At 67.7% G+C, this 112,158-nt stretch carries 108 protein-coding genes (2 of these 108 cut by a window edge); 48 read left to right on the forward strand and 60 right to left on the reverse strand.

Going from position 1 to position 112,158, the window contains the following annotated elements; translation table 11 throughout:
* The 10 genes from hfq to dusB all read right to left on the reverse strand — a co-directional run.
* Positions 1-15 carry the 5' end (the start) of an RNA chaperone Hfq gene (gene hfq / locus EJJ38_RS09445; RefSeq protein ID WP_127089815.1) on the reverse strand. Its footprint begins 237 nt before the window's first position, so only the first 15 of its 252 coding nucleotides appear in the window; the start codon lies at positions 13-15; the stop codon falls past the left edge of the window.
* Positions 16-158: 143 nt separating this feature from the next.
* Entirely contained in the window at positions 159-1,019 is an 861-nt protein-coding gene (locus tag EJJ38_RS09450) for a D-amino-acid transaminase (RefSeq protein WP_127089816.1), read from the reverse strand.
* Positions 1,020-1,033: 14 nt separating this feature from the next.
* The gene (locus tag EJJ38_RS09455; protein ID WP_127089817.1) at positions 1,034-2,452 is read right to left on the reverse strand and encodes a TrkH family potassium uptake protein; all 1,419 of its coding nucleotides are present in this window, start codon (positions 2,450-2,452) and stop codon (positions 1,034-1,036) included.
* Positions 2,453-2,458: 6 nt separating this feature from the next.
* Positions 2,459-3,835, reverse strand: a complete 1,377-nt coding sequence (gene trkA, locus EJJ38_RS09460; protein WP_127089818.1) for a Trk system potassium transporter TrkA — start codon at positions 3,833-3,835, stop codon at positions 2,459-2,461.
* A gap of 66 nt (positions 3,836-3,901) precedes the next feature.
* Positions 3,902-5,263 (reverse strand): nitrogen assimilation response regulator NtrX, encoded by a 1,362-nt coding sequence (gene ntrX, locus EJJ38_RS09465; RefSeq protein ID WP_127089819.1) that lies wholly within the window; start codon positions 5,261-5,263, stop codon positions 3,902-3,904.
* A 4-nt stretch (positions 5,264-5,267) separates the two neighbouring features.
* Positions 5,268-7,487 (reverse strand): sensor histidine kinase NtrY-like, encoded by a 2,220-nt coding sequence (locus EJJ38_RS09470; protein ID WP_127089820.1) that lies wholly within the window; start codon positions 7,485-7,487, stop codon positions 5,268-5,270.
* 269 nt (positions 7,488-7,756) lie between these two features.
* The gene (locus EJJ38_RS09475; protein WP_127089821.1) at positions 7,757-9,970 is read right to left on the reverse strand and encodes a putative bifunctional diguanylate cyclase/phosphodiesterase; all 2,214 of its coding nucleotides are present in this window, start codon (positions 9,968-9,970) and stop codon (positions 7,757-7,759) included.
* Between the two features lie 65 nt (positions 9,971-10,035).
* The gene (gene ntrC / locus EJJ38_RS09480) at positions 10,036-11,478 is read right to left on the reverse strand and encodes a nitrogen regulation protein NR(I) (RefSeq protein WP_127089822.1); all 1,443 of its coding nucleotides are present in this window, start codon (positions 11,476-11,478) and stop codon (positions 10,036-10,038) included.
* Between the two features lie 7 nt (positions 11,479-11,485).
* Positions 11,486-12,613, reverse strand: coding sequence for a two-component system sensor histidine kinase NtrB (locus EJJ38_RS09485; protein ID WP_127089823.1), 1,128 nt, complete (start codon positions 12,611-12,613; stop codon positions 11,486-11,488).
* Positions 12,610-13,662: a tRNA dihydrouridine synthase DusB gene (dusB, locus tag EJJ38_RS09490; RefSeq protein WP_127089824.1), complete on the reverse strand. Its 1,053-nt coding sequence runs from the start codon at positions 13,660-13,662 to the stop codon at positions 12,610-12,612. The genes EJJ38_RS09485 and dusB overlap by 4 nt, the downstream gene beginning before the upstream one ends.
* 197 nt (positions 13,663-13,859) lie before the next feature.
* Here dusB and EJJ38_RS09495 point away from each other — a divergent pair, with 197 nt between their 5' ends.
* The 3 genes from EJJ38_RS09495 (at position 13,860) to EJJ38_RS09505 (ending at position 15,848) form a co-directional block, all read left to right on the forward strand.
* On the forward strand, positions 13,860-15,056 hold the full coding sequence (locus tag EJJ38_RS09495; RefSeq protein ID WP_127089825.1) for a bifunctional 2-C-methyl-D-erythritol 4-phosphate cytidylyltransferase/2-C-methyl-D-erythritol 2,4-cyclodiphosphate synthase: 1,197 nt from the start codon (positions 13,860-13,862) through the stop codon (positions 15,054-15,056).
* Entirely contained in the window at positions 15,053-15,550 is a 498-nt protein-coding gene (locus tag EJJ38_RS09500; RefSeq protein ID WP_127089826.1) for a CinA family protein, read from the forward strand. Before EJJ38_RS09495 ends, EJJ38_RS09500 begins: the two co-directional genes overlap by 4 nt.
* Positions 15,551-15,656: 106 nt before the next feature.
* A complete protein-coding gene (locus tag EJJ38_RS09505; RefSeq protein ID WP_127089827.1) occupies positions 15,657-15,848 on the forward strand; it encodes a hypothetical protein in 192 nt (63 codons plus the stop codon).
* Between the two features lie 9 nt (positions 15,849-15,857).
* On the opposite strand, the gene EJJ38_RS09510 is transcribed toward EJJ38_RS09505, so the two are convergent.
* The 3 genes from EJJ38_RS09510 to EJJ38_RS09520 are packed head-to-tail and all read right to left on the reverse strand — an operon-like array spanning position 15,858 to position 18,574.
* Complete coding sequence (locus EJJ38_RS09510) at positions 15,858-16,880, reverse strand: ABC transporter substrate-binding protein (RefSeq protein WP_127089828.1); 1,023 nt, start codon at positions 16,878-16,880, stop codon at positions 15,858-15,860.
* A 42-nt stretch (positions 16,881-16,922) separates the two neighbouring features.
* Positions 16,923-17,729 carry an ABC transporter permease gene (locus EJJ38_RS09515; RefSeq protein ID WP_127089829.1) on the reverse strand — a complete coding sequence of 269 codons (807 nt, stop codon included), beginning with the start codon at positions 17,727-17,729 and terminating at the stop codon, positions 16,923-16,925.
* Complete coding sequence (locus tag EJJ38_RS09520) at positions 17,726-18,574, reverse strand: ABC transporter ATP-binding protein (RefSeq protein ID WP_127089830.1); 849 nt, start codon at positions 18,572-18,574, stop codon at positions 17,726-17,728. Before EJJ38_RS09520 ends, EJJ38_RS09515 begins: the two co-directional genes overlap by 4 nt.
* Before the next feature lie 311 nt (positions 18,575-18,885).
* Between EJJ38_RS09520 and EJJ38_RS20295 the strand changes: the two genes are divergently transcribed.
* On the forward strand, positions 18,886-19,029 hold the full coding sequence (locus tag EJJ38_RS20295; RefSeq protein WP_164738465.1) for a hypothetical protein: 144 nt from the start codon (positions 18,886-18,888) through the stop codon (positions 19,027-19,029).
* A 124-nt stretch (positions 19,030-19,153) separates the two neighbouring features.
* Here the strand turns inward: EJJ38_RS20295 and infA are convergent, their stop codons facing one another.
* Together infA and EJJ38_RS09530 are read right to left on the reverse strand one after the other, a co-directional pair.
* A complete protein-coding gene (gene infA, locus EJJ38_RS09525; protein ID WP_127089831.1) occupies positions 19,154-19,429 on the reverse strand; it encodes a translation initiation factor IF-1 in 276 nt (91 codons plus the stop codon).
* A 25-nt stretch (positions 19,430-19,454) separates the two neighbouring features.
* Positions 19,455-20,990 carry a DEAD/DEAH box helicase gene (locus tag EJJ38_RS09530; protein ID WP_127089832.1) on the reverse strand — a complete coding sequence of 512 codons (1,536 nt, stop codon included), beginning with the start codon at positions 20,988-20,990 and terminating at the stop codon, positions 19,455-19,457.
* Between the two features lie 390 nt (positions 20,991-21,380).
* Between EJJ38_RS09530 and EJJ38_RS09535 the strand changes: the two genes are divergently transcribed.
* A complete protein-coding gene (locus EJJ38_RS09535; protein WP_127089833.1) occupies positions 21,381-21,905 on the forward strand; it encodes a DedA family protein in 525 nt (174 codons plus the stop codon).
* Positions 21,906-22,022: 117 nt separating this feature from the next.
* Positions 22,023-24,365 (forward strand): hypothetical protein, encoded by a 2,343-nt coding sequence (locus EJJ38_RS09540; protein WP_127089834.1) that lies wholly within the window; start codon positions 22,023-22,025, stop codon positions 24,363-24,365.
* 7 nt (positions 24,366-24,372) lie between these two features.
* Here the strand turns inward: EJJ38_RS09540 and EJJ38_RS09545 are convergent, their stop codons facing one another.
* The 7 genes from EJJ38_RS09545 to EJJ38_RS09575 all read right to left on the reverse strand — a co-directional run bounded on the left by EJJ38_RS09545 (position 24,373) and on the right by EJJ38_RS09575 (position 32,402).
* Positions 24,373-24,777 carry a GtrA family protein gene (locus EJJ38_RS09545; protein WP_127089835.1) on the reverse strand — a complete coding sequence of 135 codons (405 nt, stop codon included), beginning with the start codon at positions 24,775-24,777 and terminating at the stop codon, positions 24,373-24,375.
* A gap of 191 nt (positions 24,778-24,968) precedes the next feature.
* Positions 24,969-26,498 carry a hypothetical protein gene (locus tag EJJ38_RS09550; protein WP_127089836.1) on the reverse strand — a complete coding sequence of 510 codons (1,530 nt, stop codon included), beginning with the start codon at positions 26,496-26,498 and terminating at the stop codon, positions 24,969-24,971.
* A 154-nt stretch (positions 26,499-26,652) separates the two neighbouring features.
* A complete protein-coding gene (locus EJJ38_RS09555; protein ID WP_127089837.1) occupies positions 26,653-27,942 on the reverse strand; it encodes an NAD(P)/FAD-dependent oxidoreductase in 1,290 nt (429 codons plus the stop codon).
* 3 nt (positions 27,943-27,945) lie between these two features.
* Positions 27,946-28,872, reverse strand: coding sequence for an NAD-dependent epimerase/dehydratase family protein (locus EJJ38_RS09560; RefSeq protein ID WP_127089838.1), 927 nt, complete (start codon positions 28,870-28,872; stop codon positions 27,946-27,948).
* Positions 28,873-28,879: 7 nt separating this feature from the next.
* A complete protein-coding gene (locus tag EJJ38_RS09565; RefSeq protein WP_127089839.1) occupies positions 28,880-29,632 on the reverse strand; it encodes an SDR family oxidoreductase in 753 nt (250 codons plus the stop codon).
* A complete protein-coding gene (locus EJJ38_RS09570; RefSeq protein ID WP_127089840.1) occupies positions 29,629-31,005 on the reverse strand; it encodes an FAD-binding oxidoreductase in 1,377 nt (458 codons plus the stop codon). The genes EJJ38_RS09565 and EJJ38_RS09570 overlap by 4 nt, the downstream gene beginning before the upstream one ends.
* Positions 30,996-32,402: a UbiA family prenyltransferase gene (locus EJJ38_RS09575; RefSeq protein WP_164738466.1), complete on the reverse strand. Its 1,407-nt coding sequence runs from the start codon at positions 32,400-32,402 to the stop codon at positions 30,996-30,998. The genes EJJ38_RS09570 and EJJ38_RS09575 overlap by 10 nt, the downstream gene beginning before the upstream one ends.
* Before the next feature lie 187 nt (positions 32,403-32,589).
* Between EJJ38_RS09575 and EJJ38_RS09580 the strand changes: the two genes are divergently transcribed.
* Positions 32,590-32,883 (forward strand): hypothetical protein, encoded by a 294-nt coding sequence (locus EJJ38_RS09580; RefSeq protein WP_127089842.1) that lies wholly within the window; start codon positions 32,590-32,592, stop codon positions 32,881-32,883.
* Positions 32,884-32,988: 105 nt separating this feature from the next.
* On the opposite strand, the gene ilvC is transcribed toward EJJ38_RS09580, so the two are convergent.
* The 3 genes from ilvC to EJJ38_RS09595 form a co-directional block, all read right to left on the reverse strand.
* Entirely contained in the window at positions 32,989-34,008 is a 1,020-nt protein-coding gene (gene ilvC, locus EJJ38_RS09585; protein WP_127089843.1) for a ketol-acid reductoisomerase, read from the reverse strand.
* Between the two features lie 78 nt (positions 34,009-34,086).
* Positions 34,087-34,614, reverse strand: coding sequence for an acetolactate synthase small subunit (gene ilvN, locus EJJ38_RS09590; RefSeq protein ID WP_127089844.1), 528 nt, complete (start codon positions 34,612-34,614; stop codon positions 34,087-34,089).
* A gap of 154 nt (positions 34,615-34,768) precedes the next feature.
* Positions 34,769-36,529, reverse strand: a complete 1,761-nt coding sequence (locus tag EJJ38_RS09595) for an acetolactate synthase 3 large subunit (RefSeq protein ID WP_127089845.1) — start codon at positions 36,527-36,529, stop codon at positions 34,769-34,771.
* A gap of 361 nt (positions 36,530-36,890) precedes the next feature.
* On the opposite strand from EJJ38_RS09595, the gene EJJ38_RS09600 reads away from it, so the two are divergent.
* From EJJ38_RS09600 to lpxK, 7 genes are all read left to right on the forward strand, one after another.
* On the forward strand, positions 36,891-37,397 hold the full coding sequence (locus EJJ38_RS09600; protein WP_127089846.1) for a hypothetical protein: 507 nt from the start codon (positions 36,891-36,893) through the stop codon (positions 37,395-37,397).
* A gap of 10 nt (positions 37,398-37,407) precedes the next feature.
* Positions 37,408-38,376: a 4-hydroxybenzoate octaprenyltransferase gene (ubiA, locus tag EJJ38_RS09605; RefSeq protein ID WP_127089847.1), complete on the forward strand. Its 969-nt coding sequence runs from the start codon at positions 37,408-37,410 to the stop codon at positions 38,374-38,376.
* A 96-nt stretch (positions 38,377-38,472) separates the two neighbouring features.
* Positions 38,473-39,303 (forward strand): 3'(2'),5'-bisphosphate nucleotidase CysQ, encoded by an 831-nt coding sequence (locus EJJ38_RS09610; protein ID WP_127089848.1) that lies wholly within the window; start codon positions 38,473-38,475, stop codon positions 39,301-39,303.
* A gap of 29 nt (positions 39,304-39,332) precedes the next feature.
* Positions 39,333-39,578 (forward strand): DUF4170 domain-containing protein, encoded by a 246-nt coding sequence (locus EJJ38_RS09615; protein WP_127089849.1) that lies wholly within the window; start codon positions 39,333-39,335, stop codon positions 39,576-39,578.
* 127 nt (positions 39,579-39,705) lie between these two features.
* On the forward strand, positions 39,706-40,416 hold the full coding sequence (locus EJJ38_RS09620) for a lysophospholipid acyltransferase family protein (RefSeq protein WP_127089850.1): 711 nt from the start codon (positions 39,706-39,708) through the stop codon (positions 40,414-40,416).
* Positions 40,416-41,714: a 3-deoxy-D-manno-octulosonic acid transferase gene (locus EJJ38_RS09625; RefSeq protein WP_127089851.1), complete on the forward strand. Its 1,299-nt coding sequence runs from the start codon at positions 40,416-40,418 to the stop codon at positions 41,712-41,714. The genes EJJ38_RS09620 and EJJ38_RS09625 overlap by 1 nt, the downstream gene beginning before the upstream one ends.
* The gene (gene lpxK / locus EJJ38_RS09630) at positions 41,711-42,907 is read left to right on the forward strand and encodes a tetraacyldisaccharide 4'-kinase (RefSeq protein WP_127089852.1); all 1,197 of its coding nucleotides are present in this window, start codon (positions 41,711-41,713) and stop codon (positions 42,905-42,907) included. Before EJJ38_RS09625 ends, lpxK begins: the two co-directional genes overlap by 4 nt.
* 18 nt (positions 42,908-42,925) lie before the next feature.
* Here the strand turns inward: lpxK and EJJ38_RS09635 are convergent, their stop codons facing one another.
* Together EJJ38_RS09635 and xseA are read right to left on the reverse strand one after the other, a co-directional pair.
* On the reverse strand, positions 42,926-43,159 hold the full coding sequence (locus EJJ38_RS09635) for a DUF2093 domain-containing protein (RefSeq protein WP_127089853.1): 234 nt from the start codon (positions 43,157-43,159) through the stop codon (positions 42,926-42,928).
* 147 nt (positions 43,160-43,306) lie between these two features.
* Complete coding sequence (xseA, locus tag EJJ38_RS09640; RefSeq protein ID WP_127089854.1) at positions 43,307-44,815, reverse strand: exodeoxyribonuclease VII large subunit; 1,509 nt, start codon at positions 44,813-44,815, stop codon at positions 43,307-43,309.
* Positions 44,816-44,947: 132 nt separating this feature from the next.
* On the opposite strand from xseA, the gene purD reads away from it, so the two are divergent.
* Together purD and EJJ38_RS09650 are read left to right on the forward strand one after the other, a co-directional pair.
* Positions 44,948-46,204, forward strand: coding sequence for a phosphoribosylamine--glycine ligase (gene purD, locus EJJ38_RS09645; RefSeq protein WP_127089855.1), 1,257 nt, complete (start codon positions 44,948-44,950; stop codon positions 46,202-46,204).
* Positions 46,205-46,242: 38 nt separating this feature from the next.
* A complete protein-coding gene (locus EJJ38_RS09650) occupies positions 46,243-47,139 on the forward strand; it encodes an alpha/beta fold hydrolase (protein ID WP_127089856.1) in 897 nt (298 codons plus the stop codon).
* Between the two features lie 26 nt (positions 47,140-47,165).
* Here EJJ38_RS09650 and EJJ38_RS09655 read toward each other — a convergent pair whose 3' ends face one another.
* Positions 47,166-47,654 carry a nucleoside deaminase gene (locus tag EJJ38_RS09655; RefSeq protein WP_127089857.1) on the reverse strand — a complete coding sequence of 163 codons (489 nt, stop codon included), beginning with the start codon at positions 47,652-47,654 and terminating at the stop codon, positions 47,166-47,168.
* 14 nt (positions 47,655-47,668) lie between these two features.
* On the opposite strand from EJJ38_RS09655, the gene EJJ38_RS09660 reads away from it, so the two are divergent.
* Together EJJ38_RS09660 and rsmD are read left to right on the forward strand one after the other, a co-directional pair.
* The gene (locus EJJ38_RS09660) at positions 47,669-49,813 is read left to right on the forward strand and encodes a pseudouridine synthase (RefSeq protein ID WP_127089858.1); all 2,145 of its coding nucleotides are present in this window, start codon (positions 47,669-47,671) and stop codon (positions 49,811-49,813) included.
* Positions 49,814-49,816: 3 nt separating this feature from the next.
* Positions 49,817-50,365 (forward strand): 16S rRNA (guanine(966)-N(2))-methyltransferase RsmD, encoded by a 549-nt coding sequence (gene rsmD / locus EJJ38_RS09665; protein WP_127089859.1) that lies wholly within the window; start codon positions 49,817-49,819, stop codon positions 50,363-50,365.
* 3 nt (positions 50,366-50,368) lie between these two features.
* On the opposite strand, the gene EJJ38_RS09670 is transcribed toward rsmD, so the two are convergent.
* Positions 50,369-51,547 carry a pyridoxal phosphate-dependent aminotransferase gene (locus EJJ38_RS09670; RefSeq protein WP_127089860.1) on the reverse strand — a complete coding sequence of 393 codons (1,179 nt, stop codon included), beginning with the start codon at positions 51,545-51,547 and terminating at the stop codon, positions 50,369-50,371.
* Positions 51,548-51,828: 281 nt separating this feature from the next.
* Here EJJ38_RS09670 and EJJ38_RS09675 point away from each other — a divergent pair, with 281 nt between their 5' ends.
* The 5 genes from EJJ38_RS09675 to accC all read left to right on the forward strand — a co-directional run bounded on the left by EJJ38_RS09675 (position 51,829) and on the right by accC (position 56,664).
* Positions 51,829-53,274 (forward strand): M48 family metalloprotease, encoded by a 1,446-nt coding sequence (locus tag EJJ38_RS09675; RefSeq protein WP_205666134.1) that lies wholly within the window; start codon positions 51,829-51,831, stop codon positions 53,272-53,274.
* 26 nt (positions 53,275-53,300) lie between these two features.
* Positions 53,301-54,071 (forward strand): DsbA family protein, encoded by a 771-nt coding sequence (locus EJJ38_RS09680; RefSeq protein WP_127089862.1) that lies wholly within the window; start codon positions 53,301-53,303, stop codon positions 54,069-54,071.
* Positions 54,072-54,260: 189 nt separating this feature from the next.
* Complete coding sequence (gene aroQ, locus EJJ38_RS09685) at positions 54,261-54,707, forward strand: type II 3-dehydroquinate dehydratase (protein ID WP_127089863.1); 447 nt, start codon at positions 54,261-54,263, stop codon at positions 54,705-54,707.
* Between the two features lie 58 nt (positions 54,708-54,765).
* Complete coding sequence (accB, locus tag EJJ38_RS09690; RefSeq protein WP_205666135.1) at positions 54,766-55,242, forward strand: acetyl-CoA carboxylase biotin carboxyl carrier protein; 477 nt, start codon at positions 54,766-54,768, stop codon at positions 55,240-55,242.
* Positions 55,243-55,311: 69 nt separating this feature from the next.
* Entirely contained in the window at positions 55,312-56,664 is a 1,353-nt protein-coding gene (gene accC / locus EJJ38_RS09695; protein ID WP_127089865.1) for an acetyl-CoA carboxylase biotin carboxylase subunit, read from the forward strand.
* Positions 56,665-56,690: 26 nt separating this feature from the next.
* Here accC and EJJ38_RS09700 read toward each other — a convergent pair whose 3' ends face one another.
* The 3 genes from EJJ38_RS09700 to EJJ38_RS09710 form a co-directional block, all read right to left on the reverse strand.
* Complete coding sequence (locus EJJ38_RS09700; protein ID WP_164738467.1) at positions 56,691-57,665, reverse strand: FUSC family protein; 975 nt, start codon at positions 57,663-57,665, stop codon at positions 56,691-56,693.
* Between the two features lie 213 nt (positions 57,666-57,878).
* On the reverse strand, positions 57,879-59,192 hold the full coding sequence (locus EJJ38_RS09705; RefSeq protein WP_127089867.1) for an ABC transporter ATP-binding protein: 1,314 nt from the start codon (positions 59,190-59,192) through the stop codon (positions 57,879-57,881).
* A gap of 11 nt (positions 59,193-59,203) precedes the next feature.
* Entirely contained in the window at positions 59,204-60,946 is a 1,743-nt protein-coding gene (locus tag EJJ38_RS09710; protein ID WP_127089868.1) for an ABC transporter permease, read from the reverse strand.
* A 190-nt stretch (positions 60,947-61,136) separates the two neighbouring features.
* Between EJJ38_RS09710 and aat the strand changes: the two genes are divergently transcribed.
* Positions 61,137-61,832: a leucyl/phenylalanyl-tRNA--protein transferase gene (aat, locus tag EJJ38_RS09715; RefSeq protein WP_127089869.1), complete on the forward strand. Its 696-nt coding sequence runs from the start codon at positions 61,137-61,139 to the stop codon at positions 61,830-61,832.
* Here the strand turns inward: aat and EJJ38_RS20865 are convergent.
* The 8 genes from EJJ38_RS20865 to EJJ38_RS09755 all read right to left on the reverse strand — a co-directional run bounded on the left by EJJ38_RS20865 (position 61,742) and on the right by EJJ38_RS09755 (position 69,064).
* Complete coding sequence (locus EJJ38_RS20865; RefSeq protein WP_338021864.1) at positions 61,742-62,443, reverse strand: DUF2155 domain-containing protein; 702 nt, start codon at positions 62,441-62,443, stop codon at positions 61,742-61,744. The two genes, aat and EJJ38_RS20865, sit on opposite strands and share 91 nt — an antisense overlap.
* A 115-nt stretch (positions 62,444-62,558) precedes the next feature.
* Positions 62,559-62,966, reverse strand: coding sequence for an NADH:ubiquinone oxidoreductase subunit NDUFA12 (locus EJJ38_RS09725; RefSeq protein WP_127089871.1), 408 nt, complete (start codon positions 62,964-62,966; stop codon positions 62,559-62,561).
* A 115-nt stretch (positions 62,967-63,081) separates the two neighbouring features.
* Positions 63,082-64,149 carry a calcium:cation antiporter gene (locus tag EJJ38_RS09730; RefSeq protein ID WP_127089872.1) on the reverse strand — a complete coding sequence of 356 codons (1,068 nt, stop codon included), beginning with the start codon at positions 64,147-64,149 and terminating at the stop codon, positions 63,082-63,084.
* A gap of 19 nt (positions 64,150-64,168) precedes the next feature.
* On the reverse strand, positions 64,169-65,149 hold the full coding sequence (speB, locus tag EJJ38_RS09735; protein ID WP_127089873.1) for an agmatinase: 981 nt from the start codon (positions 65,147-65,149) through the stop codon (positions 64,169-64,171).
* Positions 65,150-65,275: 126 nt separating this feature from the next.
* A complete protein-coding gene (locus tag EJJ38_RS09740) occupies positions 65,276-66,370 on the reverse strand; it encodes a sulfate/molybdate ABC transporter ATP-binding protein (protein ID WP_127089874.1) in 1,095 nt (364 codons plus the stop codon).
* A gap of 70 nt (positions 66,371-66,440) precedes the next feature.
* The gene (locus tag EJJ38_RS09745; RefSeq protein ID WP_127089875.1) at positions 66,441-67,796 is read right to left on the reverse strand and encodes an anti-sigma factor domain-containing protein; all 1,356 of its coding nucleotides are present in this window, start codon (positions 67,794-67,796) and stop codon (positions 66,441-66,443) included.
* Positions 67,793-68,329 (reverse strand): sigma factor-like helix-turn-helix DNA-binding protein, encoded by a 537-nt coding sequence (locus EJJ38_RS09750; RefSeq protein WP_127089876.1) that lies wholly within the window; start codon positions 68,327-68,329, stop codon positions 67,793-67,795. Before EJJ38_RS09750 ends, EJJ38_RS09745 begins: the two co-directional genes overlap by 4 nt.
* Before the next feature lie 345 nt (positions 68,330-68,674).
* A complete protein-coding gene (locus EJJ38_RS09755) occupies positions 68,675-69,064 on the reverse strand; it encodes a flagellar export protein FliJ (protein WP_127089877.1) in 390 nt (129 codons plus the stop codon).
* 467 nt (positions 69,065-69,531) lie between these two features.
* Between EJJ38_RS09755 and ctrA the strand changes: the two genes are divergently transcribed.
* Complete coding sequence (ctrA, locus tag EJJ38_RS09760) at positions 69,532-70,233, forward strand: response regulator transcription factor CtrA (protein WP_127089878.1); 702 nt, start codon at positions 69,532-69,534, stop codon at positions 70,231-70,233.
* Between the two features lie 128 nt (positions 70,234-70,361).
* Here the strand turns inward: ctrA and EJJ38_RS09765 are convergent, their stop codons facing one another.
* The 3 genes from EJJ38_RS09765 to EJJ38_RS09775 all read right to left on the reverse strand — a co-directional run bounded on the left by EJJ38_RS09765 (position 70,362) and on the right by EJJ38_RS09775 (position 75,497).
* Complete coding sequence (locus EJJ38_RS09765) at positions 70,362-73,604, reverse strand: hypothetical protein (RefSeq protein WP_127089879.1); 3,243 nt, start codon at positions 73,602-73,604, stop codon at positions 70,362-70,364.
* Positions 73,605-73,971: 367 nt separating this feature from the next.
* A complete protein-coding gene (locus EJJ38_RS09770) occupies positions 73,972-74,922 on the reverse strand; it encodes a DnaJ C-terminal domain-containing protein (protein ID WP_127089880.1) in 951 nt (316 codons plus the stop codon).
* A gap of 170 nt (positions 74,923-75,092) precedes the next feature.
* Positions 75,093-75,497 (reverse strand): RT0821/Lpp0805 family surface protein, encoded by a 405-nt coding sequence (locus EJJ38_RS09775; protein ID WP_164738468.1) that lies wholly within the window; start codon positions 75,495-75,497, stop codon positions 75,093-75,095.
* 122 nt (positions 75,498-75,619) lie between these two features.
* On the opposite strand from EJJ38_RS09775, the gene pdxH reads away from it, so the two are divergent.
* Both pdxH and EJJ38_RS09785 read left to right on the forward strand, forming a co-directional pair.
* Positions 75,620-76,258, forward strand: coding sequence for a pyridoxamine 5'-phosphate oxidase (gene pdxH, locus EJJ38_RS09780; RefSeq protein ID WP_420836872.1), 639 nt, complete (start codon positions 75,620-75,622; stop codon positions 76,256-76,258).
* A gap of 83 nt (positions 76,259-76,341) precedes the next feature.
* A complete protein-coding gene (locus EJJ38_RS09785) occupies positions 76,342-77,091 on the forward strand; it encodes an SDR family NAD(P)-dependent oxidoreductase (protein ID WP_127089882.1) in 750 nt (249 codons plus the stop codon).
* Positions 77,092-77,100: 9 nt separating this feature from the next.
* Here the strand turns inward: EJJ38_RS09785 and EJJ38_RS09790 are convergent, their stop codons facing one another.
* Positions 77,101-78,069, reverse strand: coding sequence for a magnesium transporter CorA family protein (locus EJJ38_RS09790; protein WP_127089883.1), 969 nt, complete (start codon positions 78,067-78,069; stop codon positions 77,101-77,103).
* 86 nt (positions 78,070-78,155) lie between these two features.
* Positions 78,156-78,365 carry a hypothetical protein gene (locus EJJ38_RS09795; RefSeq protein WP_127089884.1) on the reverse strand — a complete coding sequence of 70 codons (210 nt, stop codon included), beginning with the start codon at positions 78,363-78,365 and terminating at the stop codon, positions 78,156-78,158.
* A 309-nt stretch (positions 78,366-78,674) separates the two neighbouring features.
* On the opposite strand from EJJ38_RS09795, the gene EJJ38_RS09800 reads away from it, so the two are divergent.
* The gene (locus tag EJJ38_RS09800; RefSeq protein ID WP_127089885.1) at positions 78,675-79,277 is read left to right on the forward strand and encodes a L,D-transpeptidase; all 603 of its coding nucleotides are present in this window, start codon (positions 78,675-78,677) and stop codon (positions 79,275-79,277) included.
* 217 nt (positions 79,278-79,494) lie between these two features.
* Here EJJ38_RS09800 and EJJ38_RS09805 read toward each other — a convergent pair whose 3' ends face one another.
* Positions 79,495-80,409 carry an extensin family protein gene (locus EJJ38_RS09805; protein WP_127089886.1) on the reverse strand — a complete coding sequence of 305 codons (915 nt, stop codon included), beginning with the start codon at positions 80,407-80,409 and terminating at the stop codon, positions 79,495-79,497.
* A gap of 269 nt (positions 80,410-80,678) precedes the next feature.
* Here EJJ38_RS09805 and EJJ38_RS09810 point away from each other — a divergent pair, with 269 nt between their 5' ends.
* From EJJ38_RS09810 to EJJ38_RS09820, 3 genes are read left to right on the forward strand one after another with little or no spacing between them, the layout of a single operon-like run.
* The gene (locus tag EJJ38_RS09810) at positions 80,679-81,398 is read left to right on the forward strand and encodes an HAD family hydrolase (protein WP_127089887.1); all 720 of its coding nucleotides are present in this window, start codon (positions 80,679-80,681) and stop codon (positions 81,396-81,398) included.
* A complete protein-coding gene (locus tag EJJ38_RS09815; protein ID WP_245454168.1) occupies positions 81,392-82,177 on the forward strand; it encodes a DUF1499 domain-containing protein in 786 nt (261 codons plus the stop codon). Before EJJ38_RS09810 ends, EJJ38_RS09815 begins: the two co-directional genes overlap by 7 nt.
* Before the next feature lie 53 nt (positions 82,178-82,230).
* Positions 82,231-82,443, forward strand: a complete 213-nt coding sequence (locus tag EJJ38_RS09820) for a DUF4287 domain-containing protein (RefSeq protein WP_127089888.1) — start codon at positions 82,231-82,233, stop codon at positions 82,441-82,443.
* Between the two features lie 33 nt (positions 82,444-82,476).
* Here the strand turns inward: EJJ38_RS09820 and EJJ38_RS09825 are convergent, their stop codons facing one another.
* A complete protein-coding gene (locus EJJ38_RS09825) occupies positions 82,477-83,385 on the reverse strand; it encodes an MBL fold metallo-hydrolase (RefSeq protein ID WP_127089889.1) in 909 nt (302 codons plus the stop codon).
* 123 nt (positions 83,386-83,508) lie between these two features.
* Between EJJ38_RS09825 and EJJ38_RS09830 the strand changes: the two genes are divergently transcribed.
* Together EJJ38_RS09830 and EJJ38_RS09835 are read left to right on the forward strand one after the other, a co-directional pair.
* Complete coding sequence (locus EJJ38_RS09830) at positions 83,509-83,826, forward strand: hypothetical protein (protein WP_127089890.1); 318 nt, start codon at positions 83,509-83,511, stop codon at positions 83,824-83,826.
* Positions 83,827-83,869: 43 nt separating this feature from the next.
* The gene (locus tag EJJ38_RS09835; protein ID WP_245454169.1) at positions 83,870-84,187 is read left to right on the forward strand and encodes a hypothetical protein; all 318 of its coding nucleotides are present in this window, start codon (positions 83,870-83,872) and stop codon (positions 84,185-84,187) included.
* Positions 84,188-84,229: 42 nt separating this feature from the next.
* Here EJJ38_RS09835 and EJJ38_RS09840 read toward each other — a convergent pair whose 3' ends face one another.
* On the reverse strand, positions 84,230-86,149 hold the full coding sequence (locus EJJ38_RS09840) for a propionyl-CoA synthetase (protein WP_127089891.1): 1,920 nt from the start codon (positions 86,147-86,149) through the stop codon (positions 84,230-84,232).
* A 218-nt stretch (positions 86,150-86,367) separates the two neighbouring features.
* Here EJJ38_RS09840 and EJJ38_RS09845 point away from each other — a divergent pair, with 218 nt between their 5' ends.
* From EJJ38_RS09845 to clcA, 3 genes are all read left to right on the forward strand, one after another.
* Positions 86,368-87,993, forward strand: coding sequence for an acyl-CoA synthetase (locus EJJ38_RS09845; RefSeq protein WP_127089892.1), 1,626 nt, complete (start codon positions 86,368-86,370; stop codon positions 87,991-87,993).
* 213 nt (positions 87,994-88,206) lie between these two features.
* Positions 88,207-89,949 (forward strand): ABC transporter ATP-binding protein/permease, encoded by a 1,743-nt coding sequence (locus tag EJJ38_RS09850; protein ID WP_127089893.1) that lies wholly within the window; start codon positions 88,207-88,209, stop codon positions 89,947-89,949.
* An 87-nt stretch (positions 89,950-90,036) separates the two neighbouring features.
* Complete coding sequence (clcA, locus tag EJJ38_RS09855) at positions 90,037-91,431, forward strand: H(+)/Cl(-) exchange transporter ClcA (RefSeq protein WP_245454170.1); 1,395 nt, start codon at positions 90,037-90,039, stop codon at positions 91,429-91,431.
* Between the two features lie 36 nt (positions 91,432-91,467).
* Here the strand turns inward: clcA and EJJ38_RS09860 are convergent, their stop codons facing one another.
* Both EJJ38_RS09860 and EJJ38_RS09865 read right to left on the reverse strand, forming a co-directional pair.
* Positions 91,468-92,280 carry a ChbG/HpnK family deacetylase gene (locus tag EJJ38_RS09860; protein WP_164738469.1) on the reverse strand — a complete coding sequence of 271 codons (813 nt, stop codon included), beginning with the start codon at positions 92,278-92,280 and terminating at the stop codon, positions 91,468-91,470.
* A 7-nt stretch (positions 92,281-92,287) separates the two neighbouring features.
* On the reverse strand, positions 92,288-93,274 hold the full coding sequence (locus tag EJJ38_RS09865) for a glycosyltransferase family 2 protein (protein ID WP_127089895.1): 987 nt from the start codon (positions 93,272-93,274) through the stop codon (positions 92,288-92,290).
* A gap of 429 nt (positions 93,275-93,703) precedes the next feature.
* On the opposite strand from EJJ38_RS09865, the gene EJJ38_RS09870 reads away from it, so the two are divergent.
* Positions 93,704-94,534 (forward strand): universal stress protein, encoded by an 831-nt coding sequence (locus tag EJJ38_RS09870; RefSeq protein WP_127089896.1) that lies wholly within the window; start codon positions 93,704-93,706, stop codon positions 94,532-94,534.
* Positions 94,535-94,672: 138 nt separating this feature from the next.
* On the opposite strand, the gene EJJ38_RS09875 is transcribed toward EJJ38_RS09870, so the two are convergent.
* Entirely contained in the window at positions 94,673-95,365 is a 693-nt protein-coding gene (locus EJJ38_RS09875) for a DUF1013 domain-containing protein (RefSeq protein ID WP_127089897.1), read from the reverse strand.
* A gap of 279 nt (positions 95,366-95,644) precedes the next feature.
* Between EJJ38_RS09875 and ispH the strand changes: the two genes are divergently transcribed.
* The 4 genes from ispH (at position 95,645) to EJJ38_RS09895 (ending at position 98,701) form a co-directional block, all read left to right on the forward strand.
* Entirely contained in the window at positions 95,645-96,622 is a 978-nt protein-coding gene (gene ispH, locus EJJ38_RS09880; RefSeq protein ID WP_127089898.1) for a 4-hydroxy-3-methylbut-2-enyl diphosphate reductase, read from the forward strand.
* Between the two features lie 3 nt (positions 96,623-96,625).
* Entirely contained in the window at positions 96,626-97,594 is a 969-nt protein-coding gene (locus EJJ38_RS09885) for a homoserine kinase (protein WP_127089899.1), read from the forward strand.
* Positions 97,591-98,049: a ribonuclease HI gene (gene rnhA, locus EJJ38_RS09890; protein ID WP_127089900.1), complete on the forward strand. Its 459-nt coding sequence runs from the start codon at positions 97,591-97,593 to the stop codon at positions 98,047-98,049. The genes EJJ38_RS09885 and rnhA overlap by 4 nt, the downstream gene beginning before the upstream one ends.
* Before the next feature lie 112 nt (positions 98,050-98,161).
* Entirely contained in the window at positions 98,162-98,701 is a 540-nt protein-coding gene (locus EJJ38_RS09895) for a hypothetical protein (RefSeq protein WP_127089901.1), read from the forward strand.
* Positions 98,702-98,796: 95 nt separating this feature from the next.
* Here the strand turns inward: EJJ38_RS09895 and EJJ38_RS09900 are convergent, their stop codons facing one another.
* The 3 genes from EJJ38_RS09900 to EJJ38_RS09910 all read right to left on the reverse strand — a co-directional run bounded on the left by EJJ38_RS09900 (position 98,797) and on the right by EJJ38_RS09910 (position 100,716).
* Positions 98,797-99,903 carry a polyamine ABC transporter substrate-binding protein gene (locus EJJ38_RS09900; protein WP_127089902.1) on the reverse strand — a complete coding sequence of 369 codons (1,107 nt, stop codon included), beginning with the start codon at positions 99,901-99,903 and terminating at the stop codon, positions 98,797-98,799.
* 126 nt (positions 99,904-100,029) lie between these two features.
* Positions 100,030-100,239, reverse strand: coding sequence for a DUF1328 domain-containing protein (locus tag EJJ38_RS09905; RefSeq protein WP_127089903.1), 210 nt, complete (start codon positions 100,237-100,239; stop codon positions 100,030-100,032).
* Between the two features lie 75 nt (positions 100,240-100,314).
* Positions 100,315-100,716 (reverse strand): hypothetical protein, encoded by a 402-nt coding sequence (locus tag EJJ38_RS09910; protein WP_127089904.1) that lies wholly within the window; start codon positions 100,714-100,716, stop codon positions 100,315-100,317.
* Between the two features lie 78 nt (positions 100,717-100,794).
* On the opposite strand from EJJ38_RS09910, the gene EJJ38_RS09915 reads away from it, so the two are divergent.
* On the forward strand, positions 100,795-101,721 hold the full coding sequence (locus EJJ38_RS09915; RefSeq protein ID WP_127089905.1) for a diacylglycerol/lipid kinase family protein: 927 nt from the start codon (positions 100,795-100,797) through the stop codon (positions 101,719-101,721).
* A gap of 366 nt (positions 101,722-102,087) precedes the next feature.
* Here the strand turns inward: EJJ38_RS09915 and moaB are convergent, their stop codons facing one another.
* The 4 genes from moaB to queF form a co-directional block, all read right to left on the reverse strand.
* Positions 102,088-102,651, reverse strand: coding sequence for a molybdenum cofactor biosynthesis protein B (moaB, locus tag EJJ38_RS09920; RefSeq protein ID WP_127089906.1), 564 nt, complete (start codon positions 102,649-102,651; stop codon positions 102,088-102,090).
* On the reverse strand, positions 102,651-103,517 hold the full coding sequence (gene ypfJ / locus EJJ38_RS09925) for a KPN_02809 family neutral zinc metallopeptidase (protein ID WP_127089907.1): 867 nt from the start codon (positions 103,515-103,517) through the stop codon (positions 102,651-102,653). The genes moaB and ypfJ overlap by 1 nt, the downstream gene beginning before the upstream one ends.
* 113 nt (positions 103,518-103,630) lie before the next feature.
* Positions 103,631-104,638, reverse strand: a complete 1,008-nt coding sequence (locus tag EJJ38_RS09930) for a hypothetical protein (RefSeq protein ID WP_127089908.1) — start codon at positions 104,636-104,638, stop codon at positions 103,631-103,633.
* 77 nt (positions 104,639-104,715) lie between these two features.
* Positions 104,716-105,168 carry a preQ(1) synthase gene (gene queF, locus EJJ38_RS09935; RefSeq protein ID WP_127089909.1) on the reverse strand — a complete coding sequence of 151 codons (453 nt, stop codon included), beginning with the start codon at positions 105,166-105,168 and terminating at the stop codon, positions 104,716-104,718.
* Positions 105,169-105,394: 226 nt separating this feature from the next.
* Here queF and eno point away from each other — a divergent pair, with 226 nt between their 5' ends.
* Complete coding sequence (gene eno, locus EJJ38_RS09940; RefSeq protein ID WP_127089910.1) at positions 105,395-106,678, forward strand: phosphopyruvate hydratase; 1,284 nt, start codon at positions 105,395-105,397, stop codon at positions 106,676-106,678.
* A gap of 62 nt (positions 106,679-106,740) precedes the next feature.
* On the opposite strand, the gene EJJ38_RS09945 is transcribed toward eno, so the two are convergent.
* Together EJJ38_RS09945 and EJJ38_RS09950 are read right to left on the reverse strand one after the other, a co-directional pair.
* Positions 106,741-107,523 carry an HXXEE domain-containing protein gene (locus tag EJJ38_RS09945; RefSeq protein ID WP_127089911.1) on the reverse strand — a complete coding sequence of 261 codons (783 nt, stop codon included), beginning with the start codon at positions 107,521-107,523 and terminating at the stop codon, positions 106,741-106,743.
* 63 nt (positions 107,524-107,586) lie between these two features.
* Entirely contained in the window at positions 107,587-108,312 is a 726-nt protein-coding gene (locus EJJ38_RS09950; protein ID WP_245454171.1) for a GntR family transcriptional regulator, read from the reverse strand.
* A 170-nt stretch (positions 108,313-108,482) separates the two neighbouring features.
* On the opposite strand from EJJ38_RS09950, the gene hisC reads away from it, so the two are divergent.
* From hisC to EJJ38_RS09975, 5 genes are all read left to right on the forward strand, one after another.
* Entirely contained in the window at positions 108,483-109,541 is a 1,059-nt protein-coding gene (gene hisC, locus EJJ38_RS09955) for a histidinol-phosphate transaminase (RefSeq protein WP_127089912.1), read from the forward strand.
* 193 nt (positions 109,542-109,734) lie between these two features.
* A complete protein-coding gene (locus EJJ38_RS09960; protein ID WP_121624114.1) occupies positions 109,735-110,016 on the forward strand; it encodes an acyl carrier protein in 282 nt (93 codons plus the stop codon).
* A 15-nt stretch (positions 110,017-110,031) separates the two neighbouring features.
* Positions 110,032-110,505 (forward strand): 3-hydroxyacyl-ACP dehydratase FabZ family protein, encoded by a 474-nt coding sequence (locus tag EJJ38_RS09965; RefSeq protein ID WP_127089913.1) that lies wholly within the window; start codon positions 110,032-110,034, stop codon positions 110,503-110,505.
* The gene (locus EJJ38_RS09970; protein ID WP_127089914.1) at positions 110,498-111,676 is read left to right on the forward strand and encodes a beta-ketoacyl-ACP synthase; all 1,179 of its coding nucleotides are present in this window, start codon (positions 110,498-110,500) and stop codon (positions 111,674-111,676) included. The genes EJJ38_RS09965 and EJJ38_RS09970 overlap by 8 nt, the downstream gene beginning before the upstream one ends.
* Positions 111,677-111,882: 206 nt before the next feature.
* Positions 111,883-112,158 carry the beginning of a beta-ketoacyl-ACP synthase gene (locus EJJ38_RS09975; protein WP_127089915.1) on the forward strand. Its footprint extends 1,002 nt past the window's final position, so 276 of the gene's 1,278 nt are visible here — the first part of the coding sequence; the start codon lies at positions 111,883-111,885; its stop codon lies beyond the right edge, outside the window.

Here is a 112,158-nt window from a genome sequence, read left to right on the forward strand (position 1 = left end):
GCGTTCCGCCGCCATTTTCGTATCCATTGTTTCGGCGTTGCCCCACCCTTTCCCCAAACGTCGCAACGCTGGAGGGGCGGGAATTAGCTGCCTAAAATGGCATAGCCGACGCGATAGGCAAGAATATTTTGCTGCGCAGCATTTTGCGCTGCAATGCGTCAGGCATCTGCTTCCGCGAAATCATGGAAACACGCTCGAAGGCCCATGGCCACAGGGCCGGGGCGCCCTTCGCCCACCTTCTGACCATCGATGGCAACCACCGGCAACACGATTCCCGATGCCGATGAGACGAATGCCTCACGCGCTGCCAGCGCCTCGGCGCGGGTGAAAGCGCGCTCCTCCACACGCAGCCCCAGATCCTCGGCCACGTCAAACAGCACGGTACGGGTGATTCCCCGCAGGATGCCCGCCTCAGCAGGACGGGTCACCAGAACCCCCTCGGCGGTGAGGATCCAGGCGTTGGTGGATGCCCCCTCCGTCACCCGCCCTTCGGAATCCACGAACCAAGCCTCGAACGCACCGTTCTCTCGCGCTTGCTGCTTGGCGAGAACATTGGGCAGGAGACCCACGGTCTTGATGTCCACCCGCTCCCATCGGTTGTCCGGCACGGTGATGACCTTCACCCCTGCCGCGGCCTTGGCGGCGCCGGCCTTCGGATCGGTCGCACGGGCGGTCACCACCACCGAGGGCGGCGTGTCGGCGGCAGGGAAGCCGTGGTCCCGCCGGGCGATGCCGCGCGTGACCTGGAGATAGACGAGGCCGGTGCGCACACGGTTGCGGCGTACGGTTTCCTTCATCACCACCAGCAGCGCCGCCCGTGCCATGGGAGACACGATACGCAGTTCGCGCAGGGAGCGGTCCAGCCGATCCAGGTGGCGCCGCGCATCGATGAGCCGCCCGCCGCGCACCTCGCACACTTCATAAACGCCGTCGGAGAACTGGAAGCCCCGGTCCTCGATATGAATTCCCGCGTCCGCATGGGGAAGGTAGCGGCCGTTCACATAGGCGATGCGCGACATGGCCCTCGATGACCTCAGGTGCGCCAGAAGGCGAGATGAATGAGCACGAATGCCCCCACGGTCTCGATCCGCCCGGCAATCATGGCGAAGGCGGCCCCGGCCACCGAGACCACCGGAAGGTTCGCGACAGGCGGCCAATCATGGCCGGATGCGTCATAGATCGGGCCGGCATTGGTCATGGCGGCAATGGCCCCGGTCAGCGCCGCCTCGAAGCTGGGGGCACCGAAGCCGAAGGCGACGGTCACCGCCGCGAGCGTGGCGAACAGCGCCACCGTGCCCACCCACACCCCGCGCATGGCCGAGCCGATGCCGCCCTCCCCTGTCCGGGACGGCTGGACGATATTGGGCGAGATCAGGCGGGCAAGATCCCCCCGGGCGCGCAGCAACATGGCACGCACCCGCAGGATCTTCAGGCCACCCGCCACAGAAAGCGCACCGCCGCCCACCAGCGTCACCGTCAGCACCAGCCCTTCGGGCAGATGGCGGAACGTGTCCGAGGCTCCCGGCAGGCCGGAGGTGGAAATGAGGGAGGCCGCCGTGAACAGCCCTTCGCCGATGGCGCCCATCACCTCCACGCCCGGTGCAAGGCGGAACAGGAGCACCGAGAACAGGAGGCCCAGGACCAGCCAATAGCCCAGCAGAATGAGGCTTTCAGGCTGCTCGGGCGCCGCATGGACGCGCCGGGTCACCAGGGCCCGGTGCCAGCGCACGCTGGTGGCGGCCCAGAGCAGGAAGGGCAGGAATAGCCAGCGCGCCGCGCCGCCCGCCTCCAGCACGTCCCGTGCCTCCGGCGGCAGATGGGCACCCGCAGATGTGGCGGCGCTGGCAAGGCAGAAGGCGGCATAGGGCTCCGCGCCCGCGAACAGCATGGCCAGGAAGGCAAGTCCCAACGCCCCGGCATAGATGGGCGCCACGTCCTTCAGCACGCCCGCCGTGTCCACCGCGTCGCGCTCGTCCAGCCGGTTGACCGCGCGGTCCGGCAGGCCCGCAATACCGGCCGGGGCCAGGATGGCGACGGCGGAAACGATGGTCAGAAGCCCCCCGCTCCATTGCAACAGGGCGAACCAGACGAACAGGCTGCGTGGGCCCGTGGGCACCTGCGTGAAGCCGGTGGTGGTGAAGGCGGACAGCGCCTCGAACCAGGCGGGCCCTAGCTCCAGGCGAGCCGCCACGGCGATGACCGGGGCGGCAACAGCGGGAATAAGGACCCAGAGCGCCGACAGAGCAGTGAAAACCTGGAACCGGCGGATCCGCCCCGCCAGCCCCGCGCTGGCGAAATACATGGCGCCCGCCAGAAAGGCGCATCCCATCGTGGTGGCGAGGAAGGCGGGGGCCAGCCCCTCCCCCCAGCGGGCGGAGACCAGCGCCGGGACAAGCGCCGCCACGCCCGTCCAGGCCAACGCCAGCGCGAGAAGGCGGACGACGGACGCCATGGGCGCTCAGAAGAATTCGAGGCTGACGCGGAACAACTGCTCCACGCGCTTGATGCGCTCGGCGAGCGCGAACAGCACCACGCGATCCTGGGCGCGAACCACCGTATCGCCGGTGGGCAGCAGAACCTCGCCATTGCGCACGATGGCGCCGATGCGCAGCCCGTCCATCACGTCGAGATCGCGCAGCGGGCGGCCCACCAGAGGCGAGGTCTCCAGCGCTTCCGCCTCGATCACCTCACCCGTCCCATCCAGCAGCGCATGCACCCGGTGGATGCGGCCGCGCCGCACATGCTGGAGGATCTTGGAGACCGTGATCTGGCGGGGGTTCACATGGGCATCGATGCCCAGCCCCTGGGCGAAGGCGGCATAGCCCTGCTCGTTCACCAGCGAGAGGATGCGCCGCGCGCCCAGTTGCTTGGCGAGAAGGCAGGAGAGGATGTTGATGCGGTCGTCATTGGTGAGCGACAGCATGGTGTCGGCGTCCGAGACCCCCGCCTCGTCCAATATATCCCGCGCCAACGCATCGCCGTGAAGCACCACGGTGCGCTGGAGGGTTTCCGCGATGGCCTGAGCCCGGTCGCGGGACGCTTCGATGATCTTCACCTTGGCGGCGGCGTTCCGCTGCTCCAGCTCATGGGCCACATAGGTGCCGATATTGCCGCCGCCCGCGATGACGATACGCTGGCCGGGAATCTCGTCATGGCCGAAAATGGAGAGGGTGCGCTTCACCTGATTGGCCGCCGCGACGAAATACGCAACGTCGCCCACCTGGATCTGGTCCGAGCTCTTGAGCACCACCGGCTTGCCGCCGCGCAGCACCGAGACCACCGTGGCGCGCAGATCGGGGAAAAGCTGGGTGAGTTCACGCAACGGCGTGCCCGCCACCGGGCATTCCTCGCCGCATGCCACGCCCGCCACCACCACGGCCCCGTCGGCGAAGGTCACCGTGTCCACGGCGCCCGGCAGCGACAGGCGGCGCAGCACCGTCTCGCCCACCTCCACTTCGGGGGAGATCACCACATCCACCGGCAGGTGATCGCGCGAGAGCATCTCGCGCCATTCCGGCTGCAGATAGGTCTGCGCACGGATGCGGGCCACCTTGGTGGGCACGTTGAACAGCGAGTGGCCCACCTGGCAGGCGACCATGTTCACTTCGTCCGACAGCGTCACGGCGATGAGCATGTCCGCCTGCTCGGCGCCTGCACGCGCTAGCACGTCAGGATGGGAGCCGTGCCCCACGACGCCGCGCACGTCCAGTTGCTCGGTGGCCACCTGGATGCGGCGCGGATCGGCATCGACGATGGACACGTCATTCTGCTCACCGGCGAGGCGTTCGGCAATGCCGAACCCCACCTGCCCCGCTCCGCAGATCACGACCTTCATGGATGATTCCCCCAGTGGGCCGCAGAGTAGTTCACCGGCCGGGCCCGGGCAAACGAGGGCGAGCGCCTACCCGACGCCGAGCGCCTTGAGCTTGCGGTGCAGCGCGGAGCGTTCCATGCCCACGAACTCGGCGGTGCGCGAAATGTTGCCGCCGAAGCGGTTGATCTGCGCGGCGAGATATTCCCGCTCGAACACCTCGCGCGCCTCGCGCAAAGGCAGGCCCATGAGGTGTTCGCCCCCATTGCCGGTGGGCAGGTTCGGCACCAGGGCGCCCACATCCGGCGGCAGCATGGACGCCGTGACGATGGCCTCCGGGTCGCCGCCCGCCAGGATGAGCACCCGCTCCACATTGTTGCGGAGCTGGCGGACATTGCCCGGCCAGTCATGGGACTGGAGCACCGCCATGGCGTCGTCGGCGATGCGTCGGCGCGGCAGGCCCGTGGTCTGGGAGATCAGCTCGATGAAGAAGTCCACCAGTTCGGGAATGTCCTCCCGCCGCTCCGCCAGAGGCGGCACGCGGATCGGCACCACCGAGAGGCGGTGATAGAGGTCCTCGCGGAACCGCCCCTTGGCGATCTCCTCCTCCAGGTTGCGCCCGGTGGAGGAGATGATGCGCACGTCCACATTCACCTTCTCGCTGCCGCCGATGCGGGTGAAGGTCTGCTCCACCAGCACGCGCAGCACCCGGTTCTGGGTCTCGCGGGGCATGTCCGCGATCTCGTCCAGGAACAGGCTTCCCCCGTGGGCTTCCTCCAGGGCGCCTCGGCGCGGCTCACGCCCTTCGCCCGGCTCCACGCCGAACAGTTCGTACTCCAGCCGCTCCGGCGTGATGGCAGCCGCGTTGATCACCACGAACGGCCCCTGCGCCCGGCCGGACGCGGCATGGATCATGCGCGCCGTCAGTTCCTTGCCGCAGCCCGAGGGGCCGATGATGAGGATGCGCGAATTGGTGGGGCCCACCCGCTCCACGGTGGCGCGCAATTGCTGGATGGCGCTGGAGCGGCCCACCAGCTTGTGCGGGGTGTGCTGCTTCAGTTCCTTCACCTCGCGGCGCAGGCGCAGCGTCTCCAATGCGCGCTGGGCGATCAGCAGCAGGCGGTCGGCGTTGAACGGCTTCTCCACGAAGTCGTAGGCACCGCGCTTGATGGCAGCCACCGCGGTCTCGATATTGCCATGGCCGGAAATCATCACCACCGGCACGTCCGGATGCTCGGACTTGATGAGGTCCAGCAATTCCAGGCCGTCCAGGCGGCTGCCTTCGAGCCAGATGTCCAGGAAGATGAGGTTCGGCCGACGCGCGGCGATTGCGGCGAGCGCGGTGTCCGCATCGCGGGCCGTACGGGCGCTGTAGCCTTCGTCCTCCAGGATGCCGGCCACGAGATCGCGGATGTCGGCCTCGTCGTCGACGATGAGAATGTCATGGGCCATGGGGTCAGGCTCCCTGCGCGGCCGCGTCGGCAACGGGGCCGTCCGCGCGCAGTTTCAGGCGGATCCAGGCGCCGCGCCCGTCCGGCGAATCGTTCAACTCGATCCCTCCCCCGTGTTCCTCCATGATCTTCCCCACAATGGCGAGGCCGAGGCCCGTGCCCTTCTCGCGCGTGGTCACGTAGGGCTCCAGGAGCCGGGCGCGGTTTTCCTGGGGAAGGCCAAGTCCGTTGTCGATCACGTCCACCACCAAATAGTCACCGGAGCGCTCCGCCCGGATGCGGATGAGCCCCTTGCCGCGTTGCTCCGCCGGAATGGCCTCAATGGCCTCGGCGGCATTCTTCAGGATGTTGGTCAAGGCTTGGGAAACGAGGCGGCGGTCGAACCGCGCCGGGAGGGAAGCGGGCATCTCCGCCTCGAACGTGACCTCAGGATGGCCGACCCGCATGAGGAAGACGCTTTGCCGCAGCGTCTCGGCCAGATCCAGGCTGTCCACCACGGGCTTGGGCATGCGCGCGAAGGAGGAGAACTCGTCCACCATGCGGCCGATATCGCCCACCTGGCGGATGATGGTGTCCGTGCACTGGTCGAACACGTCCCGGTCCTGGGTGATGTGCTTGCCGTATTTGCGCTTCAGGCGCTCGGCGGACAGCTGGATGGGGGTCAGCGGGTTTTTGATCTCATGGGCGATGCGCCGCGCCACGTCCGCCCAGGCGGAGGTGCGCTGGGCCTGGATGAGGGCGGTGATGTCGTCCAGCGTCACCACCCAGCCGTGCTCTGCCTCGCTCGCCTGCTCGGTGGTGACGCGCACGGCGAACACCCGGTCCTTGCCCTCCCGCGTGAGGGTGATGTTCCCCTGGATCACCCGCTGGCGGGAACCCTCCGCCTCGCCCAGCAGGCCCGCCGTCTCGGGCAATACGTCGGTGAGCAGACTGCCCAGGACGTCCGCCTCCCGCACGCCCAGCAGGGATTCGGCCGAGCGGTTGAGGATGGTGACGCGGGCATGGGGATCGAGGCCGATCACACCCGCGCCCACGCCCGCCAGCACCGCCTCCGTGAAGCGGCGGCGGCTGTCGATCTGGGCACTGGCCTGCAGCAGGTCGGTGCGCTGGGCGCGCAGCTCGGAGGTCATCTTGTTGAAAGTCTCGCCGAGCGCAGCCAGATCCCCCTCCGAGCGATAGATGGGCACCTGCACGTCGAGATTGCCGTCCGCCACATGGGTGGCGGCGGAGATCAGGCGGCGGATGGGCGCCACCAGCCATTTGGAGAAATTGATGCCGAGCCAGACGGCGGACAACAGCACGATGAGCGTGATGACCGCATACATGAGCGCGAAGGCCACCTGCACGCCGAAGCGCCGCTGCTCCAGGCTTTCATAGTCCGCCAGCGTCTCCCGCGTGGTCTTCAGATAGCCGATGACACGCGGGTCGATGGGCCGGGCCACGTAGAGGTAGAGGTCGTCATAATCCTTCAGCTTCACTAGCGCGCCCACGAAGTCCGCATCGTTGGGCAGGTAGATGATGGGCTGCTCGGTGGTGGCGTCGTCGATGGCGATATTGGCGGGCACCACATATTCGCGGCCCGAATTCACCTGCGCCCGCTCCACCACGGACAGGTCCTTGTGGATGAGGAGGGAGCCCGGAAGGTTGCGCAGCGCCGCCTGGGCGGTCAGCACCTGCCGGAAGCGCTCCGGGTCGTTCTCATACATGGGCTTCAACCGGGTGAGGTCGGCGCTCATGGCCAGCACGTCGCCCCGGATGTTCAGCGCATGCTCGCGCACATAGGTCTGCGCCACCTGCACCGCGCTCGCCACGATCTCGCGGGTGCGGATGGAGAACCAGCGGTCGAGCCCACGATCCAGCGTCAGGCTCGCCACCACCGCCACCAGGATGGCTGGCACCACCGCGACGATGGCGAACAGGCCGACGATGCGCACATGAAGCCGCGCCGCCGCCCGGCCCCGCGCCCGCGCACGGGCGATGCGCCAGACCTCGCGGCCGACCATGGTGGAGAGCACGATGACGGCGAACGCATTGCCCGCCAGCAGGCCGATGACCACTTCATGGGTGGGCACCACCGGCGTGAGGCCCATGAGAATCAGGAACGTGACCAGCGCCGAGACGAGGGCCAGGATCACCATGAGCGGCGCGAACCAGCCCAGCGTCCCGAAGCGCCCGACCATGGCGGACCCGCCGCCGTCCGATCCCTCCACGCCCGTCACGTTCATATCCCCGCCCGGTCCCGCCGGAGGAGGCGCATTGAAAATGCCGGTTTCCGCTTGCGCCGCCTGAAGCCAGTCAAAGTCGGTCTCCCGTTCCGCCATCCGCCAACTGATGCAGTGGAACGACACTGGTGCAAAAATGTGACAGACGGAATGGAGAAGTTTGCCGACGGGCGCTTCCGAGCCCGCCGCCCACAGAAGATCGCGCACGGCGCACGCAGGTTCCGCCTTTTGGCTAACCTATTCTTACAATTATGGATCGTGCCCGCTTGGCCTCAGTGGAACCAGTCGCCGAGCAGCGTCGCCTGATCCACCGGCATGGGGCGGCCGAGAAGGAAGCCCTGAGCATAATCGCAGCCCGCCGCCCGCACGAGGTCGAGCGCGCCGGACGTTTCCACTCCTTCCGCGACGACCGTCATGCCCAAGGTGTGGGCCAGTTCCACCAGAACCTGAACGATGCGGTGGCTGCGCTGGTCCTTTTCCAGATCGAGGACGAAGGAGCGGTCCATCTTGATGGCGTCCGCCGGCAGGCCCTGCAGATAGCTGAGGCTCGAATAGCCGGTTCCGAAATCGTCGATGGCGATGCCGCATCCCATGTTTCGCAGGTCCTGCAGCATGCGTCCGGCCAAAGTGGGGTGCGAGAGGATGGCACTTTCCGTCAGCTCGAAGCAGATCTGGGCGCCCGGCAGTTGGTTGCGTTCCAGGATCCGGGCGATGCGGGTGACGAGGTCGGGAGCCGAGAGCTGGGTGGCGGACAGATTCACCGAGACATAGCGCGGCGGAAGGCCCCTCTCCCGGCGATGCCTGTTCCATTGGGCGCAGGCCCGCGAGGCCTTGTCGAGGATCTCCTCCCCGAGGCGGTCCGCAAGGCCGACCGTCTCCGCCAGCGGGATGAAGTCGGAAGGGGGCACCGTGTCGTGGATCGGATGGCGCCAGCGCGCGAGCGCCTCGAAGCCGGCGATGCGGCCGGAGCCGATGTCGCGAATGGGCTGGAAGACCGGAAACAGCGCGTCCGAGCGCTGGAGCAGCACCTCGCGCAGGCTGTTTTCCAAATCGAGCTGGTGCTGATGCCGGGCACGCAGGGATTCGCTGAACATGCGCGCGCGGAGCCCCTCCCAGCGCGAGGCCAGTTCCGCATCACGCAGCAGGGTGTCCACCGCGCCCTCCCCCTTGGCGATGCCGATCCGGCCTTGCACATAGAAGCGCCGCCCCTCGGTCTCCACCGGCGCCTGGATCGCCTCCGCGATCAGCCCGCCCACCTGCTTCATGGTCTCCTCGCAGGGAACCACGGCCGCGAACTCGCTTTCGCCGGTGCGGGCCAGATGGGTGCCGGGCGGCATGAGGCCCTCCAGGCGCCGCGTCAGTGCCCGGAGGATGGGATCGACAAACACGTCGCCGAGGCTGGCGGAGAGCAAAGCGAGGTCCGGCAGCCGCAGCACCACAGCCCCGCGCAGGTTCTGTCCGGGGTCGGACAGCGTGCGCCGCAGGAGGCCGGCGCGATTCGGCAGACCTGTCACGGCATCCTCGAAGGCGAGGCGCTCCAGCGCCGCCTGCGACGCCACCCGATCTGAAATGTCGCGCAGATAGGCGGTGAACAGGCGGCGGGCACCGGCCCGGATTTCCGTGACGGTCAGCTCCAGCGGAAACACTTCGCCATCCGCACGCCGCCCCTGTGTCTCCACCCGCTGCCCCAGCAGCCGCGGGCTTCCGCCGGCGAGATAGGCTTCGAGGCCGTCGCGATGGGAATGCTGGTGTTGGGACGGGATCACCGTATCGCCGAGCGAGCGTCCGATCACGTCGGATCGCCGCAGGCCGAACATGCTTTCGGCCGCCGGATTGAACTCGATGATCAGGCCGGCCTCGTCGATGGAAATGATGCCGTCGAGCGCGGTGGTGAGCATGACGGTGCGGGAGGCTTCCACCACCTGCAGTTCCGCCCGCGACCATGTTTCGAAATGCGCCATCACCCGGGCGATGGCCTGGAGCGCCGCGCGCTCCGCCTCTGACCAGACATGGGTCCGGTCCGGCAGGCTGACGCACAGGTGCCCCCACCAGCGCCCGTCCACCATTACCGGAATGGTGAGGAAGCGGATGATCCCGTTCGTCCGGAAATAGGTCCCGAGATAGCCGGGCAGGTCATCCCCGATCCCTTCGATCATCTCGCCCCGTGTGCGGCGCTCGGCCCACTCGCGCTGGGTGGCGTCGGCCTGAGCCGGGCGGACCGAGGGGTGGACCGTATCGGTAAGTAGAGCGAGACCCGGGCGGGCCCAGTCCATGCGGCAGGAGACGGCAAGCCCCGCATCGCAGGCCTCGTGCACGCGGAACAGCGCGACCCGGTCATAGCCGCGCGCATCGGCAAGCGCTGCGAACAGAGGCGGAAGGGCGTCTATCCATTCGCGGCGCGTGCCGATGTCCTCAATGAAGACATTGAGGACCCGCAGCAAATATTCAGGCCAGTCTCCCTCGGCGGCCACAACCAGACCTCGCAAGTCTCCCGAATGCGATTATGCCTGTGCCCACGAAATCGGCAATCTCAAGCGAGGCCGTTATAACACTAACGATTTGTACGGATCACCTGGATGTCGAGGTCGCGGATCTTCTTGCGGAGCGTATTCCGATTCAGGCCAAGTAATTCAGCCGCCTTGATTTGGTTCCCCCGCGTCGCGGCCAGAGCGGCCGACAGGAGGGGATATTCCACGTCCCTGAGGATGCGGTGATAGAGGCCGGGTGGGGGAAGGTCCTCGCCGAAGCCGCCGAAATACGCATTGAGATGGCGCTCCACCGAGGCCCCGAGGGTGGCATCGGCGGGTCCGTCCTCGGAGAGGGAGTTCGGCGCGGGCTCGGACAGCTCCGCCTCGATGATGCCCAGCGAGATGATGTCCTGGGGATAGAGCGCCGCGAGGCGCCGCACCAGATTCTCAAGCTCGCGCACATTGCCCGGCCAGCGATAGCGCTTCAGGCGGTCGAGGGCCGCCGCGTCGATCTGCTTGGCGGGCAGCCCTTCCCGCTCCGCCTGGAGGAAGAAGTGGCGCACCAGATCCGGCACATCCTCCGCCCGCTCGCGCAGCGGCGGCAGCCGCAGGGGCACCACGTTGAGGCGGAAGAACAGGTCCTCGCGGAACAGACCCTGCTGGATGAGGGTGCGCAGATCCTTGTTGGTGGCGGCGATGATGCGCACGTCGGTCTTGATGGGCGTGCGCCCGCCCACCGTCGTGTATTCGCCCTGCTGCAGCACGCGCAGGAGGCGGGTCTGCGCCTCCATGGGCATGTCGCCGATCTCATCCAGGAACAGCGTGCCGCCCTCGGCCTGCTCGAAGCGACCGGGATTGCGGGTGGTGGCGCCGGTGAAGGAGCCCTTCTCGTGGCCGAACAGCTCGCTCTCGATGAGGTCGCGCGGGATGGCGGCCATGTTGATGGCGACGAACGGGCCGGAGCGGCGCTTGCCGTAATCATGCAGCGCGCGGGCCACCAGTTCCTTCCCGGTGCCGCTCTCACCCGCGATCATCACGGTGAGGTCGGTCTGCATGAGGCGGGCGAGCAGGCGGTAGATTTCCTGCATGGCGGGCGAGCGGCCCACCAGCGGGATATTGTCCTGCTCATCGCCGCCATGCCCGCGTATATCCGCCTTCTTCGGCTCCGCGAGGGCGCGGCCGACGATGGAGATCAGCTCCTTCAGGTCGAAGGGCTTGGGCAGATATTCATAGGCGCCGCGCTCGGAGGCGCGGATGGCGGTCATGAACGTGTTCTGCGCGCTCATGACGATGACCGGCAGATCCGGCCGCGCCTTCTTGATACGGGGCAGGAGGTCGAAGGCGTTCTCGTCGGGCATCACCACGTCGGTGATCACGAGATCGCCATCCCCCTGGCTGACCCATCGCCACAAGGTGGCCGCGTTGCCGCAGGAACGCACCTCATAGCCCGCCCGGGACAGGGCTTGGTTGAGCACGGTGCGGATGGCTGCGTCGTCGTCAGCGACCAGGATGCTTCCTGTCGGCATGGATCCCTCAGTTGTCTTCGGCAGAGGCGCGCTTGCCGCGATACATGGGCAGGAGCACCCGGAAGGTGGTTCGACGGGGCTGGCTGTCGCATTCAACGATGCCGCCGTGGTCCCCGATGATCTTCGCGACCAATGCAAGGCCGAGGCCAGTTCCGGTCGGCTTGGTGGTGACAAACGGATCGAACAGGTGGGGCAGCAGGTCCTCCGGCACGCCCTTACCGTTGTCCTTCACGCAGAATTCCAGCGGCAGGCTGACCCGGCTCGTGGTGCCCGGAACGGTGAGCCGCACGCCGGGGCGGAAGGCCGTGGTGAGTTGGATTTCCCCGTCGCCGTCGCCGTCTATCGCTTCCGCCGCATTCTTCACCAGATTGAGGAACACCTGGATGAGCTGGTCGCGATTGGCGAAGACCGGCGGCAGGGAGGGATCGTATTCCTCCACGAAGCGCACATGGCGCGCGAAGCCCGAAGCCGCCAGCGTGCGCACATGCTCCAGAACGGCATGGATGTTCACCGGCTCGCGCTCCACGGGGCGCTCGTCGGAGAACACCTCCATGCGGTCCACCAGCTTCACGATCCGGTCCGCCTCGTCGCAGATGAGCCGGGTGAGCGCCCGGTCCTCGTCCCCGGCAGACTGTTCCAGCAATTGCGCCGCACCGCGGATGCCCGACAGAGGGTTCTTGATCTCGTGGGCCAGCATGGAAGCCAAGGCGCTCACCGACCGGGCGGCGCCGCGATGGGTGAGCTGGCGGTCCATCTTGTCGGCGATGGTGCGCTCCTGGAGCATCACCACCACATGGCCCGGCCGTTCCGCCACCGGCGCCACATGAATGTCCACGGTGCGCTCGCCGCCATTACGGGGCGTGCCGAGGTCCACCCGGTATTCGTTGACCGGCGCGCCCCGCGCGCGCACCTGATCGATCAGGCCCAGGAGCGGGGTGCCGAAGGGCACGAATTCCGCGAAGGCGCGCCGGCGCAGGACCGGCAGGCTCACCTCGAAAAACGCTTCGGCCGCCACATTGGCATCCACGATCTGGCCGGTATCGGACAGCGTCAGCACCGGATGGGGCACCGCATCCAGAATGGCGCGGGACAGATTCGCCTCCGGCTCGGGACGCCGCTTCGTGTCCGCCTTCATGCTGCGGCCCTCCAATTGAGTTCGTCGAACGCCGCCCGAATCCCCGTCCGGACCGCCTCCGGTTCCTCGCACGTCAGCAGCCGCGCGCGCCAGGAGGACGGCCATCCAGCGGGCGCGGCGGCCTCCTGAGCGGCGGCCTCCAGCGTCCAGCCCACATGCTTGCGCGCCTGCCGCACGCCCATCTCCGTCCCGTAGAGGGAGAGCCAGCCGTCATACAATTCCAGCAGCATGTCGCGCTGCGCATCGAGGCTCGGCGAGGCGGGCATGTGGCCGGTGGCGAGGAAGCGCGCCACATGGCCCGGAAACCATGGCCGCCCTTGGGCGCCGCGCCCGATCATGACGCCGGCCGCACCGGAAGCGGCCAGCATGGCGGGCGCATCCTGTGCGTCGGTCAGGTCGCCATTGGCCACCACGGGAAGGGACACCGCCTGCGTGACCGCGCGGATGGCCGCCCAGTCGGCCTGCCCCTTGTAGAACTGGCAGCGGGTGCGGCCGTGCACCGTCACCAAAGCGAGGCCGGCTTTCTCCGCGAGCGTAGCGAGGATGGGCGCCGTAGGGGCGCCCTCCTCCCAGCCGAGGCGGGTCTTCACGGTCACCGGCAGGCGAACGGCGGCGCGTACCGCCTCCAGGATGCGGGCCGCCAGGGGCAGGTCGCGCAGCAAGGCGGCCCCGGCGGCGCCCGTGGTCACGCGCTTGGCGGGGCAGCCCATATTGATGTCGATGATGTCCGCGCCCTCGGCCTCGGCCATGCGCGCGGCTTCGGCCATCCAGTGCGGATCGTTGCCCGCAAGCTGCACCGCATGGAGCGGCGCGCCCGCGCGCTCGGCCCGCAGGGTCATTTCCGCATGCCCGCTCAGGAGAGCCTCGCTCGCCACCATCTCGGACACGACGAGCCCCGCCCCATGCCGCACGGCCATGCGCCGCACGGGCGCATCGGTGATGCCGGCCATGGGCGCGAGAAGCACCGGATTGTCCAGTGCGTGCGGGCCGATGCGAAGCGGCGGGAGGGAAGACGCGGTATTATCCTGCACAGAAATTAGGCCACCCATGATCTGCCTACATTCTAGACATTCGTTCTGACCGCGCAAGGGCAGTGTGATCGATCGCTAATCGCGCTATTCCGGCACGCTGAAAGGTGCGCCACCAGCCCTTCCGGAAGCCCTCTCGGCGCCCGCAGCACCTTGCCCCTTGCGGCGGGCGCGCGCCCGCGCTTCAAGGACCGGGAAACAAGGGTGGACCCGTGACGATGCTGTGTGCGGCAATCGTGGTGGCAGCAGGGCGCGGAAGCCGCGCCGGTGGTGCTCTGCCAAAACAATATCATAGTGTCGGCGGGCAGAGCGTTTTGCGTCGCACCCTCGCGGCCCTGTGCGCCCATCCGGGCATCGCGGCGGTCCAGGTGGTGTTTCATCCCGACGACGCGGCCCTCTATGAGGCGGCATGCGCGGGCCTGGCCAAGCTGCGCCCACCCGTGGCCGGCGGCGCCGATCGCCAGGCATCCGTGCAAGCGGGCCTGGAAGCGCTGGCGGATCTGGCGCCGGACATCGTGCTGGTGCACGACGCCGCCCGCCCCTTCGTCTCCCAGGCGCTTATAGCGCGGGCCATTGCGGCGGGTGCCGAGCACGGCGCCGCGATTCCCGGCCTGCCGGTGACCGATACGGTGAAAAGCGTGGACGACGCGGGCCTTGTTTCCGGCACGCCGGACAGGGCCGGTCTGCGGGCCGTGCAGACCCCCCAGGCGTTCAGCTATGACAATCTGCGCGCGGCCCATGCGGCAGCGCTCGCGGCGGGCCGCATGGGCCTGACGGACGACGCCGCAGTGATGGAATCGGCCGGCCACAATGTGCAGGTCTTTGAAGGCGAGGCGCAGAACGTGAAGCTCACCCATCCCGCCGACCTCGCGCGCGCCGATGCCGCGCTCACGCCCCGGCTCGACGATGTCCGCATGGGAACGGGCTTCGACGTCCACGCCTTCGGCCCCGGCGACCATGTGATGCTCGGCGGCCTCGCCATCCCCTTCTCGCAAGGGCTGGATGGGCATTCGGATGCCGATGTGGGCCTGCACGCCCTCACCGACGCCATTCTCGGCGCCCTGTGCGACGGGGATATCGGCGCGCATTTCCCGCCCAGCGACCCGCAATGGAAGGGCGCCACCTCCGACCGCTTCCTCGCCTTCGCGGCGGAGCGGGTACGGGCACGCGGCGGCGTCATCGCCCATCTGGACCTGACCCTCATCTGCGAAGCCCCCAAGGTGGGGCCGCACCGGGACGCCATCCGCGCCTGCATCTCTGAGATCGTCGGGCTTCCCGTGAGCCGCATCAGCGTGAAGGCGACCACCACCGAGCGCCTCGGCTTCACGGGGCGGCGCGAAGGCATCGCCGCCATGGCCTCCGCCACCATCCGCCTGCCCGAGGAAACGCTGCCCGAGGAGACCGAGACGCCATGATCGACCCGACGCTTTACGCCCAGGCCGAAACCGTTCTCGCCCACTGCCGGACGGCCGGCCTCACCATCGCCACGGCCGAATCCTGCACCGGCGGCCTCGTGGCCGGCGCGCTCACCGCCATACCAGGCTCGTCCGACGTGGTGGATCGTGGGTTCGTCACCTATTCGAATGCGGCGAAGACGGCCATGCTGGGCGTGTCGGAGGCGACGCTCGCCACCTATGGCGCGGTCAGCGAACAGACCGCGCGGGAAATGGCACTCGGCGCGCTTGCAGCGGCCCGAACCGGCCTTGCCGTCTCCATCACCGGCGTCGCCGGCCCGGGCGGGGGATCGCTGGAAAAGCCCGTGGGCCTCGTGCATTTCGCCTGCGCGCGCAGCGACGGGCAACTGGTGGGCCGGGAGATGCGCTTCGGCCCGCTGGAGCGCGACGAGATCCGCCGCAAGTCGGTGGGCGTGGCGCTGGAGATGCTGGAAGAGTTGGCCAGGCCGATCTGAAGCTTAGCCAAGGATGCAGCGGCACCCAGGCACCAACTCTGGGCTGCTGGACAGCTAGCCGCAAACGCCGATCCTGGATACAAACGATCCACTGGAAGCGTGCCTGATGGATGAGTTCCTGTTGTCCGCTTCGGCAGCGGCCGAGCCGGGCGCGGGCGCGTGGTGCACAAATGCCGCGCCACCCGCCCGCCGTCCGTGGCACACCCCGGCCGTGGTCGAGATATGCCTCGCCGCCCTCACCCGCAACAACCCGGACGTGGGCGGAGACGGCCTCGGATTCGGCTCGACCGTCTCCTGACCCCTGCCCTCATTTGATGGTCTCGGCCGCCTTCTTCACGAAGCTGCCGTCAAAGGTCTTGGCGAGGTCGATCTTGGCGGCCTTCAGCTCGGGATCGAACTCCACCAGCATGCCGAGGGCATTCTTCATGCCGCTCTCCGGAATGATGCCGGTGAGCGAATAGGTGGGCTTGGAGGCGGTCACGGCGGCGATGTACAGCGTGCGGTCGCCCAGCAGATATTCCTCCGGCACCACCTTGGCCACGTCCTCCGGGGTCGCGGTCTTCAGCCACTGGAGCGCCTTGTAGAAGGCATTTGTGAGCTTCTGGGTGGTGATGGGATTCTCCTTCACGAAGTCGGTCTTCATGTAGAGAACCGCCGCCGGATTCTGGCCGCCGAAAATCTTCTCGTTGCCTTCCACCGTGCGCGAATCCGCCAGCACGACCACATCGCCGTCGCTCTGCAGCTTGGTGATGACCGGGTCGAGATTCGACATGGCGTCGATCTCGCCGCGCTTCATCTGCGCCACCGCCGAGGCGCCGCCGCCCACGCCCACGAAGGCCACGTCCTCCGGAGACAGGCCGTTCTTGGCCAGCAGGAAGTTGACGAAGAAATTGGTTGAGGAGCCGGGCGCGGTGACACCGATCTTGGCGCCCTTCAGATCCTTGATGGCCTTGTATTTCTCGGCCTTGTCCTTGGCCACCACCAGCACGATGCCGGGATAGCGGCCGAGCTCGATGACCGAGACGATGTCCTGGCCTTTGGCCTGCATGCGGATGGTGTGCTCATAGGCGCCCGTCACCACGTCGATGGAGCCGCCGATCAACGCCTGGAGCGACTTCGCGCCACCGCCGAAATCATTGATGGTGACGTCGAGGCCCTGTTCCTTGAAGTAACCGTTCCGCTCCGCGATGGTGAGCGGCAGGTAATAGAGCAGCGGCTTTCCGCCGACCCCCAGGGTCAGTTTCGGCTTTTCGGCGGTCTGGGCCGTGGCGGGCGCGGCCAGCAGCAGCCCGGCGAGCGCCGCGAGGGCGGCCTTCGCGAACAGTTTCATGGGTTTCCTCCTTCTTTTATGGGGCCGGACAGGTCCGGCCGGTCATGACTGCCCGGCGGCCGTAGGCCGCCAGACGGTAAGACGATTTTCGACGGCCGTGACTACGGCGTCGATGAGGATGACGAACACGGCCAGCACCAGCATGCCGGAGAAGACGCCCGTCACGTCGAACACGCCCTCCGCCTGGTGAATGCGATAGCCGAGCCCCGCAGCCGAGCCGAGATATTCACCCACCACCGCGCCCACCAGCGCGAAGCCGACGGCTGTGTGGAGCGAGGAGAACATCCAGGTGAGGGCCGAGGGCCAATAGACATGCCGCATGAGATGGCGCTCGCTCATGCCCAGCATGCGCGCATTGGCGAGCACCGTGGGGCTCACCTCCTTCACGCCCTGATAGACGTTGAAGAAGACGATGAAGAAGACCAGCGTCACCCCCAGCGCCACCTTCGACCAGATGCCGAGCCCGAGCCACAAGGCGAAGATGGGCGCCAGGACCACGCGGGGCAGCGCGTTCGCCATCTTCACATAGGGGTCGAACACCGCCGCCAGCATCTGCTTGCGGGCGAACCAGAACCCCACCAGCACCCCGCCCGCCGCGCCGATGACGAAGGCCAGCGCCGTTTCCAGCAGCGTGATGCCGAGGTGATACCAGATGACCCCCGTGTAGAAGTCCCTCCAGGTGCGCTGGAACACCGCCAGCGGCGTGGAGAAGAAGAAGGGATCGAGAGGATAGAACGCCTTCTGCGAGACGATGCCGGCGGGCACCTTCACGGTGGAGCCGAAATGCCAGACGGCGATGAGCACCACCGCCACCAGCACCTGGAGAAACAGCAGCCGCGCGCGCTTCATGCCGGCTCCTCCGCCTGGCGATAACCCTTCACCACTTCATCCCGCAGCGCCGACCAGATCTCCCGGTGCAGGGCATGGAAGGCGGGCTCCATGCGGATCTCCGAGATATCGCGCGGCCGGGGAAGGCCGATGCGCCATTCCCCGATGATGCGAGAGGCGGGCCCCGCCCCCATGATCACCACCCGGTCGGCCAGCGCGATGGCCTCTTCCAGGTCGTGGGTCACGAACATCACGGCCTTGCGCTCGGCGTTCCACAGGTCCAGCAGCATGTTGCCCATGATCTGGCGGGTCTGGGCATCCAGCGGGCCGAAGGGCTCGTCCATGAGGAGGATCTTGGGGTCGCGGATCAGCACCTGGGCGAGGCCCACGCGCTTGCGCTGGCCGCCGGACAATTGATGCGGATAGCGCTCCGCGAAGGCGGAAAGGCCCACGCGGCCGAGCCAGTCGCGGGCTCGCGCGCGCGCCTCGCCGGGATCGGTCCCGGCCACCTCCAGGCCGATGGCCACATTGTCCACGGCGCTCTTCCAGGGAAACAGCGCCTCGGCCTGGAAGAGGTATCCCGCGCGCCGGTTCAGGCCCGACAAGGGTTCGCCGAAAATGGCCACCGTCCCGGCACTTGGCACCAGCAGGCCGGCGGTCGCGTTCAGCAAGGTGGACTTGCCGCAGCCGGTGGGCCCGACAATGGCCACGAACTCACCGTCGGCCACATGAAGGTCCACGCCCTCCACGGCGGTGAACTGCTCCCCGCCCCGGCCGGTGAATGTGATGCGGATGCCGGACAGGGCCACGGCGCGGCTATGCCGCGCCTCCCCCGCATGCAGCGGCGCCACGCTTGCTCCTCCCATCTTTCCTCCGTCCGCGCCTGGGCGCGTCTGCGGATCGGTGGCGGACAAGCCCGCCCCTCCCACGTCTTTGGCCGATGCCGCCTCGTCCGGTACGGACCGTGAAGCGGCAGCGGCGAAAGGAGGTTAGCGACCCTGCAACCGAAGGCAAAGGGTCCCTGCCGGCGGCACGCGCGATGGCGCTGCGCCGGAGCGGGACACGGGTTTTCTTTTGGAAGCGCCCATGGCAGCGAGACCGCTTGCCTGGCAAAGGTCCGGCCTTCGCCGGGGTGCTTGATTCGGGAGCCTGAGGCAGCTTTTCCCAACAGGCTGAGATGACCGACTACATGCGGGCGGGAGCCCGCATCGCCTTGTCCGAATTCAGCGTGCTGGATCGTTATGTGCTGCGACGGCGCTTCAAGGTCGAGGCGCGTGCCATCGCCCTTGATATCACGCTGGACTTTGCCCATTCCGTCTGAGCCGGGCGCTCAAGCCATGGAACGGGCGATCGGCGGAAACGCCGCGACGGCCCCGAGCAGGCACGGCCCGGGGCACATTGTCTCGGCCCGGCCGATGCTGCCGGGCCGCGATGCTGAGGCTGGATCAGCGGCGACGGAAATTCTGCTGGCGGCGGGCGCCGGGCGGGGGCATGGAGCCTTCCGCCTTGTGGCGGAAATTGATGCGCCCGCGGTCCAGATCGTACGGAGACATCTCCACCACGACCCGATCGCCCTCGATGGTACGGATGCGGTTTTTCTTCATCTTTCCAGCGGCATACGCCAGAATTTGATGATCATTGTCGAGCCGCACACGGAAGTTGCCGTCCGGCAGAACTTCCGTGACCGTTCCTTCAAATTCCAGCAGTTCTTCCTTCGCCATATAGAATTCTCCAGTTGTTCCGAATTCAACGCGGGCCGCGCGAGCCGGTGTCGGGCTTGCCGCCACGCGCCGGAGCCGTCCGCATGAAACCCACGGCGCCGATGCCGGCACCCTGCGCGGGAGCCGGCTTGCCGCCGCCCCGCTGATCCTCGCGCCGCTGGGCCGGGCGGCCCTCGCTCTTGCGCGCCTCACCACGCTGGTCCGGCTTGCGGCCATCACCCTGGCGCCCGCCGCCCGCCGGGGCGTTGCGGCCCTCGGAGCGGCCGCCATTGGCGCGGCCCTGCTGCGGACGGCCTTCCTGGCCCTCCCCGCCCCGACCACCGCGACCGCGCTGGGCGCCGCCGGGACGACCGGAATTCTGGGGACGACCCTCGTCGCGGGCACGGCTCGTGCCGGGCGCATCCGGGGGAAGCGGCGCGGGCGCCGTGCCCGACTGGGGGCGACGGTCCGTCAGGGGAAGCTGCATCTTGATGAGCTTCTCGATGGACTTCAGATAGGCCCGCTCCTCGCCGTCGCAGAACGAGATGGCGATGCCTTCACGCCCCGCGCGGGCGGTGCGCCCGATGCGGTGGACATAGGATTCCGGCACGTTGGGCAGGTCGAAATTGAAGACGTGGCTGACGCCCGTCACATCGATGCCGCGCGCGGCGATATCGGTGGCCACCAGGGTGCGCACCGTGCCCTCGCGGAAAGCGGCGAGCACGCGGTCACGCTGGTTCTGGGACTTGTTGCCGTGGATCGCCTCGGCCACATGACCGGCCTTGGCGAGGGCGCGCACCACCTTGTCCGCGCCATGCTTGGTGCGGGCGAAAACCAGGGCGCGGTCCACGGGCTCGGAGGTCAGCAGCTCGGCCAGCAGCGCGGGCTTGGCCTGCTTGTCCACCAGGATCACCCGCTGGTCCACGCGGTCGGCGGTCTTGGCCACCGGCGTCACGGCCACGGTCACGGGCTCGTGCAGCATGGACTTGGCGAGGTCGGAGATGGCGCCCGGCATGGTGGCCGAGAAGAACAGGCTGTGGCGCTTGGCCGGCAGCCGGCGCACGATGGCGCGGATGGCATGGACGAAGCCCATGTCCAGCATCTGGTCGGCTTCGTCGAGGACGAACACGCTCACCTTGTCGAGGGTGAGGGCGCGGTTCTCCACGAGGTCCATGAGGCGGCCGGGGGTGGCCACCAGAACGTCCACGCCCGGATGGAGCGCGCGGATCTGGCGGCCCATGGGCACGCCGCCGATGGCAAGCGCCACCGACAGGTTGAGGTGCCGGCCGAACTTCTCGAAATTCTCCTGGATCTGCGCCGACAGCTCGCGGGTGGGCGAGAGGATCAGCACCTTCGCGGTCTTCGGCAGGGGCCGGGCCGGATGGCGGGCGAGATGGTCCAGGATGGGCAGCGCGAACGCCGCCGTCTTGCCGGTCCCCGTCTGGGCAATGCCGATGAGGTCGCGGCCGGAAAGGATGTGGGGGATCGCCTCGGCCTGGATGGGCGTGGGCGTGACATGGCGCTCTTCGGTCAAGGCGCGGACGATGGGCTCGGCAAGGCCGAGTTCGGAAAACGAGGTCAAGCTCTGTCTTTCATGCGGCGAACGCCGCTGTCGCGCTGGCAAAGCCGCGCGCCGCGCATTCGCGAGGGATATGACACCCCGCGTGGCCTGGGCTGTCGCAAATCAAATAGGGTATCGGGCAAAACCGACGGGAACGCCTCTGGCGCTCCACCGCTTCCGCTACGCGGCCCGAGGAGCAATCGCTCCGGTCCAATGGGGACACCGCCGATTGCTGCGAGCGCTCATATGGCCCAGATCCATGGATTTTTCAAGACAAAGTGAGGCACCCCACCGGGAAACGGTCACAAGTGCGTGGCAGAGCGTGCGGTGCGGGGGCATTTGCCAATGCAGACCGACAATCTCCCCTTGCGTAAGGCCCCCAGGGCGGCGAAATGAGCCGCCGGAGGATTCATGTTCGACTTTTCATCGCTGTTGACGGCCACCACTGACTTCGTCCGCGCCAATCAGGAATGGGCGCCGTTCATCGTCTTCGCCGTCGCCTTCGGGGAATCGATCGCCCTTGTTTCGCTGTTCGTGCCCGCGACCGCGCTCTTGCTGGGCATCGGCGCGCTGATCGAGGCCAGCGGCATCCCCATGCTGCCCATGTGGGCGGCCGCCACCATCGGCGCCATCCTCGGCGACTGGGTCTCCTATTGGATCGGCTGGCGCTACAAGGACCAGGCGCGCGGCTTCTGGCCGCTCTCGCGCCACCCGGAACTGGTGGAACGGGCCGAAGCCTTCTTCCACCGCTTCGGCTTCTGGAGCGTCGCCATCGGCCGTTTCTTCGGCCCGCTGCGCGCCATCATCCCGCTGGTGGCCGGCATCATGGCCATGCGCCAGATCCCGTTCCAGATCGCCAATATCGGCAGCGCGGCCCTGTGGGCCTTCGCCATGCTGGCCCCTGGCGCCGCCGCGCTCAAACTGATGGGGCATTGAGGTTCGCCGGAATTTGAGGTTCAAGGGTCTAAGATTTCTTTGCTGCTCGGGGCGCACGCTTGATTCTCTCTGGTCATGCGTCACCTCACAGGCGCATTTTTGACCGGAAGACGAGGAATGCAGGACACTCTTCCCATTAGTCTGCCCCGCCGGTTCTATTCCCTTGGCGGGGCCTTGGCCTTCGCTTTCCTTGTTCTTGGTGCCCTTACCATCACCCGCTTCGGCTTCCTTGGAGACGGCCTGGATCCGTCTTGGGCAGCCACCCTTGTGGAACGAACAGCCGCAGGGGCCAGCCAAGGCCGCGACCTGATCTTTACGGGCGGCCCGCTCTCCATCCTTTACACGCGCTACTTCCACCCCAACCTCGCGCCCATAGCGGTGTTTTTCTCAGTGGTGGTGGTCCTGGCCTTCGCCCAGGCAGCCTATCTGATGTTCAGGGACGGGCGCCCGTTCTTCGCCTCCGTTCTGCTCTTCGTCCCCATGCTAGGGCCCATTGCGCATACGGATACCGCCTATTTCGCCCTGCCTTTGTTGTTCGCCGCGGCGCGCCTCCAGTCGCCACGCCGCGGAGGCCTGGCATCTTCGCTGCTGTTCTGCCTCGCCGCGGCGGGGCTGGTGGCAGCGAAATTCTCGGTCCTGCCCATGGTCCTGCTCTGCGCCCTGATCCTCGATATCGACGCGATCCGCCGCCGACAGGTATTCAGCCACGTCTTATGCATTCCGATTTTGTTATTCGTCATCTTCATCGTTACCGGCAGCCGGCTCGCTGACTTCCCGCTTTACCTTGCCATGAGCCTGGACACCTCCTCAGGCTATGCGGAGGCCATGAGCCTGGATGGGAATTGGCAACAACTGGCGCTGTTCCTTGGCGGCGCCATCGTCCTGGCGGTGGTGATCATCGCCAGCACCATCCGGGGACTGCGCAAGGGAAGCTCCCCCTTCGTGGAGATTTCCCTGCTGCTGATGTTCGGTGGCTACATGTTCCTCTGCTTCAAGGCGGGGTTCGTTCGCTTCGACATGCACCAACTGGCAGGCTGGGCGGGCCTCTGCTGGGCCACCAGTTTGTTCATCGCCGTGCGCTGGCCGACCGCAATCACGGGCCCCTCCCCCCGCATGGCCGCACTGGCGATTATTCCGTTGGCCGTCTCGTTCGGTGGAGCGCTGCTCGCGCTCAAGCCAGAGAATATTCCCCCATCTACACCGCTTCAGCGGATCGAGGCGGGCACGCGGGAAGTACAGTCGATCTACGCCGCGGTGCTGTCTCCCCAGACTTGGTGGCATAATCTGGAACAGGGCCGGGAGCAGGCACTGGCCGCGGTCCGGGCGGCGCATCCCATGCCCCATTTCGAAGGCGGCGTGGACGTGATCGCATCCGAGCAGGCGGAACTCATCGCCAGCGGGGAACTCTTCCTGCCACGCCCGACAGTGCAGGAATATACGACTTATTCTTCCGCCACGATCGCCGCAAACCGGACGTTCTTCGAGAGCGATCGCGCACCCGCCAACCTGCTTCTGAAACCCATCTCCATCGACGGGCGCTATCCCGCCATGGCCGAAGGCCCGCTCTGGCCGCTCTTTTTCCAGCGCTATGAGGTGAAGGGCGAAGTCGATGATAACATTTGGATGGTGCGGCGGCAGACCCCCCTTCCCGATCTGCTCGGCCCGCCGACCCAGATGGGAACGCGGCTGAATGCGACGCTCCAGTTGGAGCCCACGAGCCCGATCTTTGTGCGCATCGACGTGCAAAAAAACTGGCTCGGCAAGATCGCGGCCATTGCCTTCCGCCCCCCCATTCTTCAGTTCGTGGTGACCGCCTCGGATGGCAGCCGGTCCTCCTACCGGCTCATCCCCGCCATTGCGCGCGAGGGCTTCCTGCTGTCGCCGGTCGTAGGGACCACGGCGGCCCTGAAACTTCTCCTCAATGCGAAATGGACACGGGATCCGATGCCGAAGGTCACCTCCATCTCGGTGGTGGCTGAGGGCATTGGCGCGTATTTCTACCGGCCGGATATCTCCGTCTCCGTTCAGCCTTTTGAGATCCCGGACGCACCGAAGGGCGCCTTCCCCAAGTTCGCCCAAGTCGCCGACCTCGCCGCAGCAAATCCCATGAAGCCGCCCATGCTTTCGGTGTCGGAGGAAGGTGTGTTCGCCCACGCGCCCGCCATGCTCACCCTACCCACCACGGGAGCCCAACGGCTGAATCTCGGATTCGGCCTGCGCCCCGTGCGGAAACAGATGGTCACCAAGCCAGACGGCGTGTGCTTCCGGGTTCTGCCGGCGGAGGGAGATGCACCTCTCTTCGAGCGCTGCCTCAGCCCCACTGACGAACCCGCCGACGCCGGCCCGCAAACGGCCCAGCTCGCCCTGCCGGCAGGCACCAGTTCCGTGCGGCTGGAAACCACCTGCCGCGCCAACTGCTCCTATGACTGGTCCTACTGGTCGCGGGCCATCCTGGAATAAGCCGGGCTTACGCCGGGTCGCCTGTGCGCCGGAACGAGAAGTGCTTGTGCGCCAGGTAGCTGGTGACGATGGGACTGGCGAGGCCGATGCCATGGGCGATGGTGTCGGCATGCCAGGTGAAGCCGAGCGCCGGGAACAGCCACATGGCCAGCGCCACGCTCACCACCCAGATCTGTACCAGCGCCACCAGGTTCACGAGGAAGAAGCGGAAATACTGCCCGCCCGCATGGCCCCCTTCCCCGTCGAACACATATTTGCGGTTCAGCAGGAAGGCGACCGTCATGCCGAACGGATAGGCGATGATCACCGCCCATTCAAAATCGATGACGATGTTGAACAGGATGCGCGCCAGCAGGTTTACCCCCGCCGCGAAACCGCCGATGGCAACGAACAGGACGAATTGACGGCTCATATGACATTTCAGGGGCGCGCCGGTCCGCGCCCTTCCCCGTGTTCGGACACGGGCTCTCTAGAGTATTTCAGCCTCTCATGGAAACGCTGAAACACGCTATCTCCTTGCTGTTCCGGGTTTACGTCCCGTGACCCGCTTCACGCTTCGCTCGGAGACGCACCAGTTGTGACGTCTCAACAGGCAAGCGGGGATCAGGCCCCGTGGGGCGCGGATGAATCACCGGACGAAGGCGTTGCCGACACTTTCCGGCCACGGGCCTCCCGCCAGTCCGCCACGAGACTGGCGGCCGCCGAAAGCAGCAGGAGGGCGCCGCAGACCCAGATGGTCGGCAGCGCATTGCGCAGCAGCATCCCCCGGATCACCGCTACGCTCCTGTAGACCGCCCGCGCGAACCCATTCTCGCTCAGGTGGCTCTGGGGAACCTGACCCGTCAATGCGGCGGGCAGGATGGACCTCAGATAAGGGTCGCGCAGATCAGCCGCGAGCCGGTCCGGATCGGGATAGGGAATGGTGGCGTGGGACTGGCCCTTCAGGGCCTGCACGTCGTTCGTGGCGAGGAAATCCGCGAGCTTCTGCTTCTGGACCATCACCGTGCCCATGCGCCAGGCCAGGCCGTCCGGCACCATGACCACGGCCTTCTCCTTCAGCACCTGCCCCGTGATGCCAAGCCAGCAGGCGATCACCGCGCCGACGCCCCACCGCGGCCAGCCCCGCAGGCCGTCCAGGAGGCGCACGGACAAAGCGAGGTTGATGGCAATGCCCAGTGCCAGCATGTCGGTGTGCCGCGAGGCGACATCGCTGCTGCCGCCCCGCCCATAGGCGAAGATGAGGATGTTGGCCTGGACCCAGAGGGCCGTCATGACGGGCCCCCACAAAGCCCCGTCCCGGCTGGGCTTCGCCAGGACGAGGCGCAGGAAGACCAGGGCGACGGGAAGGTTCAGGCCCACCATGGCCAGGAGGCTTTCCGGCGCCGGCCAGCTCGCGAACTTCAGTAGGCCCGCCCAGAAGACCGCGAACGAGGCGGCGGCGATATTGTCCTTGTATTCCAGCTTGGGAATGGCCGCGAGGCAGGCCGCGACGAGGGCGGCATGGATGAGGATGCCCGCCACGTCCGCCGGGCTGCGCCGCTCTCCCTTGGCGAGCCGGATGACCGCCACGAGAATGGCGGGCAGCAATGTGATGGCGCCCGAGGCCATGCAGAAATAGGAGGCGAGGGCCAGCAGCGTCCCGGCGATCCAGCCGGAGGAGAAGACCAGGCTGCGGGCGAGGCACAGATTGGCGGCGACGCCGAAGAACAGCAGCAGATAGGTGGCGGACTGCATGCCCCAGAGGGCGTTCTCCCAGCCGAAGGGCACGAGGAACACCGCCAGCACGAGCGCCACCGAGAGCAGGAAGCGCCAGCCGGACAGTCCCGCCGCGAGGCTGCGCGCCAGAAGGAAGAAGGTGGACGCCCGGATGACGACGCTGAGCAGCATCATCCAGACCGTGTCCCAATATCCGGCGCTCACCAGCCCGAACAGCCAGACGAGGCGACCGGCCGCCGGGCGATGCTCGTTATGGGTGCCGATGACGGCATCGAGGGTCAGGCTGCCGTCGAGGAAAGGCCGGAACAGCTTCTGGCCCTGCACGTCCCACTCATCCCAAAAAGGGATGCTGCTGCCATAGGTCTCCACCAGCCAGATCTGGACCGCGGCGAAAGTCGCCGCGGCGCAGATCAGCACCCATGTCCGCAAACGTGGCGCGTATGTCTGCGCGCCGTCCAATCCCGCCATTCGCCCTGCGGCGGGCATGGCGATGCCATCACCCGAACCGCCCCCGGTTCACCACATCCTGCCGATGGCTACCTGCGAAGCGGGACGGGCGTCAACTGCCCGCTCAGCGCGGCACGGCCCGCGCCATGGCCTCGCCCAGGCGGATGCTCTCCGCGATGCCGCGATCCTCAGGATAATAGAAGCAGGTGTCGGCCACCTGGAGCCCGACGATGGGCGTCTGGACCGGCGGGATCATGGCGGCGAAGCCGGGCGGGCAGACCGGCTGGGCATGGGTGAGCCGCCCGGCCTGCGCGGCCAGGAGATCATCGTCGGTGAGCGCCGGGTTGATGCGCTTCACGCAGGCGAACGCCTCGGCCGTGAAGACATCGTTGGGCCGCGCCCAGAGCGGGTTGGTCACGGGCATGTAATAGGGCACGTAGACCACGCTCTCGCCGGTGGGCATGGGCCGCAGGTTTGAGAATTCGATGATGCCGGGGATGGGCATGTCCGGGTCCACCACATTCACCCAGAAATGCGGGCTCACGGGGCGCTTGAGCTTCAGGAGCACGCACACCACGCCGATATTGACGATGGCGTCATAGGCCGCCTTGCTCTCTTCCGGAAGGTCCGGAATGAGGGTGCTCACGAACGGGGTGGGAATGGTGGAGATCACCGCATCGGCCGCATAATGGTCGAGGGTGGTAGTGACGCCTTTCGCCACGCCGTCCGCCGTCTCCACCTTCACCGCGGGCTCGCCCAGGCGCACCGTGCCGCCCTGCGCCGCGATGGCGGCCATGAGCGCGTCCACCAGGGTCTGCGAGCCGCCGTCGATATGGCCCAGTTCCTCCTGCATGAGGGAGCGGCGTGAGCGGCCGATGCGGCGCACCCGCGTCCAGATCCAGGAGGCGGAGACGTTGTCGGCATATTCGTAGAATTTCAGGCCGAACAGCGGGCGCCACATCTTGTCGTAGACGGACGTGCCGGACCATTGCTCGATCCAGTCCTTGGCCGACACATGCTCCAGCGCGTCCCAGCGGTCGCGCTTCACGCTGACGAAGGCCAGCAGGCCGTAGCGCACCTTCTCGGCGAGGGTCAGATGCGGGAAGCGCAGCAGGGAGACCGGATCACCCCAGCGGTTCAGCTCGCCCTTGGTGAAATAGCCCATGGACGTGCCGCGCCAGCGCATCCTGTCGCCGATGCCCAGCTCGTCCATGAGCGCGAAGGTGGGCAGGTCCGACTTGCAGACGAAATGATAGAAGCGCTCAATGGACAGGCCGTCGAAATCGAAATGGGCGGCCATGCCGCCCGCCTCCGGCGATGCCTCGATGAGGGTGACCTCATGGCCTTCCTTCAAGGCCCGGTAGGCGGCGGCGAGGCCCATGGCCCCGGCACCCAGAACAACCACACGCGCCATGGGTCAGAACTCCAGAACGACGTTTGCATAGCGCGGGTCGCGGAAGGTCTCGATCATGGCCTCCCGCAGCGGGGTCGCGCGTACGCCGAAAATGCCCGGCCAGTCGATCACCTCGAACACGTCCGGCGTGACGAGGGCGTGAAGCTGCTTCACCGTGAAGGGCGGGTTCTTGTCGATGAGGCCATAGACGCGCAGCAGCAGCGCGAACAGCGGCACGGGGATGGTGCGCACATAGGTGCGCGCGCCCGTCACGTCCTTGATGAGGCGGATGAGGTCGATGTAGTCGATCCGTTCCTGCCCGCTGATATTGTAGGCCCCGCCTGAGAAATCGCGCTCCACGCAGGCGCAGATGATGTCGCAGAAATCGCCCTCATAGAGCGGCTGGCGCAGATAGCGGCCATTGCCGGGAATTGGGAAGACCGGCGTCTTCTGCATGAAGCGGGCAAGCCAGCCCAGATGCTTGCGGTCGAACCAGCCGAACATGAGGGTCGGCCGCAGGATCACCGCCGGCAGGCCGGACGCCCGCACCATGGCCTCCTGCGCCTTCTTGGTCTCGGTGTACCAGTCCACCGCTGCCGAATTCACCACCGAGGAGGAGATGTGCACCAGCCGGCATCCGCCCCGCGCCTTGATGGCAGCGAGCAGGCGCTCGGTGGCGCGCTGGTTGTTGCGGATGAACTCATCCTCCACGAGGCCGCCGATCTGGGCATGGCCCACCACCACCACGTCTGCCCCGTCCAGCGCGCTTTCCCAGCCGGTATCGGCGGCAAGGTCGGCGGCGATCACGGTGATGTCGGGATGGAGTTCACGCAGGATCCGCACGTTGGCGGCATGCTTGTCCATGGCGACGATCTCATGCCCGCGCGCCTTCAGGCGCGGCACGAGGTTCTGCCCGACGAGCCCGGCGGCGCCGGTGACGATGATCTTCATGCCGGTCTCAAAGCTTGGTGCGGTGGAAGAGCGCGCGCGGCACGGACTTCACGATGGTCATGATGGGCCACCAGAACCACGGCGTGTAGAGCACCGCCCGGCCCTTCTCCAGGGCAGCGACGATATCGCCCGCCACCTGGTCCGGCGTCGCCCAGAGCGGGCCGCCCTGGGGCAGGTGCGCGGTCATCTTGGTGGCGACGAAACCGGGGCGGATGTCGAGCACCGTGACGCCCGCCGGGAACAGGCGGTGCCGCAGGCCCTCCAGGAAGGTCTGGCACCCGCCCTTGGCGGCGCCATAGGCATAATTGCTCTGCCGCCCGCGATCGCCCGCCACCGAGGTGATGACGGCGATGGCGCCCGCGCGGGCCGTCTCGAACGGTGCGGCCAGCAGGTTGGCGAGAAGCACCGGGCTGACGAAATTCAGGTCCAGCGCCGCCTTGAGTGCCGCTGGATCGGCATTGAGCGCCGTCTGGTCCGGCAGGGAACCGTAGGCGACGAGCGCCACGTCGAGCCCGCCGAAGGCCGCGAAGGCATCGCGGCTCACCTGCGGAAGGGTGGAGAGGTCGGCGAAATCCGCATGGCGGATCTCCACGGCCGTGGCGCCGCGCACCTTCAGGTCGGCGGCCACCGTCTCCAGCGCCACCGCGTCGCGGGCGAACAGGACGAGGCGCGCGCCCTGCGCTGCGCTGCGCCGGGCATAGGCCACGGCGATATCGGAGGTGGCGCCGAAAATGGCGATCCGGGACTGGCGGGCGCTCATGGGATGTCCTCCCTCACAATGCCCACGCGCCGCGCGAAGGCCGAGGTCATTGCCGGGTCGAGATGGGAACGGAACGCTTCCAGGCCGGGATAGCCCGCCGCGAAGCTGCGCGCCGACATGCAGAAGTCCTTGGCGGGATAGATGCGCCCGCCCGCTTCCACCACGATCGCCTCAAGGCGGGCGAGCAGCGTGGTGGTGGAGGCACCCCGGTTGGGGAAATCGAGGGCGAGGCTGATGCCGGGCATGGGGAAGGACAGGAGCCCCTCTGAGGCCACCTCGCCGAACCGCTTCAGCACCACCAGCATGGAGCCCTGCCCGGAGGTGGCGATGGCGCCGAGAAGCGCGCCGGTCACGGCCTTGGCGTCCGCGGGCGGCACCACCGCCTGGAACTGGAAGAAACCCTTCGGCCCATAGAGCCGGTTCCAATGGTCGATGGCGTCCAAAGGAAAGAAGGCCGGCTCGTAGGCGCCCAGAGAGAGCTTGCGGCCGGAGGCGCCGAGCTTGCGCCAATAGAGCGCGTTGAACGCCCGCACGCTGAGGCCGTTCACCGCCGAGATAGGCGGGGCCAGCGGCACGCCGATGTGCGGATGGCGCGCCGGCGGCTGCGCCGCGACGCCGGCCACATGGCGCGAGCGGGAATAGATGCCGCGCCCCAGCGCGGTGCCCGTCGCAAGGCAATCGATCCAGGCGGCGGTGTATTCCCAGGTGCCCGTGCTTTCCGCGTCGAGATCGAAGAAGCGATCCAGATGATCGAAACGGATGTCTTCCGTCTCCACCCCGAGGCCGGGAACGCGGCGCAGGCGCAAGGTGGCGGAGAGGATGAGGCCGGTCAGGCCCAGCCCGCCGATGGTGGCGCGGAACAGGTCGGCATTCTCGCTGCGCGAACAGGTGAGCACGCGCCCGTCGCTGCGCGCCAGTTCCAGCGCCTCCACATGGCAGCCGAAGCTGCCGAGACGATGGGCATTCTTGCCATGCACGTCATTGGCGATGGCGCCGCCCACGGTGATGAAGCGCGTGCCCGGCATGACCGGCAGCAGCCATCCCCCGCCATCCGCCTCCGGGCGCGCCGTGACGGCGAGGATGTCGGCGAGCGTCACGCCCGCCTCGCAGGTCATGAGGCCGGTCTCGGGATCGAAAGCGATGAAGCGGTCGAGGCCCCGCATGTCCAGGAGGCCGCCAAGGGGGTTCAGCCCCACGTCGCCATAGGACCGGCCGTTGCCATAGGGAACGACCCCGTTGGGAAACGGCTCCACCAGCGCCGCCGCCGCTTCGGCGCGGGCGGTGGGCAGGACCGCCTCGTGGGGTGCGCGCAGCACGCCGCCCCAGGAGGAATAGGTCTTGGAATAGGTTTTGCGATGCGCCGTCACAGCCATGCCATCAGCAGTATCACGCAGCAGATGCCGCCCAGCACCCGCGAGAAGGAATCCCGGAGCGCGAAGACCACCGGGTCCTCATTCATGCGCCCATGGACGGTGAGGTGCCACACCCGCAGGCTCCAGATGAGCACCGCCGGCATCATGGCCCAGAGCATTTCCGGCCGGTGATAGAGCCCGCTCGGATACTGCTCCTCGATCAGATAGAAGACGAAAATGACGATGGCCGCGAAGCTGGAGGCGACGCCCGCCGCCAGCAGCAGCGGGAGGTCGCGCGCCGTATAGCCCCGCGAGACCACCCCGGCCCCGCCCGCCTGCACCACCCGGTTCAGCTCCGCATAGCGCTTCACCATGGCAAGGCCGAGGAAGAAGAACATGGAGAAGGTGAGCAGCCAGGGCGAGACGCCCGTGGGCAGAAGCATGCTGCCCGCCAGCACGCGGATGGTGAACAGCCCCGCCAGCACGAAGGTGTCGATGATGGGCTGGCGCTTCAGGAACAGCGAATAGACCAGCGTCACCACCAGATAGAGCAGCAGGACCGCGCTCGCGCCGATGGGCAGGAGTAAGGCGAGCGCGGCCGCGATGCCGAGCAGAATAGCGGCTGCCGCCGCGCCGTCGCGCGGCGCGATGAGCCCGGCCGCCAGCGGCCGGTAGCGCTTACGCGGATGCTGCCGGTCGGCCGACAGGTCGAGCAGGTCGTTGACCAGATAGGTGGCCGAGGCCAAGAGGCCAAAGGCCACGAACAGAACCAGGGCCTGTAGGACCGTCAGGCCCGTCGCATTGAAGAAGCCAAGAACCGGGGCCAGGAACACCAGCACATTCTTGGCCCAATGCTGCACCCGAAGCGCATGGAGCCAGGTGCGCAAGCCGGGCCGCAGGACGGGAAAGCGGCGCTCCACCATCTTGCCTTTGGGCAGCATGCGCTCCAGGCGCGGCACCGGGCCCACCAGGACCACACGTTCCGCCTCGGCGAAGATGGGCAGGTCCACCGCCCCGTCGCCGGCATAGACGAAGCGCTCTCCCAGCACCGAGCGGATCAGCGCCAGCTTGCGCGGGCCGGACAGATTCACCCCGTCGCGCGAACCATAGGCCGCGTCGAACAGGCCGAGATGCGCGGCCACCGCCTCCGCGATGGACTGGTCGGCGGCACTGAACAGCACGATCCGACGCCCGCGCCGATGTTCGGCGCGCAGCCAGGAGAGCACTTCCTCATTGTAGGGCAGAAGGGTCGCGTCGAAATCCACGCGCTCGGCGATGCTGCGCTTGAACTCGGCCTTGCCCGCGCGCAGCGGCTTCCAGAGGCCGACCACCTCGCGCACCGGCTGCTTCATATAGATGAGCACGCCCTCGTGCAGCGTGTCGGAAGGCGTCAGCGTTCCGTCGAGATCGACGGCCAAGGGAAGGTCGACGGCTGGTTCGTAAGACACTCTGTCAAATGCCCCGCGCTGCGCATTGTCCGCGAGGGCGGCTTATTGCACTGCGATGCCTGGAAGACAAGCGAGGCAGCCCATATTCACCCGCCGGAGGGGAACATCCACATGCCGGGAAGGGTTGCTTCCATGCAACGACAAGAGGACAGGAAGCATGTCCATGAGGCTTCCAGGCAAGGCCGCACGCTGTGTGCTGATAGCCCTTGCGCAGGCCGCGCCCCTGGCTCCGGCCTTCGCGCAGGCCGGAAATGACAGCCGTCCGCCCGAGGCGCCCGGCCCCACCATACCGTCCACCCGGCCCGGGGAGACGCTGAGCGACAGCTTGAACCGCACCGACGGCGTCATTCCCCCACCGCGCGACACGGACCCCGCCATGACGCGCCCGGCCCCGCCCGTGGGCACGACACCGGTTCTGCCGCCGCCGGACACGCAGCAGACGCCCAAATAGGGCCGCGCCCGGTCAGCTCCACGAGACACCCTCACGGGCGCCTCCCCGAACGAAAACGGCGGGCCCGGATGGGCCCGCCGTTCGCGTCTGAAAGCCTGTTGAGGCTCAGTTCTTGCTCTTGTCCACGAGCGCCTTGGCCTTGATCCAGGGCATCATCTCGCGCAGCTTCTCGCCCACTTCCTCGATCTGGTGGGCGTTGTTGCGGGCGCGGGTGGCCTTGAACGAGGCCTGGTTCACCTTGTTCTCCAGCATCCAATCGCGAGTGAATTTGCCCGACTGGATATCGGTGAGCACGCGCTTCATCTCGGCCTTGGTCTCGGGCGTGATGATGCGGGGGCCGGTGACATACTCGCCATACTCCGCGGTGTTGGAGATGGAGTAGTTCATGTTGGCGATGCCGCCCTCATAGATGAGGTCCACGATGAGCTTCACTTCGTGGAGGCACTCGAAATACGCCATTTCGGGCGCATAGCCGGCTTCCACCAGGGTCTCGAAGCCGGCGCGGATCAGTTCCACGAGGCCGCCGCAGAGCACCGCCTGCTCGCCGAACAGGTCGGTTTCGCACTCTTCCTTGAAGGTGGTCTCGATGATGCCGGCGCGGCCGCCGCCGTTCGCCGAGGCATAGGAGAGGCCGAGGTCATGGGCGTTGCCCGTGGCATCCTGGGCGATGGCGATGAGGGTCGGCACGCCGCCGCCACGCTGGTACTCGGAGCGCACGGTGTGGCCGGGACCCTTCGGGGCGATCATCAGCACGTCGAGATCCTTGCGGGGCTCGATGAGGTTGAAGTGCACGTTCAGGCCGTGGGCGAAGAGCAGCGCGGCGCCATTCTTCATGTTGTCGTGCAGGCTCTCGCGATAGATGTCGCCCTGCAGCTCGTCGGGGGTGAGCATCATCACCACGTCGCCCCACTTGGCGGCATCGGCGGGGCTCATGACCTTGAAGCCCTCGGCCTCGGCCTTCTTGGTGGTGGCGGAGCCGGGACGCAGGGCGACCACGATGTCCTTCACGCCGCTGTCGCGCAGGTTGAGCGCATGGGCATGGCCCTGGCTGCCGTAGCCGACAATGACGACCTTCTTCCCCTTGATGAGATTCAGGTCGGCATCGCGATCGTAGTAAACGCGCATCATTCTCTCCTGTTGGGCGTCTCTTTTAACTCTGGGATCAGGTGTGGCTCGCTCGCACCGCGTGATCAGGCGCAGCCATTACATTGCTTCCGGCCCGCGGGAAATGGCCACCACGCCGGTGCGTGACACTTCCACGAGGCCGAGGGGGGTCATCAGCACCGCGAACTGGTCGATCTTGTCCGACTTGCCGGTGATCTCGAACACGAAGCTCTCGGTGGTGGCGTCGATGACGCGGGCGCGGAACGCCTCCGCCAGCCGCAGCGCCTCACCGCGCGCCTCGCCGGTGCCGCGCACCTTCACCATGGCCAGTTCCCGCTCCACGGCGATGGCTTCCACGGTGAGGTCGCGCACCCGGTGTACAGGCACCAGGCGGTCCAGCTGGTTGCGGATCTGCTCGATCACCATGGGCGTGCCGGTGGTGACGATGGTGATGCGCGAGAGGTGCGTCTCCTGGCTCACCTCGGACACGGTCAGGCTGTCGATATTGTAGCCGCGGCCGGAGAACAGGCCGATGACGCGCGCCAGCACGCCCGGCTCGTTGTCCACCAGGATGGACAGGGTATGGCGCTCGGTGCGTTCGATGATGTTGGACGAGGTGTAGGACATGGGATGTCTCGGGGCGATGGGGTCATTCCCTGTCCCGTGGGAGGGAGAGGGAGAAGGAAGGGATCGCGACGGGTCCGGGCGCCGTCCTGCTTCGCATGCGCCCGCCCCTCCCCGTTCGGGAGAGGGAGCGAGGCCGCATGCGCGGCCAGGGCGCTCACACCAGCATCTTGCCCTCGTCGGTGATGGCCTCGTCCAGATCCACCGCCATGTCGCCGAGGATCATCTCGTTATGGGCGCGGCCCGACGGGATCATGGGGAAGCAGTTTTCCTGCTGGTCCACGATGCAGTCGAAAATGACCGGGCGCTTCACGTTGATCATCTCGGCGATGGCCGCGTCCAGGTCGCCGGGCTTCTCGCAGCGCATGCCGACGCCGCCATAGGCGTCCGCCAGCTTCACGAAGTCCGGCAGCGCCTCCGAATAGGAGTGGGAGTAGCGCCCGCCATGCAGCAGTTCCTGCCACTGGCGCACCATGCCCATGTAGCGGTTGTTCAGGATGAAGATCTTGACCGGCAGGTTGAACTGCACCGCCGTGGACATCTCCTGCATGTTCATGAGGATAGAGGCCTCGCCCGCGATATCCACGCACAGCGCGTCGGGATGGGCGATCTGCGCGCCGATGGCGGCGGGCAGGCCGTAGCCCATGGTGCCGAGGCCGCCGGAGGTGAGCCAGCGGTTCGGCTCCTCGAAGCGGAAGAACTGGGCCGCCCACATCTGGTGCTGGCCCACTTCCGTGGAGATGTAGACGTCCTTGTCCTTGGTGGCCGCATAGAGCCGCTCGATGGCGTATTGCGGCTTGATGATGTCGTCGGACTGGCGATAGGCGAGGCACTGGCGGGCGCGCCAGCGGTCGATCTGGCTCCACCAACTGGTCATGGCCTCCCGGTCCAGCGAGAGATCCTTCGCCTTCCACGCCTTCAGCATCGCCTCCAGCACGCGGGTGCAATCGCCGATGATGGGCAGATCCACCTTGACGTTCTTGTTGATGGACGAGGGGTCGATGTCGATGTGGATCTTCTTGGAATTGGGCGCGAAGGCATCGATGCGGCCGGTGATGCGGTCATCGAAGCGCGCGCCGATGCACACCATCACGTCACAGCCGTGCATGGCCATGTTGGCTTCGTAGGTGCCGTGCATGCCCAGCATGCCCAGCCACTGGCGGTTCGCCGCCGGGAAGGCGCCGAGGCCCATGAGCGTGGAGGTGACCGGAACGCCCGTGAGGCGCGCCAGCTCCCGCAGCGCGCGGCTCGCCTGCGGGCCGGAATTGATGACGCCGCCGCCGGTATAGAAGATCGGGCGCTTGGCGGACGCGATCAGGCGCACCGCCGCCTCGATCTTCTCGTCCTCGGCGTCGAGCTTGGGCTTGTAGGTCTTGTGCTCGATATTCTCGGGGCCGACATAGAGGCCGGCGGCGAACTGGACATCCTTCGGGATATCCACCACCACCGGGCCCGGGCGCCCGTTCTGCGCCACATAGAAGGCCTCGTGCAGGACCCGCGCGAGGTCCTTCACGTCGCGCACGAGATAATTGTGCTTGGTGCAGGGGCGGGTGATGCCCACCGTGTCGCATTCCTGGAAGGCGTCGTTGCCGATCAGGTGGGTGGGAACCTGCCCGGTGATGCAGACCACCGGGATGGAATCCATGAGCGCGTCGGCAAGGCCGGTCACCGCATTGGTGGCGCCGGGGCCGGAGGTAACCAGGACGACGCCCACCTTGCCGGAGGAGCGCGCATAGCCCTCGGCCGAATGCACCGCCGCCTGCTCGTGGCGCACCAGGATGTGCTCAACGCTGTTCTGGTGGAACAGGGCATCATAGATGGGCAGCACCGCACCGCCCGGATAGCCGAACAGGCGGTCCACGCCCTGGTCGGCGAGCGCCTGGATGACCATTTCGGCGCCGGTCATTTCCTTGCTCATCCCGTCTCTCCCTAGCAGGCCGTCCGGCACCGCCGCGTTATTCAAATTTGAATTGTCAGAAATCCAGCGGATGGGGGTCTAGAAACGACGAAGGGGCCCGAAGGCCCCTCGTCACACACCACCATCGTCCGCGATCGGCCTCAGGCCGTCTCGATGGTGGTGCCCCTAAGTACGAGAAGCGAAACGATCTTGCGCATGTGACTTGCGGACCCTTCTAAAGTTGCGCGAACCTAGCGGCAGACGAAATCTCCGTCAAGCCGCGAAAGGGGCTTTCCGGCACGTCAAAGCCTGCCGTGATATTGCCCTATCTTTGCGCTCTCTGTAAGGGAGGATTTAATTTGGAAACGCTGCGGAAACTCTCATGTCGCTGAATTCTCGAATCCAGCGCGCTTCGGCCGCCGCCCTCACCCTCATGACCGTGGGGGCCGGGCTCGCCCTCGGCGTCGAAACAGCGCGCGCAGACTGCATGACCGATTTCGCGGCCATTCGCGACGAAATGCAGAACAAGGGCAAGGCCCTGGAGGCCGCCGGCAAGGCCAAGGCGGCGCCCCAGGAACTGTGCCCTCTGTTCCGCGCCTATACGGCCGCCGAAGGCAAGCTGGTGAAGTATCTTTCCGATAACAAGGAATGGTGCCAGATCCCGGATTCCGCCATCGAGCAGTCCCGCACCGCGAACCAGAAATCGTCCGCCCTGCGCGACAAGGTCTGCGCCGCCGCAGCGAACGGCGCAGCAGCCGGCGCCGGCAAGCCCCCGCCGCAGGGCTCCATGTCCTCCGCGCTGGGCGTGACCACCGGCTATGCGCCGGGCCAGAGCTCGAACGGTGGCGGCGTGTTCGACACCCTCAACGGCAATGCCCTGAGAAACTGAGGCGGACCGCGTGACAGCCTGGGGAAGCGAAGGCACCAGCGCGCCGGTGGCCGACGCGGGCAAGGGCAATTGGGTGGATCGCTACGCGCCACCCGTGACGCGCCCGTATCTGCGCCTCGCGCGCGCCGACCGCCCCATCGGAAGCTGGCTCCTGCTGCTGCCCTGCTGGTGGTCCACGGCGCTCGCGTCCATTGCCGCGGGCCGCGCTTATCCCGACCCCGGCCTCCTTCTCCTGTTCGCCATCGGCGCCATCGCCATGCGCGGCGCGGGCTGCACCTGGAACGACATTCTCGACCGAGACATCGACCGGCAAGTAGCGCGCACCCGCAGCCGCCCGCTGGCCAGCGGGCAGGTGAGCCTTCCGGCCGCCTTCGTGTTCCTGGCCTTCCAGCTCCTGGTGGGGCTGGCCGTGCTGCTCGCCTTGCCGCGCTTCGCCATCGTCACGGGCGTCGCATCCATGGGCGTGGTGGCCATCTACCCGCTCATGAAGCGCATCACCTCCGTGCCCCAGCTCATCCTGGGCATCGCCTTCTCCTGGGGCGCGCTCATGGGCTGGGCCTCGGTGTTCCGCTCCATCGACGACCCCGCCTTGCTGCTGTTTGCAGGCTCGGTGTGCTGGGTGTTCGGCTACGACACCATCTATGCCCACCAGGACCGGGAGGACGACGCCATGGTGGGCATCGGCTCCACCGCGCTCCTGTTCGGCAATAAGAGCCGCCTCGCGCTCACCCTCTCCTATCTCGCCTGTTTCGGGCTGTTCGCCACGGCCCTGGTCTCCGCCGGCGCGGGACTGTTCTCGGCCCTGGGCCTCATGGGCTTCGGCCTGCTGCTCTACCGGCAGGTGGTACGCCTCGACATCGAGGACGGGGCACGCTGCCTCGCCTTGTTCAAGTCCAACCGCGACGCGGGCCTGATCCTGTTCGCGGGTCTTTGCGCCGATGCGGCGCTCCTGCATGCGGTGGCGGCCGGGCTGCTCTGAGGCGGTCCGGTTTTCTTCACGGCTGCGCCCAAAGCCGCCCTCCCCTGCGCGCGGGCGGGTTGCCTCCGGAGGCCCTGCCCCCTAATGCCTTCCCTCATGACGTCCGAACACCTGACCACGCCTGCCGCCGCGCAGCGCACCGACACGCCGGAGCGGGCCGCGCGCCAGCTTGCCGATGCGGTGACCGCCGCGGGTGCGCTGGCACTCACCATGTTCCGCGCCGACATCAAAACCTGGAACAAGCAGAACGATTCCCCCGTCACCGAGGCGGACCTCGCAGTGGACCGCTTCCTCAAGGAGCGCCTCGCCGCCCTGGATCCCGGCTGCGGCTGGCTTTCGGAAGAGACGGCGGACAGTGCGGAACGCCTGGGGCGCCAGCGGGTCTGGATCGTCGATCCCATCGACGGAACCCGCGCCTTCATGGCGGGTGAGGCGGACTGGGCGGTGAGTGCCGCGCTGATCGAAAACGGGCGGCCCATCGCCGGTGCCCTGTTCGCCCCCGTCACCAACGAATTGTTCCTGGCATCCGAGGGCGCGGGCACTACGCTGAACGGCGCGCCTGTGCGCGCTTCCGCGCGCGACACGCTGAACGGCGCCGCCATTTCCGGCCCCGCTTTCCTGCTGGACCGGGCGATGCATCGGGCCGCCTTCGACCGGCGCCCCCGGGTCCGTTCCCTGGCGCTGCGCCTCGCGCGGGTGGCCACCGCGGAGCTGGACGTGGCCCTGGCATCGGCCAACAGCTATGACTGGGACATTGCAGCGGCGGACATCATCGTGCATGAAGCCGGGGGTCACCTCACCGGCTATGACGGCACGGTACCGCTGTACAATAAGTCGGTACCGCGGCACGGTTCCCTCGTTTGTGCCGGGCGACATCTGCACCGGGCAATGCTAAACGTCGCGCGGGACGAGTTCGGCGCGTCCTGATCGACCATCAACTGCGGATTGCTGGCCACATGACGACCCCATCCGATCACAAGCAACTGTTGCACCTGGTCTTCGGCGGAGAGCTGAAGGAACTGGGCGGCACGGAGTTCAAGGACTTCTCGAAGCTCGACATCGTCGGCATCTATCCCGACTATGCGAGCGCCGCCGCCGCTTGGCGCGCGAAGGCCCAGCAGACCGTGGACAATGCGATGATGCGCTACTTCGTGGTGCATATGCACCGCCTGCTCGATCCGGAAACGGGACACGAGCACTGAGCGCAGGGTTCGTCCATGATCCGGCGCCGCGGCGGTTCGCCCGGCGCCGGAACTGTTTCTCCTTATCAGAACCAAAGCGTCGGCCGGGGGCGGTTCGGACGCGCGAATCCAGGGATACGTTTTCAGAATGTGGCGTCGCGTGCGCACCAACCGCGCCTTCCAGCTTGCCGCTGGCAATGCATTTGCGGGCTATTTCTCCCTGGTGGCCCATACCACCCGCTTCGCGGTGGAGCCGTTCGATATTTATGACCAGATCGATAGCCATCTCCCGGCCATCATCACCTTCTGGCACGGCCAGCACTTCCTGACGCCCTTCATCATGAAGCCGCACCACAAGGCGAAAGTGCTCATCTCGCGCCACGCGGACGCGGAGATCAACGCCATCGCCGCCGAGCGCCTGGGCGTGGGCACGATCCGCGGCTCCGGCGCCACCTCGCCCCAGGATTTCCATCGCAAGGGCGGCGTCTCCGCCACCTATGCGCTCATCGACACCCTGGCCCAGGGCATCAATGTGGCCATGACCGCCGACGTGCCGAAGATTGCCCGGCGGGCGGGCCTCGGGGTGGTGACGGTTGCACGTCACTCCGGGCGGCCTATTCTCCCGGTCGCCATGACCACCCGGAACCGCATCCAACTGAAGAGCTGGGACCGCGCGAGCCTGAACCTGCCGTTCGGCAAGGGCGCCGCCGTGGTGGGTGAGCCCATCTGGGTTCCCCGCGACGTGGACGAGACCGGCCTGCGCGCGGCGCGCGACCTCGTCCAGGCGCGCCTGGAAGACGTGACCGCGCGGGCCGAAGGCATGGTGGGACGCGGACCGCGCGCGGGAGAGACCCGTTGATGCGGGCGAACGGTCATCTTCCCGTCCCCCTGCATCTGTATCGCGGGGTGACGTCGGCGGCCGCCATGCTGGCGCCCGCCTGGCTCGCCCATCGCGTGCGCAAGGGCAAGGAAGATCCCCGGCGGCTGGCGGAACGGCGCGGCATCGCCACTGCCGCCCGGCCGAAGGGCCCGCTCATCTGGGCCCATGGGGCGAGCGTGGGCGAGGTTCTGTCCATCCTGCCGCTGATCGAGCGTCTCGCCGAGCGCGGATTCCACATCCTGCTCACGTCCGGGACGCTGACCTCGAGCCGCATCGTGGCGCGGCGCAACCACCCCGCCATCATCCATCAATTCGTGCCGCTGGACGCACGCAAGTTCGTGACGCGCTTCCTGGACCACTGGCAGCCCGATCTGGCGCTGCTGGCCGAATCCGAGCTGTGGCCCAACCTCATGACGGAAGTGGCACGGCGCGGGACGCCTCTGGTCCTCGTCAATGCCCGTCTGTCCGACCGTTCCTCCGAGCGCTGGGCGCGCCTGCCCAAGAGCGCGCACAGCCTGCTGGGCACCGTGGATTTGTGCCTGACCCAGAGCCGCGAGGACGGGGAGCGCTTCCGCGCGCTCGGCGCGCCGCGCGTGCAGCCGGTGGGCAACCTGAAGTTCGACGTGCCCCCGCCCGCCGCCGAGCCCGAGGCCCTGGAGGAGATGCAGGCCCAGGCGGCCGACCGGCCCGTCCTGCTGGCCGCCTCCACCCATCCCGGCGAGGACGAAATGGTGCTGGAGGCGCATCTGCGCCTGCGGGAGGCCCTGCCAGGGCTGCTCACCATCATCGCCCCGCGCCATCCCGAGCGTGGCCCGGACATCGAGGCGCTGGCCGACGCGGCGGGCCTGCCCGTGATCCGGCGCGAGGCGGGCTATCTGCCCGGCGAGGTCACGGAAATCTATATCGCGGATACGATCGGCGAACTCGGTATATTCTATCGCCTCGCCCCCGTGGTATTTGTCGGAGGTTCACTGGTCCGGCACGGGGGGCAGACCCCCATCGAGGCGGCAAAGCTGGGTGCTGTCGTGGTTCATGGTCCCCATGTCTGGAATTTCGGAGCGCTGTACGCCCAGCTCGACGAGAGCGGCGGCGCGATCCCCGTCACCGACGCCGGCAGCCTTGCCCAGGCGGTGCTCGACCAGTTCTGCGACCACGACTTCCACCTGCGCACCGCCCAGGCGGCCTGGACCGCCACCGAGACCTTGAGCGGCGCGCTCGACCGCACGCTTTCCGCCATCGAACCCTACCTCGCCCAGATCAGGCTGGCTCGACGATGACGTCTCCCAACGCTCCCGATTTCTGGTGGCAGCCCAAAGGCCTCCAGGCCCTGTTCCTGTCCCCCATCGGCGCCGTGGTCAGCTGGATCACGCTAAGGCGCATGTCCAAGGCCGGCGCGCGCGTGCCCGCCGTCATCATCTGCATCGGCAACCCCACGGTGGGCGGTGCCGGCAAGACCCCCACCGCCATCACCGTGCTGAAGCGCCTGAAGGAGCGCGAGGGCGCCAAGCCCTTCGCGCTGACCCGCGGCTATGGCGGCAGCGAGCGCGGGCCGCTGGTGGTGGACCTCAAGCAGCATGACGTACGCACCGTCGGCGACGAGGCACTGCTGCTGGCCGAAGTGGCCCCCACCATCGTCGCGACGGACCGGGTCGCGGGCGCCAATCTCGCCGCCTCCCTGGGCGCGACCCATGTGGTGATGGATGACGGCTTCCAGAATGCCGGGCTGGTGAAGAACGGCACCCTGCTGGTGGTGGATGCGGTGGCCGGCATCGGCAACGGCCTCACCATCCCCGCCGGCCCGCTGCGCGCGCGGTTCCGCGACCAGTTGGAACGGGCGGACGCCATGCTGGTGGTGGGCGACGGCCCGGCCGAGCGCAACCTGCCGGTCTCCCGCCGCAAGCCCGTCTTCAAGGCCCATCTGCGCCCGGACCCCAGCGCCACCGCGCGCATCGTCGGGGCGCCGGTGATCGCCTTCGCCGGCATAGGACGGCCCGCCAAGTTCTTCGACCTGCTCCGCCAGATCGGCGTGGAGGTGGTGGAGCAACACCCCTTCCCGGACCATCACGCCTACAGCGTCGCCGAGATCACCGCCCTGGTGGAGAAGGCGGAAAAGAAGGGCATGCGGGTGGTAACCACCTCGAAAGACTATGCCCGCCTCACGCGGCCCGCCTTCAAGGGCCTGCGCGAGCGCGTCCATGTCCTGCCGGTGCATCTGGAATTCGAGAATCCGGTGGACCTGGATACGCTGATCCAGAATGCCGAAGTGCGCTCCATGCTGTTCCCGAAGCCCGAGCCCGGCGCCGACGGCAAGCCCGTGGACCCGGCCGCTCCGCCCCCCGCCGTTCCGGCCCCGCCGACCCCGCCGACACCGAGTGTCCTGTTTCAGGGAACACCGAACCCGGCTCCGGCCGTGCCTCAGCCAGGCCCGGCGCCGCAGAAGACCCCGGCCGGCGGCCCACCCTCCGCCTGAGCGGTCAGCCCTGAGCCGTCAGCGCGGTGCCCCGGCTTCGCGCTCCTGCAGGACGCGGGCGAGCACCGCCTCCGGGCTGGCATAGGCCTCCTGGAGGTCCACGCTCCAATAGCGCAGCTCATCGAGCAGGATGGTTTCGCCGGTCACGGCGCAACGCACATAGGCGCCGGGGCGCAGGATGCGGAACTCGCCATCCAGATAGCGGACCTGGGCCTCGCCGCCCGTCTCGGGAAAACGCTCGAATCTGTTCATCTCAGTCGCTGCTTCACGGGAGCCGGGCAAGCGCCGGGCTCCATTCGCCGGTGGGAGCACGATGTCCTGGCACGTGGCCGGACACCCTCTTCCTTCCGCTGTCTGACCGGCAAGATAGTGTGATCGGCCCCGTGGCGAAACCCCGCCTCATTGCGGGGGGTCGAACAGGCCCGGCTGCGCCCCCGCCGGAGCGGCCCGGCGCGGGGCGGGACGGGGCGTCCCGCCGGCCACCACCGCCACCTTGCCGTCGGCGAATTCCAGCTCCAGCCCCTGCCCCGCGGCCACCGCGCCCGCGCTGCGCACCGCCTGCCCGCCGGCATCGCGCACCAGCGCGAAGCCGCGCGCCAGCACGCCGTGATAGGAGAGCGCATCGAGAAGCTGGCCCACGCCCTTCAGGCGCCGGTCCCGCTCGCGCAGCAGCACGCCGAGCGCGCGCCGCCCCCGCGCACCCAGCTCCGCAAGCCGCTCGCGGCGGCGGGCGAGCAGCAGGCCCTGCGCCCTGAGATTCGCCTTCTGCGCGGCACCGAGCCGCATGGCGAGGCCGTCGAGCCGCACCCGCCGCTGCTCCATGCGCCCGCGCAGCAGGCCCGGCGCGAGGCGCGCCCGCTCCAGCCGCAGCCGGTGGGCGGCACCGTTCGCCCGCAACGCGCGCGGCAGGCGGGCCGCCGCCGTATCCAGCCGCTGGCGGGGAAGGGAGAGAAGCGTGTCCAGGCTCGGCAGGAGCCGCGCGAGGCCCCGGAAATCGCTGCGCCGCCGTTCCAGCAGGCGCCGGGGCGCGACGGCAAGGCGCCCATGGAGCGTGCGCAGCCCCGCCAGAAGCTCGGCCCGCACGGGCACCACCATCTCGGCGGCGGCGGTTGGGGTGGGCGCGCGCATGTCGGACGCGAAATCGATGAGCGTCACGTCGGTCTCGTGACCCACGGCGGAGATCAGCGGGATGGCGCTTTCCGCCGCCGCGCGCACCACCGCTTCCTCGGAGAAGCCCAGCAGGTCCTCCAGCGAGCCGCCGCCCCGCGCCACGATGAGCACGTCGGGGCGCGGCACCGGGCCGCCCGGTTCAAGGGCGTTGAAGCCGCGAATGGCGGCGGCGACCTCGGCGGCACTGGTCTCGCCCTGCACCCGCACCGGCCAGACCAGCACATGGCGGGGGAATCGGTCCGACAGGCGATGGAGGATGTCGCGGATCACCGCCCCGGTGGGCGAGGTGACGATGCCGATCACCCGCGGCAAATAAGGCAGAGGCTTCTTGCGCGCCCGGTCGAACAGGCCCTCGGCCTGGAGGCGGCGCTTGCGCTCCTCCAGCATGGCCATGATGGCGCCCGCCCCGGCGAATTCCAGCGCCTCGATGACGATCTGGTAGCCGGACTTGCCGGGATAGGTGGTGAGCTTGCCCACCGCCACCACTTCCAGCCCCTCCTCGGGGCGCACCTTCAGGCGCTGGAAGGTGCCCTTCCAGCACACGGCATCGAGCCGCGCGCCTTCATCCTTCAGGGAAAAATAGGCGTGGCCCGACGAATGAGGCCCGCGATATCCGGAAATCTCGCCGCGCACGCGCACATGGCCATAAGCGTCCTCCACCGTCCGGCGCAGTGCGCCGGAGAGTTCGGACACCGTCCATTCAGGGGCATTGGGACGCGGCTCGGAAGGGGTGTTCATGATCGGGGAATCGAAAAAAAGGGAGATGGCAAGAGCATAGCGGGTTTCCCCCATATGCGGCGAGCGCATTGCCGCCCCCCTTGTGTGGGGGCGCCCGAGCCGATAGCGGTTCTGCCTTGGGGAGGATCACGAATGAACGTCCTGCTGCTCGGCTCCGGAGGCCGTGAACACGCCTTGGCCTGGAAGCTCGCACAGAGCCCGGCCATGGGCCAGTTCTATGCGATGCCCGGCAATCCCGGCATTGCGGAAGTGGCCGAGCCAGTGGAAGGCGTGCCGCTGTCCGCGCACCAGACCATCGTGTCGTGGTGTCGGGAGCATGCCATCGACCTCGTGGTGGTCGGCCCGGAGGCGCCCTTGGTGGCGGGCCTCGTGGACCAACTGGCAGAGGCCGGCATCGCCGCCTTCGGCCCCACCGCCGCGGCCGCGCGGCTGGAGGGCTCCAAGCTCTTCACCAAGGAATTGTGCCGTGAGAACGGCATTCCCACCGCCGCCTTCGCCCGATTCTCGGACGCCGAGTCGGCTGCCGCCTATGTGCGCAGCACCGGTGCGCCCATCGTCGTGAAGGCCGACGGCCTCATGGCCGGCAAGGGCGTGGTGGTGGCGCTCAATGTGGGCGAGGCCATCGAGGCGGTGGAGCAGGTGTTCGCCTCCGGCGGCCAGGAAGTGCTCATCGAAGAATTCATGGAAGGCGAGGAGGCCAGCCTCTTCTGCCTCGTGGACGGCGAGACCGTGGTGCCCTTCGGCAGCGCCCAGGACCACAAGCGCGCCTTCGACGGCGACCTCGGCCCCAATACCGGGGGCATGGGCGCCTATTCCCCCGCCCCGGTGCTGACGCCGGAACTGGAAGAGCGGGCGATCCGCGAAATCCTGGTGCCCACCGCCCGCGCCATGGTGGCGCTCGGCGCGCCCTATCGCGGCGTGCTGTATGCCGGGCTCATGCTGACCGCCTCCGGCCCCAAGCTGGTGGAATATAATTGCCGCTTCGGCGATCCCGAATGCCAGGTGCTCATGCCGCGCCTCGCCAGCGACCTGCTGCCCATCCTCGATGCGGTGGCGCGCGGAAATCTCGCGCAGGCGGAGGTGGCCTGGTCTCCGGTCTCCGCGCTCACCGTGGTCTATGCCAGCCGCGGCTATCCCGGCGCGCACCAGACCGGCTCGGACATTACCGGCCTCGACACGGCGGGTGCCGTGGACGGCGTGCTCGTCTATCATGCCGGCACAAAGAAGATCGGCGCGCGGCTGGTCTCCAATGGCGGGCGCGTCCTGAACGTCACCGCCGTCGGGGCCACTCTCCAGGAGGCGCGTGACCGGGCCTATGAAGGGGCTGGCCTCATCCGCTGGCCGGAAGGCTTCTACCGCCAGGATATCGGCTGGCGCGCCCTGCGCTGACGGGGACCGGACGGACAACAAAAATTTGGGAGGCGGCCATGGGTGATCTCGCGGACCTTTACCCCGGTTTCGATGCCCACCACGTGGACACGCCCGCCGGGCGCCTGTTCGCCCGCTCGGGCGGCGAGGGTCCCCCGCTCCTCCTGCTGCACGGCTTCCCGCAGTCCGGCGTCATGTGGCACCGGGTCGCCCCAACCCTCGCGAAGCGGCACCGGCTGGTGATCGCGGACCTGCCCGGCTACGGCTGGAGCGCCGCGCCCGCGCCGGGCCGCGACCATGCCCCCTATTCCAAGCGCGCCATGGCCGCCGCCCTGGTCGCGCTCATGGAAGAGCTGGGCTTCGCCCATTTCGCCGTGCTGGGGCACGATCGGGGCGCGCGGGTGAGCTACCGCATGGCCCTCGACCATCCCGGCCGGGTGGACAAGCTGGCGCTGGTGGACATCATCCCCACGCTCGCCATGTGGCACGGCATGGACCGCGCCCGTGCGCTCCAGATCTATCACTGGGCCTTCCTCGCCCAGCCCCATCCCTTCCCCGAGACCATGATCGGCCACGACCCGCGCCAGTTCCTGGACTGGTCCATGGCGAGCTGGACGGCGACGAAGGACCTCTCGGCCTTCGATCCTCGCGCCCTCGCCCATTACCGGGCGGCGTTCGGCTCCCCCGACCATGTGCGCGCCGCGTGCGAGGATTATCGCGCCGGCGCCACCATCGACCTTGCCCATGACGAGGTGGACCGGGCGGAAGGGCGGCAGATCGACTGCCCCGTGCTGGCCGTGTGGGGCTCCCACGGCATTCCGAGCCGGGGCGCGAGCCCGCTGGAGGCATGGCGCGTCTTCGCGCCGAAGATCCAGGGGCAGCCGATCGTGGGGGGCCACTTCCTGCCGGAAGAATCCCCGGACGCCCTGTTGGCGGCGCTCGACGGCTTTCTGTGAGAGGCGCCGCCCCTCTTTCGTGAGGGCTACCGCCGCTCCTGGAAGAAGGTGCGCAGCACCTCGGAGGCCTGCCGCTCGGCGATGCCGCCGTAGACGTCGGGTACATGGTGGCAGGTGGGCTGCGAGAAGAATCGCGGGCCGCTCTCCACGGCCCCGCCCTTGGGATCGGCCGCGCCGTAATAGAGGCGCCGGACGCGCGCGAAGGAGATGGCGCCCGCGCACATGGCGCAGGGCTCCAGCGTCACATAGAGATCGCAGCTCAGCAGGCGCTCGCTGGCCACCTGCGCGGCGCCGGCGCGGATCACCAGAATTTCGGCATGGGCGGTGGGGTCGTTCAGCTCGCGCGTGCGGTTCCCGTCGCGGGCCAGCACCGTGGTGCCGCGCACCAGCACCGCCCCCACCGGAACCTCGCCCCGCTCGGCGGCGGCGCGGGCCTCGGCGAGCGCCATTTGCATGAATGTTCCGCTCACGCTTCGTTCCCGCCCCTGACGACCTCGCTCCCGGACGAGGATCATGCTATCGGCCATCCATGCCCAGTAAACTGCCGCCCCGCAAGGACAAGAACCGCGTCCCGCGCATCAAGCGTGAGATCGCGCCCGTACATAAGGACGCCGAGCGCGTCGCAAAGGTCATCGCCCGCGCCGGCCTCGGCTCGCGTCGTGAGATCGAGGACTGGATCGAGCAGGGCCGCGTCGCCGTGAACGGCGCCGTGCTCCAGAGCCCGGCCGTGACCGTGACCGCCCATGACCGTATCGAGGTGGACGGTGCGCCGCTGCCCGAAAAGGAGCGCACGCGCCTCTTCCTCTACCACAAGCCTCGTGGCGTGGTGACCACCAACCGGGACCCGGAGGGGCGCACCACCCTGTTCGAGATCCTGCCCAGGGGCCTGCCGCGCCTCGTCTCCATCGGGCGGCTCGACCTGAATTCCGAAGGCCTGCTGCTGCTCACCAATGACGGCGGCCTCGCCCGCGTTCTGGAACTGCCGGAGACCGGCTGGCTGCGCCGCTACCGCGTGCGCGCCAAGGGCGAGATCGACCAGGCCAAGCTTGATTCGCTCATGAAGGGCATGACCGTCGAAGGGGTCACCTACGGCCCCATCGAAGCGACGCTGGACCGTGTCCAGGGCGCCAATGCCTGGATCACCGTGTCCCTGCGCGAGGGCAAGAACCGCGAGGTTCGTAACGTCCTCGCCGCCCTCGGCATGATCGTGAACCGCCTGATCCGCGTTTCCTACGGCCCCTTCCAGCTCGGCTATATCGAGGAAAACGGCATCGAGGAGGTGCGCACCCGCATCCTGCGCGACCAGATCGGCGCGGAGCTGGAAGCCGCCTCCGGCGCGGATTTCGATGGTCCGCTGGTGGAGCACGAGATCGAGCCCGCCCCCCAGCGGCCGGCTGCCGATGCCCCCCGCCCGCGCGGCCCGCGCCGCGCGGAGCGCGAGCCCGAAGGGCGCGCCCGCTCCCGCCACCCGGAAGGGGTGGAGGAGGACGTGGTCTCGTTCCGCCTGCGCAGCCGCAAGGCGGCGAGCGAGGAGCGCGAGGTGGAGAGCCGCGGCTCCGTGGCGGACCGCAAGGGCCGCGAGATCCAGGTGGAGCGCGTGGTGACGCGCCGCGAGGAGGCCCCGCCCGCCAAGGGACGGCGGCCCGGCTCCGGCGACGGCCCGCGCGGACGGCGCGGCGAAGGTGCGGAGCGAGGGTTCGACGAGCGCCCGCGCGGCCGCCCCTCCGGCGACCGGCCGTTCAAGGGCAAGGGCGGTCCACGCCCGCAGCGTGGGGATTACGGCGCCGGCGACGAACGCCCGCGTGGCCGTCCTTCCGGGGATCGCCCGTTCCGGGACAGGGATGGCGACCGCCCCGCACGCGAGGACTTCCGGCGCAGTGACGAGCGGCCGCGCGGCCGCCCTTCCGGCGACCGCCCGTTCAGGGACAAGGGCGGCGACCGGCCGCCCCGCGAGGATTTCCGGCGCGGTGATGAGCGGCCGCGTGGCCGTCCCTCCGGCGACCGTCCGTTCAGGCACAATGACGCGGACCGGCCGGCCCGCGAGGATTTCCGGCGCGGCGACGAGCGGCCGCGTGGCCGTCCCTCCGGCGATCGCCCGTTCAAGCCCAGGGACGGAGATCGGCCCGCACGGGAGGATTTCCGGCGCGGCGACGAGCGGCCGCGTGGCCGTCCCTCCGGTGACCGTCCGTTCAGGCACAATGACGCGGACCGGCCGGCCCGTGAGGACTTCCGGCGCGGTGACGAGCGGCCGCGTGGCCGTCCTTCCGGCGACCGTCCGTTCAAGCCCCGGGATGGGGACCGGCCCGCACGCGAGGATTTCCGGCGCAGCGACGACCGCCCCCGCACGGGGCCGGGTGGCAAAGGCCCCGGCGCCAAGGGCGGCGCCCGGAGCGGTGGACCCCGCCCGTCCCGTCCGCGCGCGGATGACGATATGGGCTTCGTGGGCGGCTCCCGCGAGGACAAGCCCTGGTCGCGGGACCGCGAAGGCGGCTTCGGCGGGCACGCACCGGGTGGTCGCCCGGGCGGCAAGCCGGCTGGCAGGCCCGGTGCCGGCGGGCCGAAGCGGTTCGGTCCCCCCAAGGGCGCACGACCGGGCGGCAAGCCCGGCGGGCGGCCGGGTGGTGGCAAACCCGGTGGCGGCAAGCCGAGCGGGCCGCCGCGCAAGCGGGGCTGATCCATGCGCATCGTCGGCGGCAGCCTGCGGGGCCGGGCTCTGAAAAGCCCCGCCTCCCAGGCCACGCGCCCCACGACGGACCGGCTGCGCGAGGCGCTCTTCAACGTCCTCGCCCATGCCTATGACGATGCGGCTGATGGTGCGCGGGTGCTGGACCTGTTCGCGGGCACGGGCGCGCTGGGCATCGAGGCCATCTCGCGCGGCGCCGCCTTCGCCCTGTTCGTGGAAGAGGCGGTGGAGGCCCGTGCCTTGATCCGGGAGAATGTGGAGGCGCTGGGCCTGACAGGGACCACCCGCATCTTCCGGCGGGACGCCACGCGCCTTGGCGACTGCCCGGCGGGCGAGGCTTACGGCCTCGTCTTCTGCGATCCGCCCTATGGCAAGGGTCTGGCCGAAGCCGCCCTGCTCTCCGCCCGCGCGGGCGGCTGGCTCGCCCCCGGCGCATTGGTGGTGGTGGAGGAGAAGGCGGGCGCGTTCCAGGCGCCCGCGGGCTTCACCGTCCACGAACAGCGGCGCTATGACGAGACGGAGTTCACCCTCCTCTCGCCCTGAGGCTCACTCCGCCTTCAGGAACGCCCCGATGCGCTCCACCGCGCCCGCCATGTCGATGGCGGAGCCTGCATAGGAAAAGCGCAGGAACTGCTTGCCCCGGAACGGGTCGAAATCCACGCCCGGCGTGGTGGCCACAAGGGCCGCGTCCAGCATGCGCGTGGCGAAAGCGGCCGAATCCCCGGTGAAGTGGGACACGTCCGCATAGAGATAAAAGGCCCCGTCCACCGGCAGGAAGCGGTCAATGCCCACCTTGGGCAGCCCTTCCACCAGGATGCGGCGGTTCTCCTCATAGCCATGCTTGATGGCATCCATCTCCGCGCGCCCGTCGAACGCCGCTTCGGCGGCGATCTGCGACAAAGTGGGGACGGAAATGGAGAGATTCTGCTGCAGGCGCTCCATGGTGCGCGCCACGTCCGGCGGCACCACCATCCAGCCCACGCGCCAGCCGGTCATGCAGAAATACTTCGAGAAGGAGTTGATGACGACCGCGTCATCCGCGATCTCCACCGCGCTCACGGCCGGGAAGGCATAGTCGAGGCCGTGATAGATCTCGTCCGAGATGAAGGCGAGGCCGAGATCGCGGGCGCAGGCATGCAGCGCCATGAGCGCCGCCCGGTCCATCATGGTGCCCGTGGGATTGCCCGGGCTCGCCACCAGCACGCCCGCCAGCGGCTTCTCGCGATGGGCCGCCAGCAGGCTCTCCGGCGTCAAGGCGAAGCGGTCCTCCGCGCGGGTCTCGATGAGCACCGGCTCGCAGCCGAGTGCCGACAGAACGTGGCGATAGGGCGGATAGCCGGGCGCGGCGATGGCGACCCGGTCGCCCGGCGCGAACAAGGCCAGGAAGGCCAGGATGAAGCCGCCCGACGAGCCGTTGGTCACCACGATCCGCTCGGGATCGATCGCCAGCCCGTGGGTCTCGCCATAATGGCGCGCGATGCGGGCGCGCAGCGAGGGAATGCCGAGGGCGGCGGTATAGCCCACCTGCCCGCGCTCCAGCGCTTCGGCGGCGGCCTTGCGGGCCGTGAGGGGCGCCGGGGCGGCCGGCTGGCCCACCTCCATGTGAATCACATGCTTGCCCTCACGCTCCAGGCGCGCCGCATGCTCCATCACGTCCATGACGATGAAGGGCGCCACGGCGCTGCGGGCGGACACGAGATTGCGAAGGCGGGAAACGGCACGCATGGAACATCCAATGGTTGGACCGCCGCGCTGCCGCCGCATTCTGACGGTGGGTAGCAGGTCGCCCTAACGTGATACGGGGCGCATTGACCCGTGCGGCCGGCCGTGGTCCTTCGTGTCGTACCTTGCGCGCCCTGCGGCGCCAAGGTCTGTTCGGCGGACCATTCGGCAACGGGGTTCCACGACCGTTCGAGACCGCCCCCTTTTGGGACCAAAGCCGGTCACGGCGGCACGCGGCCGGGGCGGAGGCCCTCCGCACCAGAATGAGGCAGGCGAACCGAGGAATGATGAGGCGGACGACCATCGTGAGGCAGGCGGCGCACCCGGCGGCGCGAGACTTCGCGCGCATCTTCGCGTGGGTCGTGGCGCTCATCGCTGTGCTCGCCTTGCCCGTTCATGACGCGCAGGCCCAGGGCCGGCCCCGCCCCAAGATCATCCGCGACGCGGAAATCGAGAACCTGCTGCGCGACTATGCCCGGCCCATCCTGCGCGTGGCGGGCCTCGCCAAGCAGAATGTGGAGGTCACCATCATCGGTGACCGCTCCTTCAACGCCTTCGTGGCGGACGGGCGGCGCATCTTCATCAATGGCGGCGCCCTCATGGACGCCGAGACGCCCAACCAGATCATCGGCGTTCTCGCCCACGAGACCGGCCATATCGCGGGCGGCCATCTGGCGCGCATGCGCGAGCAGATCGCGGGCGCCCAGACCATGGCCATCGTCGCCATGCTGCTGGCGGGTGCCGGCGTCGCGGCGGGCGCGGCGGCGGGCGCCAGCGGCAGCAATATCGGCAGCGCCGCCGCGGGTGCCATCACCGCCCCCCAGGAGATGATCCGCCGCTCCCTGCTCTCCTACCAGCGCGGCGAGGAATCGGCGGCGGACCGCTCGGCGGTGAAGTACCTCACCGAGACCCAGCAATCCGCGAAGGGCATGATCGAGACCTTCCAGCGCTTCGAGAACGAGCAGCTCTTCCTGTCTCAGCGCATCGATCCCTATCTGCTGAACCATCCCATGGCGCGCGAACGCATCGCGGCGCTGGAGCAGCTCGCCAAGGCGAGCCCCTATTACAACACCAAGGACCCGCCCGCCCTCCAGGCGCGGCACGACCTCATGCGCGCCAAGCTCGTGGGCTTCATGGAGCGGCCGGACGCGGTCTACCGGAAATATCCGCTCTCGGACAAATCCCTCCCCGCCCAATATGCCCGCGCCATCTCGGCCTATCGCTTCGGCAACGTGACCGAAGCCGTACAGCGCATCGACGCGCTGATCGCGGCCCAGCCGAGCAATCCCTATTTCCAGGAATTGAAGGGGCAGGCCCTGCTGGAGGCCGGACGGGCCGGGCAGGCGGTGGAGCCGTTGCGCAAGGCCGTGGCCATGACGGGCGGCAATGTCCTCATCCGCGCCATGCTGGGACAGGCCCTCGTCCAGTCCGGCAACCCCGCTTATACGGACGAGGCCGTCCGCGAGCTGGTGTTCGCCACCCAGCGCGACCCCGATTCGCCCGAGGCCTGGCGGTCCCTGGCCCAGGCCTATGGCCGCAAGGGCGACCTCGCCAATGCCGACCTCGCCTCCGCCCAGGGCCTCATGGCCCAGGGCGAGTTCCGCACCGGCCAGGAACTGGCCGCCCGCGCCAAGCAGCGCTTCCCGCCCAATTCCCCCGGCTGGCTGAAGGCGGATGACATTCTCGCCTATAAGCCGCCCAAGCCCGACGGACCGCAAGGCGGCCGTTGATGATTCCGTTTCACAAGGAGAAGTCCATGTCCCGCCCCGGCCGCACCGCCGCCCTTGCCTTTGCCGCCGCGCTCGGCGCATCCGCGCTCACCTTCAGCCCGGCCTTCGCCTTCACCGACGCGGAGAAGGCGGAGATCGGCACCGTGGTGCGCGAGTATCTTCTGAAGAATCCGGAAGTCCTCCAGGAGGTGATCACCGAGCTGGAGAAGAAGCAGGCCGTGCAGGAGGCCGCTGGGCGCGTCGGCGCCCTCTCCGAGATGAAGGGCCTCATCTATGACAGCCCGCGCGGTGTCGTCGCCGGCAACCCGAAGGGTGATGTCACCCTGGTGGAATTCTTCGATTACAATTGCGGCTACTGCAAGCACGCCCTTGAAGACGTGAACAAGCTGATCAAGGCCGACCCGAACCTGAAGGTGATCTTCAAGGAGTTCCCGGTGCTCGGCAAGCCGTCGGTGGAGGCGGCCCAGGTGGCTGTGGCCGTGCGCATGGTGGCGCCGGAGAAGTATGTGGCCTTCCATAACGCCCTGCTCGCCACCCGCGGCACCGCCGATCGCGCCAAGGCGCTCCAGGCCGCCAAGGATGTGGGCATCGACCCGGCCGCCCTCCAGAAGGTGGCCAGCTCGCCGGAGCTGAACGCCACCCTGGACGAAAGCATGAAGATCGCCCAGGCGCTGTCGCTCAACGGCACGCCGAGCTTCATCGTCGGCGACGAGGTGGTGATCGGCGCCGTCGGCTACGACAAGCTGAAGGCCGCCATCGACGACCAGCGCAAGGCCGCCAAGCCCAAGTCCAACTGATCTCCTCCTCAGGGGATCCCGGCCGGGCGGCGCCATGCGCCGCCCACAGGGCTTGAACACGCGGCTTTTCTTGTGGCGCGGCTACCCCTATAAACGCACGCCCGGCGTCCGCCGGCACCGGCGGTGTTCCGTCGGCAGGGTCCGAGCCGCCGTCCCCAGGGACGGCCCGCTCCAGCGCATCACTCGGGAATGTCGGAAACGATCGTCCACGTCCTCAATGGTCCGAACCTCAATCTGCTGGGAACCCGTGAACCGGGCATCTACGGCACGACGACGCTTGCGGACATCGAGGCGCTGTGCAGCAAGGCCGGCGAAGCGCACGGCCTGTCCGTGATCTTCCGCCAGACCAATCACGAGGGCGAGCTTGTTGAGATGATCCACGCCGCCCGCGGCGCGCTGGGCATCGTGCTGAATGCCGGCGCCTACACCCACACTTCGGTGGCCCTGCGCGACGCCATTTCGGCGACCGGCGTGCCGACGGTGGAGGTGCACATCTCCAATGTCTTCGCCCGCGAGGACTTCCGCCACCATTCCTATCTCTCGCCCGTGGCGCGTGGGGTGATCTGCGGCTTCGGCGGCCAGAGCTATGTGCTCGGCATCGCCGCGCTTGCCGCCACCCGCACGCCACCCGCATGAACTGCACCCGTTTCAGGAGCCACCGCGCGGCCCGCGCCGCGCAACAGCTAAGAAAATGATGAAAACACCTAAACCTCCCATCGATTCCGCCCTCGTCCGCGAGATCGCCCAGCTTCTGTCCGACAGCGACCTCACCGAGATCGAGGTCCAGCACGAGGATCTGCGCATCCGCGTGGTGCGCGCCCCCGCGCCCATCACCGTGGCGGCCGCGCCCTACGGTGCGGCCCCCCTGGCGGTCGCGGCAGCGCCTGCCGCTCCTGCGGCTCCCGCCGTCGAGAGCGCCACGGACTTCTCCAAGCATCCCGGCACCGTGACCTCCCCCATGGTCGGCACCGCCTATCTCGCGCCCGAGCCCAATGCTCCGGCGTTCGTTGAGGTGGGCGCGACCGTGAAGGAGGGCCAGACGATCCTCATCGTGGAAGCCATGAAGACCATGAACGCGATCCCGGCCCCCCGCTCGGGCACCGTGACGCGCATCCTGGTGGGCAATGCCCAGCCGGTGGAATATGGCGAGCCCCTGCTCGTCATCGAATGAAGACCCAATGACCCGCGCCCGGCTGTCACGGGGCGCGGGGTCCGATGGATCCGAAGGCAGGCGCCGCTCATGTTCCAGAAAATCCTGATCGCCAATCGCGGCGAGATCGCCCTGCGCATCCTGCGCGCCTGCAAGGAATTGGGCATCGCGACGGTCGCGGTCCATTCCACCGCGGACGCCGATGCCATGCATGTGCGCCTCGCCGACGAGAGCGTGTGCATCGGCCCGCCCCCGGCGCGGGACAGCTATCTCAACGTTCCCTCCCTGCTCGCCGCCTGCGAGATCACGGGCGCGGACGCGGTGCATCCCGGCTACGGCTTCCTGGCGGAGAATGCCCGCTTCGCCGAGATCCTGAAGGATCACAACATCCACTTCATCGGCCCGAAGGCGGAGCATATCCGCACCATGGGCGACAAGATCGAAGCGAAGAAGACCGCGCAGGCGCTGGGTATCCCCGTGGTGCCGGGCTCCGACGGCGGGATCACCTCCGACGAGGAGGCCCACCGTGTCGCGGCCGAGATCGGCTTCCCGGTGCTCGTGAAGGCGGCTGCCGGCGGCGGCGGGCGCGGCATGAAGGTGGCGCTCACCGCCGAAGGCCTCTCCCAGGCCCTCTCCACGGCCCGCTCCGAGGCGAAGGCCGCCTTCGGCGACGATGCGGTCTATCTGGAGAAGTATCTCGCCAAGCCCCGCCATATCGAGGTGCAGGTGCTGGGTGACGGGCGCGGCCATGCCATCCATCTGGGCGAGCGCGACTGCTCGCTCCAGAGGCGGCACCAGAAGGTGTGGGAAGAGGCTCCCTCCCCCGTCATCACCCCCGCCCAGCGCCACGAGATCGGCGAGACCGTGGCGAGCGCCATGCGCAAGCTGAACTATCTCGGCGTGGGCACGGTGGAGTTCCTCTACGAGGACGGGAAGTTCTACTTCATCGAGATGAACACCCGCATCCAGGTGGAGCATCCGGTGACCGAGATGGTCACGGGCATCGACCTCATCAACGAGCAGATCCGCGTCGCCGCCGGCGAGCCGCTGACCCTGCGCCAGGAGGATGTGGTGTTCGAGGGCCATGCCATCGAGTGCCGGGTGAATGCGGAGCATCCCACCACCTTCCGGCCCTCCCCCGGCAAGATCACCCACTATCATGTGCCCGGTGGTCTCGGCATCCGCGTGGACAGCAATGCCTACCAGGGCTACTCGATCCCGCCTTATTACGATTCGCTGGTGGGCAAGCTGATCGTCCACGGCAAGACCCGCGACGAATGCCTGATGCGGCTGCGCCGCGCGCTGGACGAGTTCGTGGTGGATGGCATCGACACCACCCTCCCCTTGTTCCGCACGCTTGTGCGCACCAAGGAGATGGCGGCTGGCGCGTATGACATCCACTGGCTGGAGCATTTCCTCGCCGAGGAAATCAAGGGCGTCTGACCTTTCGCGCTGGGGCGCCTCGCGCCTCAGCGTTCCTCCTCGCGCGGCAGTGCCAGCATGCCCGCGAGGCCGAGGGCAATGCCCGCGAGGCTGAACAGGACGCGGTGAAGGCCCACCTCGAAGCTCATGTCGGGGCTGCCCACATTGAAGTTCAGCGCCACGATGGTGAGGCAGAAGGTGTAGATTCCATAGCGCTTCGCCCCCACCAGCAGCATGCCCCAGAGGATCACCCCCAGAAGGGCCGCGTGGAGCGAGAGCGGGACGTCCACGGACAAGAGGACCATGGCCACGAGGGCACCGCCCAGTGTGCCGAAAGCCCGCTGCCCCATGCGCCGCATGGTCTCCGCCCGGCTGGGTTTCATGACCCGCAGTGCCGTGGTGAGCAGCCAGCCCGAATGGGACATGGGAATGAGGCTGCAGATGACCGCGCCGACCGCCCCGAGCCCCATCATCACGCCGTCGAACCGCTCGGCCCGCCGCATGTGGCGCCACGGCCGGGTGAGATCATCCCACAAGGTCAGCCGCCCCGTGTCGCCCACCGGCTGGAGTGCGCCCACAAGCAGGCTCTGCCAGAGCGCCCCGGCCCCGAGCGCGAGGCCATAGGTCCAGGGGTTCAGCATTCCGGGCAAGGGCGAGGTGGATAGCAGCATCACGAGGGTCGCGAGCGCGACGGCCACTCTCAGGCTGCCGGGCACCAATTCGGTGCGCGCCTGCCATAGGGCGAACAGCACCGCCACCGGCAGCAGCGCCACGAGGTTGGTTCCGCACACTGCGCCGATGGTGGCCGACAGGCCGAACAGCACGGACGTGGCGATCAATTTCGGCCAGGCATCCACCTGGGACAGGACCGGAAAGCAGACGCAGAGCAGATAGGCGCCGAAAGAGGCGCTGAACCCGACCTCCGGCAGCCCGGCCCACAGGCAGAGGAAAGCAGGCACCGTGGCGCCCGCGCCCAGGATCGCGGACCGCCCAATGCGCGCGGAATCAAGCCTCTGCGCCATTCTGCCCCCCCTTTGGCGCTTGGGCATCATGAAAAGCCCTGGGCATCATGAAAGGCCGATCGGACTCCGTGCAAGGGCGCGGGCGGACCATCGATGCCCGCGGCGCGCCCGCTCATCGGCCATACAAGCCCGTGCGGGCCTTCCCTGAACGACAAGGCCCGCCGAATGCGTGATCCGGCGGGCCTTGTGTTTAGCAATCGTGACGGACGAGCCTCAGTCCTTGTCTTCCAGGCTGAACTGGCGGGTCTTCTCGTCATAGACGAACACCTCGCCATAGCGGCCCCAATTGACCACGGCGCGCAGGCAATCCTCGGCGAAGTCCTCGGACATATGGTCTTCCAGCTCGTCCGCGAAGCGCGACCAGGGCGCCTTGTGGCCGGACCGCTCGTCGAGAACCTTGCGGATATGGCTCGCGAGCGGAATGTTGGCCAGCACATGCTTGGCGAACAGCTTCTTGCGCGGCTCCACGTCCAGGTTCACGAACTGGCGGCCCGCATCGGTGATGAGGATGTCGCCGCCCATCACGTCCGCGAAGCGCAGCATGGCCAGCGCCTCGGCCACGGGGAACAGTTCGTCGGCGGGCAGATGCAGGCTGTCCGCCAGCTCCGGCAGGTCGGCCTTGCCGTTATAGGGCGGGTCCGCCAGCTCCTCCAGGAGACCCGCGAGGATGTTGGTGGAGATGGGCGTGAGGTGGGTGGTGAGCGTGACCTCCGCATGATGCAGGGCATCGTGGTGGAGCGGCGCGCCGGGGCCCTCCCGGTTGGTCATGCGGGCATAGATCTCCTCCACCAGCTCGCGGAATTCCGGCGCCTGCCGGTCCCGCGGATGGGGCAGGTTGATGGGCATCTCGAAGCCCACCCGACCCGGATTGGAGGTGAAGATGAGGACGCGGTCGCACATCAGCACCGCTTCCTCGATGTTATGGGTGACGATGAGGATGGACTTGATGGGCAGCGCGCCCTCCATCCACAGGTCGATGATGTCGGTGCGCAGAGTCTCGGCGGTCAGCACGTCCAGGGCCGAGAAGGGCTCGTCCATGAGCATGAGCTTGGGGTGCACCACGAGGGCGCGGGCGAAACCCACGCGCTGGCGCATGCCGCCGGACAATTCCTTCGGATAGGCGGTCTCGAAGCCGCCCAGGCCGATGAGGTCGATGGCCTGCTCGGCGCGCTTGCGGCGCTCGGTGGCATCGACGCCCATGGCTTCCAGGCCGATCTCCACATTCTGGCGCACGGTGAGCCAGGGGAAGAGCGCGAAGGTCTGGAACACCATGGAGATGCCCTTCTCGGGCCCCTCCACCTTCTTGCCGTACCAGGTGACTTCGCCGCCGAAGGGCTCATTCAGGCCCGAAATGATGCGCAGCAGCGATGACTTGCCGGAGCCCGAGCGGCCCAGCAGGCCGACGATCTCGCCTTCCTTCAGGGAGATGGAGACATCATCCAGCACCAGGATGCGGTTGTTGTCGCCTTTGCGATAGGACTGCACGACATGGGAGACCTGCAGCATCGGAGTGGTGGTGTCGAGCATGGAGCTTCTCCTCAGTCGAGGCGCAGGCGGCGGGCGGCGAACGAGAACATCGGGCGCCACAGGGTTCGGTTGAAGGCGATGACGTAGAGCGACATGACCGCGATGCCGAGCGTGATGCGCGGATAGTCGCCCGCCGTGGTGGCATCGGCGATATAGGCGCCAAGGCCGTCGGCCCGCAGCGTGGTGTCGCCCCAGCTGGCCACTTCCGCGACGATGGCCGCGTTCCAGGAGCCGCCCGAGGCGGTCAGCGCGCCGGTCACGTAATAGGGGAAGACGCCGGGCAGGATCACCTTGGTCCACCAGTGCCAGCCCCGGATATGGAAGGCGGACGCCGCCTCGCGCATGTCGGTGGGGAAGGCGCTGGCGCCCGCGATCACGTTGAACAGGATGTACCACTGGGTGCCCAGGATCATCAGCGGCGAGAGCCAGATGTTGGGGTCCAGCTTGAAGTGGACAATGCCCACCACCGCGAACGGGAAGATGATGTTGGCGGGGAAGGCCGCGAGGAACTGGGCGAACGGCTGCACCGCCGTCGCCACCTTCGGGCGCAGGCCGATCCACACGCCGATGGGCACCCAGACCAGCGAGGCGAGGAAGATCAGTACCGCCACGCGGATCAGCGTGAGGAAGCCCATCCACAGGACGTGGAACACTTCCGGCAGCGCCACCTCGCTCGCGACGAAGCGCACGATCAACCAGATGGAATAGAGGCAGGCCGCGACAATGAGGACCATCCAGATCCGGTCCATGGTGCGGCTGGACCATGCGGCGCCGACGCCCTTGGGAACCGGGACCGGCATGGAGAGCGGCATGCGGCCCAGCGCGCGCGCCACATAGCCGAGCGGGGAGAGGACGAGCTGGAAGAAGTGGGCCCGCTTTATGAGGTCGAGCACCCACGACTTGGGGGGCGGCCCGCCGGCGGACTGCTCGAAGCGGAACTTCTCCGCCCAGGCCACCAGCGGCCGGAACAGGAGCTGATCATAGATGAGGATGATGATCAGCATCGCGAACACCGACCACGCGACGGCGGTCAGGTTCCGGGCGTCAATGGCGGTGGCCACGTAGGCGCCGATGCCCGGCAGGGTGATGGTGGTGGAGCCCACCGTGATGGCCTCGGAGGCCACCACGAAGAACCAGCCGCCGGACATGGACATCATGGTGTTCCACACCAGGCCCGGCATGGAGAAGGGCACCTCCAGGCGCCAGAAGCGCTGCCAGCCGGTGAGGCGGAAGGAGGTGGAGACCTCCTCAAGGTCGCGCGGCAGGGTCTTCAGCGACTGGTAGAAGCTGAAGGTCATGTTCCAGGCCTGGGAGGTGAAGATGGCGAACACCGCCGCAAACTCCACGCCCAGCACCTGGCCCGGGAACAGGCCCATGAAGAACAGCACGGTGAAGGACAGGAAGCCCAGCACCGGCACCGACTGGAGGATATCCAGGATCGGGATCAGCACCATTTCAGCGCGTCGGCTCTTGGCCGCGATCGCGCCATAGATGAAAGTGAAGATCAGCGAGGCGACGATGGCCGCGAGCATGCGCAACGTGGTGCGCAGCGCATATTCGGGCAGCGATGTCGGATCGAGCGAAATGGGCACTTGCTCCATCTCGCTGATCGGTATCAACGCCTGGTCCGTCCCGTGGGTGAACATGGCCAGGAGACCGAATACCACCGCGAAGGCGAACAGGTCGAACGCGCTGAAGTAGCGGGGACGGACGGAGGCGGGGGCATTCCTCGAACCGGCAGGCTGAAAGAGCATGTCAAATCCCGCGCAGGACAGGGCTGAAAGCGAAGATAAAGAGGTATCTTATGACTTCACAGGGGATTACAGCGCCTACATGACAAAAAGACTACGGTCTTTGCTCCACGATCCACCTCCTTCGTCGGGGGGCATGCGCCTTGCGTGCCGTCCTGCCGCCCTTCCCCCTGATAGCTCAGAGCCTTGACGCATGAGCCGCCATGACCAGATCGCCGAAATCACGCCCGATGTCCTGCTGAAGGCCTATGCCTGTGGCATTTTTCCCATGGCGGAAAGCGCCGAGGATCCGGGCCTCTATTGGATCGAGCCGGACCGGCGGGGAATCATTCCCCTCGACGGCTTCCATGTTCCCTCGCGCCTTGCCCGCACGGTGCGCGCGAACAGGTTCGAGATTCGCGTGGACAGCGATTTCGAGGGGGTCATCGAGGGCTGCGCCACGCCGCAGGAGGGCCGCGCCAAGACCTGGATCAATGCCCGCATCCGCTCGCTCTACGGCCAGCTCTTCCAGCGGGGCCGATGCCATACGGTGGAGGCGTGGAGCGAAGGGCGCCTGGTGGGCGGCCTTTATGGCGTGCGCCTGGGCAGCGCCTTCTTCGGCGAGAGCATGTTCCACACCGAGCGCGATGCCTCGAAGGTAGCGCTGGTGCATCTGGTGGCGCGGCTGAAGGCGGGCGGATTCACGCTGCTGGACACCCAGTTCGTGACCAGCCACCTTTCGGGCTTCGGCGCCATGGAGGTGACGAAGCGGCACTATCAGCGCCTTCTGGAACAGGCGCTGCGCACGGAGGCAAATTTCTACTTCTGGCCGGCCGACTTGCCCGTGGATGGCGGGACCGCTTTGCAGTCCGTCAGCCAGACGTCGAAAATGGGATGCTCCACCCCGTGAAGCCCGGGGCTGGACGCGAACATCCAGCCCGTGAAGATGCGCTTGGCCTCGCCCTTCAGGGTGATCTCGTTCACTTCCGTGAAGCTGGTCGTGTTGGTCGGCTCGGTGGGCGGGCGCGTATAGCAGGCGCGCGGCGTCACCTGGAGCGCGCCGAACTGCACCGTTTCCCCGAGCCCCACCTCGAACGAGGTGATGCGGCCCGTGATCTTGTCGAGGCCCGCATAGACGGCGGTGGGATTGGGGATCTTCTCGGTGGGCGGCTGCACCACCATGGCGTCCGTATCCGCGCCCGGTGCGCCGGCGGGCGATGCCGTTCCGGCGGCGGGGGGCGTCGCGGTGACGGGGCCGGGAAACTGGTCGCGGGCGCCGGGACGGGGGGCGCCGGGCGGCGGCTGCTGGCGGGCGGCGCCGGTGGGCGGCGGGGCGGGCTGCGTTCCGATTCCGGCGGGCGGCGCGGAGGGAGATCCCGAAGGCGGCGCCAGGGGTGCAGACTGGATCGGCGCATTATAGGGCACCTGATAGGTCTGCGGGGCCAAATACTGCGCCAGCGCGGGCGCCGCCGAGGCGGTCAGGAGCGCGACGATCAGCGGCGCGGAACGGGACATCGCCATGAAGGAGGAGACCTGAGAGGGGCCGGACCGGGGAAGCGCCATCGCACTCCGGGGCCGAAGCAGCCCCGGAAGAGCGGTAGACACCCACTTTGCGGCCATGGAAGGGCGGGCCGGGCTATTCGCCGGGCGTCCACGCCTTGTAGTCGCCGGTCACGCGCGGACGGGCACGGCCCGCAAAAACGGAGCCCTTCGGGCGGTAAGCCTGCGGCGAGCCCGTGAAGTTGCGGCGATGCGGCTTCTGCCAGGGGCGCGGCGTGTAGGTTTCGGACGGCGGCGCCACATCGGTGCGGTGGTGCATCCACCCGTACCAGCCGGGCGGAATCGTGCTCGCCTCCGCATAGCCGCTATAGAGCACCCAGCGACGCTCGAAGCCCAGCGTGGGGTCGATTTCGCCGTTGCGGGTCCGGTAATAGCGGTTGCCGAACTCGTCTTCGCCCACCAGCTCGCCATAGCGGCGCGTCCAGAGCAGCGTGCCCGGCGTGGCCTTGTGCCACCAGGCGAAGATGTAACGCAGAAGCTCCATCACGGAATTTGCCTCGATCGATCTCGCGCGGACCATGCCACCGCGCCCGCTTGGTGTCTACCATCCCGCTCCCGACGTACGCCCCGGACCGGGAAAGTGATGGGGAGAAGACGGGTTAAGGAGAGAACAGGGTCAGCACATAGACCATGAACAGCACCATGTGCACCAGCCCGGTCAGGGCATTGGTGCGGCCGGTGCCGAAGCTGACAACGGACAGGACCAGCGCGAGCAGGAGCTGGACGCGATCCTCGGGATCGAGGCGCAGTTCCACCTGCTTGTCGATGAGGAAGCCGATGGCCACCATCACCGGCATGGTGAGGCCGATGGTCGCGAGCGCGGAGCCGAGCGCCGTGTTGAGCGCCCGCTGCAACTGGTTGCGCCGCGCCGCCTTCACGGCCGTGATGGTCTCCGGCAGCAGCAGCATGGCCACCACCACCGCGCCCACCACGGCGCTGGGGTCCACCAGATCCAGATGGGACAGAAGCCGCTCCGTGCCGCCAGCCACATGGCTGGACAGGGTGACGACGCCCACGAGGCTCAACAGCAGGAACAGGCGGGAGACCACCGTTTCCCTGCGCCGGGGGCGGGCATGGACTTCCTCGTCCCACCCCATGAAATCGGAGCGGTGGCGCACCGTCTGCATGAACAGGAAGGAGCCGTAGAGCAGCACCACGCCGATCATGATGAAGACCACATCCACCTGCGTGGTGAGGCCCTGCAGCCCGGACCAGGTCTGGTCCGGCAGAATCAGCGCCAGCACGGAGATGGCGAGGATGACCGACAGATAGCCGGAAACGCCCTGCTGCTGGATGACCTGCTCGCGGTGCCGCAGCGCGCCCATGAGCAGGCAGATGCCCACGACCCCGGTGAGCACGAACATCACCGTGGAGAGCACCGCCTCGCGGGCCAGGGTGGGATTGTTCTCGCCATGCAGCATGAGCGAGACGAGGACCGACACCTCGATGAGCGTCACCGAGAAGGTGAGCACGAGCGTGCCATAGGGCTGGCCCACGCGGGCGGAGATCAGCTCCGCATGCTGCACGGCGGAGAAGGCGGTTCCCAGCAGCAGCACCGTTGAGGTGGCCGCCAGGAGATCCGAGCCCTCGATATGGGCGAAGAAGGAAACCGCGGCCAGAAGTCCGGCCGCGGCGGGAAACAGAAAGGCATAGAGCTTGATGGTCACAGGCCCGCCTTTCGATGCGTCACGGCTTCAGCGAGAAGCCCTTGGCCTTGCGCTCGGCCAGCAGGCCGAGATAGCAGGCCGCGAGGCTCGCCCCGGCCAGCGCCGTGATCTCGGCGTGGTCGAAGGGCGGAGACACTTCCACCACGTCGAAGCCCTTGAGGTTCAGGCCGCCGAGGCGGCGCAGGCACGAGATGGCCTCGCGGGTGGTGAGGCCGCCGCACACAGGCGTCCCGGTTCCCGGCGCATAGGCGGGGTCCAGCGCGTCGATGTCGAAGCTGACATAGACCGGCGCGTCGCCGACCCGGGCCGCGATATGCTCGGCCAGGGCCTTCGGGCCCATCTCGCCCGCATCGAAGCCGTGGACCACGTCGATGCCGAACGTCTGCGGCGCGTGGGTGCGGATGCCCACCTGCACGGAGCGGTCGGTGCGCAGCAGCCCGTCCTTCACCGCGCGGGTGATCATGGTGCCGTGGTCCACGCGGGTGCCGTCATCGTCCCAGGTGTCCTGGTGCGCGTCGAACTGGATGAGGGCCACCGGCTCGCCGATGCGGTCCACCAGCGCTTTCAGCACCGGATAGGTGAGGAAGTGGTCGCCACCCAGCGTCACCAGATGGGTGCCGCGCGCATAATGGGCCTTGGCCTGCGCCTCGATGGCGCCGGGAATGGAATAAGGCAGGCCGTAATCGAACGCGCAGTCACCCGCATCCACCACTTCCATGGCCTCGAACGGGTCGATGCCGAAGGGATAGAAGGGGTCGCCGTCCATGATCTCGGAGGCGGCGCGGATGGCGCGCGGTCCAAAGCGGGTGCCGGGACGGTTGGAGACGGTCACGTCCAGCGGAATGCCCCACACCGTGACCTCGGCATCGCTCTGCTTGGCATAGCGGCGGCGCAGGAAGGAGGTGGCACCGGAATAGTTCGGCTCGGTGGACTGGCCGAAACGGAAGGACGGGTCCAGAGCCCGGTCGACAGGACGGGGGGACAGGGGATCGTCGCTCATGAGGAAGCCCTCTTCTGCCCGTGGCACCGGGTAGCCGCGGCGCGGCGCGTCCGGTGCGCGGGCGCGGCGTTCCGATACCCTCCCCCGGCGCGAAAGGGCAAGAGGGAGCTCTCATCTACCGTCGCGTCAGATGGCGTATTCGCCCGTCCAATGGGCGCGCGGCGGCCGGCAGTCCACGGCCCCGCCCGCATCCGGATAGAAGCGCGCGCGATCGAACCGCACCGAGACCGGCGCGCCGTTCGGCACCTTTATGGTGGGCGTGATGGTGGCCTCCACCGTCCCTCCCCCCAGGTCCACGCCCAGAAGGCGCGTCGCGCCGTGGCGGCGGAAGCCCAGGACCGTGCCTTCGATGCCGGGCGTGCCCGGCATGGACACCGTGATGTCGTGCGGCCGCACGAACAGGCGGCCCGGCCCGTCCGGCACCGGCCCCGAGGCGCTCGCCACCAGCGTGCCGTTAAGGCGCAGGTCGCCGCCCACCGCCTCCACGGTCAGGCGGCTCGATTCCCCCATGAAGCCGAACACATCGGCAGTGGCGGGGCGGTCATAGACATCGTCCGGCGTGCCCACCTGCTCGATGCGCCCCCGGCTCATGACCACCACCCGGTCGGCCAGTTCCAGCGCCTCTTCCTGGTCGTGGGTGACGAACAGGGTGGTGTGGCCGATCCGCTCGTGCAATTGCCGCAGCCAGGCGCGCAATTCCTTGCGCACCAGCGCGTCCAGCGCGCCGAACGGCTCGTCCAGCAGCAGCACCTTGGGCTCGATGGCCAGCGCGCGCGCCAGGGCCACACGCTGGCGCTGGCCGCCGGAAAGCTGGGCCGGAAACCGTCCGCCGAACCCTTCCAGCTGAATGAGGACGAGAAGCTCCTCCACCCGGCGGCGGATCTCCGCCTCGGCCGGGCGGGTCGCGCGCGGGCGGGCGCGCAGGCCATAGGCAATATTGTCCGCCACTTTCATGTGGCGGAACAGGGCATAGTGCTGGAACACGAAGCCGATGCCGCGATGGCGCACGGGAACCGTGGCCGCATCGGTGCCCCCCATCAGCACCGTGCCGGAATCCAGCCCCTCCAGCCCCGCCACCGTGCGCAGCAGCGTGGTCTTGCCCGAGCCGGACGGCCCCAGTAGCGCCACCAACTCGCCGGAGCGCACATCGAGCGAGATGCCGTCGAGGGCCCGCTGGGGGCCGAACGACTTCACGGCGTCTCGAATGGCAACGGCGGTCATGCGGGAGGGTCCGTCGAAAGAAAGAACGTCGGGCCTTATGACACGCCCGGCCCGTTGGGGAAACGCCGGGTCAGCGCGCCACGGCCATGCCGGAATAAACCGGAGCGCCGGAGGGCGTTGCGGACGGCTCCGCGTCGCTCTCGCGCGTGATGATCAGAAAGGTGTCGTCGAGCCGATCCCGCTCCAGAGCGCGGACAGCATCGGACTGGACGCTGCCGGTCTCGCGGAAGCTGGCGAGCCGCTGCGGGCCATCCTGGTCCGACACCAGCCACAGATCATAATGCATGCCCTCCCCCGCCGGAGCGGGAAGCTTGAGGACGGTCACCGTGCCCGTGTCCACATCCAAAGTGAGGCCGATGGCCGGCACCGGCTGGGGGCCGAGCACGGCGAAGGCATCGGCCACCTCTTCGGGCGGCGGCGGCGCGGGCGGCGGGACGACCTGCACCACGGGCGGCGGAGGCGGCGGTGCCGGTAGCGGCGGGGCGGGACGCTGCATCTCGCGATAGGCGACGGTCCCCGCACCGGCCAGAAGCACCAGCATGAGCACGCCGCTCAGGCGGCGCCATCCCCGATGGTCCCGGCCGGAGGTGGAAGGTTCGGGCGCAGGCAAGGCAGGCGCGAGCGGGGGCGCTTCCGGGGCATCCGCCACGTCAACCGCGGGCGCTTCGGCGACCGAAGGCGCGGCGGTGGGGGCAGGCTCGGGCACCGGCGGAACCTCATCGGTCCCCGCGCCGGTCTCCGGCGTCTCGGTCGGCGGCTCGATGGCGGCCTCACCATCGGGCGGCACGGCAGCGAGCAGCGCTATGGCGCGCGTTGACTGGGCGACCTCCTCCATGGCGGAGGAAAGGGGATCGCCGACAACGGGCGCCTCTCCTTGCGAGACATCCGCCTCATCTTTCTCACCACCCGCTTCGGGAGGCGAAGGAGGCTCCACCGTCTCTATAGGGGGCGCGGCCTCTTCCTCCGGCACAGGCACAGGAGGGACGGGCGGGGCATCGGCCGCTTCAGGGGGCGCAGCTTCGGCGACCGGCTGTACAGCAATCTGGGGTTCGGATGCCGAGACCTCGACATCTGACGACTGAACTTCCGGGGCCGCGACCTCGGCGCTGTTTTCAGTTGCGGCCTGATCGGCCTCCGGCACGGCCGGCTCGGGGGGAGATACAGCCTCGGCCACCGGAACAGGCGGCACCTTCGCCGGGAGATCCAGCGGCAGTTTGGAGAGAATGTCGTCCAGCAAGGTGGAGGGAAGGCGTGCGGGCGCCGACAATTCCAGCAGCGGCGAGAACCGCCGCTCCCACATGCGAACCAGAGCCGCCACCTCGGGATCGGCAACCATCCACTCACGCATGGCCGCCCGTTCGGCGGCATCCAGCGTGCCCAGCACATATTCCGCCGCCGAACGGCTCAGTTCATTGCGCGTGTTCATGAGTCCACGCAGGCATCGAGTTCCGTGATGCTCCGCCAGATCCAGGTGTTCACCGCATGGGGCGGAGCGTCGAAATAGACGGACAGCGCCTCCCGGCTCCAGCCATCATAATAAGCGTGCAGCACGAGACGGCGGCGCTCCTCGGACAATTGCCCGAGGCATCCCAGCAGGTGCTGAAGGTCCTCGCTGCGCGCCATGCCCGCCAGGGGGTCCTCGGCGGTGGCATCGATCTCGAACGGATCGAGCGCATGGGCGGGCGAGCCCATCTCGCGCACGCGGTCAATGGCCTCCGAGCGCGCCAGGGAGGCCAGCGCTCCCAGAACGTCTTCCTCCTCGGCGAGATCGGCAGCCGTGCCCCAGATCTTCACATAGGCCGCCTCGACCGCCGCGATGGCCTGGGGCCGGTCGCGCAGGATCCGCAAGGTGATGCCCAGGAGCCGCGGGGCCGTCAGGCCATAGAGACGACGGAAGGCCGTCCGGTCGGCCTGCGCCACACCGGAGAGAAGATCCTTAAGCCCATCGGAATTGCTCACAGCCGATCCGCCCCAATGCCCTCCTCCCGATACCGGGCTGAGGGCACACGCCTCAAGTTAACTTTAAATATTAACCATAAGATTTTGATTAAAAAGGAATTTCGATTCTAACTTCACGTAAATCCGTAGCTGCAGAATCCGCCAACCGGCTCACTGCGGCTCTGGCGGAAAACTTTTAAAGTGAACCCTATCCAATTGATAATAGGCCACTTTTCTCTTCATCTCAATCCTAAGGACGAAGACGCAACGTTCCTGATCTCCACGCGAAATCAAGGCGCGGGAACCCGAGCCCGGCGCCCATGGAAAAGCGCAGGCGGGATGTCATCCCCTCAAAGGAGAGATTGTTCAGAGGCGCGCGGGTTCGCCCTGGCGCCAGGAGCCGCGACGCTCCATCGCCTCCCCTGCCCGCTCGCGCTCGCCCGCCGCCTCGGCGAGCTGAAGCTGCGCTTCCGCCTCCTGGAATGCGTCATGCGCTTCGTCGCGCTGCTGGCGCAGTTCCTGGGCGGACTGGGCGAGATTGACCCGACGCTGGCGCGCGGCGGCGGCAAGCGGCGGATAAGCGAAATGACGGGGATCGTTGATACCCGAGCGCGCCTCTTCGGCAGCCACGTCGCGATCCAGATCCGCCGCCATGCGGTCGAATTCGGCGATCATGGTGTCGATCTGGGCGAGCCTGCGGCGCGCATCGTCGGTCTGGAACCGTTTGGCGCGGATCAGGGATTCACGCGACTTCATGGAACGCCACACTCCGAAGCACACGAGGGAAGCGGCACCTGCCATAGCGGTGCCCGTGGCATCCACCATGACGAAGACCCGTTGCCCTTTCCTTACCGTCCGGCCCGCCCGCCCGAAAAAGTTTCCGCATGGCCGCGACGGAAACCAATCGTTTACCGCCTTCGTTAATGATGCCTCCATGGTTCGGGCGAACGCGGGGCGACGGGTGCAACCTGTCAAACCGGCTGATCGCTTGAAAACCCGGGCTTGGGGCAGTGTGGAGTGGACGTTTCGGGTGCGAAGAACCTGCGGGTGTGGCCTTAACCATCAGTGTTTCGGATCATGCACAAAGTTTTCCGTACTCAGTCTTGTGCGATAGAATCCGTATCGGTTATCGATTCCTCATTCGTATCGCGAATCACACTGTGGCCTGAGCACGAGGAAGGCGGCATGCCGTCTTTTGACTTGGTGCGAGGAAAGGGATTGCCATGCGCGTCTTGCTCATCGAGGACGACAGTGCGACGGCCCAAAGCATCGAGCTGATGCTGAAGTCCGAGAACTTCAATATCTATACGACCGATCTGGGCGAAGAAGGTGTCGATCTCGGCAAGGTATACGAATACGACATCATCCTGCTGGACCTGAACCTGCCGGACATGTCGGGCTTCGAGGTGCTCCGCAGCCTGCGCGTCGCCAAGGTGAAGACCCCCATTCTCATCCTCTCCGGCCTTGCCGGCACCGAGGACAAGGTGAAGGGCTTCGGCTTCGGGGCGGACGATTACCTGACCAAGCCGTTCCATAAGGACGAGATGGTCGCCCGTATCCACGCCATCGTGCGCCGCTCCAAGGGGCATGCGCAGTCGGTGATCCAGACCGGCGACCTGATCGTGAACCTGGACACCAAGACGGTCGAGGTGGAAGGCACCCGCGTGCACCTCACCGGCAAGGAATACCAGATGCTGGAGCTGCTCTCGCTCCGCAAGGGCACGACCCTGACCAAGGAAATGTTCCTGAACCACCTCTATGGCGGCATGGACGAGCCCGAGCTGAAGATCATCGACGTCTTCATCTGCAAGCTGCGCAAGAAGCTCGCCAACGCCTCCGGTGGCAAGAACTATATCGAGACCGTCTGGGGCCGCGGCTACGTGCTGCGCGAGCCCATGGCCGGTGCCGAGCGCATCGCGGTCTGATCCTTTTTCAAACCCGTCCACAAGACGCAAAAAAGCCCCGCAGAGCGGGGCTTTTCATTTTGTGCTGGTGGGACGCCGGACAATCGATCCGGCCTCTGGCCGGCCCCGGAAGGGGCCGGGAAGCCGCCTCAGATGTTCGGCACCAGACGCATGACCATGTCGTTATAGTCGAAGTCCGAGCCCTGGGCGGCGGTAAGGTCCTCGAAGCCGAAGGTGTTCTCGCCGAAGATGCGGATATATTCCGCCCCGCCCGCATTGCCGTCGCCCGGCACGAAGATGTCGCCGGACTGGGTGATCAGCACGGGCGCATAGAAGCCGTCGCCGCCCGCGACCGTCCAAGCCTGTGTGGCGTCGAAGTTGCTACCGCCATAGCTGGCCGAGAAACCCGCGTCCAGGTTGGCGAGCACGGCGGTATGGAACGCATCCGTATCGCCGTAGGCGACGCCATCCACCATGATCTCGCCCGTGGCGGCATTCACCTCGAACCGCACGAAATGCAGGTCGTTGGTGTTGGCGGCACTGCCCGCCACTTCCACGCTCAGTTCCTGGCCCTGGGTCAGATACACGAGGGGCATGTCATACATGCGCTGGATGCTGGCCATGTTGGACGAGGCATCCAGCGTGTTGTTCACCCCGGCCGTCAGCTGAATGCCGCCCACATTGAGATTGTAGGTGCCGTCCGGCTGCTCGGTGGCGGAGAAGCTGGGCTGCTGGTCGATGTCGTTCTCGCCGGTCTGGATGGCGAAATGCAGCTCCTGCCCGACACCCAGATAGACCATCTGGCTGCCGTTGAAGATGGTCGTCCCGGTATCGTTCTGGACGTTGCCCACATAAGCGAGCGCCGCGTCGGTCACATCGGTGACCACCATGCCGTTGACGTCGATCATCTCGCCGGAGCTGTTGGTCCGGTACAGGATCAGCGTCGCCTCGGGCGGCAGGGTGGACCCGACCGCATTGAAGGCGATCCAGTTGCCCTGCGTGCCCCCATCCCCGACATCCAGCCCGAGGCCCTGCGCCGTGGCCTGGAGATCCAGATCGCTCATGGAGACGACCAGGTTCAGGTCGGAGCTGGTGCGGCCGATGGGCGTGGCGAACAGCGTGTCCGACGCGAGGTATTGCGTCATGCTGATGGTGTAGGTGCCCGCGCCCAGCTGCTGCTGGACCGCCGTCTGCCACTGGCCGTCAATGTCGGCGAAGGCAGCGATGGGCGCGATCGTGGTGCCCGCGGTGTCGGTGATGGTGACCAGCGCCGCCTGCAGGCCGTAGATCTTGTTGGTGTAGCCGGAGATCCAGCTCGTGGTGTTCGGATCGCTGTTGAGGCCGGTCCAGCCGAATGCGAACTCGCCCGACCCCGCCGTGATGGACGGCGCGGTGGTGCTGGACTGCCCGGAGATGGCGGTGAAGCCATTGTTCCCGAGCGTACCCGCCACCGCTGCCGTGGGCGCGGCGAGGCCCGCAATGTAGTTCGGGTCGGTGTTCCACTCCATCATGGAGAAGTCGAGGGTCGGCGTCGCGCCGGTCACCGCCACCGTGAAGGTCAGCAGGCTGCCGTCGCCGCGCAGCGCGCCGGGCGTCACGGTCGCGAGCCCATCGGCCGCGTAGGTCACGTCCGAAGTGCTGGTGGGATCGACGAACTCATAGGTGCCGTTGGTGGTGGCGTAGACGTTGTAGATCTTCTGGGTCGCGCCTTCGCCGACCACGATCTGGTACCAGTTCACCGCGCTCGCGGCGACCGGCGGATTGACGAGAACCAGGCTGCTGGGGCTCTGCCCCACGCCGCCGTTTCCGACCACCGAGTAGACGCCATTGCTCTCGTTCACCGTCCAGGTCTGCCACGGCGTCTCCGTGGAGCTGCCCAGTTGCAGGGAGGTCCAGGTCGGCGTGTTGCCATCGTCGTAGGCGGAGATGAACTTGAAGTAGATCGGCACGTCGTCGCTGAGGACCATGGCCTGGCCCGAGCCGAAATCGAGCGTGATGCTCTGGCCGTTGCCCTGATAGGTCCCCATGTCGTAGGTGGTGCCGTTGGTGGGCCCGATATAGTTGAAGATGCTCGGCTGCACATAGCCGGCCGGCGTTTCGCCATCCGCATACATGTTCAGCGTGAGCGAGGTGAGATTCGCACCGTTCTGATAGACGGGCAGCAGCGGACCACCCTGATTGAAGGCCGCCATCAGCGCGTCGGAATAGGTGGATCCGTACGAATTGGTGTTGTCGAAGAACACCTTCGAGTAATGGTCATAAAAGACCGGATTGGAGCCCGCCATGTTATTGGCGAAGGCGTAGGTGGGATCCCAATTGTAATTCTTATTGAGATCGATCGCCCCCTGCACCTGATCATTGAGCGACGCGCCTGTGACACCGTAATACCCGGCGGTGAAGCCGTTGGTGAACTGCTGAAGGATCTTCCCCCACTGATTGTTCGCCCCGACATTCATGGTCGACGTGGGATCGTCCCCCGTCGCATAGACCATGTAGGGCTCGGCGTCGGTCTGGTTGGTGTAGATCTCCACCGTGCCCAGGCTGGAATAGATGCTCTGCTGGAGCTGGGCCGCCGTGATCTTGATATAGCCCTGGATCTGGCTGTTGGCGCCGGGAGCCAGCCAGAACACCTGGTTGGTGGCATCCCATTCCAACTGGTAGTTGAAATAGCCCGCATTGCGCCACTGCCCGACGGTCCCGGCCGGCGATCCGGCCTCGACATCAGGCGCACCGTTGAAAAAGCCGTTCAGGACGATGTCGGAGGCGCTGCTGCCCTGCAGGCTCGTGATGTAGCCGGACCAGTCGTCGGCCGAAAAGGCCGCATTGCCGATGGGCACAGCCGCCGTTGGCGAGATGGCCATCCGGTCCTGGCCGGCCAGCGGGCCCTCGGTATATTGATAGACCACCTGGGAGGAACTGGTGGCGGGCAGATCCGTGCCGAGCAGGGTCTGGCCGGTCACATTGTAGCTGCGCGTGCCGGTGGCGGCGCTCAGCTCCATGGGAATGCCGAAGCCTTCCACAGAGGTGAGGTTCGCGGCGTCGCCAGACGCATTCAGCAGGCTGATCTCGACGCTGTCATAGCGGTAGCTGTTCTCCGCCGCAGACTGCCAGTTGATCTGGCTCTGGGAGGCGAACGTCAGCGGCGTCGCGGAGTCCGTACTCTGGATGATGAAATAGACCTTGCCGCCGTTGAGCGTCTCCGAGCCCGTCGTCAGCGGAACGTCGAAGCTAAGGTCGATCGGGCCGTCCTGCGTGCCGTTGCCCGCATAAATCTTCTCGTAGACAGGGCTGTCCGATCCACTGCTGAAGATCAGCACGGTGAGATAGACGCCATCCACGTTCAGTTGTGAACGGAGGGTCGAACTCAGGTTAACCGTCATCGTCGTGGCCATCGGGCGCTCCGAAATACAGTGGTCCTTCGACGCCGTCCGGCCCCCGCCGACTGGCACGGTCCAAAGCCCGCTTTTTTCTCCCTCAAACGCAGCCTCGACAGAGCGAAGAGCGTACTTTTGAGGGGCAAGCGTGACCCTAGCACGTAAGAAAAGTGAATAAATCTTAACGCCTTTGAGAAAGCAACCTGATTCGGAGGTATGGTTTACGGCCTACTGACCTGTTTCCTCGTCATTTTTTCGTTACCCGCAGCCCCATGCACCCCATGCGGCACAGGAAAAAGGAAACGGCGCGATCCGGGGACCGCGCCGTTGAAAATGGTTTTTTCAGGGCCTGGAATGCCGAAACAAGCGGGCCGCAAGACGTTGGTCAGTCGCCGCGCCACTTGCGCATCAGCGCCTCAAGCTCGCCATCCCGATCGGCAGGGAGCGCCAGATTGATCTCCACCAGGAGATCGCCATGTCCGCCGGCAGCCTTGGGCAGTCCCTTGCCGCGCAGGCGGAACACCTTTCCGCCCGAGGTCCAGGCGGGAATGTTCAGGTCCACGGCACCCGTCAGGGTGGGCACCCGCACCTTCGTGCCCAGAACCGCGTCCTGAAGCGGCACAGGAACCTCCTGGCGCAGATCATCCCCTTCCCGGCGGAACAGGGGGTGGATGGCATAGGACACCGTCACATAGGCATCCCCCGCCGGGCCGCCCGTGGGGCTGGGCTCGCCCTGCCCCTTCAGGCGCATGCGGTGGCCTTCCACGGTGCCGGGGGCGATCTTCACATCCACCTGCTTGCCGTTGGGCAGGGCGACGCGCTTGCTGGCGCCGGCCGCAGCCTCCTCATAGGTCACGGGCAGCGTGATCTCGGTGTCCGCCCCGGGCTGCGGGGAAAAGCCGCCGCCGGCACTGCGGCGCTGCCGGCCGAAGCCGAACATGTCGCCGATATCATCGAACGAGCCACCCCGCCCCGCGCGCCCGCCCGGGCGGCGCGCGCCATCGGGGCCGAAGGAGAAGCTCTCGAAAATCGTGTCGCCGTCGAAGCCGGAGAAACCGCCCGGCCGCGCGCCGCCACCGCCGCCGCCGAACCCGGCGAAATCGTGCATGCGGGGCTTGCCCTGCGCATCGATCTCGCCCCGGTCGAACTGGCCGCGCTTCTCCTTGTCGGAGAGCAGGTCATAGGCGCCGGTCAATTCGGCAAACTTATCCTGTGCCTTCGGATCCTCCGTGTTGGAGTCCGGATGCAATTTCTTCGCAAGGCGCCGATAGGCGCGCTTGATCTCGCTTTCGTCCGCGCCCTTGGCCACGCCGAGAACGTCGTATGGATCGCGCATGCAATATCACCTCGGGACCAGCACTTTCCGGCCGGTCGCACTTCTCATGTGGGGTGATGTTGCAGGATTGCAACGCCCTGGCTTCGCCACAAAAGCGAAGCCGCGCCCCGTCTCGCGCATTGAAGCCGATTCACGGATTTTGGGAAGATGGTGCGTGCGCGGATGCGGGCTCAGGCCCGGCCGAGCACCCGCACTTGGGAGAGCATCACGGCGCCCTTGCCGTCCTTGCAGGCGGCGCCCTGCACCCATTGCTCGCCGCCCGTGCCGACCACGCCGATGCGGAATTCCCGGCATCCGTCCGCGCCCGCCGTGCCGATGGGGGTCGCGGTGCCCCGCGCGCCGGTCTTGGGATTGTCCCACGGAATGCTGGCGGCCTTGTCCGGCGAGGCGAGGGCCTGGTCGAGGGCGAGCTTGGCCTGCGCCCAGTCTCCCGCCGCGATGCCGGAGGGCGCCTCGCCCGACGGCACGGGAAGGGAAGCCGGCTGCACCTTTATCGAGCCGGTGATCATGGGATCGGCGGGCTCGCCCAGCCGCAGCGCCCCGCAGCCTGCCAGCGCCCAGATGGCCGCGAGCAATCCGGCCGCGCGCACCGCCCGAACGGCTGGGCGAGACGCCTGCGCGCCTCTATAAAGGGGCCGCGCGGCTCGACCGGGATATACGATCACCATGTGTCGCCGCACGGCAAGGGCCCCTCAGCATGTCCGACACCCCCATGGAAGCCACAAACCCCTTAACAAGCAGTGATTTTACGCAAGCCGGCGAACCTTTCCGCCTGTTCGTGCAGTGGCTGGAGGATGCCCGCCGCTCGGAGCCCAACGATCCCAACGCCATGGCCCTCGCCACCGTGGACGAGACCGGCCTGCCGGACGTGCGCATGGTGCTGCTGAACGGGTTCGATGAGCGCGGCTTCGTCTTCTTCACCAATACCGGCAGTGCCAAGGGGCAGGAGCTGGCCGGACAGCCCAAGGCGGCGGTGGTGTTCCATTGGAAATCCCTGCGCCGCCAGGTGCGCGTGCGCGGGCCCGTGGAGCAGGTGAGCGTGGAGGAGGCGGACGCCTATTTCGCCACCCGCCCGCGCCTGTCCCAGATCGGTGCCTGGGCGAGCCAGCAGTCGCGCCCGCTGGAAGGCCGGTTCGCCCTGGAGACGGCGGTGGCCACCACCACGGCGCGCTATGCCATCGGCGAGGTGCCGCGCCCGCCCCATTGGACCGGGTTCCGCATCGTCCCCTCCGCCATGGAATTCTGGCATGATCGCCCGTTCCGGCTGCATGACCGCGTCGTGTTCCGGCGCGAGGCACCCGGCGCGGAGTGGAGCAAGACGCGGCTCTATCCCTGACCCTGCGTCCAATGCCGACCTGACATCCTCCTCCCTTCCCTGCCCCGCTTCACCGGGCAGGGGCCCGAAAGGTGCCGCCGACCATGACCGCCAGTTCCAACCAGCCGCAGCGCATCATGCTTCTCACCGGGGCGTCGCGCGGCATCGGCCATGCGACGGTCAAGCGCTTCTCCAGCGCGGGCTGGCGGGTCATCACCTGCTCGCGCCAGCCCTTCCCGGAACAATGCCCCTGGGGCGCGGGGCCGGAGGACCATATCCAGGTGGACCTCGCGGATACGCGGGACACGGCGGCGGCCGTGGAGGAAATCCGCCGCCGCCTGCCCAACGGCCAGCTCCACGCGCTGGTGAACAATGCGGGCATCTCGCCCAAGGGATCGGGCGGCTCGCGGCTGGACACGCTCCAGACCGACATCGCCACCTGGATGCAGGTGTTCCATGTGAATTTCTTCGCGCCCATCATGCTGGCGCGGGGACTGATGGGGGAGTTGGAAGCCGCGCGCGGCTCGGTGGTGAACGTCACCTCCATCGCGGGATCACGGGTCCATCCCTTCGCGGGCGCCGCCTATTCCACCTCCAAGGCGGCGCTGGCCGCGCTTACTCGCGAGATGGCGCGTGATTTCGGGCCGCGCGGGGTGCGGGTGAACGCCATCGCGCCGGGCGAGATCGACACCGCCATCCTCTCTCCGGGCACCGAGAAGATCGTCGCCGAGATCCCTCTGCGCCGGCTCGGCACCACGGATGAGGTGGCGAAGATCATCTATGTGCTGTGCTCGGAGACCGCGTCCTATGTGAACGGGGCCGAGATCCATATCGACGGCGGGCAGAATGTGTGAGGGCTCGGCTCAGAGCCAGCCGCGCCACTTGAAGAAGAGATAGGGCGCGACGGCGGAGAGGGCCATGGCGATCAGCGCCACCGGGTAGCCCGCCACGAAGCGCAGCTCCGGAATGTGCTCGAAATTCATGCCGTAGATGGACGCGATGAGCGTTGGCGGCATGAACACCACCGAGAGCACGGCGAAGATCTTGATGATGTTATTCTGCTCCAGGCTCACCAGGCCCACCGTGCCGTCGAGCATGAACTGGAGCTTGTTGGCGAGGAAATTCGCATAATCCGACAGGCCCTGGACATCGCGGGCCATGCTCTTGATGTCGGTGCGCAGGTTCTTGCGGATCACCACCTGGGTCTCATCGGACAGGCCGAGAAAGGCGATCATGCGCGAGAGCGAGTTCAGCGCCTCGCGGGCGCTGGACATGAGGCCTTCCTTGCGGCCCACATGGGTGAGGATCGCGCGATAGTCGCGGCGCGTGCGGTCGCGCTCGAAGATGCGCTTGGACAGGCGCTCGATGTCCTGCCCCGCCTCTTCCAGCATGTCGGCGGTCCGGTCGATGACCGCCTCCACCAGATCGACAAGAACGGTGTCGCCGGCGATCGCTTCGGGACATGACTTCTGGAGCCGCGCCGCTACGGGGCCGAAGGCCGCCGCATCGTCATAGCGGACCGTCACGAGGCGGCCCTTGGCGAGAATGAAGCTGACAGGGGCGAGCGAGGCGCCCTCGCCGTTTCCGCCCACCAGGACGGAGAGCGTCATGAAACGCGCCCCATCCTCCACATAAAGACGGCTCGAAGGCTCGATCTTGCGCAGATCTTCGCGGGTCGGGATGCCGATGCCCACGGCCTCTTCCGCCAGTCGCTCGTCCTCTGCGGACGGGCAGACGAGATCCAGCCAGAGGGCGCTTTCGGGCGCGGCCTCCCCCGGCGCGATTTCGCGGCGGGCCAGTCGCCCGCCGGACATTTCATAAGCGATCAGCATGCCCAGCTCCGAGGTTGTCGCACCCGAGGGTGGCGTTCAGCCGGAACGGACCGGCGCCCTCGAAGCAGGCTTTGCGGATCAGCGGCTCAGGCCGCGAGGTGATCGATATCGCGGAGCGTTACGATCTTGTTCGGCTCGCCCGCGCTCTTGGCAGGGGTCGCCTCGGCGCTGGCATAGCGGGCGCCTGCGGCGACGGCCGGGATGCCGATCTCGCGCCACTGCTCCGCCTGGGCACCGTAACTCTTCGTGACATCCGCGCGCTGAGCCTTGTCCTGCGCGGGTTGGATGCTGGCCATGATGACTCTCCGTTACGCTCGGCACTGCCTAATTGGTTCGCGCCGACCTCTCAAGACCCGAGTTAGATGGTGAGCAACTGCGTCAAAACTGTGCAAACGCGGCGGCTCTCCCAAGGTCTTATTGCGTAAGGATCGCGCTAAACCTGGAAGGCCGGGTTAACGGTTACGAAACGTGAGGCGCTGAGACATTTTTGCCACGCATACGCCGCACCGCAACGTGGCGTGTTTGTGGCCCCTTCTAGGCCGGGCCTCATTCGGTTAATCCGGTCATTGAATTTTTTCGTTCACCATGATTCTCGTGAGGCGGACATGAGGTTGCGGACGGTTACGGCTGTTCTGCTTGGGTTGGCATTGGGTGGCTGCATGACCAGCACGCCACAACCGGCTCCCGAGGCGGCGCTTAAGCCGCGTGACAAGCAGCTCCTGGCGAGCGCGCCTTATCCCAAGGTGAAGCCCGACGGTGAGTTCGCGCGGCACATCGTGCAGTATGACGGCAAGGAAAAGGCCGGAACGATTGTCGTCGATACCGACAAGCGCTTCCTCTACCTCGTGCAGGGTGACGGCTCCGCCATCCGCTACGGCGTGACCGTGGGCGAAGAGAGCCTCGCCTTCCGCGGCAGCGCCAAGATCGGCCGCAAGGCCGAGTGGCCGACCTGGACCCCGACCCCGGAAATCCACCAGCGCATCGCCGGTCTGCCGTCCTTCGTCGGCCCCGGCCCGCACAATCCCATGGGCGCCCGCGCGCTGTACCTCTACCAGGGCAGCCAGGACACCCTGTTCCGCATCCACGGCACCAACCAGCCGGAACTGCTGGGCCAGGCCATCTCCTCCGGCTGCATCCGCATGCTGAACGAGGACGTGATCGACCTCTACAACCGCGTGCCCACGGGCTCCTCGGTGGTGGTCCTCTGATCCACGCCTGACGGCTGAAAATCAAAAAGCCCGGCTTCGGCCGGGCTTTTTTATTGGCTGAGCGCCCTCGGTTTGGGGGCTGAGATCAGTGCGATGGCTCCTTGGGTCGTCATGCCTGGGCTGGTCCCGGACATCCACGCCTCTCCGGCGAGAACGCACCTGACGCCGCTTTCTAGAAAAGGTCGCCTAGACTGCTCGAACGCCGATCCGCCCGCGCCTACCCGCCCCCCGCGCGTCCGAGCCCGGCGGGACGGCGCGGCGGGAGGGGCACCGTCTCCGCCGTATCCATGACCTCCGCATCGTCCTTCGCTTCCTCCTGGGCCGGTTGTGCGGTCCCCGGTTTCTGCTCCGCACGGGCGACGACGGCGGGCGCGGCGGTCTTGATGTTCCATTTGCACAGGCGGATATCGAGGCGCCGCACCGCCATGTCCACATGGATATGGTCTTCGTGGAAGCCGTCGGAGCCCGGCCCGAGCACGGTCGAGAAGCGGGTGCAGGCGGACGCCTTCATGGCGTTCTGGAACGCCGCCGGCATCTGTCCGCCTTTCACTGACAGGACGCGGCTGTCCGCCAGCACGAAGCCATAGGTGTCGAAGGCATTGCCTTGGCCGTGCTCGCTGATGCGCGCACCTTTCCGGCGGTTGCGCGGGCGGCACTGATAGGAATCCGCCACCCGGACTGTTTCCAGTCGCGAGCCGAGGGCGGCAATGGCGGGGGCGATGTCCTCCCGCATCCAGCGCGCCACCTCCACCGCCGTTTCGCACCGCATGAGCGCGGGCGGCGAGAAGGCGGCGAGATTGCCGTCGGCAAGCCGCACGGCGCTGATGCGCACCGGCACCGGCAGGCCGCAGCCCGGCTGGACGGGAACCGGAGGCGCCCGCTCCGCCACGATCAGCTTCTCCTCCACCATGGCCGCGCACAAAGCCGGCAATTGTCCGGGCGGAGCCGCATCCACCGCCTGGGCAGGCGGGGCGGGAGCTGTGGGCGTCGCGGCCGTCGCGGGCGCGGATGTCGGCGCTCCGACCTCCGCGGCGGGGCCTTCCTCCTCGGTCTCGTCATCCACGCCCAGATCCATGGGACGCGACGGGGGGATCGGCACGTCCGCGCGCGGCGGGCGCGGGGACTGCGCCACGGGCGGCGCCGCGAAAGCCCCTTCCGCGAGGCCCATCGTGGCAAGCAGAAGCACCAAGAGCGAGAGACCGCGCCGGCGCGCGCGCGGCGCGGCACGCGGGGGCAGCGGAGAGGAGGCGTGAACCGTCTGCATCGCCGCGACTTTAGGGGCTCGCCTGCCGTGAGGAAACCCCATCCCGGGAGCCGGGTCGCACGCCCGGCGGGGATTGAAGAATGCCCCGCACTCGTGGTTGATGCACCTGACGGCGCATTCCGCGCCCGGGTGTGTGAATGTCCCTCCACGGCCTCAAGGCGCTCCTGTTCGACAAGGACGGCACGCTCGTGCATTTCGACCGCACCTGGGGGCCTGCCGCTGGCGCGGTGATGCGCACCCTTGCGGGCGAGGACGCCGCCGCCCTGCGACGCCTGGAGACGGTGAGCCAGTATCTGCCGGACGAAGAGCGCTTCCTGCCCACCTCTCCTTTGGTCGCGGGCTCCTCCGCGCATTACGGCCCGCTCTGGGCGGACGCGCTGGGCGAAGCCCCCACGGACGCCTTCCTCGCCCGTATCGACGCCCTGTTCAGCGCGGAGGGCCTGCGCCACCTCACGCCCATCGGCCGGGCCGGAGATACCCTGCAGCGCCTGCATGGCGCCGGGCTGCGCCTGTCCATCGTCACCAATGACGCGGAGGCCAATGCCCGGCTCCAGGCCGAGGCGCTCGGCTTTCTTCCGCTGCTGGATGCGGTCCACGGCTATGATTCCGGCTACGGCTCCAAGCCCGGCCCCGGCATGGTGCGGGCCATGGGCGAGCGCTTCGGCTTCTCCGGCCCCGAAATGGCGGTGATCGGCGACAGCGCCCATGATCTGGCCGCCGCGCGCGGGGCGGATGCCCTCTTCATCCTCGTGCGCACCGGCCCGGCGCCGGTGGACGACATGATCCCCCTCGCCGATCTGGTCCTCGACAGCGTGGACGACCTGCCCGAAGCCCTCGCGGAGGCAGTGCCATGTTGATCAAGCGCAGCCTCTATGTGGAGGAGCGAACCTCGCGCCTCGCGGTGTGGAGCTTCCGGCTCGCGCTGTTCTCCATTCCCGTGGTGGTGCTGGCGGCCGGTCTCTACCGGGCGGACCTGCTGGCCTTCCAGCCGGCAATCGCGGCCCTCGCGCTCGGCCTCGCCATCGCCCTGGTGGGCGGACTGCTGGCAGTGGGCGCATGCGTGAGCCTGTGGGAGAGCGGCTGGCGCGGCTTCGGCAAGGCCATCGCCGCCCTCACCATCACATTGGTTCTGCTGGCCGGACCCGCCACGGTGCTGGCGCGCGGCTGGATGCTGCCGCCGCTCACCGACCTGTCCACCGACACGGCCGACCCGCCGCACTTCCGCGCCATGGGCTTCGCCCGCCCCTCCGGCGCCAATTCCGTGCTGCCGCCGGACGAGACGCTGCTGGCGCTCCAGCGCGGCGCCTATCCCGGCATCAAGCCCATGGACCTGGACGCCACGCCGGAGGAAGCCTTCAACGCCCTGCTGGCCCTGGTGCGGCAGCGCAAATGGCGCATCCTGGACGCGGTTCCCCCGCGCGGCGGCGTACGCGACGGCCAGATCGAAGCCGTGGCCCCCACGCCCCTGCTGGGTTTCCGCAATGACATCGCCATCCGGGTGCGCCCCACGCAGAAGGGTGCGCGGGTGGATGTGCGCTCGGCCTCCCGCTACGGCTTCCATGATCTGGGCGAGAATGCCTGGCGCATCTCAAGCCTGATGACCGACCTCTCCACCGAACGGCGCAAGCGCCATTAGGTTGTGGTGGCTCACATTCGACCCAGATTGCCTTGTTACGTCTGGAGCTTGCGATGACCGACCAGCCCGTGAAGGGACCGGCGTCCTACTTTCCGTCCATCGAGAAGACCTACGGTCGTCCCATCGCGGAGTGGAAAGCCATCGTGCGCGCGGCTTATCCCGCCAAGCACATGGAGTTGGTGACCCTGCTCAAGGCGCAGCATGGCCTGGGCCACGGCCATGCGAACGCCATCGTCGCGCACACGCTCGCCGAGGATAAGGGCTGACGCCCACCCGGCCGGCTCAGCCCCTGACCATCGTCAGGCCAGCCGGTAGCGCCCGTCCAAGGAGGGCTCGCCCTCCGTCTCCACCAGCCCGCGCGCCACGAGATATTCGAGGTTGGCGAGCACGGTGAGGGAGGCGGCGCCCACGAGGCGCGCATCGAGGCCGATATAGATGCCCCGCACCAGATCGGGGATGGTCTCCGCCCGCTCCAGCCCGCGCAGAATGGCCGCTTCGCGCGCGCGGCGGTGGGCGAGATAGTCCTGCACATAGGCCGGCGCATCGGTCACGGCCGGGCCGTGTCCGGGGAGATAAAGGCGCTCCGTGCGCCCGGCGAGCTTTTCCAGGGACGCCACATAGTCGCCCATGGAGCCGTCCGGCGGCGCCACGATGGAGGTGGCCCAGCCCATGACATGATCGCCGGAAAACAGGAGATCGGCGCCTGTGAGCGCGAAGGCCATGTGGTTCGCCGCATGGCCGGGCGTCGCCACTGCCTCCAATTGCCACCCCTGCCCCTCCACCCTGTCGCCGTCCCGCACCGCCACGTCCGGCACGAAGGCCGTGTCGGCGCTGGCATCCAGCGGGTTGATCTCGCCGATGAACAGCGGGCGCGCGGGCCGATGCGGCCCCTCGCCGAACGTCTTCGCGCCCGTGGCCGCCACGATGGCGGGGGCGGCCGGGGAATGATCGCGATGGGTGTGAGTGATGATCACATGGGACACGCTTTCCCCGCGCACCGCGTGGAGCAGCGCCGCCACATGGGCCGGATCGTCCGGCCCTGGATCCAGGATCGCCACCTTTCCGCGCCCGATGATGTAGGAGCACGTACCCGTGAATGTGAAAGGCGAGGGATTGGGCGCAAGAATGCGTCGGACGCCCGGCGCCACCTCCTCGACGGTGCCGGGTGAGACATCAAAGCTGCGGTTGAAGGAAAGATCGTCGCTCATCAAGGCAGCCATAGAGCATGCCGGAGCGGGTAAGGTAAGAGTGTCATGCGGCTTCGGCGGAACGGCTTCCCCTGCACAACCGTTCCGCCGCCGGGAAACGACGCCCATTGAAGGAGGAACGCTATGAAGACCAAGGTCACGACCCTCGCGGCGACCGCCCTCGCGGCCTTCGCCATGCTCGCGGCCCCGGGAATCGCCGGCGCGCAGGATTTTCCGAACACCCTGAACATGACCTGCGCCGAGGCCACCGCCATGGTGACCAACCAGGGCGCGGTGACGCTGAGCACCGGCCCCAACGTGTTCAATCGCTATGTGAAGGATGACGGCTATTGCAGCGGCGGCCAGCAGACCAAGGCCCAATGGGTGCAGACCCGCGACCAGCAGCAATGCCCCGTGGGCAACACCTGCGTGGATCCCAGCAATGAAGGCGGCGGACGCTGAGCCAAGACCGGCAGCATTCGGCCATGAGACAAGGGACAGAACCATGAGCGGGCATATGAAGGCCGGGATCGGGGGCGTGGCGCTCGCGGCGGCGCTGCTGCTCTCGGGCGTGGCGCAGGCCCAGCAGGGCATGCCCAACACGCGCACCATGAGCTGCCCCCAGGTGCAGTCCCTGGTGGCGCGCAGTCCGGGCGTGGTCCTCGCCACGGGGCCGAATACCTTTGACCGTTATGTGAGCAATGTCCGCTTCTGCGCGGGCTCCGAGCAGATCAAGCCGGAATGGGTGCCGTCCAAGGACGGCACCTGCTATGTGGGCGGCGGCACCTGCTGGGATCCGTCCACCTTCTACGGAAACCGCTGAGCACAAGGTGCGCCGCCCGGCGGCGCACCGCTCCCCGCGCCGCTATTGGGCGAAGCCGCGGGACTTCAGCGAGGCGGTGATGTCCTCCAGCGCGCCGGGATCGTCGATGGTGGCGGGCGCGGTCCAGGGATCACTGTCCGCAATCTTCTTCATGGTCCCGCGCAGGATCTTGCCCGAGCGCGTCTTGGGCAGGCGCGGCACCGTGATGGCGATCTTGAACGCCGCCACCGGGCCTATCCTGTCGCGCACCAGGGTGACGAGTTCCTTCTCGATCACGTCCGGCGCCCGCCGCTCGCCCGCCTTCAGCACCACGAAGCCGCAGGGCACCTCGCCCTTCAGCTCGTCCTTCACGCCGATGACGGCGCATTCGGCCACGTCCGGATGGGAGGCCAGCACCTCCTCCATGCCGCCCGTGGAGAGGCGGTGGCCGGCCACATTGATGATGTCGTCCGTGCGGCCCATGACGAAGACGTAGCCGTCCTCATCCAGGAACCCGGCATCGGACGTCTTGTAGAAGCCGGGAAACTCCGCGAGGTAGGATTCGCGGAACCGCTCGTCCTGCTGCCAGAGCGTGGGCAGGCAGCCGGGCGGCAAGGGCAGCTTGATGACGATGGAGCCCATCTTGCCCGCCGGAACGGGCCTCGCCGCCTCGTCCACCACCTGCAGGTCGTAGCCGGGCATGGGCACGGTGGGCGATCCGTCCTTGAAGGGCAGCAGGCCGAGGCCCACGGGATTTCCGGCGATGGCCCAGCCGGTCTCCGTCTGCCACCAATGGTCCACCACAGGCACGTTCAGCGTGGTGCGGGCCCAGTCCACCGTGTCCGGGTCCGCCCGCTCGCCCGCCAGGAACAGGGTGCGGAAGGCGGACAGGTCGCGGCCCTTCAGGAAGGTGGCGTCCGGGTCTTCCTTGCGAATGGCGCGGAGCGCCGTGGGCGCGGTGAACAGCGCCACCGCCTTGTGCTCCTCGATCACCCGCCAGAAGGCGCCGGGATCTGGCGTGCCCACCGGCTTGCCCTCATAGACCAGCGAGGCGGCGCCCATGATGAGCGGGCCGTAGACGATGTAGGAGTGCCCCACCACCCAGCCGATGTCGGAGGCGCACCAGAACACCTCGCCGGGCTTCAGGCCATAGAGGTTCTCCATGGTCCAGCGCAGCGCCACCAGATGGCCGGCCGTGTCGCGCACCACGCCCTTGGGCTTCCCGGTGGTTCCGGAGGTGTAGAGGATATAGAGCGGGTCGGTACCGGCCATGGGGACGCAGTCGGCGCCCTTCCCCGCGGCCGCGGCCGTGGCGCAGGTCTCGGCCCAATCCAGGTCCCGGCCGTCCACGAGGCCGCACGGCGCCTGCGGGCGCTGGAGGATGAGGCAGGCGTCCGGCTTCACGCTGGACATCTCGATGGCCTGGTCCAGCAGCGGCTTGTAGGCCACCACGCGCGCGGGCTCGATGCCGCAGGAGGCGGCGAGGATCACCTTGGGCGCGGCATCCTCGATGCGCGCCGCCAGTTCCTTGGCCGCGAAGCCCCCGAACACCACGGAATGCACGGCCCCGATGCGCGCGCAGGCGAGCATCGCCACCACCGCTTCCAGCACCATGGGCATGTAGATGACCACCCGGTCGCCCTTGGCGACACCGAGATCGGCCAGCACCGCACCCAGTGCGCGCACCTGCGCCAGCAATTGGGAATAGGTCAGCGTGGTCTTGGAGCCGGTGACCGGGCTGTCATGGATCAGCGCCACCTGCTCGCCGCGCCCGTCCGCCACATGGCGGTCCACGGCGTTGAAGCAGGTGTTGCAGACCCCGTCGGCGAACCAGCGGCCATAGACGCCCTGGGCGGGATCGAAAATGGTGCTCGGCTGCGTGAACCAGGAGACGTCGCGGGCAGCCTCGGCCCAGAAGGCCGCGGGGTCCTGCCGCCAGCGGCCATACACCTCGCCATAGCGGCTCTGATCATGCTCCGGCATGGTGCCTCCCCTTGGTCGTGTTTTTAAGTTGGTCTTGCTTAAGGGATGTTGCGCAGACGCCCCCCTCTGGCAAGTCCGCTCTAGTGCGTAAGACCTTCGTCGGGCCGAGCGGGCGTTGCGCGGTGGTAAAACCCTCGGCTAGGTTCGCGCCAATACGCCCGGCAGGCGCCCGGCGGAAGCAACAAGGCATAACAATGCCTCTGTGTGGAGGGGAACCGATGCCCGGCATTTACGACCAGGATCTCGAACGCAACCCGGCCAATCACCAGCCGCTGACGCCGCTGGGCTTCCTGGAGCGCTCGGCATCGGTGTTCCCCGATCATCTGGCCGTGGTCCATGGCGACCTGCGCCGGAATTATCGCGACCTCTATACCCGCTCGCGTCGTCTCGCCTCGGCGCTGGAGAAGGCCGGGGTGGGCATCGGCGACACGGTGGCGGTGATGCTGCCCAACGTGCCCGCCATGGTGGAGGCCCATTACGGCGTGCCCATGTGCGGCGCCGTTCTGAACGCCTTCAACACACGCCTCGATGCGGCGATCCTCGCCTTCACCATCGACCATGGCGAGGCGAAGGTGCTGATCACCGACCGGGAATTCTCGCCCGTCATCAAGGCGGCGCTCGCCATCGCCACCCGCAAGCCGCTGGTCATCGATTATGACGACCCGGAATATTCCGGCTCGGGCGACCGCATCGGCTCGGTGGAATATGAGGATTTCCTCCTCACCGGCGATCCCGACTATGCCTGGGCCATGCCCTCGGACGAATGGAACGCCATCGCCCTCAACTATACCTCGGGCACCACGGGCGACCCCAAGGGCGTGGTCTACCACCATCGCGGCGCGCACCTGCTCGCCCACGACAATGTGCTCACCTGCGGCATGGGGCGCCATCCGGTCTATCTGTGGACCTTGCCCATGTTCCACTGCAACGGCTGGTGCTTCCCCTGGACCGTGTGCGCCGTGGCCGGAACCCATGTGTGCCTGCGCATGGTGCGCGCCAAGCCCATCTTCGACGCGCTGGCGGACCTGGGCGTGACCCACATGTGCGGCGCGCCCATCGTCATGTCCACGCTGCTGAACGCCCCGGAGGCGGACAAGCGCCCCCTGCCCCGCACGGTGGAATTCATCACCGCCGCCGCGCCGCCGCCCGCCGCCGTGCTGGCGGCCATGCAGGATGCGGGCTTCAACGTCACCCATGTCTATGGCCTGACGGAAGTCTACGGCCCCGCCGTCGTCAATGAATGGCAGTCCCGCTGGGACGACCTGCCCTCCGAGGAGCGGGCGCAGAAGAAGTCCCGCCAGGGCGTCCGCTACGGCGCGCTGGAGGCGCTGGACGTGCTGGACCCCGACACCATGGTGCCGGTGCCCGCCGACGGGCAGACCATGGGCGAGGTCATGTTCCGCGGCAATGTGGTGATGAAGGGCTATCTCAAGAACCCGTCCGCCACGCAGAAGGCGTTCGAGGGCGGCTGGTTCCATTCCGGTGATCTCGGGGTGAAGCACCCTGACGGCTATATCCAGCTCAAGGACCGCTCCAAGGACATCATCATCTCGGGCGGCGAGAACATCTCGTCCATCGAGGTGGAGGACGCCCTCTACAAGCATCCGGCGGTGGCCGCCGCCGCCGTTGTGGCGCGGCCGGACGAGAAATGGGGCGAGACCCCCATGGCCTTCATCGAGCTCAAGGACGGCGCCACCGCCACGGCGGAGGAGCTGATGGCCCATTGCCGGGCCAACCTTGCCCACTACAAGTGCCCGCGCCACTTCGTGTTCGACGAGATCCCGAAGACCTCCACCGGCAAGATCCAGAAGTTCCGCCTGCGGGACATGGCCAAGAACGGCTGACCAAAGGGCAAGGCGGCTTCGCCCCGAAACCGCGCGGCACGTTCAATCGGCCGCGCGGGCTGACCACAGGGCCATGGATCGAGCCCGAGGGCATTGGAGGGCACCTTCCCTCACGCGGATGCGTTCAAACATGACGGTCCGGTCATGTTCCGGCCATGGTCCGTCCATCCGCCCCCACGATATGGTGCGCATCGCATTGGAGCCGATCCTGTCATGCGCGCGCTTACGCTGCTGTCCGACATTCGCCGACTGGCCGTCCCCTATTTCAAGAGCGAGGAGCGCTGGATCGCCCTCGGCCTGCTGGGGGCCGTGATCGCGCTGGAGCTGGCCTGGGTCTACGCCACGGTGCTGCTCAACGAGTGGAACAGCGCCTTCTACAATGCCATCCAGGAAAAGGATTACCCGGAGTTCAAGTATCAGCTCCTGGTGTTCTGCGGCATTGCGGCGGGCGCCATCATTGTCGCCGTCTACCAGATCTACCTGAAGCAATGGCTCATCATCCGCTGGCGGCGTTGGCTGACGCGGCGCTATCTGTCCCATTGGCTTGCGGATGAAACCTTCTACCGCCTGCGCCTCCAGGGCGACACAGCGGATAATCCCGACCAGCGCATCGCCGACGATGTGCGCATGTTCGTCACCCAGACCATCTCCATCGGGGTCGGCCTGTTCGGAACGGTGGTGTCGCTCATCTCCTTCAGCGTGATCCTGTGGGGCCTGTCGGGCACCTATGACCTGAAGCTGTTCGGCACCGATATCCTCATTCCCGGCTATCTGTTCTGGGCGGCGCTCATCTATGCGGCCTTCGGCACCGTCTTCGCCCATGTGATCGGACGGCGCCTCGTGGGGCTGAATTTCGACCAGCAGCGCTACGAAGCGGACTTCCGCGTGGACCTCGTGCGCGTGCGGGAGAATAGCGAGCAGGTGGCGCTGCTGCGCGGCGCGGGGGAGGAGGAGCGGCGCCTCGACGGCCGCTTCACCCGCATCTGGAGCAACTTCTTCGACCTGATGCGGCTGCAGAAGCGCCTCACCTGGTTCACTGCCGGCTACAACCAGATCTCCACCATCTTCCCCTATGTGGTTGTCTCGCCTGCATATTTCTCGGGCGCCATCCTGCTGGGGCCGCTCATGCAGACGGCGAGCGCCTTCTCCTCGGTGCAGACCGCCTTTTCCTTCTTCATCACCTCCTATTCGGAACTGGCCGAATGGGCCGCCGTGGTGAACCGCCTCACGGGCTTCGAGCGGGCCATGGGCGCGGCCAAAGCAGGCGTCGCCGCGCCTGCCGTCACACAGCGCCAGGGCCAGCCGCAGCCCCTGCGTCTGTCGGAGCTGGAGGTGCGGCTGCCGGACGGGCGCGCCTTGATCGCGGTGGAGAACTTCGTCCTCGCGCCCGGCGAGAAGGTCCTGATGATGGGACCGTCCGGCGCGGGCAAGAGCACCCTGTTCCGCGCCATTGCTGGCATCTGGCCGTTCGCGGCGGGAGAGGTGGGCATTGGTGGGGACGCTCCGGTGATGATCCTGCCCCAGCGCCCCTATGTGCCCGTGGGGCGGCTCGACGCGGCGCTGAGCTATCCCCATGCGCCCGATACCCATTCGCAAGCCGCCCTCGCCGCCGCTTTGGACGAGGTCGGCCTTTCCGGCCTCGTGCCGCGCCTGCAGGAGAGCGCCTTGTGGCCGGATGTTCTGTCCATGGGCGAGCAGCAGCGCCTCTCCATCGCCCGCGCTTTGTTGAACCGGCCCCGCGTTCTGCTGCTGGACGAGGCCACCGCCGCGCTTGATGAACCCACCGAATTCGCGCTCTACCAACTGCTTGCGCAACGGCTTCCGGATACCGCCATCCTTTCCATCGGCCATCGCGGAACCTTGAAGGCCCTGCATGACCGGCATGTGGTGCTGGAGGGCGACATGCCGCCGCGTCGCCTGTCCGGAGGCCGGGACATGGCAAGCATGGGGGCCTGATCAGGCCGGGCTCCGCTTTCCTTTGCATTGCAACAGGATTGCCCCCTGCTCTACACCTGTCCCATGGGCGCATTTCGGGGGGCGGGCGTGGACGCTGGGGATCAGAAGAAGCCGGGCGGGCTGAGCGATGCCGGCTATTATGTCATCGCCGTCTGCGTGGGCGCCGTGGTCGGGCTGATCGGTACCGTATTCCATCTGAGCACGGACGTTATTTCCGGCTGGCCCGTCCTGTTCGCGGATGTTCAGGTCTCCTCGGTTGTTCGCCTCCTGCTCATGGGCGCGGTGGCCGCGATCATGGTGGTGGCCTCGGTCTGGCTGGTGCGCACCTTCGCCCCGGAGGCGGGGGGCTCGGGCGTCCAGGAAATCGAGGGCGCCCTCGAAGGGCTGCGTCCGGTCCGCTGGAAGCGCATCCTGCCGGTGAAGTTCGTCGGCGGCCTCCTCGCCCTCGGCTCCGGCCTCGTGGTGGGCCGCGAGGGTCCCACCATCCATATGGGCGCGTCGGTGGCCCAGGCGGCGTCCGAATGGCTGCGCCTGTCCACCCGCGACATGCGCGGCCTGCTGGCGGCGGGCGGGGCGGCGGGCCTTGCGGCGGCGTTCAACGCACCGCTGGCGGCGATCCTGTTCGTCATCGAGGAAACCCGGCGGCAATTTCCCTACGGGCTGCGCACGTATAGCGCGGTGATCCTGGCCTCGGTCATGAGCGCCATCGTCACCGAAAGCATCGCCGGCGCCCGGCCGGACATGCTGATCCAGGTGGCGGAAATGCCGCTGGTCACCCTGCCCGCCTTCGTCGGGCTGGGCGTGATCCTGGGGGTGGTGGGCGTCGTCTTCAACCGCACCCTCATCTGGTCGCTGGACGCGGCGCGCACCTTGGGCATGCGCACCTCCTTCTACATTCTCCCGGCGGCCGTGGGCCTCGCCATCGGCGTGCTGCTGGTGGTGCGCCCGGAAGCGACTTTGGGCGGGGAGAAGCTGGCCGTCACCCTGGCGCATGAGAACCTGCCCTTGCTGGTGCTGGCGGGCATCGTGGTCATCCGCTTCGTGATGACCATGGCCAGCTATTCCACGGGCGTGCCCGGCGGCATTTTCGCCCCCATCCTCGCCCTCGCCACCGCCGTGGGCGTTCTCTACGGCACGGCGCTGGACGCGATTCTTCCTTTGCCGGCGGGCATGGTGGCGGCGCTGGCCATCGCGGGCATGGGCGGCCTGTTCTCCTCCACGGTGCGCGCGCCGCTGGTGGGCATGGTGCTGGTGGCCGAGCTGACGGGCGCCTACACGCTTCTCGTGCCGGTCATCCTCACCTGCGTGTTCGCGAACCTCGTGGCCGACGCCTTGGGCGGCAAGCCCATCTACGAAGTCCTCCTGGAGCGCACCCTGCGCCTTGCGGGCCAGACCCCGCCCCCGGAGACCGAGGCGAGCGACGACGAACTGGGCGGCTGGGACCAGCGCGAGCGGGCGGGACAGGAAAACGCCAAGTCCTGAGCGGGGACGGGCCCCCATCGCCCCGGCACTGCCGCGTCAGGCGAGGGTGACGCCCGCCTTCGCCAGCAGCGCGCCAAAGTCCGGGCCGGCGAGGACGCGATATTCGGCCTCGCGCGGGGCATGGACCGGGTCGCGGGATTGAAGAACCCCGTCCACATGGCCGGGATGAACCATCATCATCCCTCCATCGCCCAGCCCGGCGGCGAACCGGCCGAACAAAGCGGCGAAGTCGCCGCCGGTCCGCAGCGCATAGGCCCCGGAAAATCCGCTATTCACCCGCAATCCGCGCCGCCGCGCCTGCCCCGCCAGCCCGCTCGCCAGCAGCGAGATGAAGCGCCCCTTGGCATCGAAGCCGATGCGCGCACCCGGCGCCTGCGTGCAGTCGCGCACCAGAGCGCGCGGTGCGCGGCGGGCGGCGGTGTCCAGCACCACGTCGCGGATGACGGGCAGAAGATGGGCATGCTGGTGCCCGTCCACATGGGCGGGCGCCATGCCGAACGCGGCCTCAAAGGCGTCGAACTGGGCTTCCACTTCGGTTCGGACGCTCTCGCGGGACACGCGTCCCGTAAGGCTCGCCACGAGCAGGCGCCCCATGGAGGGAAACGACGTGCCCCCCAATGGCGCGGCACGCAGCGGAGCGAAGCCCGCCGTGAGCGTGACGTGGAGGCCGATGCTGGCGCCGGTCCCCTGGGCCGCGATGCGCAGCCGCCCCGCCTCCTCCGGCAGGCCGGGAAAGACGGTCATGACTGAGGTGGCGTTGATGCGGCGCGCGGCGATCAGGGCGCGGATGGCCTCGCTCACGCCGGGCGCGAGGGCATAATCGTCCGCGCAGATGATGATCCGCCGCATGGCGGCGTCAGGCCGGCGGGCCGCCGCGCGCCGGCTCGGCCGTCGCCGCCGGGTGCAGCACATGGTCCGCCACCAGATAGACCGGCCGCGCCTTGATCTCCAAAAGGACGCGGGCGAGATATTCGCCCATCACGCCCATGACCAGAAGCTGGATGCCGCCGATCACCATCACGCCCACCACCACGGAAGGGTAGCCCGGCAGGGGAATGCCCCACACGAAGCGTTCCATGGTGATCCAGAAGCCATAGAAGAGCGCCCCACCGGCGATCAGCGCGCCGATCAAAGCGGCGAGCCGCAGCGGCGCGGGCGAGAAGGAGGTGAGCCCTTCCATGGAGAGGCCCAGAAGCCGCCAGAAGCTCCAGCTGCTGGTGCCGTGCACCCGCGGCTCGGGCTTGTAGGGAACCGCCATCTGGCGGAAGCCGACCCAGATGGACAGGCCCTTGAAGAAGCGGTTGCGCTCCGGCAGGCGGCGCAGCGCCGCCGCCGCACGCGGCGACAGCAGGCGGAAGTCCGCCGCGTCCTCGGGAATGCGCGTGGGAGCGCCGAAATTCAGCAGGCGGTAAAAGGCCTTCACGAACAGGCGCCGGGCCGTCGGCTCCTCGGAACGGTCCGCCTTCACCGCATAGGCCACGTCGATGCCCTGGTCCTTCCAGAGACCGACGAAGGTGTCGATCATTTCCGGCGGGTGCTGGCCGTCTCCGTCCATGAACAGGAGCGCATCGCCCCGCGCATGGTCGAGCCCGGCCATGAGGGCCGCTTCCTTGCCGAAATTGCGGGACAGGGCCACCACCTGGACATCCACGCCCAGCGGCGCCAGCTCGGCGGCGCGCAGCGCCGTTCCGTCCCGGCTGCCATCGTCCACATAGACGATTTCCAGCCGCATGCCGCGCGCCTGCGCCGTGCGCGCCGCGCAGGCGGACAGCCGCCGGTGAAACACATCGATTCCGCCCGCTTCGTTATAGAGCGGGACCACAATGCTGAGGTCCGGTGTCACCGCCGCGCACCCAGGCTGACGTTAGAGCCGACGCTTCGTTTAGCCCCGTTCGGAGCCACAGACGAGAGGCGCAGATTTTTTTTCATTTTTTCTGGAACCCGAAACCGGAGCGGCCGTTATGTACACGGAACGATCGACTTCCCCCCCTTGATCGATCCATGCGACGCGGCCGCCTCTCCCCCAGGCGGCCGCGTTTTCTTTTAGAGCCTGATCCCCTCAGGTTGAAGCGATCTGAGGGGCGGATCAGCCTCTAACTCTTTGAGAGAGAGCGATTCACGCCCCACCTTGACGCACCAAGATGCGTCAAGGTGGGGCGATCGCACCCTAGGGTCCCCTCACGGCGGCTTTGCGGCGGATCAACATTGCCTCCTGGAACCTCATTAGGTTTATGGTGTCGCCGTTTTTGCGGCACCGGGAGGGCCTTTCGTTATGATCCGCGACATTCTCGTCAATCTCAGCCAGGGCACCGACCACGACCGGGCGGCGGCCTTTGCCATCAGCCTGGCGTCCAAGTTCTCGGCCCATCTGACGGGCCTGGCGGTGACGTACGAAATCGACGTTCCGCCCTTCTATATGGGCGCCCTGCCCACCGATTTCCTGGAAACCCAGATGCAGGAAAACACCGCGGCAGCCGCTGCCGCCGGTGAAGCCTTCGCAGCGCGCGCGGCGGCGGCGGGCCTCGTCCACGATGTGCGCTCCATGAGCGGCTCGCTCGGCCTTGCGGCCAACAGCCTCGCGGAAATGTCGCGCGCCTATGACCTCACCGTGGTGGCGCAGCCCGACCCGGACCGGCCGGGGCCGGAAGAGGTGATCGCCGAGACCGTCCTGCTGGAATCCGGCCGTGCGGTGCTGGTGGTTCCCTATGTGCAGCGCGACGGCTATGGCGGCGGCCGCGCCGTGGTGGCCTGGGACGGCAGCCGCGCCGCCGCGCGGGCGCTGGCCGAGGGACTGCCGCTCCTGCACCGCGCCTCCGTGGTGGAAGTGCTGCGCGTCGTGCGCGCCAGCGACGAGCCGGCGGATTGCGAGGACGTGCTGCGCCATCTCGCCCGGCACGGCCTCACCGCCACCACGCGCACCCTGCATGTGGGCAATGGCGAGCCCAGCATCGCCCAGACCATTCTCAACGAAGTGTCCGACCAGGGCGCCGACCTCGTGGTGATGGGCGGCTACGGCCATTCGCGCCTGCGCGAACTGGTCATGGGCGGCGTCACCCGCGAGATCCTCTCGGCCATGACCGTGCCCGTGCTGATGGCGCACTGACACTTTCGGCTCCGGTCCACCACCGGGGCCGCCCCCTTTCGGGGATGATCCGTCCGCGGCAATCCATGCCGCCAAACAAAAAGGCCCCCTCCGATGCCGGAGGGGGCCTTTTTCGTGAGCCGCCGGATGGCGAGGCGATCACTCGTCGTCTTCGTCGGCCTCGGTCTTGCGGGAACCGCCCAGCTTGGCGAACACGGTTTCCAGATCGAGGGATTCGCGGCGGGGCGGCGCATCCTCATGGCGGCGGGTGGTGACATCCGCCGGCAGCAGGGTGGCGCCGCGCTCTTCCACGGCGGAAGCGGGCCGGTCCTTGGCCGCGCGCTGAACCTCGATGTCCAGGTCGATCTGGCTGCACAGGCCGAGCGTGACCGGGTCCATGGGCTGGAGCTGCGCCGAGTTCCAGTGGGTCCGTTCGCGGATCGCCTGGATGGTGGACTTGGTGGTGCCCACCAGGCGGATGATCTGGGCGTCCTTCAGCTCGGGATGATTCCGGGTGAGCCAGAGGATGGCGTTCGGCCGGTCATGGCGGCGCGAGACGGGGGTGTAGCGCGGCCCCTTGCGGGTCTTCTTCTCCGGCAGGCGCACCTTGGATTCCAGCAGCTTCAGGCGCCGGTTGGGATCCTTCTCGGCGATCGCGATCTCGTCGCGCGCAAGCTGGCCGGTGGAGATGGGATCGAGACCCTTGATGCCCTGCGCCACTTCGCCGTCGGCGATGCCCTTCACTTCCAGAGCGTGCAGTTTGCAGAAGTCTCCGATCTGCTCGAACGTGAGGGCCGTGTTATCGACCAGCCACACGGCGGTCGCCTTTGGCATGAGGGGGGTGTTCGACATGGAGCGGCCTCTTGGAGCAGCCTTTCGGCGTTGTTGGTCTTCCCCGCCCGTCCGATCCTCTCAGGAGTCGCCCGCGCTGGCGGCGACGTCCGGGAAACCGGCCTTGCGGCTGACACGAGGGGTCCGTCGCTCGCCCGACTGCCGGGCGAACCGCGGAACTCGCAATGTCCGGGATGCTGCAACAATAGGCGCCCCGGCGGTCGGATGCAAATGGGCATTGGCCCTTTCCTCCACAAGCGCCCTTGACACGTCTCGCCGCGCCCCGCCATTCATGGCGCGATGCAGACTGCCGCTCCCTCCCCCAAGCCCCGCCTGCGGGTGCTCTTGTGCGCGCCGCGCGGTTTCTGCGCGGGCGTGGTCCGTGCCATCGACGCGGTGGAGCAGGCGCTCGCGCTCTATGGCCCGCCGGTCTATGTGCGCCACGAGATCGTCCACAACAAATACGTGGTGGAGGGCCTGAAGCGGAAGGGCGCGGTGTTCGTGGAAGAGCTGGACGAGGTGCCGGAAGGCCCGGCGCCGGTCATCTTCTCCGCCCATGGCGTGCCGAAATCCGTGCCCGAGGCGGCGGCCTCCCGCAACATGTTCGCCATCGACGCCACCTGCCCGCTGGTGACCAAGGTGCATCGCGAGGCGCAGGTGCACCACCGCAAGGGCCGCGAGATCCTGCTCATCGGCCATGCCCGGCACCCGGAGGTGATCGGCACCATGGGGCAATTGCCCGATGATGCCGTGACCCTGATCGAGACGGCGGAGGACGCCCGCACCATCGTGCCGCGCGACCCCGACAATCTCGCTTACGTGACGCAGACCACCCTCTCCCTGGATGACACCGCCGAGATGGTGAACATCCTGCGGGCGCGCTTTCCCAACATGGCCGCGCCCCACAAGGAAGATATCTGCTACGCCACCACCAACCGCCAGGACGCGGTGAAGAAGGTGGCGCCCCAGGTGGACGCCATGGTGGTGGTGGGCGCCCCCAATTCCTCCAATTCCCTGCGCCTGCGCGAAGCGGCCGAGCGGGCGGGCTGCGCCCTCTCCGTGCTGGTGCAGCGCGCCACCGACATCGACTGGGAGCGCTTCGGCACCATCACCTCGCTGGGCGTAACGGCGGGCGCCTCCGCGCCGGAAGTGCTGGTGGAGGAATTGCTGGATGCGTTCGCGGAGCGGTTCGAGCTGGACGTGCGCAGCGTGACCGCCGCCGAGGAGGACGTGTTCTTCCCCCTTCCCCGGGCGCTGCGCCCGGACGCCGCGGAGTAGGGCGTGGCCGTCTATACGGACGTGACGTCCGCGCAACTGGAGGAGTTCCTCTCCCGCTACGACATGGGCACGCTGGTGTCCTATCACGGCATCGCCGAGGGCGTGGAGAACTCCAACTTCCTCCTCCAGACCACCACGGGCAGCTACATCCTGACCCTGTACGAGAAGCGCGTCGCGCCCCGCGACCTGCCTTTCTTCGTGGGGCTCATGCGCCATCTGGCCCAGAAGGGCATCTCCTGCCCGCAGCCCGTGGCGGCGCGGGACGGCACTGCGCTGGGCGAATTGTCGGGGCGGCCCGCCGCCATCGTCACCTTCCTGAAGGGCGTCTCGGTGCGGCGTCCCGCCGTGACCCATTGCGCCCAATTGGGCACGGCCCTGGCCAAGCTCCATCTGGCGGGCGCCGACTTCACGCAGTTGTCGCGGCCCAACGCCCTCTCCGTCGCCGGCTGGCGGCCCTTGTTCGAGGCGGCGGGCGCGGGCGCGGACACGGTGGCGCCGGGCCTTGCGGACACCATTGCGGGCGAGCTGGCGGACCTGGAGGCCGAATGGCCCGCCCATCTGCCGGCCGGCGTGATCCATGCGGACCTGTTCCCGGACAACGCCTTCTTCCTGGACGACAGCCTGTCCGGGATCATCGACTTCTATTTCGCCTGCAACGACCTCTACGCCTATGACGTGGCGGTGTGCCTGAACGCCTGGTGTTTCGAGCCGGACGGTGCCTTCAACGCCACCAAGGGCCGCGCGCTGCTCTCCGGCTATGCCCAGGCCCGCCCGCTTTCCGCGGAAGAGGCGAAGGCCCTGCCCCGGCTCGCGCGCGGGGCGGCGCTGCGCTTTCTTCTCACCCGGCTGGTGGACAAGCTGAACGTGCCGGCTGGGGCCCTCGTGATGCCCAAGGACCCGCTGGAATATCTCCGGAAGCTCCGCTTCCACCGCGCCGTGGCCAGCGCCAGCGATTACGGACTGTCCCTATGAGCGCGCCGGTGGAGATCTGGACGGACGGGGCCTGCTCGGGCAATCCCGGCCCCGGCGGCTGGGGCGCCATCCTGCGCACGGGGGCGCACGAGAAGGAATTGCAGGGCGGGGAAGCCAACACCACCAACAACCGCATGGAGCTGATGGCCGCCATCAGCGCGCTGGAAGCGCTGAAGCGCCCCTGCTCGGTGGACCTGAACACGGACAGCGAATATCTGCGCAACGGCATCCTGAAATGGATGCACGGCTGGAAGCGCAACGGCTGGCGCACCGCCGACAGGAAGCCGGTGAAGAACCAGGACCTGTGGGAACGGCTCGACGCCGCCATCGCCCGCCACGAAATCCGCTGGCACTGGGTGAAGGGCCATGCGGGCAACGAACTGAACGAGCGCGCGGACCTTCTCGCCCGCCAGGGCATGGCGCCGTTCAAGATGTCCGGCGCGCGGGCCGGCTGAGGCCGCCAATTGTGAATTGGTGCGGGCGGGCGAATCGCTCATTGCCTGAAGCGGAACAATAACGCGCGCTCCCCGGCCCAGCGGCTGGCATCGGAGCGCGACGGGAGAAGCCATGCAGGACGCCTCCGCAAAGATCGAAATCCGCGTGGAGCGGATCGCCCAGCTTCTCAACATGCTGGACCCCTACCCCTTCCAGGAGCGCGACCTCGATCCCCAGGCGGAAGCCTTTATCGTCGAGTGGGCCGGCGACCTGCCCGCCAAGCAGCCGCTGGCCATCGTGCTGCACCTGCCCGCTGAGGAAGCCGGAACCGACGCGGCGCGGGCCTTCGGCCAGACGCTGAACCATTTCTTCCGCGCGCGGGCGGAAGAGAAGAGCCGGGAGCTGAAGGAGCTGTTCCGGATGGGGCGCATCGCGCTCGCCATCGGCCTCGCCGTTCTCGCCGCCTGCATCCTGCTCTCGGAACTGATCTCGGGGCGCCTCGGAGACCGGCCCTTCGCCCATTTCGTGAGCGAGAGCCTGATCATTCTCGGCTGGGTGGCCAATTGGCGGCCCATCGAGATCTTTCTCTATGACTGGTGGCCCCTGGTGCGCGACCGCCGCCTCTATCGCCGCCTCGCGCAGGCGCGCGTCGAGATCCGCGCCGCCTCCTGACCAACCTGCCCTTCCAAACGCAGACGGCCGGACCCAGGGGTCCGGCCGTCCGTTTCACACGGGGCTGACGCGACGATGCGCGTCAGAAGCGCGGATCACTTGCCGCGCTTGAAGCTCTGCCAGGTGCGCGTCACCACCCGCTGCACGTCCTGCGGATAGGTGGTCACGGTGAACAGGCGCGAGAAGGTGTCCTTGTCGGGATAGATGGACGGGTTGTCCATGATCGCCTTGTCGATGAACTTCTGCGACGCGAGGTTGCCGTTCGCGTAGGAGATGTAGTTCGTGTTCTTGGCCGCGACTTCCGGCTTGTTCATGTAGTTGATGAACGCCAGGGCCTCGTCCACATTCTTCGCGTCCTTGGGGATGGCGAAGTTGTCGAACCACATCAGCGCGCCTTCCTTGGGGATGACGTAGGCGATGTTGATGGGCTTCTTCTTGGTCTTCTTCGCGGCTTCCTCGGCGCGGGACTTGGCCTGGAACATGTCGCCCGACCACGCCACCGCGATGCAGATGTCGCCGCGCGCCATGGCGTTGATGATGCCGCCGGAATCGAACTTGCGCACGAAGGGACGGACCTTCAGGAGCATCTCGCCGGCCTTGGCGATCTCTTCGGGATTTTTCGAATCGGGATCGAAGCCGAGATAGCGCAGGGCGGCGGGGATCACCTCTTCCGGCGCATCCAGGATATAGACGCCGCAATCCTTCAGCTTGGAGAGGTTCTCCGGCTTGAAGATGATGTCCCAGGTGTTCATGGGCACATCGCCGAGGCGCTGCTTCACCATGTCCACGTTATAGCCGATGCCCGTGGTGCCCCACATATAGTTCACGGCGAACTCGTTGCCGGGATCATAGACACCGAGGCGCTGGGTGATTTCCGGCCACATATATTGGAGGTTCGGAAGCTTCGACTTGTCCAGCTTCTGGAACACGCCCGCCTTGATCTGGCGCTGCAGGAACGAGCCGGTGGGAACCACCACGTCATACCCGGTCTTGCCTGCCAGGAGCTTGGTTTCCAGCACCTCGTTGCTGTCGAATACGTCGTACCGAACCTTGATGCCGGTTTCCTTGGTGAAGTCTTCCAGCACGGATTCGTCGATGTAATCCGACCAGTTGAAGACGTTCACCACCTTTTGCTGGGCGGCTGCCGGCAGCGTGCCAAGGGCAAGCAGGCCGGCCGCTGCCGCAAGGGCGAGGCGATGCATGATTTTCTCCTCTCGAAGGTCCCGCGGAAGCCGTTCCTCGGCTTTCCCCGAACAGGCTATTGCGGGACGGCGCGCCGCTCAACCGTCAACCGCGCGTCTGCGACCTTAGACGGAGATATGCGTAGGTCAGGCCAGCAGGATGGAGAGGGGAAGCAGCCCGCTTGAACTGGTGGCCCGGTCCAGCAGGATAAAGAAAACCAGCACCAGCGCCGCCAGCGCCAGGAACACCCCGAACAGCACCAGCGAGATGCGCCGCGCCACGGCGGACACGTTCATGAAGCCCATCGCCCCCGCGAGCATGGAAACGACGAGGAAGAAGATAGCGTATTTCAGCATGGCCGAGGCTCCGTTTGCGCGAACGGAACCCCAGGCCCCCTCCGCCGGTTCCTCACCTGTGACACGCAGCCGGCATCAGGGGCTGTTGAGCCACCCGCTCACCTCCAGCTTGAGGCGGCGGAAGTCCCAGAAGGCGGCCGCGAGAATGGCGAACGGCACCAGGGCGAACAGGAGCGACAGGGTGGATGACCATTCCAGCGCTCCGCGCAGGAAGTCATAGGCCAGATAGGTGGTGAGCAGCGTGATGACGGCGGAGATGATGAAATATATCTTGCGGCTGAGGCGGCTCAGCCCGAAGCCCACAAGAACAGCAACGATAAGCGCGCCCACCATGCCCCAGGCCCAGCCCAACCCCATCTGCACCCCGACGAATCGTCCGGCGGAAACGCAGAACAGGATGAGCGCCAGGAGCAGCAGGAGCCCTGCGCGAACACGCACGATGGATGGCTTGCCCGAAGGTGAGAAATCCGCCGCCATTGTCATGCTCCCTGCCCCGGGGGCCAAGCCTGCGCACAAGCCTGCGCACCTGCCCCCCATCCATCCCGGAGACCGATGATGGCCCGCACGCTCGTCATCCTCAATGCCCAGGCGGGCACTATCCTCGATCTCGGAGCGGAGCGGGTGCGCCGCGAAGTGGACGCAGCCCTCACCGAGCCCGGCCAGGACGTGGACGTGGTGGTGCGCGAGGGCGCGGAAATAGCCAAGACCATCCGCGCAGCCCCTGCTTTGGGCTACGACACGCTGGTGGTGGGCGCGGGGGACGGGACCGTCAGCTATGCCTGCTCGGTGCTGGCCGATACCGGCCTGACCCTGGGCGTGCTGCCGCTCGGCACCATGAACCTTCTGGCCTACGACATCGGCCTGCCGCGCGACCTGCCGGGCGCCCTCGCCGCCCTGCGGGAGGCCGAGCCCATGGCCATCGACCTCGCCCTCCTGAACGGGCGGGCCTTCCACGGCGTGTCCGGCGTCGGCTTCTTCAGCCAGATGGCCATGGCGCGCGAAGCCATGCGCCAGCAGCACGGGCGGGCGATCGGCTGGTTCCTGGCCCTCGGCCGGGCGCTGGCCCGGTCCGGGCGGCTGCGGCTCGATATCGACGTGGACGGGCAGCGCGTCTCGCTGGACGCCTATGCGGCCCTCATCACCAACAACACGTTCGACGGGGCCGGCTGGCACCGCTCGCGGCTGGATGGCGGGGAACTGGAGGTTCTGGTGGCGGAGGAGCGTGGCGCGCTCGCGCGGGTGAAGGTGGGCGCGGACGTGCTCATCCAGACCTGGCGCGACAATCCCGGCATCCACGCCTTCAAGGGCCGCTCGATCACCATCAGCGCCTCCCATCGCCGCCGCCTGTGGGTAGCGACCGATGGGGAAGTGACCCGGGAGAACACGCCCATGCGCTATGAGATCCAGCCCAAGGCGCTGCGCCTGCTCATGCCCAAGGCCGCCCTCCAGCGCCCCCAGCCCCTGGCCGAAAGCGCGGCGTGAGGCCCCGGGAGCCCGTCTGGAACTACACGGGTTGCGTCCTTCCCCCTCCCAACCCTCCCCCGCAAGCGGGAGAGGGCTTTCCACACCTGAATTATGGGCCTGCCACGGGCGGTTGGCGCGACCGGCTCCCTCTCCCGCCCGAACTCGGCTGTTGCCGAGTTCGGTTCATGAGCGCACCTAAGTCGGCAACAGCCGACTTAGGTGCGGGGGAGGGTGGGAGGGGCAGAGCCGTTCCGAAGGGCAAGCGGATCTGAATTTCCAAACGGGCTCTAAGATCCGCGCGTTCGACCCATGGGTCTTTGGTCATGCCCGCGCGGCGCCTGAGCAAAGCGGCCCGGCATCTGCGGACGCCGGGAGCCGACAGGATCAGGCGGAGGCACCCTGCGCCTTCGCGCGCTTCAGGTGCTCGTCGAGACGCGGCAGGATCTCCACGAAATTGCAGGGGCGGTAGCGCACGTCGAGCTGGTTCACGAGGATCTCGTCCCAGCCGTCCCGGCAGGCGCCCGGCGAGCCGGGCAGGCAGAAGATGTAGGTGGCATTGGCCACCCCCGCCGTGGCGCGGCTCTGCAGCGTCGAGGTGCCGATCTTCGCATAGGAGATCATGTGGAAGACCGTGGAGAAGCCTTCCATGCGCTTCTCGAACAAAGGCTCCAGCGCCTCCGGCGTCACGTCGCGTCCCGTGAAGCCCGTGCCCCCGGTGGTGATGACCACGTCCACCTCGGGATGGGCGATCCAGCCCCGCACCACGGAGCGGATCTCCGCCACGTCGTCCGGCACGATGTCGCGGCCGGCGAGCACATGGCCCGCCCCCTCGATACGCTCCTGGAGGGTCGCACCCGACTTGTCGGTGGCAAGGTCGCGGCTGTCGGAGACGGTGAGCACCGCGATGCGCAGGGGCACGAAGGGGCGCGTGGCATCGATTCCGGGCATCAGACGGGTCCCTGCAAGGTATTGCATTGCTGCATGGAGCCCGTCTTAAGCCCGCGCGTGAACCAGGTCACGCGCTGCTGGGAGGAGCCGTGGGTGAAGCTGTCCGGCATCACCATGCCCTGGGACTGCTTCTGAAGCTTGTCGTCGCCGATGGCGCTGGCGGCGTTCAGCGCCTCCTCGATGTCGCCCGGCTCCAGGATCTGGAAGCGCGCATTGGCATGGTGCGCCCACACGCCCGCGAGACAGTCGGCCATCAGCTCCGTGCGCACGGAAAGCGCGTTCGCCTCCGCCTTGCTGCCCGCACTGCGCTGGGCCTCCTGCACACGCGGCAGGATGCCGGTGATGTTCTGCACATGGTGGCCCACCTCGTGGGCGATCACATAGGCATTGGCGAAGTCGCCGGGCGCGCGGAAGCGGTCCTTCATCTCCTGGAAGAAGGAGAGGTCCAGATAGACCTTCTGGTCCGTGGGGCAATAGAACGGCCCCACCGCCGAGGTCGCCCCGCCGCAGGCCGAGCGGGTGGAGCCGGAGAACAGGACCATGGTGGGGTCCTTATAGGTGCGGCCCTGCTGGCGGAAGAGTTCGGTCCACACATCCTCGGTCTGGGCGAGCACGGTGGAGGCGAAGCGGCCGAGCTGGTCCGTCGGCGCGCCTTGCTTGCCCTGAGGCTGTGCGCTTTGCTCATAACCGCCCGACCCGCCCTGGATGGCGTCGAGCCCGGAGAGCAGCACCAACGGGTTGATGCCCAGCGCCCAGCCCACAAGGCCCACCACGATCAACGTGCCGATGCCGATGCCCCCGGCCCCGCCGCGCATGCCGCGCCGGTCCTCCACATTGCCGCTGGAGCGGAAATCCTCCCACCGCATGACATCCTCCACCGCTCGTCTTCGGCTTGCGCCACCCGTGACCAACGCCACGGCGGCGCTCTCGGTTCTGTTCGCTTAAAGGCAGATTGCGGTGGAAACGGTGACGCTCGCGCTCAATGTGGCGCCACGAGGCGGCTGTCCGCGCGCTCGAACCGCCACAATGCCGCCGGCGACAGGTGCGTCCCGCCGATCCAGCGATCCACGCCGTTGCGCGCGGCGTGGTCGAAATCGCCCGCCAGCGCCGCCTCCCCCGCCTTGGTCAGCGCCACCGTCCCGGAGGCGAACTCCCGGTAGGTGCGCTCCTCCGGGCTTGGCGGCTCGGCGGGCGTGAAGGGGCGCACCTGCGCGATGCTGAACGGCAGGCCCGTGATCAGCGGCTCGGGGGCGTTCGCCAGGGCCTCCAGCCGCAGGAAGAAGGAGAGATCACCCATGAATTGCGCCTCCTCCGCCTGGGTGACCGTGCCGAACAGGCGGCCGATCACCTGCGGGCCGTCTGCGAGCGCGCGCAAGGTCCGCTCCTCGGTCAAGGACAGGCCGCTGCCGGGGGCGGGAAGCTCGGCCAGCAGGCGGCGCAGGGCCGCCCCCAGAAAGGGCAGTTCCGGCAGGCTGGAATGGCCCAGCACCGCCAGCGCCTCGGGCGTCGGGGCGGTGAAGGCTTCCCAGGCGGCGCGCGCCATCTCCAGCTGGAGGCTCGACACCGGCGTGGCCGTGCCCTCGAAACGGGCCATGTCGGCGGGGGCGAGCGCGCCCAGATAGGTGTCCGCCTGCATCAGCCGCAGGCCGAGGCGCTCCGGCTCGCGGGCGAAGAAGGCGAGGAGCTGGATGAGCTGGAGCTGGTCGAACAGATCATGCTCGAACCACAGCTCCACCTCGCTATAGGCGATATGGGCGGACAGGATGCCGTCGCGCTGGGCGAAATCCGCGCGCACGCCGTCGAGGTCGAAACCGAGCGCGCCCGCGATGAAGTCGGCCCGCGCGTCGGAAACCAGTTCGAGGCTTCCCGCGTCCGGCACCGGGCCGTCATGCAGGAAGTCCCGCCATTCCAGGACGCGCCCCTTCACGCCGCCGCTGCGGATGTTCGCGGCAGCCGAATCCCCATTGGTGACGATCAGCCGTGCCATGAAAACCTCGCTCTAACCCTCGCTCTAACCCTCGTTGCGGTCCCCGCCGGTTTGGTCTTGCGTCTTGTGCCGGGCTCTCAGCCGCGCCCGCGATAGGTTGCGACCCCCTGGTCGGGAAGCCACACGCCGGACGGCAGAATGCCAGTTTGCCAGAAAACGTCGATGGGGATGCCCCCTCTCGGGTACCAATAGCCGCCGATGCGCAGGAAGCGCGGCGCCAGCAGGTCCACCAGCCGCTTGCCGATGGCCACCGTGCAGTCCTCGTGGAACGCGCCGTGATTGCGGAAGGCGGCGAGATAGAGCTTGAGCGACTTGGATTCCACCAGGAACTGGTCCGGCACATAGTCGATGACCAGATGGGCGAAGTCCGGCTGGCCGGTCACCGGGCAGAGCGAGGTGAATTCGGGACAGGTGAAGCGGGCCACATAATTGGTGTCGGGGTGCGGATTGGGCACCTTGTCCAGCACGGCGGTGTCGGGATCCGTGGGCAGCGCGGACTGGCGCCCGAGCTGCATCTCGGTTTCGGTCATGGTGTGTCCCTTCAAGGGGCGGATGGGGATGGTCGCGCGGAAGATAGCGCAACCGCGCCGCAGGAAAAGGTGCCGGCTCAGCACCGGGGGGCGTGAAATCCCTGTGCCTGCTGTGCGTCCGAGCCCCTTCGCTTTCGCCCTCCGACACGCTAGAAGCGGCCCCGAAAGCGGGACCCACGCCGGTCGCGCCCCTGCCAGACGCTCGAAAATAGGGAAGGCACGTTCCATGACCGCCATCGTCGATATCATCGGCCGCGAAATCCTCGACAGCCGCGGCAACCCCACGGTTGAGGTGGACGTGCTGCTGGAAGACGGCTCGCTCGGCCGCGCCGCCGTGCCCTCCGGCGCCTCCACGGGCGCCCACGAGGCGGTGGAGCTGCGCGACGGCGACAAGACCCGCTATCTCGGCAAGGGCGTCGAGAAGGCGGTGGACGCGGTCAATGGCGAGATCTTCGACGCCATCGGCGGCTTCGACGCCGAGGACCAGGTGAAGGTCGATGAGACGCTGATCGCGCTCGACGGCACCCCCAACAAGGCCCGCCTCGGCGCCAACGCCATTCTCGGCGTGTCCATGGCGGTCGCCAAGGCCGCCGCCCAGGCCAGCGCCCTGCCGCTCTACCGCTATGTGGGCGGCGTGAACGCCCGCACCCTGCCGGTGCCCATGATGAACATCGTCAATGGCGGCGCCCATGCGGACAATCCCATCGACTTCCAGGAATTCATGATCCTGCCGGCGGGCGCGCCCACCTTCGCGGAAGGGCTGCGGATCGGCGCGGAGATCTTCCACACCCTGAAGAAGGGCCTGAAGGACGCCGGCCACAACACCAATGTGGGCGACGAGGGCGGCTTCGCCCCCAACCTCGCCTCCGCCGAGGCGGCGCTGGACTTCGTGATGAAGGCCATCGAGAAGGCCGGCTTCAAGCCCGGCGAGGACGTGTTCATCGGCCTCGACTGCGCCTCCACCGAATTCTTCAAGGACGGCGCCTATCATTATGAGGGCGAGGGCAAGGTGCGCGACATCGAGGCCCAGGTGAAGTATCTGGCCGACCTCGTCTCGCGCTATCCCATCGTCTCCATCGAGGACGGCATGGCCGAGGACGACTGGGCAGGCTGGAAGCTGCTCACCGACACCATCGGCGCCAAGTGCCAGCTGGTGGGCGACGACCTGTTCGTCACCAACGTCACCCGCCTCTCGCGCGGCATCAAGGATTCCACCGGCAACGCCATCCTCGTGAAGGTGAACCAGATCGGCTCCCTCACCGAGACCCTGGACGCCGTCGAGATGGCCCACAAGGCGGGTTATCGCGCCGTCATGTCCCACCGCTCGGGCGAGACCGAGGACGCCACCATCGCCGATCTGGCGGTGGCCACGAACTGCGGGCAGATCAAGACCGGCTCCCTGGCGCGCTCCGACCGTACCGCCAAGTACAACCAGCTCCTGCGCATCGAGCAGGAACTGGGCGATGCGGCCCGCTACGCCGGCAAGGCCGCGCTGAAGGCCCTCGCCTGATCCCATCCGCCGCTACGGCCACAGGAAGCGCCCGCCCTCCCCGGCGGGCGCTTTTTTATGGGTCAGGCGGCGGAAGCCGGCTCGCGCGGGCGGCGCGGGGCGGCGCGCCGGGTGGGCGTGCCCTTGCTGCGGGCCGGAACTGGCGCCGGGGCAGGTGCGGGCTGGCGCGAAGCCAGCAGCATGAGACCGGCCGGAAGCGCGGCGAGCAGCACCAGCAGCACGGCGAGCAGTCCCTCGCCCATGACGCCCTTCAGCACCGCCGCGAGCCCCGCCACCGTCACCAGAGCGGAAAGGACAGCCGCGCCCAGCACGGCCGCCAGGGCCCGCAGGCCCGCTTTATGCCGGTTCATGGCCACCAGCATGGCCCAGGCGGCCAAAGGCAGCATGAGCAGCCCCGTGCCGAGGCCCGGATTGTAGCGCGCGAGCCCCATGGCCGCGCCGATCTGCAGGATGAGATTGCCCAGCGGCAAGGCGAAGACGGTGAGGGCAAGCAGCGGGCGGCGCGAGGCGGCCAGCGCCCCGAACAGCCCGGCCAGCCAGACCGCGCCCGCATTATAGGCGGTGAGGAAACTGAGCGGCACCGGGCAGGCCACCGCGTCGCGATAGCCGAGGCCCGTGCAGAGCGCGCCCAGAAGCGCATAGGGCCGCCCGAACAGGTCGATGCCGCTTTCCTCGAACTGATGCAGCAGGCTGAGCGCGAAACCGAGCCAGGCGAGCCACGTCAGATCATGGCCGCGCGGCACCCGCCGGTCCGTCGCAAGCCCATCCCCCGCCGCCAGCAGGACGAAGAGCACCAAGGCGGCGCCGAGCGCGATCCAGGGCCATGAGACTGCGAAGGACATCATGGCGGGCAGTCTAGCGGACGAAGGTTTCGGAAAATGAAATCCCCGCCCTCTATTGGGCGTGCGTCATGCCTCGCTGTCCAGGGTGGCGAGCGCCGCGCGGGCCAATTCCATGGTGCGGGTGAAATGGGCGGCGAGCGCCCGGGTCGCGGCGTCCGGATCGCGGGCGAGCGCGGCCTCGAACAAAAGCTGGTGCTCGCTCTGCACATCCCGCTCCGCCCCGTCCGCCGTGGCGCGGGCCAGGGCGCGGTAGCGTTCGGATTGCTCGAACAGGGTGCGCTGGAGGCGCAGCAGCCAGTCCAGGCCGCAAGCGCTCACCAGGGCCTGATGGAAGGCGAAGTGCAGGTCCGTCCAGCCGCCGTCCTGGGGAGCGGGCTGGCGGGCATTGGCGGACGGGCTCTCGCTGAGCGCCGCCCAGGCCGCGCGCACATCCGCCTCCCATTCCGCCCCGCCCCGCTCCAGGGACCGGCGCAGGGCAAGGCTTTCCACCTCGATACGGGTCTCGGTCAGGTCCGCAAGGTCGGCGGCATCCAGCCCGGTGACGCGGAAGCCGCGCTGGTCCTCGCTGGTCACGAACCCGTCCGCCACAAGGCGGGACAAGGCTTCGCGCACGGCGGAGAGGCTCACATCGAAGCGCTTGGCCAAGAGCGCGATGGGCAGCTTCTCACCGGGCGGCAGGCGGCAGGTGAGAATGTCCGAGCGCAAGGAGGCATAAACAGCCGAGGTGAGGGAACGCACGGGACCGGAGGGAGCCGTAATGCCCGTCGCCCGTCGTCGCACCACCATGTCCATCACCGCTCTCCCCCGAGAACACGCCATCCGGCCCGCACAATTCCATATTGCGCCGCCAAACTCCCGGTCTTTTCCGCCGGATGGGTGCAGAAAATGTGCCGGATCCGCGAATCGCACCCGCGCGCCCGGCATGCTACATGCCGCCTCCGAGGAAGGACCCGAGCACACCCATGTCGCGCTTCTGGAGCCCGGTCGTCGAGACCCTGACCCCCTATGTCCCCGGCGAGCAGCCGCGGATGGCGGGGCTGATCAAGCTCAACACCAATGAGAACCCCTATCCCCCCTCCCCCAAGGTCGCCGAGGCGATCGCGGCCGAGATGGGGACACTGCGCCTTTATCCCGAGCCCACCGGCCATGTCCTGCGGGCGGCGGTGGCGGCCCGCTACGGGGTGGGCGAGGACGAGGTGTTCGTGGGCAACGGCTCCGACGAGGTGCTGGCCCATGCCTTCCAGGCGCTGCTGAAGCACGAGCGGCCCCTGCTCTTCCCGGACATCACCTATTCCTTCTACCCGGTCTATTGCGGCCTCTACGGCATCACGTCCGTGGAAGTGCCGCTGGACGAAGACCTGCGGGTGCGCCTGTCGGACTATGACCGGCCCTGCGGCGGCATCATCCTGCCCAATCCCAACGCCCCCACCGGCACGGCCCTGTCGCGCGCCGAGATCGCGGCGCTGCTCGCCGCCCATCCCGACGCGGTGGTTGTGGTGGACGAGGCCTATGTGGATTTCGGCGCCGAGAGCGCCATTCCCCTGGTGAAGGACCATCCCAACCTGCTGGTGGTGCACACCCTCTCCAAGTCCCGCGCCCTGGCGGGGCTGCGGGTGGGCTACGCCATCGGCCAGCCCCACCTCATCGAGGCGCTGGTGCGGGTGAAGGACAGCTTCAATTCCTACCCCCTGGACCGCCTCGCCTTGGTGGGTGCGGCGGCGGCGGTGGCGGACGAGGACTGGTTCACGCAGACCTGCGCCAAGGTGATCGCCTCCCGCACGCGGCTGGAGGCGGGCCTGTCGGCGCTGGGCTTCGCGACACTGCCCTCCAGCGCCAACTTCCTGTTCACCCGCCACGAGAGCGTGCCCGGCGCCACGCTTGCCGCCAAGCTGCGGGAGCGCGCCATCCTGGTGCGCCATTTCAAACGGCCGCGAATCGAGAACCATCTGCGCATTACCGTAGGGACGGACGCGGACTGCGACCGGCTGCTTGAGGCGCTCCACGATATTCTCAGAGCCTGATTCTTGAGATCTGACGGCTCATCAAGGCCCCTTGTGACGTTTCGGCGAAGCGGCGGCATTGAAACCGCAGGCTACCTTCGCTATAGGGGCGCACGACTATCAGAAGGGCTGCCGGACGGCCCTTGGCTTTGTCGCGAGCGCTCGCAAGTGCGATCATGCCGCGACAAAGGCCGAGCACCATAGAGGCGTATTCATGTCTTCGACGTTCGATACGGTCGCCAACATCATCGCCGAGACGTGCGACATCCCGCGCGACACGATCACGCCGGAAAGCCATGCCATCGATGACCTCGGCATCGACAGCCTCGACTTCCTCGACATTGCCTTCGCCATCGACAAGGCGTTCGGCATTAAGCTGCCGCTGGAGCAGTGGACGCAGGAAGTGAACGACGGCAAGGCGACGACCGAGCAGTATTTCGTTCTCAAGAACCTCTGCGCGCGCATCGACGAGTTGGTCGCTGCGAAGTCCGCCTGAGGCCGGAAGGGCCTGATGCGTCCCGAAGTTTTCAAGATGGTGGACCGGATCGTTTCCATCGATCCGGCCCTGAAGACCATTCACTGCCAGGGCCTCGTGCCCGAGGAAAGCTCCATCTTCGAGGGGCACTTCCCCGGCTACCCCATCATGCCCGGCGTGCTCCTCATCGAGGCCATGGCGCAGACCACCGGCTGGCTGGTCCTGGCGCGCAACCGCTTCGAGAAGATGCCGTTTTTGGCCACCGTCAAGGAAGCCAAGCTGCGCACCTTCGTGGTGCCGGGCCAGAATCTGGACCTGCACTCGGAAATCCTGCACGAGGGCTCCGGATTCGTGGTGGCCAAGACCCATGCCACGCTCGACGGCAAGCCCATCTGCAATGCGGAACTGACCTTCCGCGTGCTCTCCTGGCCCGAAGGCCGCATGAAAAGCGTGGTGCTGAAGGTGGCCGAACACGTCCAGTTCCCCGTCGCGGATTATGTCGATGCCTGAGGGCACAAAACGGGACGTGTGGATCACCGGAATCGGGATCGTCTCCTCGCTCGGCGAGGGGCCGGACGCCCATTGGCAGGCGCTGAGCGCGGGCACCCCGCCCGTGACCGACGCCGAGCGCTTCGCGCCCTACGTGGTGCACCCCCTCGTCAAGCTGGTCTATGACGCGCAGATCCCCAAGAAGGGCGACCAGCGCCAGATGGAGACCTGGCAGCGCATCGGCACCTACACGGCCGGGCTGGCGCTGGACAGCGCGGGCATCGCCAAGAATGCCGAGATCCTGGGCCGCACCGACATGGTGGTGGGCGCGGGCGGCGGCGAGCGCGACCATCAGGTGGACACGGCCATCCTCAACGATGTGCTCACTTCCAACGAGCCGGGCAAGCTGCTGAACGAGCGCCTGCTGTCGGACCTGCGACCCACCTTGTCGCTGGCCCAGCTCTCCAACCTGCTGGCGGGCAACATTTCCATCGTGCACGGCGTCACCGGCTCCTCCCGCACCTTCATGGGCGAGGAAAGCGCGGGCGTGGACGCGGTGCGTGTGGGCTATTCGCGCATCGCGGCTGGCCAGAGCGAGATCGGCCTCGTGGGCGGCGCCTATAATGCCGAGCGCGAGGACATGCTGCTCCTCTATGCGCTCAACGATTTCTGCATGACCGACGAATTCCGCCCGGTCTTCTCGGGCGCCGAGGCTCCGGGCATTCCCTCCGGCTCCATGGGCGCCTTCCTGGTGCTCGAATCGCCCGAGCACGCCACGGCGCGCGGCGCGACCCCCATCGCCAAGCTCACCGGCGTCTGGTCCGAGCGGGCGCGACGCGATGAGCCCGGCGCGGTGGCCGCCAAGGTCGCGGACTTCGTGGCCCGGACCCATCCCGACGCGGTACTCTCCGGCGCCACCGGCGCGCACGGCGCCACCGAGGGCGAGGCCGAAGCGCTCAAGGGCGCGGGCGTGCCCGTGCGTGCCGTCGCCAACCGCATCGGCCACGGCTTCGAGGCCCAGTTCCCCGCCGCCGTCGCGCTTGCCGCGCTCACGGTCGCTAAGGGCGAGCTGTTCCCCGCCCTTTCCGGCGATCCGCTGGAGACCGGCACGGGCGCGCCGCAGCGCATCCTGGTGACCGGCGTCGGCCACTGGCGCGGCGAAGGCGCCGGGCTGGTGGAAAAGGTCGGCTGAGGCGCGCCTTTTCGCCTGTGCGGGGAGCGGCGGCATCGACGCTCCCGATCCTTCACGCCCGGACACGACCCTGCAAGGGGCGCCTGCCGCCCTCCTGCGGCAATGCCGCTCACCCGGCTCCGGGGTCGCGTTTTCCGCAGGATCAACTAAATAGAGCGTGACTGACGCGCCGGGCGGGGCGCCGTATCGATTCCAGGAGTTGCCCCATGGCGCATACCGACAAGCACGGCCGTCCCATTGTCGTCGTCACCGGCATCGGCGTCGTCTCTTCCCTCGGCCAGGGCAAGGAAGACAATTGGCGGCGCCTGACGGCGGGTGAAAGCGGCATCCACCGCATCACCCGCTTCCCCATCGAGGGCATGCGCACCACCATCGCCGGAACCGTGGACTTCCTGTTCGACGAGCGCGTCGCCGCCCCGGACCTGTCCGAGCGCCTTGCCACGCTGGCGGCCGAGGAGGCCATCGGCCAGTCGGGCATCGGC

Origin of the sequence: Aquabacter cavernae (genome assembly GCF_003993795.1) — a bacterium.
Lineage (GTDB): Bacteria > Pseudomonadota > Alphaproteobacteria > Rhizobiales > Xanthobacteraceae > Aquabacter > Aquabacter cavernae.

Coding starts and splice junctions, on each gene's coding strand:
- EJJ38_RS09945 (WP_127089911.1), bottom strand. CDS start 107,523: ATGATGTCCTTCGCAGTCTCATGGCCCTGGATCGCGCTCGGCGCCGCC.
- EJJ38_RS09900 (WP_127089902.1), bottom strand. CDS start 99,903: ATGCATCGCCTCGCCCTTGCGGCAGCGGCCGGCCTGCTTGCCCTTGGC.
- EJJ38_RS09510 (WP_127089828.1), bottom strand. CDS start 16,880: ATGAAACTGTTCGCGAAGGCCGCCCTCGCGGCGCTCGCCGGGCTGCTG.
- EJJ38_RS09845 (WP_127089892.1), top strand. CDS start 86,368: ATGCCCGGCATTTACGACCAGGATCTCGAACGCAACCCGGCCAATCAC.
- EJJ38_RS09800 (WP_127089885.1), top strand. CDS start 78,675: ATGAGGTTGCGGACGGTTACGGCTGTTCTGCTTGGGTTGGCATTGGGT.
- EJJ38_RS09520 (WP_127089830.1), bottom strand. CDS start 18,574: ATGGGAGGAGCAAGCGTGGCGCCGCTGCATGCGGGGGAGGCGCGGCAT.
- EJJ38_RS09915 (WP_127089905.1), top strand. CDS start 100,795: ATGGCCCGCACGCTCGTCATCCTCAATGCCCAGGCGGGCACTATCCTC.
- ctrA (WP_127089878.1), top strand. CDS start 69,532: ATGCGCGTCTTGCTCATCGAGGACGACAGTGCGACGGCCCAAAGCATC.
- accC (WP_127089865.1), top strand. CDS start 55,312: ATGTTCCAGAAAATCCTGATCGCCAATCGCGGCGAGATCGCCCTGCGC.
- EJJ38_RS09615 (WP_127089849.1), top strand. CDS start 39,333: ATGACGACCCCATCCGATCACAAGCAACTGTTGCACCTGGTCTTCGGC.
- rsmD (WP_127089859.1), top strand. CDS start 49,817: ATGCGCATCGTCGGCGGCAGCCTGCGGGGCCGGGCTCTGAAAAGCCCC.
- ilvN (WP_127089844.1), bottom strand. CDS start 34,614: ATGTCCTACACCTCGTCCAACATCATCGAACGCACCGAGCGCCATACC.
- EJJ38_RS09650 (WP_127089856.1), top strand. CDS start 46,243: ATGGGTGATCTCGCGGACCTTTACCCCGGTTTCGATGCCCACCACGTG.
- ypfJ (WP_127089907.1), bottom strand. CDS start 103,517: ATGCGGTGGGAGGATTTCCGCTCCAGCGGCAATGTGGAGGACCGGCGC.
- xseA (WP_127089854.1), bottom strand. CDS start 44,815: ATGAACACCCCTTCCGAGCCGCGTCCCAATGCCCCTGAATGGACGGTG.
- EJJ38_RS09950 (WP_245454171.1), bottom strand. CDS start 108,312: ATGGACATGGTGGTGCGACGACGGGCGACGGGCATTACGGCTCCCTCC.
- EJJ38_RS09795 (WP_127089884.1), bottom strand. CDS start 78,365: ATGGCCAGCATCCAACCCGCGCAGGACAAGGCTCAGCGCGCGGATGTC.
- EJJ38_RS09485 (WP_127089823.1), bottom strand. CDS start 12,613: ATGAAGGCGGACACGAAGCGGCGTCCCGAGCCGGAGGCGAATCTGTCC.
- hisC (WP_127089912.1), top strand. CDS start 108,483: ATGTCGCGCTTCTGGAGCCCGGTCGTCGAGACCCTGACCCCCTATGTC.
- EJJ38_RS20865 (WP_338021864.1), bottom strand. CDS start 62,443: ATGGCGATGTCCCGTTCCGCGCCGCTGATCGTCGCGCTCCTGACCGCC.
- ntrC (WP_127089822.1), bottom strand. CDS start 11,478: ATGCCGACAGGAAGCATCCTGGTCGCTGACGACGACGCAGCCATCCGC.
- EJJ38_RS09635 (WP_127089853.1), bottom strand. CDS start 43,159: ATGAACAGATTCGAGCGTTTTCCCGAGACGGGCGGCGAGGCCCAGGTC.
- EJJ38_RS09870 (WP_127089896.1), top strand. CDS start 93,704: ATGATCCGCGACATTCTCGTCAATCTCAGCCAGGGCACCGACCACGAC.
- EJJ38_RS09785 (WP_127089882.1), top strand. CDS start 76,342: ATGACCGCCAGTTCCAACCAGCCGCAGCGCATCATGCTTCTCACCGGG.
- EJJ38_RS09740 (WP_127089874.1), bottom strand. CDS start 66,370: ATGACCGCCGTTGCCATTCGAGACGCCGTGAAGTCGTTCGGCCCCCAG.
- EJJ38_RS09545 (WP_127089835.1), bottom strand. CDS start 24,777: ATGAGCCGTCAATTCGTCCTGTTCGTTGCCATCGGCGGTTTCGCGGCG.
- EJJ38_RS09810 (WP_127089887.1), top strand. CDS start 80,679: ATGTCCCTCCACGGCCTCAAGGCGCTCCTGTTCGACAAGGACGGCACG.
- EJJ38_RS09700 (WP_164738467.1), bottom strand. CDS start 57,665: ATGGCGCAGAGGCTTGATTCCGCGCGCATTGGGCGGTCCGCGATCCTG.
- EJJ38_RS09625 (WP_127089851.1), top strand. CDS start 40,416: ATGCGGGCGAACGGTCATCTTCCCGTCCCCCTGCATCTGTATCGCGGG.
- rnhA (WP_127089900.1), top strand. CDS start 97,591: ATGAGCGCGCCGGTGGAGATCTGGACGGACGGGGCCTGCTCGGGCAAT.
- EJJ38_RS09825 (WP_127089889.1), bottom strand. CDS start 83,385: ATGAGCGACGATCTTTCCTTCAACCGCAGCTTTGATGTCTCACCCGGC.
- accB (WP_205666135.1), top strand. CDS start 54,766: ATGAAAACACCTAAACCTCCCATCGATTCCGCCCTCGTCCGCGAGATC.
- EJJ38_RS09540 (WP_127089834.1), top strand. CDS start 22,023: ATGCAGGACACTCTTCCCATTAGTCTGCCCCGCCGGTTCTATTCCCTT.
- EJJ38_RS09790 (WP_127089883.1), bottom strand. CDS start 78,069: ATGCTGATCGCTTATGAAATGTCCGGCGGGCGACTGGCCCGCCGCGAA.
- EJJ38_RS09905 (WP_127089903.1), bottom strand. CDS start 100,239: ATGCTGAAATACGCTATCTTCTTCCTCGTCGTTTCCATGCTCGCGGGG.
- EJJ38_RS09570 (WP_127089840.1), bottom strand. CDS start 31,005: ATGGCTGTGACGGCGCATCGCAAAACCTATTCCAAGACCTATTCCTCC.
- moaB (WP_127089906.1), bottom strand. CDS start 102,651: ATGCCCGGAATCGATGCCACGCGCCCCTTCGTGCCCCTGCGCATCGCG.
- EJJ38_RS09840 (WP_127089891.1), bottom strand. CDS start 86,149: ATGCCGGAGCATGATCAGAGCCGCTATGGCGAGGTGTATGGCCGCTGG.
- aat (WP_127089869.1), top strand. CDS start 61,137: ATGAGCCGCCATGACCAGATCGCCGAAATCACGCCCGATGTCCTGCTG.
- EJJ38_RS09470 (WP_127089820.1), bottom strand. CDS start 7,487: ATGAACGTGACGGGCGTGGAGGGATCGGACGGCGGCGGGTCCGCCATG.
- EJJ38_RS09495 (WP_127089825.1), top strand. CDS start 13,860: ATGCTGTGTGCGGCAATCGTGGTGGCAGCAGGGCGCGGAAGCCGCGCC.
- EJJ38_RS09725 (WP_127089871.1), bottom strand. CDS start 62,966: ATGGAGCTTCTGCGTTACATCTTCGCCTGGTGGCACAAGGCCACGCCG.
- EJJ38_RS09670 (WP_127089860.1), bottom strand. CDS start 51,547: ATGCGTGCCGTTTCCCGCCTTCGCAATCTCGTGTCCGCCCGCAGCGCC.
- EJJ38_RS09765 (WP_127089879.1), bottom strand. CDS start 73,604: ATGGCCACGACGATGACGGTTAACCTGAGTTCGACCCTCCGTTCACAA.
- EJJ38_RS09500 (WP_127089826.1), top strand. CDS start 15,053: ATGATCGACCCGACGCTTTACGCCCAGGCCGAAACCGTTCTCGCCCAC.
- EJJ38_RS09515 (WP_127089829.1), bottom strand. CDS start 17,729: ATGAAGCGCGCGCGGCTGCTGTTTCTCCAGGTGCTGGTGGCGGTGGTG.
- EJJ38_RS09565 (WP_127089839.1), bottom strand. CDS start 29,632: ATGAGCGCCCGCCAGTCCCGGATCGCCATTTTCGGCGCCACCTCCGAT.
- purD (WP_127089855.1), top strand. CDS start 44,948: ATGAACGTCCTGCTGCTCGGCTCCGGAGGCCGTGAACACGCCTTGGCC.
- EJJ38_RS09755 (WP_127089877.1), bottom strand. CDS start 69,064: ATGAAGTCGCGTGAATCCCTGATCCGCGCCAAACGGTTCCAGACCGAC.
- EJJ38_RS09660 (WP_127089858.1), top strand. CDS start 47,669: ATGCCCAGTAAACTGCCGCCCCGCAAGGACAAGAACCGCGTCCCGCGC.
- EJJ38_RS09830 (WP_127089890.1), top strand. CDS start 83,509: ATGAAGACCAAGGTCACGACCCTCGCGGCGACCGCCCTCGCGGCCTTC.
- EJJ38_RS20295 (WP_164738465.1), top strand. CDS start 18,886: ATGACCGACTACATGCGGGCGGGAGCCCGCATCGCCTTGTCCGAATTC.
- pdxH (WP_420836872.1), top strand. CDS start 75,620: ATGTCCGACACCCCCATGGAAGCCACAAACCCCTTAACAAGCAGTGAT.
- EJJ38_RS09860 (WP_164738469.1), bottom strand. CDS start 92,280: ATGCGGCGGATCATCATCTGCGCGGACGATTATGCCCTCGCGCCCGGC.
- infA (WP_127089831.1), bottom strand. CDS start 19,429: ATGGCGAAGGAAGAACTGCTGGAATTTGAAGGAACGGTCACGGAAGTT.
- EJJ38_RS09455 (WP_127089817.1), bottom strand. CDS start 2,452: ATGGCGTCCGTCGTCCGCCTTCTCGCGCTGGCGTTGGCCTGGACGGGC.
- EJJ38_RS09450 (WP_127089816.1), bottom strand. CDS start 1,019: ATGTCGCGCATCGCCTATGTGAACGGCCGCTACCTTCCCCATGCGGAC.
- EJJ38_RS09895 (WP_127089901.1), top strand. CDS start 98,162: ATGCAGGACGCCTCCGCAAAGATCGAAATCCGCGTGGAGCGGATCGCC.
- ntrX (WP_127089819.1), bottom strand. CDS start 5,263: ATGGCCCATGACATTCTCATCGTCGACGACGAGGCCGACATCCGCGAT.
- dusB (WP_127089824.1), bottom strand. CDS start 13,662: ATGGGTGGCCTAATTTCTGTGCAGGATAATACCGCGTCTTCCCTCCCG.
- EJJ38_RS09595 (WP_127089845.1), bottom strand. CDS start 36,529: ATGAGCAAGGAAATGACCGGCGCCGAAATGGTCATCCAGGCGCTCGCC.
- EJJ38_RS09620 (WP_127089850.1), top strand. CDS start 39,706: ATGTGGCGTCGCGTGCGCACCAACCGCGCCTTCCAGCTTGCCGCTGGC.
- trkA (WP_127089818.1), bottom strand. CDS start 3,835: ATGAAGGTCGTGATCTGCGGAGCGGGGCAGGTGGGGTTCGGCATTGCC.
- eno (WP_127089910.1), top strand. CDS start 105,395: ATGACCGCCATCGTCGATATCATCGGCCGCGAAATCCTCGACAGCCGC.
- EJJ38_RS09535 (WP_127089833.1), top strand. CDS start 21,381: ATGTTCGACTTTTCATCGCTGTTGACGGCCACCACTGACTTCGTCCGC.
- EJJ38_RS09835 (WP_245454169.1), top strand. CDS start 83,870: ATGAGCGGGCATATGAAGGCCGGGATCGGGGGCGTGGCGCTCGCGGCG.
- speB (WP_127089873.1), bottom strand. CDS start 65,149: ATGAGCGACGATCCCCTGTCCCCCCGTCCTGTCGACCGGGCTCTGGAC.
- lpxK (WP_127089852.1), top strand. CDS start 41,711: ATGACGTCTCCCAACGCTCCCGATTTCTGGTGGCAGCCCAAAGGCCTC.
- EJJ38_RS09600 (WP_127089846.1), top strand. CDS start 36,891: ATGTCGCTGAATTCTCGAATCCAGCGCGCTTCGGCCGCCGCCCTCACC.
- aroQ (WP_127089863.1), top strand. CDS start 54,261: ATGTCGGAAACGATCGTCCACGTCCTCAATGGTCCGAACCTCAATCTG.
- EJJ38_RS09705 (WP_127089867.1), bottom strand. CDS start 59,192: ATGCTCGACACCACCACTCCGATGCTGCAGGTCTCCCATGTCGTGCAG.
- EJJ38_RS09910 (WP_127089904.1), bottom strand. CDS start 100,716: ATGGCGGCGGATTTCTCACCTTCGGGCAAGCCATCCATCGTGCGTGTT.
- EJJ38_RS09560 (WP_127089838.1), bottom strand. CDS start 28,872: ATGAAGATCATCGTCACCGGCGCCGCCGGGCTCGTCGGGCAGAACCTC.
- EJJ38_RS09965 (WP_127089913.1), top strand. CDS start 110,032: ATGCGTCCCGAAGTTTTCAAGATGGTGGACCGGATCGTTTCCATCGAT.
- ispH (WP_127089898.1), top strand. CDS start 95,645: ATGCAGACTGCCGCTCCCTCCCCCAAGCCCCGCCTGCGGGTGCTCTTG.
- EJJ38_RS09770 (WP_127089880.1), bottom strand. CDS start 74,922: ATGCGCGATCCATACGACGTTCTCGGCGTGGCCAAGGGCGCGGACGAA.
- EJJ38_RS09505 (WP_127089827.1), top strand. CDS start 15,657: ATGGATGAGTTCCTGTTGTCCGCTTCGGCAGCGGCCGAGCCGGGCGCG.
- EJJ38_RS09610 (WP_127089848.1), top strand. CDS start 38,473: ATGACGTCCGAACACCTGACCACGCCTGCCGCCGCGCAGCGCACCGAC.
- EJJ38_RS09580 (WP_127089842.1), top strand. CDS start 32,590: ATGTCCATGAGGCTTCCAGGCAAGGCCGCACGCTGTGTGCTGATAGCC.
- EJJ38_RS09970 (WP_127089914.1), top strand. CDS start 110,498: ATGCCTGAGGGCACAAAACGGGACGTGTGGATCACCGGAATCGGGATC.
- EJJ38_RS09680 (WP_127089862.1), top strand. CDS start 53,301: ATGTCCCGCCCCGGCCGCACCGCCGCCCTTGCCTTTGCCGCCGCGCTC.
- EJJ38_RS09655 (WP_127089857.1), bottom strand. CDS start 47,654: ATGATCCTCGTCCGGGAGCGAGGTCGTCAGGGGCGGGAACGAAGCGTG.
- EJJ38_RS09675 (WP_205666134.1), top strand. CDS start 51,829: ATGATGAGGCGGACGACCATCGTGAGGCAGGCGGCGCACCCGGCGGCG.
- EJJ38_RS09815 (WP_245454168.1), top strand. CDS start 81,392: ATGTTGATCAAGCGCAGCCTCTATGTGGAGGAGCGAACCTCGCGCCTC.
- EJJ38_RS09875 (WP_127089897.1), bottom strand. CDS start 95,365: ATGTCGAACACCCCCCTCATGCCAAAGGCGACCGCCGTGTGGCTGGTC.
- EJJ38_RS09850 (WP_127089893.1), top strand. CDS start 88,207: ATGCGCGCGCTTACGCTGCTGTCCGACATTCGCCGACTGGCCGTCCCC.
- EJJ38_RS09930 (WP_127089908.1), bottom strand. CDS start 104,638: ATGGCACGGCTGATCGTCACCAATGGGGATTCGGCTGCCGCGAACATC.
- ilvC (WP_127089843.1), bottom strand. CDS start 34,008: ATGCGCGTTTACTACGATCGCGATGCCGACCTGAATCTCATCAAGGGG.
- EJJ38_RS09710 (WP_127089868.1), bottom strand. CDS start 60,946: ATGCTCTTTCAGCCTGCCGGTTCGAGGAATGCCCCCGCCTCCGTCCGT.
- EJJ38_RS09960 (WP_121624114.1), top strand. CDS start 109,735: ATGTCTTCGACGTTCGATACGGTCGCCAACATCATCGCCGAGACGTGC.
- EJJ38_RS09820 (WP_127089888.1), top strand. CDS start 82,231: ATGACCGACCAGCCCGTGAAGGGACCGGCGTCCTACTTTCCGTCCATC.
- queF (WP_127089909.1), bottom strand. CDS start 105,168: ATGACCGAAACCGAGATGCAGCTCGGGCGCCAGTCCGCGCTGCCCACG.
- EJJ38_RS09555 (WP_127089837.1), bottom strand. CDS start 27,942: ATGGCGCGTGTGGTTGTTCTGGGTGCCGGGGCCATGGGCCTCGCCGCC.
- EJJ38_RS09745 (WP_127089875.1), bottom strand. CDS start 67,796: ATGAACACGCGCAATGAACTGAGCCGTTCGGCGGCGGAATATGTGCTG.